Source organism: Pseudoduganella sp. R-31 (assembly GCF_049913235.1).
Lineage (GTDB): Bacteria > Pseudomonadota > Gammaproteobacteria > Burkholderiales > Burkholderiaceae_D > Rugamonas.
The window spans coordinates 284,509-396,155 of record NZ_CP183986.1; the positions used below are offsets into that span (position 1 = coordinate 284,509).

Consider the following 111,647-nt stretch of genomic DNA (forward strand, 5'->3'; position numbering starts at 1 on the left):
CTGCCTGAGCGAAGTGAAACTGGGTCTGATCCCCGCGACCATTTCGCCGTATGTGATCAAGGCGATGGGTGAGCAGGCTTCGCGCCGCTATTTCCTCACCGCCGAACGTTTCAGCGCCGCCGAAGCCCACCGCATCGGCATGGTGCACGAACTGGTCGCCGCCGACGCACTGGACGCCAAAATGGCGGAAGTGCTGAAGGCGCTGGTGACCAACAGCCCGAATGCAGTGAAGGAAGCCAAAGTGCTGGTGCGCGACATCGCCGGCAAGCCGGTGAACGATGCACTGCTGGCCGATACGGCCCAACGCATCGCCCACATCCGCGCTTCCGAGCAGGGCCGCGAAGGCGTGACTTCCTTCCTGGAGAAGCGCAAGCCGGGCTGGCTGAATTGAACGGAGCAGTTTTTGGAAGCAAACCAACAAAGCGATTGGGTAGCACGTAGCCTGAAGTCAGTCTGGCACCCGTGCACCCAGATGCAGCACCATGAAACGGTCCCGCTGATCCCGGTCAGCCATGGCCGCGGCGTGTGGCTGTATGACCATCAAGGCAACCGCTACCTGGATGCGATCAGCTCCTGGTGGGTGAACCTGTTCGGCCATGCCAACCCGCGCATCAACGCGGCGCTGCGCGAACAGCTCGACATGCTGGAGCATGCGATGCTGGCCGGCTTCACCCACGAGCCGGTGATCCAGCTCAGCGAACGCCTGGCGGCGCTGACCCAGCACCAGCTGGGCCACGCCTTCTACGCGTCGGACGGCGCGTCGGCGGTCGAAATCGCGTTGAAAATGAGCTTCCACGCCTGGCGCAATATGGGCCAGGGCGACAAGCAGGAATTCGTTTGCCTGAAGGGCAGCTACCACGGCGAGACGATCGGCGCGCTGGCCGTGACCGACGTGGCGCTGTTCAAGGATGCTTACGGCCCGCTGCTGCGCGCCACGCAGACCGTGATGTCGCCCGACTCGCGCCAAGCGGCAGAAGGCGAAACGGCGGCCGACGTGGCACGCCGCGCCGCGGCCGATGTCGAACGCATGTTCACCGAACGCGCCGGCAAGATCGCCGCCATCATCATCGAACCGCTGGTGCAGTGCGCCACCGGCATGGCGATGCACGACCCGCTCTACCTGAAACTGGTGCGCGAGCTGTGCGACAAGCACGGCGTGCACCTGATCCTGGACGAAATCGCCGTCGGCTGCGGCCGCACCGGCACCTTCTTCGCCTGCGAACAGGCCGGCATCTGGCCTGACTTCCTGTGCCTGTCGAAGGGCATCAGCGGCGGCTACCTGCCGCTGTCCATCGTGCTGTCGCGCGACGAGATCTACCAAGCGTTCTACGATGCCGACGTCACGCGCGGCTTCCTGCACTCGCACTCGTACACCGGCAACCCGCTGGCCTGCCGCGCGGCCTTGGCCACGCTGGACATCTTTGCTGAAGACCATGTGCTGGAAGCGAACAAGGCGCGCTCGCGCAAGCTGACCGAGGCGCTGGCGCCGCTGGCCAACCACGAGCACACCGGGAACTTCCGCAACCGCGGCATGATCTGGGCCTTTGATGCCGTCGGCGCTACGCCGGGCTTCTCGCGCCGCTTCTTCACCGAGGGCACGAGGCAGGAACTGCTGCTGCGCCCCATCGGCAATACCGTGTACCTGATGCCGCCGTATATCCTCAGCGATGAGGAAATCGATGGACTGGCTGCGCGCACCTTGTCGGTGTTCGAGAAAACGCGGGTGGGCTGATCATGGAACTGCTCGCAAAACTCGACCAGCAATTGCAAGCGCTGGATGACAAAAGCCTGATCCGCAAACGGCGCTCGGTCGAAACGGCCTGCGCGCCGCGCATGATGGTCGACGGCCGTGAACTGCTGGCCTTCTGCAGCAATGACTACCTCGGCCTGGCAGCGCATCCGCGCGTGGCCGAAGCGATGCACCAGGGGATTGAACTGTATGGCGCCGGCAGCGGCGCCGCGCACCTGGTCAGCGGCCATAGCCGCGCGCACACCTTGCTGGAGCAACGCCTCGCAGAATTCCTGTCGCCGCACCTGGTTGAGGCGCAGGCGCTGTATTTCTGCACCGGCTACATGGCCAACCTGGCCGTGGTGACCGGCCTCGCAGCCGGCGACAAGGACACTGAAATCTTCAGTGAAGCACTCAACCACGCATCCCTGATCGACGGCGCCCGCCTGGCACGCACCAAGGTTTCCGTCTACCCGCACGCCGACGTGGCCGCGCTGGGAGAACTCCTGTCCGCCAGCACCGCCAGCAACAAGATCGTGGTGACGGACGCCGTGTTCAGCATGGATGGCGACCTGGCCGACCTGCCGGCGCTGCTGGCCCTGTGTGAACGTCACAAGGCCTGGCTGGTGGTGGACGACGCCCACGGCTTCGGCACGCTGGGCGAGAATGGCCGCGGCGCATTGGAGCACTACGCCATGCGCTCGCCTTACCTGGTCTATGTCGGCACCCTGGGCAAGGCTGCCGGCGTGGGCGGCGCCTTCGTTGCGGCGCACCGTACCGTGGTGGAAACGCTGATCCAGCGTGCCCGTCCTTACATTTTCACCACCGCTGCGCCGCCCGCATTGGCTCACGCGCTGCAAGCCAGCCTGGACATCATCTGCGGTGACGAAGGCCGCGAGCGCCGCGCTCACCTGCAAGCGCTGGTGGCACAATTGCAGGACAGCCTCCACTTGAAGCGCTGGCAACTGCTGCCGTCGAAAACGGCAATCCAGCCAATCATCATTGGCGAGAACGAAGAAACCATGCGCATGTCCGCCGCGCTGTACGAGCAAGGCATCTGGGTGGGCGGCATTCGCCCGCCAACGGTGCCAGCAGGTACTGCGCGCCTGCGTGTCACGCTGTCCGCCGGCCACACCGCCGACGACGTGCGCCGCCTGGCAGACGCAATTAACGAATTAGAAAGGACCTGATATGGCGCTTGAAGACCCTGTCATCGCTCCTGCACCCCAAGCCGCAGCGGCCGCCGATGGCCTGCCGCCGCGCTTCGCCTGCTTCGTGGCAGGCACCGACACCGAAATTGGCAAGACCCTGACGTCTTCCGCCATGCTGTATTCCCTGGTGCGCAATGGAGCGCGCGCCTGCGGCATGAAACCCGTCGCCGCCGGTGCGGTGATGAAGAACGGCCAGTTGCACAACGACGACGCCGACCAGCTGATCGAAGCGAGCAATGTGCACTTGCCGCAGGCGCTGACCACTCCCTTCATGCTGAAAGAGCCGGCTGCACCGCATATCGCCGCCGCCCTGGAAGGTGTTGAAATCGATCCGGTGCCGATCCTGGCCGCCTACGTGGAAGTCGCTGCCGCAACGGACGCCATCGTGGTGGAAGGCGTGGGCGGTTTCCGCGTGCCGCTGACCGACGATTTCGACACCGCCGACCTGGCCCAGCAGCTTGCGCTGCCGGTCGTGCTGGTGGTGGGCCTGCGCCTGGGCTGCATCAACCACGCGCTGCTGACCGTGGAAGCGATCGAGTCACGTGGCCTGAAGCTGGCCGGCTGGGTCGCCAACACCCTGGAATTTGAAATGAATTTCGCGGACGAGAATATCGCCGCACTGGCAGCGCGCATTCCGGCGCCGCTGCTCGGCCGCATCCCGCGACTGGCAAAGCCGACTGCCGCCGCTGCTGCCGAATACCTGAACTTCACGTCCCTGCCAAACTGGCCGGGCCGCCGCACCACGTAAGAGAGGAAGAACATGTCCCTGCAAGAACCTAAAGCCGTCCAACTGCACCGTCCAACCGCCGCCATCAAGCTGCCGGAAGCCGCTACCTGGCCCCTGGAAGACGTGATGGCCCTGTACGAGCTGCCATTCAACGAGTTGATGTTCCGCGCACAGGAAGCCCACCGCGCCCACTGGCCGGACGGCGACGTCGAACTGGCGACCCTGCTCTCGATCAAGACCGGCGGCTGCGAAGAGGATTGCGGCTACTGCCCGCAGGCCGCACGCTACGACACCGGCGTCGAAGCCAAAAAGATCCTGGACCTGGACACCGTGCTGGATGCCGCCAAGCAGGCAAAGGACAACGGCGCGACCCGTTTCTGCATGGGCGCCGCATGGCGCAGCCCGAAAGAGCGCGACATGGAAAAGGTCGAAACCATGGTGCGCGAAGTCAAGGCGATGGGCCTGGAAACCTGCGCCACCCTGGGCATGCTGGAAGCCGAGCAGGCGCAGCGCCTGAAGGACGCCGGCCTGGACTACTACAACCACAACCTGGACACTTCGCCGGACTTCTACGACAACGTGATCTCCACCCGCCAGTACCAGGACCGCCTGGACACCCTGGGCCACGTGCGCAACGCCGGCCTGAAGGTTTGCTGCGGCGGCATCGTGGGCATGGGCGAAACGCGCGAACAGCGCGCCGGCCTGATCGCCCAACTGGCCAACCTGAATCCATACCCTGAATCGGTACCGGTCAACCACCTGGTGCAGGTGGAAGGCACTCCGCTGCACGGCCTGGACAAGCTGGACCCGCTGGAATTCGTACGCACCATCGCCGTCGCCCGCATCACAATGCCGAAAGCGCGCGTGCGCCTGTCCGCCGGCCGCCGCGAGCTGGGCGAAGCCGTGCAGGCCATGTGCTTCATGGCCGGCGCCAACTCGATCTTCTACGGCGACAAGCTGCTGACCACCGACAATCCGGAAGCCAACGACGACCGCGCATTGCTGGCAAAACTGGGCTTGCCGACCCGCGGCGCCGTCCTGGACTCTGTACAAAAAGAAGCCTGCGGCTGCTAAGAAAAAAATTCAAAAAAGAGTAGAGAGAGACATGTTCAAAAAAATCCTGATTGCCAACCGTGGCGAGATCGCTTGCCGCGTCGCTGCAACTGCACGCCGCCTGGGCATCAAGACCGTCGCCGTGTATTCGGACGCGGACGCCAATGCCAAGCACGTCGCCGTCTGCGACGAAGCGGTGAACATCGGCCCCGCCGCCGCCAAGGAATCCTACCTGTGCGGCGACAAGCTGATCGCCGTGGCGTTGGCCACCGGTGCGGAAGCGATCCACCCGGGCTATGGTTTCCTGTCCGAGAACGCCGAGTTTGCGGATGCCTGCGCCGAAATGGGCCTGGCCTTCATCGGCCCGCCGGCTTCCGCCATGCGCGCCATGGGCTCGAAGTCGGCTGCCAAGCAGCTGATGGAAAAAGCCAATGTGCCACTGGTGCCGGGCTACCACGGCGACAATCAGGATGCAGGCTTCCTGCAGGAACAGGCCGACCGCATCGGCTACCCTGTGCTGCTGAAGGCTTCGGCCGGCGGCGGCGGCAAGGGCATGCGCGTGGTCGAATCGTCGGAAGCGTTCAAGGATGCGCTGGCGTCCTGCAAGCGCGAAGCGATCAGCTCCTTCGGCGACGACAAGGTGCTGGCCGAGAAATACCTGCAGCGTCCGCGCCACATCGAAATCCAGGTGTTCGCCGATACCCACGGCAACTGCATCTACCTGTTCGAGCGTGACTGCTCCGTACAGCGCCGCCACCAGAAAGTGCTGGAGGAAGCGCCTGCACCGGGCATGAGCGCCGAGCGCCGCGCAGCAATGGGTGAAGCTGCCGTTGCCGCCGCGCGCGCCGTGGGTTACGTTGGCGCCGGTACGGTGGAATTCATCGCCAACCAGGACGGCAGCTTCTACTTCATGGAGATGAACACCCGCCTGCAAGTTGAGCACCCGGTGACAGAAATGATCACCGGCACCGACCTGGTGGAATGGCAGATCCGCGTCGCCGCCGGCGAAACCCTGCCGAAGAAGCAGGAAGAACTGACCATCAACGGCCACTCGATCGAAGCGCGTATCTATGCCGAGAATCCGGAGAAAGGCTTCCTGCCGTCGATCGGCACGCTGCGCCACCTGGAAACGCCAGCCGCGGCCAACTTCGAGCTGGGGGGCGTGCCCGGCCATCCGGCTGCCGTGCGTATCGATTCCGGCGTGCGCGAGAACGATGCCATTTCGCCTTTCTACGATCCGATGATCGCGAAGCTGATCGTGTGGGGCGCAGACCGCAAGCAGGCGCTGGCCCGCATGGCGCAAGCACTGTCGCAATACCAGATCGTCGGCCTGGCGACCAATATCGCCTTCCTGAAACGCCTGGTGGAAGGCGACGCCTTCGCCAACGCAGACCTGGATACCGGCCTGATCGAACGCAACCACGATGCGCTGTTCCCTCCGGCGCGTTCGATTCCGGTTGCTGCCGTCGCGCTGGCCGCGGTGTCGCTGATCGAAGAAGAGAAGGAAAAGTCGGCCGCGCAATCGGGCGCCAACAAAGGCGATCCGTGGGGCCAGGCGCTGGGCTGGCGCATGAACTTCCATTACGCCCGCAAGCTGGCTTTCAGCGACGAACATGGCAAGCAGTACGCGCCGATGCTGACCTATTTGCCGCACGGCTGGCGCTTCGAGATCAAAGGCCTGGAAGTCGACCTGTCGCTGTTCAGGCAGGACGGCGTGGACCTGAGCATCAAGCTAGGCGAAACCTCGGTGCATGGCACCGTGCGCCGCGATGGCGATGTATTCCACGTGTTCACCGGCGGCGGCCACTATGTGCTGGACTATAACGACCCGATGGCGCACGCCGGCGAGTCCGAAGCCGAAGGCGGCCGCCTGACCGCACCGATGCCGGGCAAGGTGGTTGCCGTGCTGGCTGAAAAAGGCAAGGAAGTGAAAAAGGGCGATGCGCTGGTCATCATGGAAGCGATGAAGATGGAGCACACCATCTCCGCCCCGCATGACGGCGTGGTCGAAGAGGTCCTGTACGCGGTGGGCGACCAGGTGGCAGACGGCGCGCCGCTGCTGGCCTTCAAGACCGCCGCTTAAGGAGAGGCGCATGCGCATCCTGCTTTATCGCGCGGATGGCAATACCGCGCCGTGGATCAAGGATTTCGCCGAATTCATGCCGGAGGCCGAAGTGGTCGTATGGCGCGAAGGCATCGGCGAGCTTCCAGCCTGTGACTACGCAGTGCTGTGGACGCCGCCGCAATCCATGCTGGCCGACCTGGCGCGCGTGAAGGCGATTTTCCTGACTGGCGCAGGTGCTGACGCGATCATGAAGTACTCGCACGCGATTCCGCCGCACATTCCGATCGTGCGCCTGAATGACGCGGGCATGGGCATCCAGATGGCGGAGTACGTCACGCACGCCGTGCTGCGTTATTTCCGCCGGCTCGACGAATACGAGGCACAGGCCCGCGCCGGCGCCTGGCTGCAACTTGAAGCGCGTGACAAGGCCGATTTTTCGGTGGGCGTGATGGGCGTTGGCGCGCTCGGATCGCGCGTGATCGAGGCTTTGCGTCCATTCGAGTTTCCGTTGCGCGCCTGGAGCCGGTCGCCAAAATCGCTGGCTGGCGTTGAATCCTTCCATGGCGATGAGGGGCTGGACGCTTTCCTCGGCTCGTCGCGCGTGGTGGTGTGCATGCTGCCGCTGACGGAAGAGACCACCCACATCCTCAACCGCGCGAACATGATGAAGCTGCCGCAGGGCGCCTACCTCATCAACGTTGGGCGCGGTGCGCATATTTCCGAACCGGACCTGCTATCGCTGATCAAGTCCGGCCATATCGCGGGCGCCATGCTGGACGTGTTCCGCAACGAGCCGCTGCCGGCGCAGCATCCGTTCTGGCAGGAGCCGCGCATTACGATCACGCCGCATATTTCCGCGCTGACGTTGCGCCGCGAAAGCGTGGAGCAGATGGCCGGCAAGATGCGCCAGCACGCACGCGGCGAAGAGGTCGCCGATGTCATCAATCGCACAAAGGGATACTGAAATGAGTTTGCCAAAGAAGGTCAAGATTGTTGAAGTGGGCCCGCGCGACGGGCTGCAGAATGAAAAGGGCGACGTCCCGGCCGAGGTGAAGATCGAGCTGGTGAACCGCCTGACGGAAGCAGGCTTCCCGAATATCGAAGCGGCATCCTTCGTGTCGCCGAAGTGGGTGCCGCAGATGGCGACTTCGAAAGAAGTCATGGCGGGCATCACCCGCAAGCCGGGCGTGATCTACTCCGCGCTGACGCCGAATATGCAGGGCTTTGAAGCCGCGCTGGCGGCGGGCACCAATGAAGTCGTGATTTTCGGCGCAGCGTCTGAAGCATTCTCGCAGAAGAACATCAACTGCTCGATCGCAGAATCGATCGAACGCTTCGTACCGGTCGCCAAAGCGGCCAAGGATGCCGGCCTGCGCCTGCGCGCCTCGGTCAGCACGGCGTTTGGCTGCCCATACCAGGGCGAGGTGCCGCTGGATTCCGTGGCCTATGTTGTGGGCCGCATGCGCGACCTGGGTTGCGACGAGATCGATATTGCCGACACTATCGGCGTGTCGACTCCGCGCAAGACCCTGGCGGTGATGGAGCGCGCGATCAAGGAGTTCCGCGCCGAATCGCTGGCCGGCCACTTCCACGATACCTACGGCCAGGCGCTGGCGAACATCTACGCCTCGATGGAACTGGGGATCGAGATTTTCCACTCCTCCGTATCCGGCCTGGGCGGCTGCCCCTATGCCAAGGGCGCTACCGGCAACGTCGCCACCGAGGACGTGATCTACATGATGAATGGGCTCGGCATCGAGACCGGCGTGGACCTGGACAAGGTGGTCGACGCCGGCCAGTTCATCTCCAGCTTCCTGGGCCGCAAGGCCGCCAGCCGCGCGGGCAATGCCATTGCCGCCAAGCGCGCAGGGTAAGGCGCATGGCCAGGCTCTTGAAGATTTGGGGTCTCTGCATGGCTTTTGGCGCCGGCATCGCACCTGCGCATGCCGCAGTGTCCCCGCAGGAAGCAAATGCCAAGGTTGCCGCCGAGATCAAGCAAAGCCGGAAGGTACTCGAGGCTGCTTGCGAGGCAGCTTATGCGAAATTGCCGGGAAGATAGGTCAGCTTTCATCCGAACGGCCGCGTTGCAGGAACACTTCCCGCAGTGCGGCCGCTGCGCGCTGCAGCGCTTGCCAGTTGGGCGTTGCGAACAAGGCTTCAAGCCGCGGCAGGGGATGCGGCGCTCCAGCCGCGATATCACTCCACGTGCGCGCGAACTGCGCGATGCCGTTGCGCTCCTCCGCCGAGAAGACCGGTTCAGTGAAATGCGTCTTCCAGTCTGGCGTTACCCAATCCTCCCATTGATTCAAGACTTCGTCCGCCGCCGACATGGCCGGCGCGGAAGCTTGCAGTTGGCGTTGTGCGTCGAAAGAGCTGGCCAGTTCCAGGTATTCAATGATGCGGTTGCGCACGCGGCGCAGGCCGACTGGTTGCTCGGGCACGGAAGCGCGCGGGGTGCGCAGCCAGTAGTACAAGTCGTAAGTCGTAGCGCTTTCCGGCGCCGGTCCATCCGGGATATCGGTCTTTTGCTGCCACAACGGGAACCAGTGCGGATCGCGAACATGTTCAGCGCCTGTCGTGGCGCCGCCGAACTGCACGTATCGCACTTGAGCTTCAGCCAGGCTGTACACATTTGCGCCGCTTGCCAGGAAGGGGGAGTAGAGTTGCGGCAGGTCGTCGTGCCAGTCGCAGACAGGGCACGCTGCAAGTGAGCCGGGCGCGCCGGCGAAGGTGGCGTATCCGCAGCAAGGGCAGGTGTACATGGCTCTGATCCTAATGCAGAAAAAAAAAAGACCTGCACGAATGCAGGTCTTTTTTCTGAAACTTGGTCGGAGTACAAGGATTCGAACCTTGGACCCTCTGCTCCCAAAGCAGATGCGCTACCGGGCTGCGCTACACTCCGAAGAAGCAAGATAATACAAGCTGGGCAGGGGGCCGTCAACCCCCAGATTTAAAAGTTGGAGAATTTTGATGCCTTATCGAACGCCGAGATGGCGTATAGTGGCCGGTATCGTTATTTCTTTGCTACTGCACCTGGCAGCGGTGATCTTTGTGCGGCTGCCCGAACCGCGCAATGTGGCTGACTCCCGCACCTGGCTGACGAAGGTGGAAGTAAGGATAGTTGCGCCACCTGAGCCACCGGAACCGAAGCCGGAGGCGCAGAGCAAACCGGAGCGCGTTGCAGCCGCCGAGCCGCGCCGCCAGCCGCGTCGTGCAGAGCCGCGCCGCCAGCCGCGTCGTGCAGAGCCGCGCAAGAACGCTGTCAAGGAAGAATCCGAGCTGGCAATCCAGCCAGCCCGCACATCCACGCTGGTGCTGAGTCCCGCCGAGCCGGGGGCAGCGCCGCACTTCGACCGCGAAACCGCGAAAGCCGCCGCGCGCGACATCGCAGGCGAGCTGGAAAGTGCCCCGCTCAAGATGCGCGAAACCCGGGACGAGAAGCTGGCCCGGCAAATCCAGAACGCCGCCCGGCCCAATTGCAAGGACGGCATCCCCGGCGGCCTGCTCGCCCCGCTCTACCTGATGATGGATAAGAAAGACAGCGGCTGCAAATGGTAAAAATCAATGGGGACGTACCCCATTTATTTTTACTGCTTGAGCTCGAGCGCGCGGTCGTAGAGGGCGTTCTTCTTTTTGCCGGTGATCTGGGCGGCGAGGGCGGCTGCTTGTTTAACCGGCAACTCGGCGAGCAGGATTGCCAGGATGCGGTCGGTTTCGGCGTCGTGGCCTTCTTCGGCTGGCGGGGCGCCTTCGACCAGGACCACGAATTCCCCTTTTTCATGGTTGGCGTCGGTTTTCAGCCAGCTGACCGCTTCGCCCAGCGGGCAGCGGTGGATCTGCTCGAACAGCTTGGTGACTTCGCGGGCGAAGACGACCTGGCGCTCGGCGCCGAAGGCGTCGCACAGCGCCTGGGCACACTCGACAATCCGGTGCGGGGCTTCGTAGAACACCAGCGTCGCCGGCGCGGACACCAGCCCTTGCAGCACGGTCTCGCGCTGCTTGGCCTTCGATGGCAAAAAGCCAACAAAGTGGAATTGGTCGTTGACCAGGCCGCTGGCCGACAACGCAGCCACGGCGGCCGAGGCGCCCGGCAAAGGAATCACGCGCAGGCCGGCGGCGCGCACGGCGTCCACGATGCGGGCGCCGGGGTCGGAAACGGCGGGCGTGCCGGCGTCGGACACCAGGGCAATGCGTTCGCCAGCCTGCAGGCGGCCGATCAGGCCTTCGGCCGCTTGACGCTCGTTGTGCATATGAGCTGCAATCAAGGGCTTGTGCAGGCCGAAGCGATTCATCAGCTGGGCCGTGTTGCGCGTATCTTCACACGCAACAGCGTCGACCAGCGACAGCACATGTAAAGCACGCAGGCTAATGTCAGTCACGTTGCCAATTGGTGTGGCCACCACGTATAAAGTTGCCGTAGGATAATTTTGGTGGGCGGTCTCGCCGAGGATTGGTAAACTGGCGAGAGAGCTGGAATCTTGTGCTGTCATTGGGGGAAGGATGCTGTCTAAAAATATCAAAACGCTGATACTTGGCGTTGCCACGGCCATGCTGGCCAGCGCTTGTAGCACGCCGTGCGACGCGCCCGGGGGATTGTGCGCGCCAATCACTTCGGTGACAAGTGCGCCGCCTGCCGTTGCCAAGGCGCCGCGGCCAAAACCGCCGGCGCCGCCGCCTGAACCGGAGGTCGTGGTCGAAACCTTCGCCGTGCCGTCGCCGGAAGATGCGGCGCGGCCGCCGAGCTTCATGCAGGTCGTCCCTCGGCCGGCAGAAAATGCCGATGGCAAGCGCGCTTACCGCATTGCCCTGCTGCTGCCGCTGCGCTCGGAGTCCCTGGGCCGTGCTGCCGATGCCTTGCGCGCCGGTTTCATGGCGGCGCTGGAGCGCGACAGCCACGGCTTTGAAGTCAATGTTGTGGAAACCGGCGATTCGCCGCAGGAAGTGCTGTCTGCTTACGTCACGGCCCAGGAAAAGAACGATATGGTGGTCGGCCCGCTGGCCCGTTCCGCCGTGACCGCCATTGCTGCCGGCCCGCTGGTGGAAAAGCCGACCATCGCGCTGAACCACCCCGAGTTGCGCGGCGATCCCCAGGTTCCGCCGCAAATGCTGACGATCGGCCTGTCCATCGAGGATGAGGCACGCCAGGTGGCCGAGTGGGGCGCGCGCGAAAATCCTTCCGCCAGGGCGCTGGTCATTTCCGGCAACTCATCCTGGCAGAAGCGCATTGCCGGCGCCATGAGCGCGCAATTGCAGCGCCTGGGCCTGCGCCCGCGCAACGTTGACCTGACTCCACTCAACGGCTACCTGCAAGACTCGGAACTGGTGGCCTTGCGCGGCCGCCTGCAAAGCGAGCCGGCCGGCGTGCTGTTCGCGGCGCTGGACCCGGACCAGCTGCGCCAGCTCAAGATCGCGTTGTCGGCGCCGCCGCTGGGCGAGCTCCCCTTGTATGGCACTTCTTCCCTGAATCCTGGCCGCACCATGTACCGCGCCGGTCCTGAACTGGACGGCGTGCGGCTGCTCGACCTGCCATGGCTGGTGCAGCGCGACCATCCAGCGGTGATGACCTATCCTCAGCCGGTGCCGCGCGACGAGGCGCGCATCAGCGCCGACATGGAGCGCGTGTATGCGCTGGGGATCGATGCCTTCCGCATCGCCCGCGAAATTGCGATCCAGCCGCAGCGCCGCTTCCAGCTTGATGGCGTGACCGGCCAGCTGACCATCGATTTCGGCAACGGGCCGTCCTGGTTCGAGCGGCTCGAGGTGCCGGCCGAGTACCACAACGGCGTGCCGGTACCGGTCGCCCAGTAAGGAAAACGCGTGCCCCGCACCGAACTGCAGGAAATCGGCCGGGGCGGCGAAGAGCGCGCCCTGGCTTTCCTGCAGCAGCAGGGGCTGACGCTGGTGGAGCGCAATTTCCTGTGCAAGACGGGGGAGCTGGACCTGGTCATGCGCGATGGCGAGCACCTGGTGTTTGTCGAAGTCCGGGAGCGCAATAGCCCCCATTTTGGCGGCGCCGCCGCCAGTATTTCTCCCGCAAAGCAGCGCCGCGTGCTGCGTGCCGCCAAGTTTTACCTGCTGCGTTTTGCCAAAATGCCACCATGCCGCATCGACGTGGTGGCCATCGACGGGGAACGCATTAGTTGGCTGCGCAACGCTATCATTGATCAAATGTAAGCATTTTTAACAGCGCTTGTGAGGCCCGCCAAGCCACTGCACTATAATTACGCACACTATGACCAATCAACGCATCCTCTCGCACTTCCACGAAAGTGCCGAACTCAAGATCCAGTCCGCAACCGTCCTGGCGCAGCCTATCGCGCAGGCGGTGGAACTGATGTTCTCTGCCCTCTCGAACGGCAACAAGATCCTGGCCTGCGGCAATGGCGGCTCGGCGGCTGACGCCCAGCACTTCGCCGCGGAACTGGTGGGCCGTTTCGAGCGTGAACGCTTCCCGCTGCCGGCAATTTCGCTGGCAACCGACACCTCGATCCTGACCGCAGTGGCCAACGACTACAGCTACCGCGAGATCTTTTCCAAGCAGGTGCAGGCGTATGGCCAGGCTGGCGACATCCTGCTGGCGATTTCCACATCGGGCAATTCGGCCAACGTGATGGCGGCAATCGAAGCGGCGCTGGAACGCGAGATGCGCGTAGTGGCACTGACCGGCAAGGGCGGCGGCGCGATCGGCAAGATGCTGACCGATGCCGACGTGCATATCTGCGTACCGGCCGATCGCACCGCCCGTATCCAGGAAATCCACCTGTTGACCATTCACTGCATGTGCGACGGCATCGACGTTGCACTGTTCGGAGGAGATGTAAATGAATAAAGCCCGTCCACTTTCGCTGGCCGTGATGGCCGCGGTCCTGGCGAGCACCACCCTGTCCGCTTGCGCCCCGATCCTGGTCGGCGGCGCGGTTGCCGGCACCCTGGCGGCGTCGGATCGCCGCACACTGGGCGCGCAGACCGAGGACAAGTCGATCGTGGTCAAGGCCGAGGTGAAGATGCCTAACATCGCCGGCAAGAGCGCCCACGTCAACGTGAACAGCTTTAACCGCCGCGTGCTGCTGACCGGCGAAGTGCCTGACGACGAGACCAAGGCCAAGGTGGAGCGCGAAGTGCGCGCCATCGACGGCGTGCAGAACGTGACCAATGAACTGGAAGTAGGCTTCTCCTCCAGCTACACCTCGCGTTCCAACGATGCGCTGATCACCTCCAAGGTCAAACTGAGCCTGGCCGATGCCAAGGATATCTCGGCCAATTCCTTCAAGGTCGTCACCGAGAAGGGCGCCGTGTTCCTGATGGGCCGCGTGACCCAGCGTGAAGGCGCGCAGGCGGCCGACATCGCGCGCGGCGTGGCCGGCGTGACCAAGGTCGTTAAAGTGTTCGAGTACATCACCGATGAAGACGTCAAGCAGTACCAGCCGTCCCAGCAGGCTTCCCAAGGCTAAAGACATATCATGAGTACGGGCTCCAGGGCATGGGTTAAACCGGCAATTGCGCTTGCCGTCATTGCCGGCATCGGCTTCACGACATACCAGTCGCTGAACAAGCGCCAATCCGCGCCTGCGGTGACCTTCCTCGGCATCAAAGGGGAAAAGATCACGCCCGAGAGCCTGAAAGGCAAAGTGGTGATGGTGAATTTCTGGGCCACCTCGTGCACCACCTGCGTGGCCGAGATGCCCGAAATGGTCGAAACGTACAACAAGTACAAGGGCCAAGGCCTGGAATTCGTCGCCGTGGCGATGAAGTACGACGCGCCCAACTACGTGGTCAACTTCACCGAAACCCGCCAACTGCCTTTTAAAGTGGCGCTGGACGTGACCGGCGACGCCGCCAAGGCCTATGGCGACGTCTCCATGACGCCGACGACCTTCGTCATCGACAAGGACGGCAACATCATCAAGCGCTATGTGGGCAAGCCGGAATTCCCGGCCCTCCACGCGCTGCTCGAAAAAGCCCTGAAGGGTTGAATTACTCGCCCCAGCCGCTGGGGTCCAGCGAGTTGTAGGCCCGGATCTCCTTCTTCCCGCCTTTCAGCTGGTAATAGTCGCTCTCATACAGGCGGAATGAGCACAGGTCGATCGGCGTCACTTCCGATGCATTGATGGAGGAAATCGCGCCGGCTGCCTCCAGGCTGCCGGTGACCAGCTCGGAGCAGAAGAAGCGCGCGAAGTCTTCCTTGTTATGCGTGAGCTTTTCCGCAACCGGGATGCTGTCGAAGGCATCGAGGGCGGATTTGATCGCCTGCGGCATGTCGTAGGGCTTGTGGTTCTGGTGGATGAGGAAGTCGTAAAAGGCCTTCTTGTTCATCTTGTCCCACAATCCTTTTTCGATGGGAAGCCACCAGATCTCGCCGTCATAGGTTTCGACCCGGTCGCTGAGCCGGCTGATGGAAACGCCGGAAAAGCCATTCAGCGTCGTGGATTCGATCACCTGGTTGAACATCCCGGGTTGTTCATCCTGGTCGATCAGCAGCTTGGTCTGCAGGATGACGCCCACGTGCGAAACGGGCGCCCTCGTCGCCCACTTGATCACTTCCGAAAAATCGCCCTTGCCGGAAAACGCAATGACATCGCCAGCTTTCATTTGCGCCCTGACATCGCTGTATTTGGCCGGAATCCATGCCATGACTGCCTCCCTGGGTTTTGGTCCGTGAGATTTCAGTTTAGGCAGCGCCAGCCGGGCCATTCTCTCGAATTGTCACATCACGCTTTGGGGTAGAGGATCATCTGCGTGCAGCGGAACAGGGCGATGGCTTTGCCGGTCGCCTTGTTGGTCACCGTTGCATCCCACACCTGCGTGGTGCGGCCGCCGTGCACCATGCGGGCGGAGACGGCGATCGTACCTTCGCGCGCGGTGCCGAGGTGGTTCGACTTCAGTTCGATCGTGGTGAAATTCTGGGCGCCTTCCGGCAGGTTGGCGATGCAGCCGAAGCCGCAGGCTGTGTCGGCCAGGGTGACGACCGTGCCGGCATGCAGGTAGCCGTTCGGCGCAAGGTGGTGCTGGACGATGTCGATTTCCGCCTGCAATTCGCCTTCCGCGGCGCCGGTGACGCGCACGCCAAGGTGGCCGGTCAGGTTGTTGTGAGTGAGTTGGTTGAGTTTTTCGAGGTCGAACTTCATCAGGCTTGTCTCCGTTTACAGATAAAGGATCATAGCAGCCGGAAACAGGGTATGCTTACGCATGCGCGACCTGCCCCACAAGGGCCCGGTCTGCAGGCAAGACCAGAAGCTCAAAAGGTGGATTCAACCGATTAACTTACGGAGAATGACCTATGAACGAACGAGAGCAACTGTCTGCCATCGTGCAGCGCATGGAAGTGAAGCTGACGCAGGGCCACCAGGAAGATTGGGCCCGCCTGCTGCACCGCGCCCGCACGCTGAGCGCCTTCGATTGCTCGGCCGCCAAGGGCGAGATCCTGCATTATTTCGGCGGCGCCGGCTCGATCAGCGATCTTCAGCTTGATGAAGAATTCAGCGACCTGCGCACCCAGCTCTACACCCTCTGCTACGGCAAGCACACCACGCATTGAAGCGCAGGACTGTCCGCCTGCTGTTCCTGGCCTGGGCCCTGGTTTCGACGGGCTGGCTGGCCAACTCGTTCCGGACGCGCGGCGTCGATCCGGCGCTGCTGCGCGGCAGCGTCGATGCCGAAGAATCCCTTAGCCTCCCGCCGCGCGCTTCGGGCGCCACGTCTGGATTGCTATTCTTTTGCGGCTCGGGCGTCGCGGCGGAGGCCTATGTCCCGATGCTGCGCCAGGTTGCCGATGCCGGCTATCCCGTTGTGATCATCAAGCTGCCGTTGCGCTTCGCCCCGCTCGACAGCAGCAAGGATGAGGCTTTGGCGAGGGCGCATCGGGCCATGGCGGCCCATGCCGATGTCCGGCGCTGGACTATCTCCGGCCATTCGCTGGGCGCCGCGCTGGCGGCCCGGCTGGCCTACCAGGAGCCGGCGCTCCCGGCCGCGTTGGTCCTGGTTGGCACCACCCATCCCAAGCAGGAGGATCTCTCCAAACTGCCTTTTCCCGTTACGAAGGTCTTTGCGTCCAACGATGGCGTGGCGCGCATCGGCGACGTGATGCATAACAAGCCGCTGCTGCCGGCGCAAACGCGCTGGGTGGAAATCAAGGGCGGCAACCATTCGCAGTTTGGACATTACGGCCACCAGTTGCTCGATGGCGAGGCGGCGATCAGCCGGGAGGCGCAGCAGGCGGTCGTCGTGCAAGCGCTGCTTGCTGCTCTCAAGCCCAGTTGATGGGGTCTTTGCCTTGCTGCGCCAGGTAAGCGTTGGCGCGCGAGAAGGGGCGGCTGCCGAAGAAACCCTTATGCGCTGAGAAGGGCGAAGGGTGGGGCGAGGTGATGACCAGGTGCTTGCGCGGGTCGATCAGGGCGCGCTTGGCGATGGCATAGCTGCCCCACAGGATGAAGACCAGGCCGTCGCGGCCGGCCGACAGGCGCTTGATGGCGCTGTCGGTGAAATTTTCCCAGCCCTTGCCGGCGTGCGAGCCTGCTTCGCGGGCGCGCACTGTCAGCACGCAGTTCAAGAGAAACACGCCTTGGCCAGCCCAGTCGGACAAGTCGGTGCGCTGGCGCGCCACACCCAGGTCGGTTTGCAGTTCCTGGAAGATGTTCTGCAGGCTCGGTTGCGGGCGATTGCCGTCGGGGACGGAGAAGCAGAAGCCCATGGCGGCGCCGGGCGTGTGGTAAGGGTCCTGGCCGAGGATCACCACTTTCACGTCGTCGAACGGCGTCAGGTCGAATGCGCGGAAAATATTGCGGCCGGCGGGGAAGCATTGGCGCTCGGCGTATTCGGTACGTACGAAACTGGTTAGCGATTGCCAGTAAGGCTGCGCGAATTCTTCTTCCAGTTGGGCTTTCCAGCTTGGTTCAATGCGGACGGTCATATCGAAATCTTATCATCCTGCGGCAGGCCTATACTGGCGCAATGGAATCGCATCCGAACCTGTTTGCCCATGCCGTGGCTGCAGCACCGGTCAATATCCGGCGCACTGCGCGGTTTGGCGAGGCGTTCGAGGCAATCACCCGGAATTGCCTGGCGCAGGTCCGTGGCAACTTGCCGGGCGTGCTGGCGGGGGACGTCGAAAGCCTGCACCAGATGCGGGTCGGCGTCCGGCGATTGCGCGCGCTCCTGTCGGCGGCAAAGTCCTGGGATCCTTTGCCGGAGGGGACCGCTGGCAAACTGCGCTGGTTTGGCGTTGAGCTGGGCCGGGCGCGCAACTGGGACGTCTTCCTTGAGTCGACCTTGCCCAGCCTTGGCGGTTCGTCCGAACCGGTGGAGGCGATGGCGCGCGAGCTGGCTGCGAAGCAGCGCGCCCACATCCAGCATTTGCTGCATGGTGCACGCTGCAAGGCGCTCATGGACGAACTGGCACTATGGAGCGGGGAACGCCTGTGGCGTGATCCGGCTCGCATACAGCCTTGGGACAAGGATGCGCGCAAGGTGGCGCGGTCCTTGCTGCGGCAGGCGCGCGAGCGGGTCAGGAAGCGCATCCGCCGGCTTGACGCAGCGCAGCCCAGCTGCTTGCACCGGCTGCGCATCGCAGTGAAGAAGGAGCGCTATATGCGCGAGTTCTTCAACATGAATGCACGCGCGCAGGTACTGTCCGACGCGCAGGAATTGCTGGGCAAGCTGAACGACGGCCGTGTTGCACGCGACCTGCTGCGCACCCTGCAGGATCACTTGCCCAGGCATGCGGCCGAACTGTCGTTCCTGGAGGGCTTGCTGGCGGAGCGGCAGGAGCATGAGATGCCGAAGGCCTTGCGTTTCGCCCGCCGCAAACTCTAGTCGTCCAGGCCTTTGCCGGCCAGGATCTGCGGCATGCATTTCTCGACGCGCGACTGGCGGGTCTTGGATTGCTTGGCGGAGGAGAAGTGCAGCAGGTAGCCGCGCTGGCGGCCCGGCGTCAGGCCGTAGAAGGCTTCCGCCAGTGCTGGATGCTCGTCGAGCTTTTGCAGGAATTCGTCGGCCATCGGGAAGTCTTCGGTCTTGCGGAATTCGACCTTGGCGCCCGACTTTTCCAGCTCGATCGCTTCTTCGACGTAGGCCTTGATGATTTTTGCCTGCCGCTTGATGTCGGCGAGGCCGGTGAAGCGGAGCTGGCGCCCTGCTTGAACGTTGGCAGTCTGCTGCACCAGGATGTTTTCCGGATCCTGCATCAGGGAGCCCTTGAAGAACAGAAGCGCGCAGTATTCCTTGAAACCGTGGATCAGGACCACGTTCTGGTCATTGTAGGTAAAGCACGCGCATCCCCATTTCGTCTCCTCGGCCAAATGCGTGGAGAGAACGATCTTGCGCAGTGCTTCGAATTCCTCGTGCCATTTATGCTCAGCCATTCTTGCCTCCCGTTGTTATTAGGTCGGCAATATACTACTTCAGAATGGCTGATTCGGCTCAGGCCTGTTCCAGGACGTTGTGGGCCTGGACGTCGGCGTGATACGAGGAACGGACCATGGCGCCAACCGCGGCGTGGGCGAAGCCCATTTCGTAGGCTTTTTCTTCGAACATCTTGAATACGTCCGGGTGCACGTAACGGCGAACCGGGAGGTGGCTGTTGGACGGCGCCAGGTACTGGCCGATGGTCAGCATGTCGATGTCGTGCGCGCGCATGTCGCGCATCACTTCCAGGATCTCTTCGTCGGTCTCGCCCAAGCCGACCATCAGGCCGGACTTGGTCTTGACGTGCGGGTAGCGTGCCTTGAAGTCTTTCAGCAGCGTCAGCGAGTGCTGGTAGTCGGCGCCTGGGCGGGCTTCCTTGTACAGGCGAGGCACGGTTTCCAGGTTGTGGTTCATCACGTCCGGCAAGCCGTCGGCGAAGATGTCCAGCGCCTTTTCCAGGCGGCCGCGGAAGTCGGGCACCAGCACTTCAATCTGGGTCTTGGGCGACAGTTCCTTGGTCTTGGTGATGCACTCGACGAAGTGGCCGGCGCCGCCGTCGCGCAGGTCGTCGCGGTCCACCGAGGTGATCACCACGTAGGACAGGCGCAGCTTGGCGATGGTGTTGGCCAGGTTGATCGGCTCCTGGGTGTCCAGCGGGTCAGGGCGGCCGTGGCCCACGTCGCAGAACGGGCAGCGGCGGGTGCACTTGTCACCCATGATCATGAAAGTAGCAGTACCCTTGCCGAAGCATTCGCCGATGTTCGGGCAGCTCGCTTCTTCGCACACGGTCACCAGCTTGTTCTCGCGCAGGATGTCCTTGATCTCGTAGAAGCGGGAAGAATGCGATGCCGCTTTGACGCGGATCCACTCCGGCTTCTTCAGGCGCTCGGCCTGTTCGATCGGGATGATCTTGATCGGGATGCGGGAGGTCTTGTCGGCGCCTTTTTGCTTGTCGCTTGGGTTGTAAGTCATAGCTGCTTGCTTTCAAGTTAATTCAGGTTCGGCCACCTGGAGCTGGTTGACCAGCTCCTTGGCCAGGGCCTGCTGGACATCGGCCAGCGGGACATCCACGCCCATCGATCGCATGTCGATGGTTTCCAGGCCTGCGTAACCGCAGGGATTGATCCAGGTGAAGGGGGCCAAGTCCATGCCCACGTTGAGCGATACGCCGTGGTAGGTGCAGCCATTACCGCGCACCTTCAGGCCGAGGGCGGCGATCTTGGCGCCTTTTTTCGGGCCGTTGGCGATGTAGATGCCGGGCGCGCCTTCAACGCGCTCGCCGGCGAGATTATACGCGGCCAGCACATTGATGATCGCTTCTTCGATCTTGTTGACGAACTGGCGGGCATACAGCTTTCCGCCCTTCTTGTTGCGGCGCAGGTCCATCATCAGGTAGATCACGACCTGGCCGGGGCCGTGGAAGGTCACCTCGCCGCCGCGGTCGGTCTGCACCGTGGGAATCGAGGTGGCGCCGGCCAGCAGGTGGCCGCGGTCGGCACCCAGGCCCAGCGTATAGACGGGCGGGTGCTCGACGATCCACAGTTCGTCGGGCGTGTCTTCCTGGCGCGCGTCGGTGAAGGCGCGCATCGCTGCGAAAGTTGGCTCGTATTCGGCTTGGCCGAGATGGCGGATCACCGCCGGCTGGATAGGCATAGGGCTACAGGTCGGGAAAAGCCCGTCCATTATACCGGTCCAGCCTTGTCGCTGCTTAATGGCTGAGCAGGTTTATGCCGATTTCCTTAGCCTGTCATCAGGTTGATGTTCTTTAGCCAATCTTGCAAGGACGGTCGCTGCGACTGGAAGATAACGTAATCCTTCAGCTTTTGCGGCACCGGGTCGCCATTCATCACCAGGCGGCTCAGCATGATGGCCAGGTCGGTATCGGCAATGCACCAGCTGCCAAACAGGTAATCGCCGTTGACCAGGCGTCCGGCCAGTTGCATTAGCTTGTTCGCTGCCGCCTGGGCGGCCGGGGACAGTGGGGGCTCGGGCTGTTCGGCTCGCTTGTAGAACACGGTATAGGTGCTGCGGTCTTCCCTCAGCGCCTGCAGGTCGCTGCGAATCCAGGCCTGGATTTGGCGCGCGATCGCACGTTTCTCAGGGCGGACCGGGTACAAGCTGGGGTATTGCGGCGCGGGATATATCTCTTCCAGATATTCAGTGATGGCACTCGACTCGGTGAGCATGAAGTCATCATGCACCAGGCATGGCACGCGGCCAGTCAGGGCCTTGTCGGTGAATGATGGTTCCTTGTTCTGGCCGGCGTCCAGGTTCACAGTCTCCAGCTCGAAGTCGAGGCCTTTTTCGCGCAGGGCGACGTAGGCGGAAATGGCGTAAGGACTGACAAATTGACTGTCCACATACAGTTTGAGACTCATGGCGGCGTTCCGGCTTGGTAAAGTTATTTATTTACATAATATTTGCTTGCCTCATGCTAGCCAAAACGATATATTTTCAACCGTCTTGCTAATTTTTTTCACATGCGAATTCCCAATCTTTCTGCCTTGCGCGCTTTTGAGGCGGCAGTGCGCCACGGAAATTTCTCGCGGGCGGCGGCAGAGTTGAGCCTGACGCATGGCGCGATCAGCCATCAGATCCGCGGCTTGGAGCAGGAATTGGGGGTGGCGCTGTTTGTGCGCCATGGGCGGCGCGTGACACCGACAGAGGAGGCACGGCAATACGCAGCCACCGTGGCGCGCTGCCTGGCAGAGCTGGCCAACGGCGCCGCCCAGCTGCGGCCGCAGCAAGGGTTGCAGCGCTTGAGCGTGACCTCCATCCCCTCCTTTGCCGCACGCTGGCTGGCGCCTCGGCTGGGACGGTTTATAGAACAGCACCCGGAAATCGAAGTCGTGCTACAGCTCGGCCAGCAGTTGCAAGACCTGGCGCGCGACGGGATCGATATCGGCATCCGCTTCGGACGCGGCAGGTATCCGGGGCTCGAAACGGTCCACCTGAGCAGCGAAATCCTTTATCCAGTAGTAAGTCCTCGCTATCGCGATGGCGACCTGCCGGCCTGCCCGCAGGATTTGGCGCGCGCCACGCTGCTGCGATCAGAGGACGCCTGGACGCCGTGGTTCCAGGCAGCCGGACTCAGCCTACCGGAGCCCGCCGGCGGTGTCATGTTCGAGGACTTGTCGATGCAGGTCCGTTCCGCCGTCGACGGCGACGGGGTGGCGCTGGTGCGTCATCTGGTGGCAATGGAGGAGATTGCTGCGGGACGCCTGGTGCGGCTGTTCGATATCGCCACGCCTTGCGCGTATGAGTACTACCTGGCGAGTCCGCCGCACGTCCTGCAGAAACCGCAGGTGCGGGCGTTCCGCGAGTGGCTGAAGGCGGAAATCGCCCGCAGCCAGCTTCTTAAAGCACCATCTTGACCATCGGGTGGCCGGACAGCGCGCGGTAAATATTGTCCAGCTGCTCGCGGCTGGTGGCGCGCACGGTGCAGGTCAGGCTGGTGTAATTCCCTTTTGCCGACGGACGCGATTCCAGCTTCCCTTCGTGGAAAGTCGGGTCGTGCTCGACCACTACCTCGATAATCGTGGTGGCGAAGGCGTCGTGGGTGGCGCCCATCACCTTGATCGGGAAGTCGCTCGGGTACTCAATGAGGGACTCTTCAGGCGAGATGGGTTTCATCATGATTTTTCCAATCTTGTAACAACAAAAAAAAGACCCGGCGCGGTGCGAGTGCGCCGGGTTCCATTTTACATCGTTACCTATATGGCCCCTGAGGGCCACTTTTCAAGGTCAGGCGGCTTCTGGCGCCTTGTTCGACAGGCGCTGCAGGCGTTCCAGGGCCGATTCGCTGCCGTTGGCCGGGTTGGTCACCGATTTGCGGATCGCTTCGATTTCTGCGGCCTGGTCGTAAGGGCGCTGGCCGATGTCGGAGACGATCTTCATGCCTTCGGCTTCGTTGGCGATCGACTGGGCGCGCTTGGTCAGCGCGTTCAGCGCGCTGGTATTGCCGCGCATGCCGGACAGGTTGGCCAGCTGGCTCTGGCGCTCGGCGCGCACTTGCTGCAGGTCGCGCTGGGCCTTGGCCTGGGCCAGGGCTTGCATCGCCTTTTTCGCGGCGGCATCGAAGTCGGCCAGCTGCTGCGACAGGGCGTCGACGATCTTCTGCAGTTCTTCCATATAGGCCTGGGCGTCGGCTTCTTCCTGGATTTCCTGCGGCAGGCGGCCCTTGTTGGCTTCCAGCTCGTCGCAGAACAGGTTGATCGTCGCTTCCGAAATCTGGCCGGCGGCCAGGCGTTCGGCAAGGGTACCGGTGGCTTTTTCGTCGGTTTCGATCAGTTTGCGCAGGCGGACCACGTCGTCGCGCTCCTTATTGAAGGCGGCGCGGGCTTGGGCCAGCTTCTGGGCGGCGCTGCGCAGGGTGTCGGCCAGGCGGTCGCGGTCGGCCTCGGTCGCCGTTTCCGGGTCAAAACTGGCGATGGCTTCCGACACGCGGTCGCCCAGGGCGCCAAAGTGCTTGGAAATCAGTCGTGCAGTCAGGGCCCAGCCATTCGAGTTGCTCATTTTTGCTTCCTTTCAGTTAAGTTCAATTCACCAATGCGGCGGTCGTTATTGGATGACCAGCCGTTCCTGCTCCACCGGAATTCCCACTACGAAGTCGACGTGAATTCCGCGTTTCCTTGCATCGCCGTTCACGCTCTGGAGGATCTCCGTCGTGACCAGCAGGTATTCCTTGCTGCCGTCGCCCAGTTGCCGGGCGTAGGGCATGAAGTACAGCTCTTGTTTCAGGCCCTGCATGCCGCTGGCTTCGTCGATGCGGGTTTCGGTGCCCGTGAAGGGCGGGACGAAACCGGCATTCGGGTCGCCAACATCGCGCTCGAAGTCCAGCGCTTCCTGCTCGCCGAAGGCGGTGGCCAGCACTGCGCTGTCCGCGCCGCTTTCCTCCAGCTGGCTGCGCCACAGGCTGAATTGCAGGTCGCCAAGGCCGCAGCCATCTGCGCCAGTGAAGGCGTCCTGGTCTTCCGCCGTGGTGGGGATGAAGCGCACCAGCTGCGTGCAGTACAGGATTTCCTTCACCTCGCCGTGCTCGTCCACATAAAGCTGGAGGAACTTTTCGCGCTCGTCCTCGTCGCCCTTAGCCAGGTAGTAGCGGTACAGGCGGCCGGCCATCGACAGCTTGAACTGCGAAATGGCGAGGATCCGGCTGTCTTCCGCTTCCGGCAACGCGACCAGGGAACCGTTGGCGTTGGCGCGCAGCAGGGGCGACGCTTGCAGGTTCACCACGCTGCCGATCCGGGCTGCCAGCGGCAGGCCGCGGTCTTCCGGCTGCGGCGCGTCGCTGTCGACGCCGCGGCGCTTGGCGCCGCTGCGCAGGTAATCGATGGCGTCTTTCCAGCCCATTCCTTAGTTCCTTTCAAACGAGTAGTTAGCGTTCTTTTTCACTTCCTGCGCCGCGGCCATCATCCTGAAGGCTTTCCAGGCCAGCCACACCAGGCCGCCGATCAGCAAGGCGACTGCCAGTTTGGCCAGGGTGCTCGATTCGTGGGCGGCTGGTTTGGCGGCCGGGGCTTGTACTTGCTGCTGGCGGGCGGTCTCGACAACAGCACCAGCAATGTCGCTCGCGCCGGCGGCATCGGCCATGGCACCGGTATTGCCGCTGACGTCACCCTGGACGGTTGGCGCCGGTGCCGGGGCTGGCTGAGCAGCAGGAGCAGGGGCCGGAGCCGCATGGCCGCTGGCTGCGCGGCCCAGCATGAAGCCGCCGATGCCCCACAGCCAGCCGTTGCTGCTGTCGCGGACGATTACGGGCGCCGGCGCACTGGTCGAACCGCTGTTCGGGGCGCCGTGCTGGGCAAAGGCGCCGTTGCTGTAGCCGCCATTTCCGCCGCTGCGGCCACCAGGAACGACCGGATCAAGCGGAGGCAGCGGAGGCGTGGTCCCGGTGCGGGAGGCCGTGGAGCTGCCGAAGCTGCCGGGCGCCGGCTGGCCAGTAGCGGCCGCACGCCGCGTGTCATAGGTGCGCATCGCCTGGTCCTGGGCGGCGCGGCGGTCGAGGTCACGGGACATCGCCGAATCGCGTTGTTGCGTGCGTGCCGCAGCAGGCGGCTGCGACTGGCGCTGGCCAAAGGTGCCGAAGCTTGGCTTGCTCGGGGTGCTGACGCTGCGCGAAACCGTGCTGCGGCTCGAGGAAAAGCCGCTGCGGTATGAGCCGCTTGGGCGGGCATCGGCCGTGTTGGCGACTACAATTGCCACCACGATTGCCATGATGGCCGCGAAGCGAGTGCGCTTGAACATGAAATTCACCGTTGTCAGGTAGTTAAACTTTCGATGAAAATCAGCATATCTTTCAAACAATCCGACTGCATCGGTAAAAAAAGGCCAGCTTCACCATGACTAAGAAATACCTGGACATGAACCAGCACGACGCGCTTTACAAGGTGGCGCGTACCTATCCCGGCGGCATTGAGGCGCTTGCCCAGCAAATGGGCATTTCGGCCAACGTGCTGCGCAATAAGCTGGCGCCGACCATCGCTTCGCATTACCCCTCGTTCGAGGAGGTTTCAACGATCGTGGACCTGTGCCACAAGGCTGGCGTGCATGAAGCCATGTTGCCGCTGCACGCGCTGCTAACGCGGCATGGCATGGCGGCCTTCATCGTCCCTATCCCCGATGAGGTGAGCAATGACGACCTGTCGCAGACGGTGTGCAAGGTGATGGCCCAGGTGGGCGCGGTGGCGGAGGCGGTGTCCGAGGCGCTGATCGATGGCAAGGTGACGGAGGCGGAGGCCGACCTGATCGAGCGGGAGTTCCACGGCGCGCTGTCGGCGTTGGGCGAGTGGCGCGAGCGCATTCGCCAGCGGGCGAAAATCGGCAAATAAAAAAAAGCCAGCCTGGGCTGTTGGCCGGCTGGCTAAGACTTTTTCTTCCGTTTGGGGCGAAATAGTCGGGACAAGGCGCGCAGCTTATCCCTGTTTCGCTACCCCTTCATGACATCGCTTTAACGGCGCTCTTCTTCCCGGCGATCCTCGCCGCGGCGTTCGCGCACTTCACGGCGCTGCTGCTGCTGCGGCTGTTGTTGATGGTGCTGCTGCGGCTGCATTTGGGGTTGCATTTGCGGCTGCGGTTGTGGCTGGGCCTGCTGCGGCGGTGGCGACATCTGCGGCGGACGGGCCGGGGCCATCTGCATCTGCGGCGGTGCGTCGCGGCGGCCACGGTCTTCCCGGGCGTCGCGGTCCCCTCCGCCGAAGCGCGGCTCATGGCGCGGTTGCTCCACGCGTTGCGGCTGCGGCTGCGGCATTTGCGGCGGCGCTGCTTGCAGTTGCGGCGGCTGCTGGGTCGCCGTAATGATGCCTGGGCGGCGCTGCTCCTCCCGCATATTGCGGCCGCGCCAATTGTCGCGCTCGTCATTATCGGTACGGGTCCAGTTCTGGCGCGGCTGCTGTGGCGGCGTCGTCAGCTGCTGAGGTTGCTGCGGCTGGGTTTGCAGCAACTGCTGGCGTTGCTGTTCCTGGCGCTCAGGGCCACGCAGGTCCGGGCCGCGTTCGGCACGACGCTCCCAGTTACGGTCGCGATTGAAGCGGTCGTCGCGGTCACGGTTGAAGCGGTCTTCACGGCTCGGCGGCGGTTCCTGGCGTTGCGGACGCTGCAAGCTGGAGGCCAATACCGGCGGCGCGGTCATGATCGGCACGTTGCGCACGTCCTGCGGCGTGACGCGCACTCCGTTGTTCACAGGAATATGGCGGCCACGGCCCCACTGGTCGCTCGGCAAGGCAGTCACGCCATCGCGGCGGCCATCGTGGTCGCGGTCGTGGTAGCGCTCGTGCCAGCGCTCGTTGGTGCGGTGATTCCACACGAGGCGGCGCTCGAAATCGGACGATACGCGGTAAGCCGGCACATAGCGGTCGCGCGGGCTCAGCGGGTACCAGCCAACGGCGGGACCGGAACGGCCCGAGCCGAAGCTGACGCTCCAGTTATTGCCGCCGACCCAGCCCACCAACGCGGGCGACCATACTGCGCGGCCAATGACGCGTCCCGGCGTCCAGCACCAGCGACCGCTGACCACGACCCAGCGGCCATAGTGGAACGGTGCATAACCCCAGGGCGAGTTATCGACCCAGGTCCAGCCCCATGGCGAAATCCAGACCCAGCGGCCGTCACGATAGGGCGCCCAGCCGACCGGCACCGCGCGCGGGAACCAGACGGTGCCGTATTCGCGGTCTTCCACCCAGTTGCCGTAATTATCCAGGTCTTCGTAGCCGGTCATGTCAGCCGGCACGTAGCGCGAAGCGACCATGCCTTCGTCGCGGCGGTCGCGGTTGGCGACCCAGTTGTCGAAATCATCACGCCGCGCCAGCGCGGTAAAGATGTCGTCGCCGCGTACTTCCACGCGTTTTCCGGACCGGGCGGTCAGCATGGTGCCGGCGCCTTCAACGCGGGCATTGCCGGCGAAGACGTTGACCACGGTGGTGTCGGGAGCGCGCTCCGTGTCGACCCGGAAGGAGCCGGGTTCGGTGAGCGTAATGCGGGCTTGCGGCGTGAGGAATTCGAATTCATTGAGCATGGCCGGATCGCGCACGCGCACGGCGGCGGTGCCGTAGTTCAGGCGCAGCACCAGGCGCTCGTCATCCAGTTCCTGCACCTCGAGGTCGGTGTCGCCGTCCAGGCGGATGGCGGTGGAGCCGACGCGGAATTCCGCACGGGCGCCAGACGCGGTCGTCAGGTGGTTTTCGCTGGTGACCGGCCAGTTCATCAGGTTGCCGGATTCTTCTTCACCGTTGACGAGCATGGTCACCCTGCCTTCGGTAACCGTCACCCGTCCCACCCGGGCGGGCGGATCGGCCATGGCAACCGAGGTCACTGCGACCAGCGCTGCCAGCATCAGGAACTGCACTATCTTGCGGCTCATTCTATCTCTCCAAGGGAACGTCTGCGGCGTTTTTGTTTTTATATAACGCCTGAGCCCCCTTGGCGAGGACGCAAGTTACAAATAATTTCAAATGGGGGTAAAACGCTGCACCTGCTTGCCATCCACTTCGATGATTTCGAAGAAGACTTCGCGCGGGCGGCACCAGATGGAGCCGTTGGCAGCCTTGTACACGATCATTGTGCTGAGGTCGGATTCCACCGTGGCCTCACACACCAGATCGTAGATGCCGCCCTTGTAATGCCGGAACTGGGTGGTCATGCCTGGGCCGCTCCCCGCTTGACGAAGAACAGGGCACCGCCGATAAACATCAGAAGGCCGCCAAATACGCGATTTTGCACCTTGATGGCTGAAGATTCGCGGAAGAAGCGCTGCATCGACGAGGCCAGGAAGGCATAGCTGTGCATCACCACCAGGTCGATCACGCACATGGTTGCGGCCAGGATGGCCAGTTGCGGCAGCAGCGCCGCATGCTGGTTGATGAACTGCGGCAGCACCGCCACCATGAAGATGATGCCTTTCGGGTTGGTGGCATTGGTCAGGAAGCCGATCATCACGCGCTTGCGGAAGGTCGGCAGCGCCTGGCGGGCGGCATGTACGCCTTCGCCGGCGGCGACTTTGGCGCGCCACTGGCTGATGCCCAGCCAGATCAGGTACAGCGCGCCCACGGTCTTCACCACGCTGAAGGCTACTTCCGAGGCGATCAGCAGGGAGCCGACACCCGCGCCGGCAATCGCCAGCACCAGCAGCAAGCCCAGTTGCAGGCCGAGGATGGTGGCGGAAGTACGCTTCACGCCATAGGACAAACCATGCGACATTGACAACACCGCGCCGGAACCAGGCGACACGGCAATGATGCAGGCAGCGATGACAAAGGTGATCCAGATGGTGAAAGTCATGACCGATTACCGACGAATAAAGAGTTCATTGTAGCGTTGAAGATGCCCGCTGGCTGCGGCGGCGTGTTAGATTGTCGATCCTGTAATTTTTCTTTGGAGTTATACGAAATGGCCGGTTCCAGCCTGCTTGCACTGATCGACGATATTGCCACCATCCTGGACGACGTGGCTGCCATGAGCAAAGTGGCAGCCAAGAAGACCGCGGGTGTGCTGGGCGACGACCTGGCGCTGAATGCGCAGCAGGTCGCAGGCGTGCAAGCCGACCGTGAATTGCCTGTTGTCTGGGCAGTAGCGAAGGGTTCGATGATCAACAAGGCGATCCTGGTGCCTGCTGCGCTGGCGATCAGCTACTTCGCGCCATGGGCGATTACGCCCCTGCTGATGCTGGGCGGCGCCTACTTGTGCTTTGAAGGTTTCGAGAAGATTGCCCACAAGTTCCTGCATTCGCCGGCGGAAGATGAGCAGCACCACAAGGAACTGGTGGATGCGAACCAGAGTGTTGACCTGGTGGCAATGGAAAAGGAAAAGGTCAAGGGCGCCGTGCGTACCGACTTCATCCTGTCGGCCGAGATTATCGTAATCGCCCTGGGCACCGTGGCGGCCGCCAGCTTCTTGCAACAGGTGACGGTGCTGGTTGGCATCGCCATCGTGATGACCGTGGGCGTATATGGCCTGGTGGGCGCCATCGTGAAGATGGACGACGCCGGCCTGTACCTTACCAAGCGTGCCGGTGCCGCCGTGCAGGCGATCGGCCGTTTCCTGCTGACTGCGGCGCCCAAGCTGATGAAATTCCTGTCGGTTGCCGGTACGGTCGCGATGTTCATGGTCGGTGGCGGCATCCTGACCCACGGTATTCCTGGCGCGCATGACGTGATCCATCACGCTGCCGAAGCTGCCGGTTCGGTGGGCGGCGTTGGTCCCCTGCTGGCTGCCATTACCCCGTCCGCGCTGGATACCATTGGTGGCGTGATCGCCGGCGCTATCGTGTTGGCGGTCGTCACCATCGGCAGCAAACTGTTGAGCGTGGTCAAGCGCTAAGCATTGGCCCGGCGGCACACTGTCATTTTTAACAAGGAGAATCCGATGTCGACCCATAACCGACCTTCCGGCGCGTTTGTTGGCGCCTCCTGGACCGCCCTGCTGCTGGGCGCCGGCGCCTTCCTGGCCGGCCTGTGGAATGCCCAGATGGCGCTGAACGAGAAAGGGTACTACCTGACCTTGCTGCTGTACGGCCTGTTCGCCGCCGTATCGCTGCAGAAGTCGGTGCGCGACAAAGTGGAAGGCATTCGCGTGTCGAATATGTACTTCGGCCTGTGCTGGATTTCCACCGCGTCCGCTATCCTGCTGCTGGGGGTCGGTCTGTGGAATGCCAACCTGGCGCTCAGCGAAAAAGGCTTTTACGGCATGGCTTTTGCCCTGAGCCTGTTTGCCGCCGTCGCAGTGCAAAAGAACGTTCGTGACAGTTCGGCAATCCAGGCAGAAGTGGCCTGACCGGCCAACCCTGCCAGATTTGATCTACATCATTAAAAAAGCGCGCTCAAGTCCCTAGACTGTTCCCTGTGATCTTGCGTTATAGCAAGAAAGTCAACAGGGAGCGCGCGATGCGTAAGAATTTACCGGTAACCAATCAGGAAGTAGAACTGGACGAAGACCAGGCGATCGTCTCCAAGACTGACCTGGAAGGCAATATCGTCTACGTAAATCCTTACTTCGAGCACATCAGCGGCTTCTCCGCTGCGGAGCTGATTGGCCAGCCGCAAAACATCATCCGCCACCCGGACATGCCGCCGGAAGCGTTTGCCGACCTGTGGCAAACCATCCGCGCCGGCATTCCCTGGACCGGCCTGGTGAAAAACCGCTGCAAGAACGGCGATTTCTACTGGGTCAAAGCGAATATCACCCCGATCAAGGAAAACGGCCGCACCATCGGCTACATGTCGGTGCGCACCAAGGCCGAACGCGGCCAGATCGCGGCCGCGACCGAGGCCTACCGCAAGATCATTGCCGGTGCCCGCAATATCCGCATCAAGAATGGCCAGATCGTGCGCCTGGGCCTGTCGAACGTGCTGGCACGCCTGAGCCATGTGTCGCTGGCCATGCGCATCTGGCTGGCCACCAGCGTGGTCAACGTGCTGCAGATCGCGGTCTGCATCGCTGCACTGTTCGCCGATGGCACCAGCGACGTGACGCGCTGGGGCATCTTTGGCGCCACGGCCTTTGGCTTCCTGATCAACGTCTTCCTGTGGTACACGCTGCGCACCGGCATGCTGCAGCCGCTGGGCCGCGCGCTCGATGGCGCGCGCCTGATCGCGGCCGGCGACCTGACCGGCTCCTTCGACACCGACAGCACCGACGAAGTGGGCCAGTTGCTGCGCGCCCTGCAGCAGATGAATAACAACCTGATCGCCACCATTCGCGACGTGCGCTTCAATATCGATGCGATGGCCGTGGCGACCAAGCAGATTGCCGCCGGCAATGCCGACCTGGCCGGCCGCACCGAATCGCAGGCAGCGAGCCTGGAAAAGACCGCTTCCAGCATCGAGGAATTCTCTTCGACCGTGAAGGCCAATGCCGAGAACTCGATGGAAGCGAACGCGTTGGCAGTCAGCGCTTCCGGCGTAGCGGTGCAAGGCGGCGAGATCGTGTCCGAAGTGATTGCGACCATGGACGAGATCAACTCCTCGTCCCGGCGCGTGGTCGACATCATTGGCCTGATCGAAGGCATCGCCTTCCAGACCAATATCCTGGCGCTGAACGCCGCGGTCGAAGCGGCACGCGCCGGTGAGCAGGGCCGCGGCTTCGCCGTGGTGGCTGGCGAAGTGCGCAACCTGGCGCAGCGCTCCTCCGCTGCCGCCAAGGACATCAAGCAGCTGATCGAAATCTCGGTGGAGAAGGTCAGCACCGGCATGGAACGTGCGCAACGCGCCGGCGCCACCATGGACCAAGTGGTGAACTCGGTCAAGCAGGTCACCACCATCATGCACGAGATTTCCACCGCCTCCCGCGAGCAGAGCATCGGCGTCGACCAGGTCAACCAGGCCGTCAACCACATGGACCAGGTGACGCAGCAGAACGCCGGCCTGGTCGAAGAGGCCGCCGCAGCGGCGGTCAGCCTGGCCGACGAAGCCGGCCACCTGCGCGACGCCTTCAGCCTGTTCAAATTTGAACGCACCCGTCATGCGCGCCTGACGGCTGTCAATTCGGCACGCGGCGCGCAGCCAACCCGTAAGGCGCCCAAACGCCTCGCAGCCTGATACCGAACGAGAAAATCATGAATACCATTGCAGAACCAACCGTACAGTTTGATGCAGAGCTGATCAGCCGCATGAGCACTTCCGGCCCGCGCTACACTTCGTACCCGACCGCCGACCGCTTCAAGCCGGACTTCAGCTACTCCAGCTTCCTCGAGGCGCAAGCCAACCTGCGCATGCGCGGGGCGCGTGCACCGCTCTCGCTGTACGTCCATATCCCTTTCTGCAACGTGGTCTGCTACTACTGCGCCTGCAACAAGGTGGTGACCAAGGACCGCAGCAAGGCCGTCACCTACCTTGGCTACCTGAAGCAGGAAATCGATATGCAGGGCAAGCTGTTCGCGGGCATGAACCGCGTGGAGCAGCTCCACTTCGGCGGCGGCACCCCGACCTACCTGGATGACGACCAGATGGGCGAGTTGCTGGCGCACATGCGCAAGCACTTCGAATTCGCACCGGATGAAGAGGGCGAGTACTCGATCGAGATCGACCCGCGCACCGTCGACGCTGAACGTATCCACACGCTGCGCAAGCAGGGCTTCAACCGCGTCAGCATGGGCGTGCAGGACTTCGATCCTGACGTGCAGAAGGCCGTCAACCGCATCCAGCCTGCCGAGGAAACCCTGGCCGTGATCCAGGCAGCGCGCGACGCGGGCTTCCGCTCAATCAGCGTGGACCTGATCTACGGCCTGCCAAAGCAAAGCATGACCACCATGCAGGCAACGATGGACAAGGTGATCGAGGCCAATCCCGACCGCATCGCGCTGTACAACTACGCGCACATGCCGCACCTGTTCAAGCCGCAGCGCCGTATTGCGGAAGACGAGCTGCCAACGCCGGCCGTGAAGCTGGATATGCTGGCCCTGTGCATCGATCGCCTGACCAAGGCCGGCTACGTCTACATCGGCATGGACCATTTCGCCAAGCCGGACGACGACCTGGCCGTGGCACAGCGCCAGGGCCGCCTGCATCGCAACTTCCAGGGTTACTCGACCCACGCCGAAACCGACCTGGTGGCGCTGGGCGTGTCTGCCATCAGCTCGGTGAACGGCACCTACAGCCAGAACGAGAAAACGCTGGACGAATACTACGCGCGCCTGGACGAAGGCCGCCTGCCGATCGCACGCGGCTACGCGATGGACAACGACGACCTGCTGCGCCGCATGGTGATCCAGATGCTGATGTGTAACTTCGAGCTGTCGATCTCGGCGCTGGAACTCGGTTATCCGATCCGCTTCAAGCAGTACTTCGCCAAGGAGCTGGAAAAGCTGCGCGAGTTCGAGCGCGACGGCTTGCTGGCGATCGAAGACGACTGGATTTCCGTAACGCCCAAGGGTCGCCTGCTGATCCGCAATATCTGCATGGTGTTCGACCGCCACCTGACTGCCGACCGTGCTGCAGGAACGGCGCCGGGACAAGTGCATCCGCTGCGCTTCTCGCGCACGATTTGAGGAGTTCATGAACCTGCTGCCCATCCTGATTGCCGGCCTCGCCGGCAGTGTGCATTGCGCCGGCATGTGCGGCGGCATCGTCAGCGCGTTCAGCGTTGGCGGTCCGTCCGCCGCGCCGGCGCGTGCTCGCGTGATCCCGATTGCGCGCATGGGCACGGGTGGAACTGCCGCCATGACTTGGGCCGGCGCCAATGCAGGCGCGCTTGGCCACGTGCTGGCCTATAACAGCGGGCGCATTGGCAGCTATATGCTGGCTGGTGCAATTGCAGGCGGCATCGCCGGCAGCATCGCCAGCCTGGCACAAATGGCATCCGCGCAGTTGATCGCCTACTGGATGGCCAACCTGATGCTGGTCGCCATGGGCCTCTACCTGATGGACGCCTGGCGCGGCCTGGCCCGCGTGGAGGCCGTGGGCGGCATCCTGTGGCGCCGCGTGCAACCGATGGTCAAGCCCCTGGTTCCGATGGATACGCCGTTGAAGGCGCTGGCGCTCGGCGGCCTGTGGGGCTGGGTGCCTTGCGGCATGGTGTACAGCATGCTGCTGACAGCCATGCTGACAGGCTCCGCGCTGGATGGCGCCCTGGTGATGGGCGCCTTCGGCCTGGGCACGCTGCCGATGCTGCTGGCGATGGGCATGGCTGGTTCGAAGCTGCGCCAGTACCTGCAAAAACGCTCAGTGCGAGTGGCCTGCGGCCTGCTGGTACTGGGCTTCGGCGTGCTGGGCCTGGCCCGCGCAGCCAGCGGCGGCCAGCACGCATTGTTCGATGTGCTTTGCCTGACGGTGCAGCCATGATGATGAATGAAATTGCGGCCTGCTTCCATTGCGGCCAGCCGGTCGCCGCAAGTGCCAACTGGCATGTGAACATCGAAGGCGTCGAGCGCGCAATGTGTTGCCCTGGCTGCGCGGCTGTTGCGCAGACCATTGTCGATATCGGCCAGGCCAGCTACTACCGCGAACGCAATGGCTTTGCCGCGCCGGGCGAGGCGGGCGTCGCAGCGGCGCTGGTGCCAGCCGCGCTCGCGCTGCCGGAAGACGATCCGAACATCATCGACGATGGCGATGCGCGCGAAACGACCTTGCTGGTGGAAGGCATCCGCTGTGCCGCCTGCGTGTGGCTGATCGAGCATCGGCTGCGCCAGGTCGAAGGCGTGGAAATGGCCAACCTGAACGTCGCCACGGAAAAGCTGTTCCTTCGCTGGCACAAGGATAAAACTACCGCCGCGGCGCTGCTGGAGGCGGTGCGCAGCATTGGCTACAACGCCTGGCCTTACGATACCAGCCGCCACGACGCGCAGCTGCAGAAAGCCAGCCGCACGCTGGGCCGCCAGCTCTTCGTTGCCGGCCTGTCGATGATGCAGGTGATGATGTACGTGGCGCCGGAATACATGGCCGGTGACGACGGCACGCTGGATGCCGGCATGGCTAGCCTGATGCGCTGGGCCAGCCTGCTCCTGACGCTGCCCGCCATTGCCTACTCTGCCCAGCCTTTCCTGAAAGGCGCCTGGGCCAGCCTGAAGGCGCGCGTGCTGGGCATGGACGTGCCGGTGGCATTAGGCATCATGGCCGCCTTCATCGGTAGTGCCGTATCGACTTTCCGCGGCCACGGCGAGGTGTATTACGACTCGGTCACCATGTTCATTTTCCTGCTGCTGGCCAGCCGCTACCTGGAAATGGTGGCGCGCCGCAAGGCAGCCAGCGCCTTGTCGCGCCTGCGCCATGGCGTACCGGAGATGGCGCAGCGCCTGGCTGCCTGGCCGGACCTGCGCGATGCCACCACCGTGCCCGCCAGCGCACTTGCCGCCGGCGACCATATCATTGTCAAAGGCGGCGAATCCGTGGCAGCCGATTGCGTTGTCGTTGAAGGCAGCACGGCCGTCGATCTGTCGCTGCTGACCGGCGAGAGCGCCCCGCAGCGCAAGACTGTCGGCGATACGATTCCCGGCGGCGCGGTCAACGCAGGCAGCCCGGTCGTACTGCGCGTCGAGAAGCCGGCGCGCGAAAGCACCCTGGCCGGCCTGCTCAAGCTGATCGAGCGCGCCGGCAGCGCCAAGCCGCAAATCGCGCAATGGGCGGACCGTACCGCCTCTTGGTCTGTCGCTGCGCTGCTGCTGTTCGCGGCGGCCAGCTTTGGCTTCTGGACCTGGCATGACGCAGTGCGCGCCTGGCCGGTGGCGATTGCCGTACTGGTGGTGTCCTGCCCATGCGCCTTGTCGCTGGCGACTCCCTCGGCGCTGGCAGCAGCGACAGACCGCCTGTTGGGCAAAGGCGCCCTGGTCGTGCAGCCGCATGTCCTCGAGACTTTGCACCGCACCACACATATCGTATTCGACAAGACCGGCACGCTGACGGAAGGCTGCCCAACCGTGCAAAACATCGACGCGATCGATGGCGCGCGGATCATCGGCATCCTGCGCGTGGCAGCGGCACTCGAAACTGGCAGCGCGCACCCGATTGCACGGGCCATCAGCGCCGCCGCTGAAGCGCATGGCGCTGGCGCGGCTGGCGCCACCGGCCTGCACGAACTGGCGGGGCAGGGCATGGAAGGCATGGTCAATGGTGTTCGCTATCGCCTCGGCACTGCGGCATATGTAGCCGGCATCGCTGGCAGCCCGGTACCGCGATCGGGCCTGGCCGGAACGGCTGGCGCTGCGGGCGCCACGGACAGCTCGCCGATGACCACCGTGTGGCTGGGCATGCAGGGCCGTTGGCTGGGACGTTTCCGCATTTCCGACGCACTTCGGGCGGATGCGCGGCGGACGGTTGAATTCTTCCAGCGGCTCGGCAAGGAGGTCGTGCTGCTAAGCGGCGACCAGCAGTCACTGGCGGAGAGCGTGGCAGGACAGTTGGGCATCACGGAGGCGATCGGCGACTGCCTGCCGGACGAAAAGCTGGCATACGTCCAGGCGCTGCAAGCGCGCGGCGGCGTGGTAGCGATGGTTGGCGACGGCATCAACGACGCCGCCGTGCTGAGCGCGGCCGATGTCTCTTTCGCAATGGGCAGCGGGGCAACGTTGGCACAAGTACATGCCGACTGCGTACTGCTCGACGCCCGCCTGCCGCTGCTGACGGAAACCGCCCGCAGCGCGGACAAGACCATGCGCGTGATTCGCCAGAACCTGGCCTGGGCCACGCTATACAACATTGTTGCCATTCCGGCAGCGGCCTTCGGTGTGCTGAACCCCTGGCTGTCCGGCGTTGGCATGGCGGCCAGCTCCGCCATCGTCGCTCTCAATGCGCTTCGTTTGCGCAGAGGTTAAAAAAATGGAATCACTTTACCTGCTCATCCCCATCAGCGTCGGCCTGGTTTTCGGCGCGCTGTGGTTGTTTTTCAAGGCCTCGGATGACGGCCAATTCGACGATCTGGTAGGCCCGGCCATCCGCGTTTTGCAGGACAACGACCGGATTTGATCCACGTCATGTTTTTTTGAAGTGCTCCTCGGTAACCTTTGACATATCTCATCAAAGTGTCTGCCTGGAGAATTCAAAGTGGATCAATCACTGGACTACAACTACAAGGTCGTGAAGCAATTCGCGATCGCCACCATACTGTGGGGCGTTGTGGGCATGCTGGTCGGCGTCATCATCGCCGCCCAACTTGCCTGGCCCGCCCTGAACCTGGACATTCCTTGGCTGACCTACGGTCGCCTGCGTCCCCTGCACACCAATGCAGTGATTTTCGCCTTCGGCATCAGCGGCCTGTTCGCCACGTCGTACTACGTGGTGCAGCGCACTTGCCAGGTCCGTTTGTTCTCCGACAAGCTGGCAGCTTTCACTTTCTGGGGCTGGCAAGCGGTGATCCTGGCCGCCGTGGTCACCCTGCCAATGGGTTTCACCCGCGGCAAGGAATACGCTGAGCTGGAATGGCCAATCTCGATCCTGATCGCCCTGGTGTGGGTCAGCTACGCGGTGGTCTTCTTCGGCACCATCGTCAAGCGCAAGGTCAAGCACATCTACGTGGCCAACTGGTTCTTCGGCGGCTATATCCTGGCGGTGACCCTGCTGCACGTGGTGAACTCGATGTCGATGCCGGCCTCGCTGTTCAAGTCCTATTCCATGTACACCGGCGTGCAGGACGCGATGATCCAGTGGTGGTACGGCCACAATGCGGTGGGCTTCATCCTGACCGCCGGCTACCTGGGCATGGTGTACTACTTCATCCCGAAACAGGCCGAGCGTCCCGTGTACTCCTACAAGCTGTCGATCGTGCACTTCTGGGCGCTGATCTTCACCTACATGTGGGCCGGTCCGCACCACCTGCACTACACCGCGCTGCCTGACTGGGCGCAATCGCTGGGCATGGTGTTCTCCCTGATCCTGCTGGCGCCAAGCTGGGGCGGCATGATCAACGGCATGATGACCCTCTCCGGCGCATGGCACAAGCTGCGCACCGACCCGATCCTGAAGCTGATGATCGTGTCCCTGTCCTTCTACGGCATGGCCACCTTCGAAGGCCCGATGATGTCGATCAAGACCGTCAACGCACTGTCGCACTACACCGACTGGGGCATCGCCCACGTTCACGGCGGCGCACTGGGCTGGGTGGGCTTCATCACCATGGGCTCGATCTACTACCTGATCCCACGCATGGCCGGCCAGACCAGGATGTACAGCACCAAGCTGATCGACCTGCACTTCTGGGTCGCCACCATCGGCGTCGTCCTGTACATCGCCGCGATGTGGATTGCCGGCGTGATGCAGGGCCTGATGTGGCGCGCAGTCAACGCCGACGGCACCCTGACCTACACCTTCGTGGAAAGCGTCAAGGCCACCTATCCGTACTACGTGGTGCGCTTCCTGGGCGGACTGCTGTACCTGGCCGGCATGTGCATCATGGCCTACAACGCCTGGATGACCCTGAAGGGCCGCGAAACGACGCGTGCACGCATCCCTGAATTGAGCATGGCCGCCTGAGTGGCAACTGATCGGAGTAGAAGATGAAATTTTCCCATGAATGGATTGAGAAGAACCCCTGGCTGCTGATCGCTCTGGTTACGCTGGTGGTATCGGTGGGCGGCGCGGTGGAGATCATCCCGCTGTTCTTCCAGAAGTCGACCACGGAGCCGGTGGCGGGCCTGAAGCCTTATTCCGCGCTGCGCCTGACCGGCCGCGACATCTATGTGCGTGAAGGCTGCTACGTCTGCCACTCGCAGATGGTGCGCCCGTTCCGCGCCGAGACCGAACGTTACGGCCACTACTCGGTGGCGGGCGAGTTTGTGTATGACCGCCCGTTCCAGTGGGGCTCCAAGCGCACCGGCCCAGACCTAGCACGCGTTGGCGGCCGCTACTCCGACGAGTGGCACCGCACCCACCTGAACAACCCGCGTGACGTGGTGCCGGAATCGAACATGCCGAACTATCCGTGGCTGGCGCAGAACAAGCTGAAGCCGGAAGACGTGGTGCCGAAGATGCGCGCACTGAAGCGCATGGGCGATCCGTACACGGAAGAAGAAATCGCCGCCGCACCGGCCGAACTGGCCAACAAGACGGAAGAGGATGCACTGGTGGCTTACCTGCAAGGCCTGGGCACCCTGATCAAGACGAGGAACTGAAATGGAAAACTTTTTTGGCAATGCGAGCAATGTGATGACGGTGATTTCCTTCCTCACTTTCCTCGGCATCGTATGGTGGGCCCAGCGCGGTAACTGGGAAGAAGCAGCCAAGCTGCCTTTCGCAGACGAGGAGAAGGACCATGGCTGATTTCACCAGCGAATTCTGGAACCTGTACGTCGTCGTCCTGACCGTCATCGGCATCGTCGGCTGCGGCGTGCTGCTGTGGTCCCAGTCGTCCGTCAAAGGTTCAGCCCTGAAGTCGGTGGACGGCAAAGTCGGCACCACCGGCCATATCTGGGACGAAGACCTGACCGAACTGAATACGCCCATGCCGCGCTGGTGGATGTGGCTGTTCTACCTGACCATCGCCTTCGCCATCGGCTATCTGTGGCTGTATCCGGGCCTGGGCAGCTATAAGGGCTCGCTGGGCTGGACTTCCGCCAAGGAGCACAAGGAAGAACTGGCCAAGGCAGAGAAGGAGTACGGCCCGCTGTTCGACAAGTACAAGGGCCAGGACCTGAAAGCAGTAGCGGCAGATCCGCAGGCGCACGCCATCGGCGAACGCCTGTTCCTGACCTACTGCGCACAATGCCACGGTTCCGATGCACGCGGCAACAAGGGCTTCCCGAACCTGGCAGACAAGGACTGGCTGCATGGCGGCGATCCCGACACCATCAAGCTGACCATCATGAAGGGCCGCCACGGCGTGATGCCTCCGATGGGCGCCGCAGTGGGGTCGGAAAAGGATATCGAAAACGTTGCGCAGTATGTCCTGAGCCTGTCGGACAGCACGCACGACCCGATCAAGTCCGTCATGGGCAAGTCGAAGTTCAGCGCCTGCATGGCCTGCCACAGTGCGGGCGGCAAGGGAAACCCGATGCTGGGTGCGCCTAATCTGAGCGACAAGACCTGGCTGTACGGCGGCAGTGCCGAAACCATCATGGAAACCATCCGCAAGGGCCGCAACAACACCATGCCTGCCTTCGAGGACTTCCTCGGCGAAGGCAAAGTGCATGTGCTGGCAGCCTACGTTTGGGGCCTGTCGAACCCTCCAGTCACCGCTTCTCGGTAAGAAATGAACGCCCCCGCACCACAAGTCATCAAGATGTACGCCAAGCGCGAGGATATCTTCCCGCGCGAGGTGAAAGGCCATTACCAGAACCTGCGCTGGATCTGCCTGATCCTGACGCAACTGGTCTTCTACGGAGCGCCCTGGCTGCAATGGAATGGCCGGCAGGCCATCCTGTTCGACCTGATGTCGCGCAAGTTCTACATCTTTGGCCTGGTCTTGTGGCCGCAGGACTTCATCTACCTGGCGGCCATGCTGATCGCCTGTGCCTGGGGCCTGTTCCTGGTCACGGCGGTTGCCGGCCGCGTGTGGTGCGGCTTCTCCTGTCCGCAAACGGTCTACACGGAGATGTTCCTGTGGATCGAGCGTAAGTTCGAAGGATCGCGCAGCGCCCAGATGCGCCTGGCGAAAGAGCCGATGTCGTTCAACAAAGCCTGGCGAAAGGGCGGCAAGCATCTCGCGTGGCTGCTGCTGGCCTTGTGGACCGGCTTTACCTTCGTCAGCTATTTCTCGCCGCTGCACAACCTCGCCAAGGAAGCGCAGACGTTCAACTTCGGCCCATGGGAAACCTTCTGGGTGCTGTTCTACAGCCTTGCCACTTACGGCAATGCCGGCTGGCTGCGCGAGCAGGTGTGCAAGTACATGTGCCCTTACGCCCGCTTCCAGAGCGCGATGTTCGACCGCGACACGCTGATCATCACCTACGACGAAAAGCGCGGCGAACCGCGCGGCCCGAAATCGGAAGGCTCCTGCATCGACTGCTCGCTGTGCGTCCAGGTCTGCCCGACCGGCATTGATATCCGTAAAGGCCTGCAGTACGAGTGCATCGGCTGCGCCGCCTGCATCGATGCCTGCGATATCGTGATGGACAAGATCCAGCAGCCGCGCGGCCTGATTCGCTACAGCACCGATCGCGCAATGCAGCTCGGCCTGAGTGCGAAAGAGATCCGCAAGCGCATCATGCGCCCGCGCGTCTTGCTCTATACCGGCGGCCTGCTGCTGTTCATCATCGCCGTATTCACCACCCTGGCCTTGCGCACGCCGCTGAAGATGGACGTGATCCGCGACCGCGGTTCGATGGGCCGCGAAGTGGAAAACGGCATGATCGAAAACGTGTATCGCCTCCAGATCATGAACACCGGCGAACAAGGCCATACCTACCGTATCCGTGCCAGCGGCATCGATACGCTGCAGGTTGCGGTACCGGATACCGTGGAACTGGGCCCGACCGAAACCCGCGCGGTGCCGATCCGCCTGCGCGTTGATCACGGCAAGGGCGAGACTGGATCCAACAAGATTGCGATTGAGCTGACGGCGCTGGATGATCCATCGCTGGCCGTCAAGGAAAAAGCGGTATTCATCGTGCCGCGCTAAGGAGATTGAAATGAATGCTACCGTCGCCCCCGCCGACGCCGCCCCTTGGTATACCCATCGCTGGCCATGGCTGCTGATGCTCGGCCCGGCCGTTGTGGCAGTGGCAGGCATCGCCACCAGCTACGTCGCTTTCACCAGCCAGGATGCGCTGGTGGTGGGCGACTACTACAAACAGGGTAAGGCGATCAACCAGGACTTGCGGCGCGACCGCGCGGCCGCCGCCCTCGGCCTGTCGATCGGCCTGCGCTACGACGCAGCGGAAGGCCTGCTGCACGGCCATGTCGGCAGCAGCAAGCCGCTCGCGGACGAAATACTGTCCGTGCGCCTGCAACACGCCACCCAGCCGAATCGCGACATGGTGCTGATGGCCCGCCCCGATGCCGCCGGCAACTTCAGCGTAGCGCTGCCGATGCTGGAGCGCTCGCGCTGGCAAGTGCTCGTCGAGGGCAAGCAGCGCGACTGGCGCCTGGAAGGCGTCTGGCAATGGCCTGTAGAACGCGAAGTGGCGATCCGCGCCGACGCTGGCACTACGCCCGGCACGGCACGCTAGCCGACCAGGTATTCGCGCGCCAGCGCACGCGCCCGATGCAGGCGGCTCTTGGTAGCCGCCGTCGTCAGGCCGAGTTCCTGCGCAATCTCCGCAATGCTCAATTCTTCAAAGTCGCGCAGCAGCACAATCTGCAGGTAGTCGCGCGGCAGCGATTCCAGCGCCTGCACCAGTTCCGTCCGCAAGCCTGCATCATCCTGCGATGCCAGCCATTGCTCGGCGCGCTCCTCGTCATACGGGTCGTAGTTGAAGGCGCGCCGCCCAAGCCGCCGGCACTCGCGCTGCACGACCTTGAACAGCCAGCCGGAAAACGCCGCCAGCACCTTCAGCGAAGACAGGCGGCGCGACATCACCAGCAGCACCTCCTGCACCGCATCATCCACGTCGCTGATCAGGCAATTGCGCTGCGCATAACGACGGATGTCGGGCTGGCACACCGCCAGCAGCTTGGCCAGGGCCTGCGGATCGCCGCTGTGGGCCGCCTGCAGCACCGGCTGGTGCTGTTCAAGAAGTGCCATTACCGATTCGCCTTATCCAGTTTGCGGCCCACCATGGCGCAGGCAGGGCAGAAGCCAAACAGCCCTGACAGCACGATCCCCGCCGCCGACAGCGCCACGACCGCGCCCCACAGCCCGCCGAGGGCCAGGACGGCCCACGCCACCACTGCCAGGCCAACGATCACGCGCAGGGCGCGTTCCCAGGTTGGGACATTTTTAACATAGAACATTTTGCACTCCTTTTCGCAGTTGGAGGGAAATTCCTCACCTGCTAAGAGGGGTCGATTCCGGATTTGGATTCGCGGTTACAAAAATAAATTACACTAGCCAGCAGCCCCCTCGCCCAAAGGACGTCGATGAAGCCTCTCGGGATCAATGTGAAGGTCGCACTTGCCACCAGCATCACGTCCATCGTGATGATTGCCGTGGTGACCGTATTGCAGGCGCAACGCCTGCGCGAGGACTTCACCAAGGTACTGTTTGCGCAGCAGGATGCCCTGATCACCCGCACCGCCGAAGACCTGGACGACAAGCTGACTACCCTGCTGGACGTCATCGCCCAGTCGGCACGCAAGCAGCCGCGCAGCCTGATGAACGACCCCGCCGGCTTGCGCAACTGGTACGAGGAGCGCGCCATGCTGTCGATGTTCGACGACGTCATCGTGATCGATGCCGCCGGCAGCGTAGTGGCAGATGTTCCCCATATCACCGGACGGGAGAAGGTCTCGGTCGCAGACCGCGAATACTTCAAGAAAGTGCTGGAGACCCGCAAGCCGCTGATTGCGGGACCGATCAAGAGCCGCGTCAGCGGCCAGCCCATCGTACAGATGGTGGCGCCCATCCTGGACGAGCGCGGCAAGGTGGCCGGCGTACTGGCCGGCGTGCTGCGGCTGTACAAGGACAATATGCTGGGCCACCTGCGCACCGCCAAGGTAGGCAAGACCGGCTACTACTTCGCCGTGACGCTCGGCGAGCCGTCAATCTACGTGGTGCATCCCGAAGCCAGCCGCATCCTTCAGCCGCGGGCCCCGAATGCCAACCCGGCTACGACGCGCGCGATGAACGGGGAGTTCGAGGGCACCGTCTTCAGCACCAGTGCCGCCGGGGTGCCCGGCGTAAGCAGCTACCGGCGGCTGAAATCCACCGACTGGCTGCTTGCCTCCATCCTGCCGGTGAATGAAGCCTTTGAGCCTTTCGAAGGCGTTCTGTTACATATGCTGGCATGGGGCGTAGCGGCGTCAGTGGTCGCCGCGCTGCTGATCGGCTGGATCACGCTCTACCTGCTGGCGCCAGTGGCGAAATTGCGGAATGCGATCCAGGACCTGCGTGCCGCGCCCGGCGCGTTCACCCCAATTCCCGTCACCCGCAAAGATGAAGTTGGCGAACTGACGGAAGCATTCAACAGCCTGATGCAGGAGCGCCAGGCAGCCGAAGCCCACTCGCAGGCCCTGATGGCGGAAGCCGGCCTGCGCGCGGAGGAGCTGGAGCAGGAGCGCGACCGTGCCGAGGCGGCCAATCGCGCCAAGAGCGACTTCGTGGCGAATATGAGCCATGAGATCCGCACGCCGATGAACGCCGTGCTAGGGATGGTGTATTTACTCGGGAATACCTCGCTCAGCGCACAACAGCGCAAATACCTGAACATGATCCGCACTTCCGGCCAGTCCTTGCTGGGCATCCTGAACGACGTGCTGGACTTTTCCAAGATCGAAGCGCGCCGCATGGAACTGGCGCCGATCGACTTTGACCTGGACGAGGCGATGGCGACCCTGGCCACCACCATGACCATGAACGCCGGAGACAAGGAGCTGGAACTGGCCATCGTGGTGGCGCCGGACGTGCCAACCCTGCTGCATGGCGATGCGCTGCGGCTGCAGCAGATCCTGACCAACCTGGCCAGCAACGCCATCAAGTTCACCGAGCAGGGGGAAGTGGTGGTTTCGGTGAAAACGGCGGTGCGGGTGGCCGACCGCGCACTGCTTTGCTTCGAAGTCCGCGACACCGGCATCGGCATGACGGAACAGCAGACTGCCCAGTTGTTCCATGCCTTCTCGCAGGGCGACGAGAGCATCACGCGCCGCTTTGGCGGCACCGGCCTGGGCCTGGCCATCACGCGCCGCCTGGTGGAGCTGATGGGTGGCCAGGTGCAGCTTCAAACCGCGCCCGGCGATGGCAGCACCTTCTCCTTCGAACTCTGGTTCAGCGTGCTGCCGGAACGCGCCGCAGCGCGACGCCTGCCGACGATCGGGCCGCTGAACGTGCTGGTAGCGGACGATAACAGCACCAGCCGCACCATGATCGCCCAACTGTTGCGCGCCTGGGGTTGGGATGCGGACGAAGTCGATAGTGGCGAGGCAGCCCTGCAGCGCTTCCAGGAACGGCTGTCCGGGCCCCACCCTTATGACGTGGTGCTGACCGACTGGCACATGCCGGGTTCGGATGGCTATGCCTCGGCACGCGAAATCAGGCGGGCAGCCGAGGGCCACCGCCAGCCTATCGTGGTCACCATCAATGCTTTCGCGCGCGCGCAGGTCGACGATATCGCCAGCACGCCGGAAGCGGATGCGGTACTGGTCAAGCCGATCACGGCATCGAGCCTGTTCGACGCCCTGCACCAGGCGCTGGCGGCATCCAGCGGAGCCGAAGATGCTTCTGCGTCGGCTTCCGCACTGGGCAACCGGCTGCGCGGCGCGCATTTCCTCCTGGTGGAGGACAACCTGCTGAACCAGGCCGTTGCACGCGGCATCCTGGAACTTGCCGGCGCAACGCTCGACGTGGCGGGCGACGGCCAGCAGGCGGTCGATATCCTGCGGGCCAGCGCCAGCCGCTATGACATCGTGCTAATGGATATGCAGATGCCGGTGCTGGATGGCTTCAGCGCCACGCGCATGATCCGCGACGAGCTGAAACTGGACCTGCCGGTGATAGCCATGACCGCAGGCGTGCTGGCTTCCGAACGCCATCGCTGCACCGAGGCCGGCATCACCGATTTCATCGCCAAGCCGGTGGTGATCGAGGAGATGATGGCGGTGATAGAGCGCTACCTGCGCAAGCCTGCGGGAAGCGCGCCCGCTGCCAACGATGCCGGCACGGCGCCCTCGGAGCAGGCGCCGTCCGAGCAGGTATTCAGCATGGACAGCCTGATGCGCGTGATGGGCAAGGACCAGAAGGGCCGGGCGGTCATGTTCAAGATGGTGCGCGGCGCGCTCGAAGGCGGCCTGCAGCCCATGGACGATGCGGATGCGGCAGTGCGCGCGGGCCGGCCCGGCGAAGCGGCGCGCATCCTGCACAGCCTGCGCGGCGCGGTCGGCGTGCTGGGGGCAAAACGGCTGGTGAAGGCCACGCTGGACGCCGAATCGGCAATCCGGGTCGGCAATCCGGACAACCTGCCGGGCATGCTGGCTGCCGTGCGCTACGAACTGGAGCAGGTGCTGGCGCACGGGCGCCGCTGGCTGGAGCAGGAAGACCGCTAGTTGTCGCGCCGGTTCAGGTAAGCGCCGGCAGCCAGGCCTGCCCCGAAGGCCAGGTACACCATCAGCAGCGACGTATGCGACAGGCGCTCCTCGAATCCCGGCCGCAGCCGGTGCGGCGTCAGCTGGTAATCGGTGAAGCAGGCGACAGCGCTTGCCGCCGCCGCCACGGTGGCGGTGGTTGTCGCCTCCTTCTTGTCGAGCGTCTTGCAGCAGGACTTTTCAAATAGCGCGGCCCAGAACATCGACGCCCCGTGGTGGATCAGGTATCCGACCAGCGTGTGCTTGAGCGTAGGCTTGTCGACGCGCGTCGCCTTGTCACCCCAGAGCCAATGGCTAACCGCATTTACTCCTGCAAACATGCTGCCGGCTTCGCGTTTGCCGCAAGCGGCCAGCACCAGCGTCGAGGCAAGGCTGGCCAGTGCGCCGGGCAATACGCTGTGCTTGAGCGCCGTGCTCCAAGTGTCCATGGCGATTCTCCCTTTTCGTGTAATGTCCGAGGACGGGAGGAGGAGCCGATGCGGGTGCTGCTGACCGGCGCTACAGGGTTTATCGGGTCGCGTGTTGCGGCGGCCTTGCTGGCGCGCGGTCATGAGGTCATTGCTGCCGGGCGGCATCCCAGCCGCGACGACCGCATGGGCTTTGTTCCTGCCGACTTCGTCCACGATACCGAAAAAGCTGTGTGGGCGGCGCGCCTCAAGGGCGTGGATGCGGTGGTCAACGCGGTCGGTATTTTTCGTCCGCAAGGCGCAGCTTCTTTTGCGGTTGTGCATGATGCGGCGCCGCGCGCGCTGTTCGCCGCCTGCGCGGAGGTGGGCGTACGTTATGTGGTGCAGGTGTCGGCGCTTGGTGCGGATGCCGGCGCGCGTTCAGCTTTTCACGCGAGCAAGAAGGCGGCCGACGATGCACTGGCTGCGTCGCAGCTGGACGGCTGCATCGTCCAGCCCTCGCTGGTCTATGGTGCGGAGGGCGCCAGCGCGCGCATGTTTCGCATGCTGGCCAGCATGCCGCTCGCGGTCCGGCTGGGCAGTGCGCCGCAGCTGGTACAGCCGGTCCATATCGACGATGTCGTAGCCGCTATCGTTATCCTGGTCGAGCGGGGAGCCGCCGAGCGTCCTGCGACGGGCGCCGGCGTGGCGCGCCTGGCGCTGGTTGGCCCGGAGGCGCTGCCATTCGTGGATTACTTGCGCGCGTTGAGGGAAGCGATGGGCCTGGGCCGGTGGCGTTTGCCGGTGCTGCGGTTGCCGGATTGGCTCGCACGCAGCCTGTCGCGCGTTGCGGGCATCCTTCCAGGGAGCCCACTCGACCGCGAGGCGCTGGAGATGCTGGCGCGCGGGAATACCGCTGACGCGGCCCCCCTGGCTGCACTGCTGGGCCGCCAGCCGCGTGCGGTGCGCGACTTTATTGCCCAGCCGGAGGCTACACGCAGCCAGGCGCAACTCGACTGGCTGCTGCCCGTTCTGCGTGTGAGCATCGCCGCTGTGTGGATCTGGACTGCCATCGTATCGGCCGGCCTGTATCCGGTCGCCGACAGTTACACGCTGCTGGTTCGCACCGGCGTGCCGCAAATGCTGGCGCCGCTGATGCTGTACGGCGCATCCGCGCTCGACCTTGCCTTCGGCGTGGCAACGCTGGCTTGGCCACGCCGCAGCCGACGCTGGTTATGGCTTGCGCAGATCGCCCTGATCGCCTTCTACAGCATCGTCATCGCCTGGCGCCTGCCCGAATTCCTGCTCCACCCCTATGGCCCAATCAGCAAGAACCTGCCCATGCTGGCCACGCTGTGGATGCTCTACGAAATGGAGAAACCGTCATGGAATACCTGATCGTCAAATGGCTGCACGTCCTCTCTTCAACGCTGCTGTTCGGCACAGGCATCGGCTCCGCGTGGTACCTGCTGTTCGCGGTGATCAGCAAAAATGTGCAGGCAATTGCCGTCGTCACCCGCATTCTGGTGATTGCCGACTGGCTGTTCACCGGCGTTACGATGATCGCCCAGCCGGCGACCGGCTTTTACCTGATCCATCTCGCCGGCTTTCCCATACACACGCCCTGGATCAAATGGTCCGTCGTGCTGTTCGTGATCGCCTTGCTGTGCTGGCTGCCTGTCGTCTGGCTGCAAATGAAGATGCGCGATGTCGCGGCGGAAGCGATGCAGCAGGCGGCGCCGCTGCCTGCCCAGTTCTGGCGCTACTTCCGCGCCTGGGTCGTGCTTGGCATTCCGGCTTTCTTCGCCTTCATCGCCGTGTTCTACTTGATGGTCGTGAAGCCGGCCTGGGGATAGATGGCCTGGCCGCGCTCCAGCATGGCGACGAATTCGCCAATCCGTTTGGCCCGTGTTTCCGCGCGCTTGGCCTGGTGGGTGCGGAACAGGATCGAATAGCGGTTCTGCGAGCTAAGCTTCGAGAAGTTCGCACGCGCCTTGGCGCTGGCATCCAGCGCTGCCTGCAAATCGGCCGGCACTTCCGCCGCGCTCCATGAGTCATATGCTGCTTCCCAGCGGCCGTCCTGCTTGGCGCGCTCGACTTCCGCCAGCCCGGCAGGCTGCATCAGCCCCTTTTCGGCCAGTGCGGCGACCTTGTCGCGGTTCACCTTGGACCAGATGCTGCGCTTGGCGCGCGGCGTGAACTTTTGCAGCCAGTATTGCTCGTCGATGCTCTTCTTCTGACCGTCGATCCAGCCGAAACACAGGGCCGCGTCCAGCGCTTCCGGGTACTGGACCGACGTTTCCGGCGCCTCTTTCTTGGCGATCTTCATCCACACGCCGGGCGAGGAGGAATGCTGCTTTTGCAGCCACGTCCACCATGCTTTTCCTGTGGCAAACAGGCGCTGCTCCAGTTCGACTTTAGTGCTCATAGTTTGACCTTTCGTGCGACTTCGACAAAAGCCTTGGCGGCCGGCGAGGCCTGCGCCAGGTTGCGCAGCGCCAGCCCGACTCGGCGCCGCACTGGGGGCGAGAAGGGGCGCACCGCGATGTTCGGATGGGTGGCAGCCAGGTCGATCGGCAGCGCCAATTCTGCCATGCCTGACACGCCATCGCCGCGCCCCACCATGCCCAGCACGGTCAGCACCTGCGACATGCGGTAACGGACTTGCGGGCACAGGCCCTGTGCGGCAAACAGCGGCTCGATCAGGGTCGAACAGCCGGCGTCCGGCATGATGAAAGGCTCGTTCGCCAGGTCGTGCGCGCTGACGGACTTCTTGGCCGCCAGGCGGTGGCCTGCCGGCAGCAGCGCCACCATCTGGTCCTCCACCAGGTCGACGGTGTCGAAACGGTCGTCAGGCTGCTGGATAAAGCCGATGTCGACGCGGCGGTCGAGAATCCATTGCAGGGTGTCGTCGTCCGTGCCTTCGTCGATGCGCACTTCAATGCCGGGATAGCGCTTCTGGAAGACGTCGAGAATGGCCGGGATCAGCTTGAGCGAAGAGGTCGGGCCGAAGGAGCCGATGCGCAGCAACCCCTTATTCAGGCCGCTGGCTGCCGACACTTCCTGCCGCATCGATTCCGCCAGGCCGAGGATCTCTCGGGCGCGCACCAGCAGGCGCTGGCCCAGTTCCGTCACGTCGGCCGTGGCGCCTTGCCGTTCGATGAGCTGGGCGCCCAGCTCCTGCTCCAGCGACTTGATGGCATGTGAGATAGCGGACTGGCTCACGCCAAGCCGCATGGCGGCGGCGGTGAAGCCGCGCAATTCCGCCACGAGGGCGAAGATTTCCAGTTGGGTGAAAGTCATGAGGATTTACTCATTTTTCTATGAGTCAGGATTAGTATTAATGTATAACCTCCTTCACTGACACGCAAGGCCCACTGCCATGATCTACCTGAAACTGATCGCCTGCACCCTGATATGGGGCGGCACCTTCATCGCCGGCCATATTGTCTCGAATGCACTGCCGCCGCTGACGGCAGCCTCCATCCGCTTCTCGATTGCCGCCGCGCTGCTGCTGGTGCTGGCCTGGAAGCGGGAAGGCGGCCTGCCGAAACTCTCGATGCAGCAACTGGGGGCGACCGCCGCCTTGGGCCTGACCGGTATCTTCCTGTACAACTTCTGCTTCTTCTCTGCGCTGGGCAAGATGGAAGCCAGCCGCTCGGCGCTCTTTATCGCGATGAATCCGATCGTGACCGCGCTGGCCGCTGCCGCCGTGCTGCGCGAACGCCTGAACTGGCAGAAATGGGCGGGAATCGGCATTGCCTTTGTCGGCGCCACAGTACTGATCACGCGCGGCGAGCCGATGGCGGCCTTGCATGACATCAGCCAGTCGATCGGCGTTGGTGAATTGATGATGCTGGGCGCAGCCTCCTGCTGGGCAGCCTACACGCTGGTCGGCCGCGCCGCACTGAAAGGCCTGTCGCCGATCGCCGCCACCACGTATGCCTCGCTGTGGGGCCTGGGCTTCCTGCTGATCACCGCCTCGCGTGAGTTGCCGAACGTGGCTTGGGCATCGCTGGGCTGGCAGGTGTGGGCGTCGGTTACCTACCTTGGCGCTTTCGGCACCGTGGTGGCTTTCGTGTGGTGGTATGAGGGCGTGAAGGCCCTTGGCCCGGCACGCACGGCGGTGTTCAACAACCTGGTGCCGGTATTCGGTGTATCGCTCGCGGCGTTGATGCTGGGCGAGCAGGTGATGGCTTCGATGATTGCCGGCGGCCTGCTGGTGGCCACCGGCGTGACAATCACAAATCGATAATCAAGCGCTGATCAGGCTTGAAATGCCCATGCCTTCGGCGGCCAGGATCATGGTCATCGCGGCCAGTGAGGCTGAACGAAGGGCCTCATCGCGCTGGGCGCGTTCGTCGCCGTCCATCGAGCCCTGAGCCATGCGGGTCCAGCTATCGATAACGGGTTGGATAAGTATGCCTTTATCCACAGCCGGTTTCAGCGCCGCCGCCACCTGGTCATGCACCTTCAAGGTGCCGCTGATGATGAAGGTGACCGGCGCATCCACAACTTTCTGCTGGCCGAAAGACAGTTCGCGCAGCTTTTCCCGCGCTTCCTGCGAGCGCACGGCGACAAACTGCCAGTTCTGTACGTTGTAGGCGGAAGGCGCCAGCGTCGCCAGGCGTGCCAACTCCGCTACCTGCTCGTCGCTGACAGGCGCCGCCGGGTCGAAGTAGTTGGCCGAGACGCGGGATTCGATAAAGTCCTTGATTGGGTTAGACATTATTTAGCCTCCTGCAGCTTAAGTTGAAGAGTGAGTACGCTGCCCAGCACCACGGCCAGGCCAATCATTGCGGTGCCGCCGAGCTTCTGCCCGAGCAGGAGCCAGCCCAGGACGACGGCGGTTGCAGGGCTCAGCAGGCCGAGCGAGGACACGGCAACCGGCGACAGCTTGCTCAGGCCACGGAACCACAGCAGGTAAGCCACCAGGGCGCCGACGAAAGTCAGGTAGGCATAACCGAGGATCTCGCTGGCAGCCAGCGAGGCAGGCAGCGGCGGATCGGCCAGCAGCGCCAGCGGCGTGAGCATCAGGCCACCGAGCAAGAGCTGCCAACCGGCCAGTTCAACCACCGGCAAGCCGGTTTTCCAACGGCGCGCCAGCCAGGTACCGACAGCCATGCTCAGGGCGCCGGCCAGGGCTGCTGCAACGCCGAGGGCATCCCAGCGGGCGGACGGCGACAGCAGGAGGGCGGCCATGCCGGCCACGCCCACCGCAGCCGCGCCGAGTGCGGCCCATTGCGGGCGGCGTCCATCCCATCCCCAGGCCAAGCCCATGATGACGATTGGCTGGATCGCGCCCAGCACGGCTGCCAGGCCGCCCGGCAGGCGATAGGCGGCGACGAACAATAGGGCCTGGAAGGCGCCGATGTTCAGCGCCGCCAGCACGGCGACGCGCCACCAGAGATGGCGGGCCAGCATGCGGCCGGCGAACAGCACCAACAGCAGGCCGGCCGGCAGGGCGCGCACGGCGGCGGCGGTGAAGGGACGCCCGGCGGGCAAGATTTCGGTGGCAACGATATAGGTCGAACCCCAGATGACGGGGGCCAGCGCGGTGATCGCGGTATCGGCTAGGGGGAATTTTTTCATGGCTGCAAAAGTATCTTGAAATCGAGATAAATCGAGATAGATCGAAGTATAGCCGAATTTATCTTGAAATCGAGATAAATTGTTATAATCGTCCCGATAGATAACTGGAGACGGCTGTGGATAAAGTGGATTTAATCCTGGAGCAGTGGGCACGGGAGATGCCCGCCCTGGACGTGGGACCAATGGGCGTGATCGGGCGCCTGAACCGCTGCGCGGCGCTGATGCGGCGCCGGCTCGACGCGACATTCGAGCAATTTGGGCTCAGTAACTGGGAATTCGACGTGCTGGCGACCCTGCGCCGGTCTGGCGCACCTCACCAGTTGGCGCCAACCGCGCTGTTTTCGCAGCTCATGGTGACATCGGGGACGATGACACACCGCCTGCAAAGGCTGGAGGCACAGGGCTGGGTGACGCGCGCGCCGAATCCAGCCGATGCGCGCAGCCTGCTGGTCCAGCTCAGCCCTGCCGGGCTGGAATTGATCGAGCGCGCTGTGGCGGCGCACGTGGAAAATGAGAAGAACATCATGGCCCCGTTCGGGGCCGATGGCTCAGCCGCGCTTGACGCGCAGCTGCGCAAGCTGCTCGCTATGCTGGAGTCTTGAAGGCGCCGACCTGGGCGCCGATACGTGCGCCCATGGCCTCGCCCAGGGCCTGCAAGCCGCTCAGCGGGCGCACCATCACCTCGAATTCGACGATCTTGCCGGCGTCGTTGAAGCGAATGAAGTCGATGCCCTTGAGCTGTTTGTCACCGACGTTGGCGCTGAATTCCAGCACCACGCTCAGGCCATCGCCGGTCGCCAGCTGGCGGTGATAGGCGAAGTTCTCGAACACCTGGTAAGCCGTGTTCAGCACCAGCACCACCGCCTCCCGGCTGGCGTAAGGCTTGTTTGCAATCGGCGAGCGAAACACCGCATCCGCATCGACGATGGAGGGCAGGGTGGACAAATCACCGCCGGCGATCATCTTGTGCCAGCGTTCGAGCGATTCCGCAACGGCCGGTTGCAGCAGCATGGGCTTACTCCTTAAATGGCGGCAGCCAGTCGGGTGCCTTGGTTGATGGCGCGTTTCGCATCCAGTTCGGCGGCCACGTCGGCGCCGCCGATCAGGTGTACCTTGCAGCCCGCGTCGAGCAGGCCTTGCTGCAGTTCGCGCAGCGGCTCCTGGCCGGCGCAAACAATCACATTATCCACCGGCAGCACGTGCTGCTGGCCTTCGACGGTAACGTGCAGGCCTGCATCGTCGATGCGGTCATAGCTGACGCCCGACTGCATGTTCACGCGCTTGGCTTTCAAGCCGGTGCGGTGGATCCAGCCTGTGGTCTTGCCCAGGCCGTCGCCAACCTTGCTGGTCTTGCGCTGCAGCAGGTGAACCTTGCGCGGCGAAGCTTCCACTTCCGGCGCGCGCAGGCCGCCACGATCCTTGTAGCCATTGTCGATGCCCCACTCGGCGTAGAACTTCTCCGGCACCAGACTGGCGCTCTTGCCTTCGTGGGTCAGGTATTCGGACACGTCGAAGCCGATGCCGCCCGCGCCGATCACCGCCACGTTCTTGCCGACCGAGGCGCCATCGCGCAGCACTTGCAGGTAGCCCAGGGCCTTCGGATGGTCGATGCCGTCGATGGCCGGGGTGCGCGGGGTGACGCCGGTTGCCAGCACCACATCATCGAAGCCGCCCGCAGCCAGTCCGGCCACGTCGACACGGGTATTCAGGTGCAGCTTGACGCCGGTCAGCTCGATCTGGCGGCCGAAGAAGCGCAGGGTTTCGTTGAATTCTTCCTTGCCCGGCACCTTTTTCGCCACGTTGAACTGGCCGCCGATTTCGCTGCCGGCGTCGAACAGGGTCACGTCATGGCCGCGAGAGGCTGCGGTGGTGGCGAAGCTCAGGCCCGCTGGGCCGGCGCCGACCACGGCGATGCGCCTGGTTTGCTGCGCAGGAGCGATTACCAGCTCGGTTTCGTGGCAGGCGCGCGGATTCACCAGGCAGGAAGTGATCTTGCCGGAGAAGGTGTGGTCCAGGCAGGCCTGGTTGCAGCCGATGCAGGTGTTGATTTCGTCGCCACGATCTTCGCGCGCTTTCTGCATGAAGAAGGCGTCGGCCAGGAATGGGCGCGCCATCGACACCATGTTCGCCGCGCCATCGGCCAGGATGCCCTCGGCCACTTCCGGCGTGTTAATACGGTTGGTGGCGACCAGCGGGATGCCGACCTTGCCCATCAGGTTCTTCGTGACCCAGGCGAAACCGGCGCGCGGCACCTTGGTGGCGATGGTCGGAATGCGCGCTTCATGCCAGCCGATGCCGGTGTTGAGGATGGTGGCGCCGGCCTGTTCGACCGCCTGGGCCAGCTGCACCACTTCGTCCAGGGTGGAACCGCCTTCCACGAGGTCCAGCATGGACAGGCGGTAGATGATGATGAAGTCCTTGCCCACGCGCTCGCGCACGCGGCGAACGATTTCGACCGGGAAGCGCATGCGGTTTTCGTAGCTGCCGCCCCATTCGTCGGTACGCTGGTTGGTGCGGGCGGCGATGAATTCGTTGATCAGGTAGCCCTCGGAACCCATGATTTCGACGCCGTCGTAGCCGGCTTCGCGCGCCAGCACGGCGCATTGGGCGTAGTCCTCGATGGTCGCCGCCACTTCTTCGGTGGAGAGTTCGTGCGGGGTGAACTGGTTGATCGGCGCCTTGATCGCGCTCGGGCCCACCAGTTTCGGATGGTAGGCGTAACGGCCGAAGTGCAGGATCTGCATGGCGATCTTGCCACCTTCCGCGTGCACGGCGGCGGTCACCTTGCGGTGCTGCGCCACTTCCTCGGTGGTGGTCAGCTTGGCGCCGGCCTTCCACGGACGTCCCGCCTCGTTCGGGGCAATGCCGCCGGTCACGATCAGGCCCACTTCGCCGCGTGCGCGCTCGGCGTAGAAGGCGGCCATGCGTTCAAAGCCATCGACTTCCTCTTCCAGGCCGACGTGCATGGAACCCATGATCACGCGGTTTTTCAGGGTGGTGAAGCCCAGGTCGAGCGGGGCGAGCAGGTGTGGGTAGCGGTTCATTGGCGTCCTCATTTATGCAACTGGTTGCATAAATATAGCCCGGTTACCGCGTCTATGCAACTAGTTGCAAAGACAATGTGGCTTGTCCGCCTCGCGCTGCTGAGGCAAGATGGTGGCATCTTTTTCATTGTTTCCTGCCATGTCTTTGCCTCACGCGCTGTTGACCTCCCTGTCCGAGCGAGCCGGTTCCGGCTCGGAACTGGCCCGGCGCTTTGATAAATCGATCGGATTCTTCTGGGCTGCCACCCACCAGCAGATTTACCGCGAACTGGCACGCCTGGAGCAAGCCGGCTGGATCGAGTCCCTGCCCGCCGAAACGGGCCGGGGACGCAAGCGCGCCTATCGCGTACTGCCGGCCGGGACTGCCGAGCTGCGGCGCTGGGTTGCCGAGGCCGAAGATCCCCGCCCCCAGCGCGACGCCCTGATGGTGCGCATCCGCGCCGAGGCGGCGATCGGTCCGGCAGGGCTGGCGGACGAAATGCGGCGCCACCTGGCGTTGCACGAAGCGAAACTGGCCCTCTACAAGAGTTTCGAGCAGCGGGACTTCGCCAGTGAATCCGACTCGCGCGAACGAAAGCTGCAATACGTGCTGCTGAAGGGCGGTATCGCGCAGGAGGAGCTGGCCATCAATATGGCGCGCGAGGCCTTGCGTATCCTGGAAAGCTGACCTGGATCATTTCGCCGGGGAGGCAGGACGTCTACCATCCGGGCATGGATACCGACTACAAAGACCTCACCCAGGACATATCGGCCAACCTGGCGCAGCTACGCAAGACCCCGCCGGAAGTAATGAAAGGCTTCAGCGACATGGGCAAGGCTGCCATGGCGGGCGGTGCGCTTGATCCCAAGACCAAGGAGCTGATCGCGTTGGCGGTTGGCGTTGCCGCGCGCTGCGACGGCTGCATCGGATTCCACACCAAGGCTTTGGCCCGCTTGGGCGCTACCGTCCAGGAGGTTCACGAAGCACTGGGCGTGGCGATCTATATGGGCGGCGGCCCGGTGGCCATGTATGCGGCAAATGCCGTAGCGGCCTACCAGGAGTTTTCGGAACTACAAAAAGTGTAGGCAGTGTTATGCTCCAGTCAAGGGATTGCCTGGAGATGAAATGCGTCGTCGCGCCGTGCTGGGTTTTGCGCTGTCTGGCCTGCTGCCGGCCTGGGTAGCTGCGCAAGCTTTTCCGGTGATGAACGTCTCCACCCTGGTGGGTGACGACCCTGCCGCCACCATTTCCGAACTGGTGCTGCGCGAAGCCTACCGGCGCATTGGCCGCACGCTGGTCGTGCACCAGTTGCCCGGCGAGCGCTCGCTGGTATACGCCAATGACGGCAAGATGGATGGCGAGCTTTATCGCAAGCTCGGCCTGGACCGCGACTATCCCAACCTCGTCATCGTTCCCGTCCCCCTGCTCACCTTCGAGCTGGTGATCTTTTCGCGCGGTACTTCATTCGTGGTCAACGGGTGGGAGAGCCTGCGCCCCTATACGCTGGGCTTTGTGCGCGGGAACAAGATCGCGCAGGAGAACACCAGGGGCATGAAGGTTGAGCAGGTGCCGACCATGCACCAGGCTTTCGAAAAGCTGATGATGGGGCGCACGGACCTGGTGCTGGGTCATCGCGCGTCGGGCATGGCCGTGGTGCGAAGCCAGAAGCTGGAAGGCATTACCGTGCTGGAGCCGCCGCTGTCTTCCTTTCCGGTCTATCACTACGTGAACAGGAAGCACGAGGCGCTGGTGCCGGAGCTGACGCGCGTGCTGAGGCAAATGCAGGCCGATCGGACCATCGAGCGCATCCAGAAGTCCATACCGGGCAGCTGAGCAGTAATACCACTCGGCGAGTAGCCGAATGCTGGTATTCATCGTTTAACAGAATGTCTCATTTGAGACATCTCCCTTTTCATTCTCAAACAGCCATTTTTTGAGCCCTCGCAGGGCACATGCATTTTTGCAACTGGTCTTATATCGGCAGCACTAATTAAAACCACTTGACTACCAATTGTCCCAATCCCATCCTAGCCCGACAACCACAACCGAAGGAGGGGGAGCATGGAACAAAGGGTTTCAAGAAGTTTTCTGGTCGCCGGTTTGACGAGCAGCCTGCTGGCAGCTTGCGGTGGCGGTAGCGACACCGGCCAGGCCTCACAACAGCCGCGCACACTCGCAACGTCCACCGTGGCGGAAACGTGTCCGGCGTGGAGCAGCAGCGCGGTCTACACTGCGGGCATGTGCGTGACCTACAACGGCACGGTGTACAAAGCCAAGTGGTGGACGCAAAACAATGTGCCGGGTGCAGAACAGTACGGGCCTTGGGAAGCGCAGGCGACTACGCCAACGCCTACTCCAACCCCGACACCAACGCCGGATTGTCCTGCGTGGAGCGCCAGCGCGGTCTATACCGGTGGCATGTGCGTCACCTATAACGGCTCGGTCTACAAGGCGAAATGGTGGACGCAGAATAATGTGCCGGGCACCGATCCGAACGGGCCTTGGGAGTTCCAGTCGACCACGCCGACTCCGACTCCGACTCCGACGCCAACCCCAACGCCTACGCCTACCCCGACACCTACTCCAACGCCGACGCCGACACCAACGCCAACTCCGACACCGACACCGACACCTACGCCGACTCCAACCGGCCGCGAGATCGGTTCCTACTTCGCCCAGTGGGGCGTGTACGGCCGCGATTACGAAGTAGCGGACATCCACACCACGAAGACGCCGGTCAATGGCGTGCAGACCAGCGTGGCCGACCAGCTCACCTTCATCAACTACGCCTTCGGCAATGTGTATCAGAAGAACGGCGGCTACGAGTGCGATATGGTGACGAAGGCCGAAGTGGGCAACGACAACCCAACTTCGCCGGATGCCGGCACCGGCGGCGATTCCTATGCCGACTACCAGCGCCAGCCGAAACGCACCGTCAACGGCCAGTCCGTGCCGTGGGACGCACCGCTTTCCGGCAACTTCCTGCAGCTGAAACTGCTCAAGCAGCAGCACCCGAACCTGAAAGTCTTCATCTCGCTGGGCGGATGGTCATGGTCGAAGTTCTTCTCGGCCGCAGCCAAGACCGACGCACTGCGCAAGCAGCTCGCCAAGTCCTGCGTGAAGATGTTCATCGCCGGCGACCTGCCGATCCAGGATGGGCGCGGTGGACCGGGCGCGGCCAAGGGCGTGTTCGACGGCATCGACATCGACTGGGAATACCCGGGCGGCGGCGGCCAGCCGTACAACACCTACGACGCGGTCAACGACAAGCATAACTTCACGCTGCTGATGGCGGAATTCCGAGCGCAGCTTGACGCGCAGGGCGCCACCGACGGCAAACGCTATGCGCTGACCGCAGCGATTGGCGCCGGCGTCGACAAGATCGCCAACACCGAACCTGGCCAATACGCACAGTACATGGACTGGGTGAACGTGATGACCTACGACTTCCACGGCGCGTGGGAATCGAGCACCAACTTCCATTCTCCGCTGTACCACGACCCGGCCGATCCGGCGACCGGCAACCTGGCCAAGTACAACGCCAACGATGCCCTCGCCACGCTGACCGCAGCCGGTATGCCGAAGAACAAGATCCTGCTCGGGATTCCGTTCTATGGGCGCGGCTGGAAGGGCGTCACGGCAGGGCCGAATGCCAATGGCCTGTACCAGGCTGCCAGCGGTGGTGCTGGCGGCACCTACGAGGGCGGCATCGATGACTACAAGGTCTTGCGCAACAAGACCGGCCAGCGCTGGTACCACCCGGTGACCAAGCAGTTGTACCTGTACACCAGCACCGGCGAATGGTGGAGCTATGACGATCCAACCGTGATCGGCACCAAGATGCAATACGTCCGCGACCAGGGTCTGCGCGGGGCCTTCTCGTGGGAGCTGGACGGCGATGCGAGCGGTGCGCTGACCAGCGAAGTCTGGAAGGGACGTTAATCGTCCATCCCTTGCCGGCGGTGCGCCCAGCGCCGCCGGCTTTTCCCTTTTTGGAGACGCTTATGAAACGTCGTGCGACGGTGCATTCCCTTGGCATCAGCGACGAATGGCGGCGCTGGATTGCCGAAAACCTGATGCTGGGCCATTCTCCTGCGACGCTGGCGGGCATTCTCGGCCAGTCCGGCATTCCTCCCCAACTCGCGCAAGCCGAAATCACGGCTGCGATGAACAGTCCGTACCTGCACGGTGTACAGCGCCTGCATAACCGGCTGGCCAAGCGCGACTGGCTGCTCGGCATCCAGGCGCGCCTGAACCGCATGGCGCCGCAGGAAGTGCCGCGCCGCGAACGCCTGTCGACCGAGGTTTTCCTGCACGAGCACTACCTGTGCAACCGGCCTGTGATCATCACCGGCATGCTGGACGACTGGCCAGCGCGCGGCAAGTGGACACTGGACTGGTTGGCCGCGCAGTTCGGCGAACGGGAAGTCGAAGTGCAGTTCGGCCGCAATGCCGATGCCGACTACGAAATGAACAGCATCGCGCACAAGCGCCATATGCCGTTCGGCGAGTACGTGGAACGGGTGCGCAGCAGCGGCAGCACCAACGACTTCTACATGACGGCCAATAACGACGGCCGCAACCGGCAGGCCCTGGACGAGCTGTGGCAGGACATGCCGCTGCTGCCGGAATACCTGGATGGCGAACGCAAAGGATTCTTCTGGCTTGGGCCGGCGGGGACCATCACGCCGTTCCATCACGACCTCACCAACAATTTCATGATCCAGGTGATGGGTCGCAAGCGCGTGCGGCTGATCGCGCCTTGCGAAACACCGAGGCTGCAGAACCAGCGCCATTGCTTTACTCCGGTCGATGGCCGCGACATCGACCAGCAGCGCTTCCCGTCGATGGCCGGCGTTCCGGTCCTCGACGTTGAGCTGGCGCCTGGCGAAATCCTGTTCCTGCCGGTCGGCTGGTGGCACTTCGTCCAGGGGCTCGATATCTCACTCACGATCTCGGCGACGCACTTCCGCTGGGATAACGATTTCTACAGCAGTTATCCGCATAACCACGATTTCTAATAACGGAGACCGCATGAATATTCGACCGAATTACCTGATGCTGGCGCTGGTCGGCAGCGCCATTGCCGGTTGCGGCGGCGGAACCGATAGCGGCCAAGCCCCGCAGCCGGCCCGCACACTTGCGACGGCTGCGGTTTCTGAGTCCTGCCCAGCCTGGAGTGCCAGCGCGGTATACACCGCAGGCATGTGCGTGACCTACAACGGCACCGTGTACAAGGCGAAGTGGTGGACACAAAATAATGTCCCTGGCGCCGAGCAGTACGGGCCGTGGGAAGTGCAGGCGACTACGCCAACCCCGACTCCAACCCCTACGCCAACACCAACGCCGACTCCAACGCCGGATTGCCCTGCATGGAGCGCGAGCGCGGTCTATACCGCCGGTATGTGTGCGACTTATAACGGCGCCGTCTACAAGGCAAAGTGGTGGACGCAGAATAATGTACCGGGCACGGAAGTGAACGGCCCGTGGGAGCTGCAGACGTCCACGCCAACGCCGACGCCGACGCCGACTCCTACCCCTACGCCAACTCCTACACCTACGCCAACTCCCACCCCGACACCGACTCCGACCCCTACGCCCACTCCAACGCCAGTGGCATGCCGCCCTGACGGCTTGACCTCGCCAGTGCCGAACGTCCCATACTGCAGCGTTTACGACGCCAACGGCCGCGAAAAACTGGCAAACGGCCTGAATCGCCGCATCGTCGGCTACTTCACCAGTTGGCGCACCGGCGCTAACGGCCAGCCGTCCTACCTGGTCAACGACATCCCGTGGCAAAACATCACCCACGTGAACTACGCCTTCGCCAGCGTCGGAACGGACAACAAGGTGCAGATCGGCAGCGGTGCGAGCAGCCCCGAGACCGGCATCACCTGGCCGAACATCCCCGCTGCGGCGATGGACCCGTCCCTCCCATACAAAGGCCACTTCAACCTGCTCGCGCAGTACAAGAAGAAGTACCCCGGCGTGAAGATCATGCTGTCGGTCGGCGGCTGGGCAGGCAGCGGCGGCTTCTACACCGCCACCACCAACTCGGACGGCAGCATCAACACGGCAGGTATCAACACCCTGGCCGATTCGATGGTCGCCTTCTTGCGCCAGTACACCTTCTTTGACGGGATGGACATCGATTACGAGCACCCGACCACCAATAACGAAGCAGGCAACCCGCTCGACTTCCCAATCTCCAAGCCAAGGCTGGCAGGCCTGATGAAGAGCTACAACGTGCTGCTGAAAACCGTGCGTGAGAAGCTCGATGCAGCAGCGGCGGCGGACAACAAGTACTACATGCTGACGATCGCCGGTTCCGCATCCGGGTGGGTGCTGCGCGGCGAGGAGAACCTGTCCGGCCTGAAGTACCTCGATTACGCCAGCCTGATGAGCTATGACCTGCACGGCGGATGGAACCAGTATGTCGGTCCCAACGCTCCGCTGTTCGACGACGGCAACGACGGCGAGCTGAAAGCCGGCAATGCCTACCAGTACGGCGGCATCGGCTACCTGAACGTCGACTGGGCCTACCGCTACTACCGTGGCGCACTGCAGGCGGGCCGCATCAATATCGGCGTGCCGTACTACACGCGCGGCTGGAAGGAAGTCAGCGGCGGCAACAACGGCTTGTGGGGCACCAGCCCGGTGGTCACCGACACCGTCGCCTGCGCCGGCGTGAAAACTTGCGGCAAAGGCGCAACCGGCATCGACAACGTCTGGCATGACCTGGACACCAATGGCAAGCCCGTACCTGGCGGCGGCAACCCGCTATGGCATGCGCTCAACCTGCAAAACGCCATTGTGCCGTCCTACCTCGATGCCTACGGCGTGACCGAGAAGACCATCACCGGCACCTACAGCCCGCAATACAGCGCGACGCTGGCTGCGCCGTGGCTGTGGAACGCAACACGCCAGGTCTTCATTTCCACCGAAACGGCGCAATCCATCGCTGCCAAGACCAGCTACGTCGTGAACAACGGCATCGGCGGCATCATGATCTGGGAGCTGGCCGGCGACTACGCATGGAACGCAGCGCGCAACGGTGGCGCGGGCGAATACTTCATGGGTTACACGCTCACGAACAACATCGCTGCTGCCTTCCGAAGCGCCGCTCCTTATGGCGCAACGCGCGCCGAAACGGCCATGCCGACCAGCAGCGCGAAGGTCAGCATCTCTCTTGGCGGCTGGAAGCTGGGCGACAGCAACTACCCGATCAATCCTGTGATGACGGTGACGAACAACACCGCCACCACGATTCCGGGCGGTTCGGTAGTGGAGTTCGATTATCCGGTATCGGCGCCGGCCAATATGAGCGACCAGTCAGGTTACGGGCTGACCGTCATCAAGGCAGGCTACACCGGGCCGAATAATATCGGCGGCTTCAAGGCCAACTTCAACCGCGCCAAGTTCACGATACCTTCCTGGCAGTCGCTGGCGCCGGGTGCATCGGTCTCGCTGACGCTGAACTACACCTTGCCGATCAGCGGGCCTTCCGCGTACACGATCACGGTGAACGGCGTGCGCTATGCGCTGAGCGAAGAGTATCCGGACCTGCCGGTGGCACTCCAATGAGCGAGGGAACCTGACATGAGAACTCTCACTTACGCGGCACTTGCCGCGGCGCTGTCGCTCTCCGCCTGCGGGGGGGGTGGCAGCGCCGACACCCCGGCCGCTGCGCGCACGCTGGCGCAGGGCGTAGTGGCCAGCGCCACCGCTTCCTGCCCGGCGTGGAGCGCCAGCCAGGTGTACACGGCGGGCATGTGCGCCATTTACCAAAGCAAGCAATTCGAAGCGAAGTGGTGGACACAGGGGAATGCACCAAGCCAGGCTGACACCTGGGGCCCATGGAAATACATCGGGGAGGCGACCGATCCACCCACCGACCCTGGCGACCCGCCGACGCAGCCAGGCGGCGTACCGACCAAGGCGCAGGCCGAAGCGCGCGAGCAGGCGCTGACTGACAATGACTTCTTCCGCAGCGTCAAGGCGTCGATCCGGACACTCGACAACGCAGCGGTGGAAGCGGTGACGCCTGGATTGGCCAGCAACCCGGCCAATGTGAAGCGCGTTGAACGTTTGCTGTCGTCGGCGAAGTGGGACTACTACTTCTCCTTGCGTGAAGCGAGCTATGAGTACCGGCGCTTCCTGCAGGCGGTGGCAAAGTTCCCGGCGGTGTGCGGCGACCATACCGACGGCCGCAATGCCGACAACATCTGCCGCCATTCGCTGGCGACCATGTTCGCCCACTTTGCGCAGGAGACCGGCGAGCACAATGCCAGCCTGCCCCTGCCGCAGTGGCGGCAGGGGCTGAAATACTTGCGCGAGTTGGGCTGCACCGAGGATGGTCCAGGCTGCGGCTACAACACGGAATGTGCGGATCCGGTCTTCAACTCGGTCTGGACTTGCGGGAAGAACGCCGATGGCAGCTACAAGAAGTACTTCGGACGCGGCGCCAAGCAGCTCTCGTACAACTATAACTACGGGCCGTTCTCGCAGGTGATGTTCAACGGCGACCAGTCGGTGCTGCTGAAAAATCCGGACCAGGTAGCGTCGACCTGGCTGAATCTTGCCTCTGCCACGTTCTTCTTCGTCTACCCGCAACCGCCCAAGCCATCGATGCTGCATGTGATCGACGGAAGCTGGGTTCCCAACGCCAGCGACATTTCCGCCGGCGCGGGGAACAACTTCGCCACCACGATCATGATCATCAATGCGGAATGCGGTACCGGCAGCGAAAAGCCGGCGGCGCAGAACCGCATTGATTATTACCGGCAGTTCGCGGCGGATCTTGGCTGGAATGTGGCGGGCGAGCAGCTATCGTGCGCGACGATGCAGCGTTTTGGCCCGTCCAGTTCCGCCGCCTACAACATCTATTGGGAGAAGAACTGGAACAGCGGCGGCGATTACCAGTGCCAGTTGGTGAACTACCAGACGCCTTACAACGCCCTTATCGCCGGCAATTACGTGAAGTGCGTTGAGCGCAACTGGAATGTCACGCTCAACTAAGGTGCATCAGCGTTGCGCAGCAGGGCCGACCGTGCCGAGGGCTTCCGCCATTCGTACCATTTTCACGAATTCGGCGCGATAGCCTTCGCGGTCGGCGCCGCGTGCGCCTTCCGCCAGCCTGGCGATATCGCCGTAGCTGAAGTCGGCCACCTGCTGCTCCCCACGCAGGCGCTGGGCGAAAGCTGCAACGGCGACGGCAAAGCGCTGGTCGTCCGGCGCAGCGTCGAGAGAATCGCGTGCGCTGCCGGCACGCACCGCATGCTCGACCTGCCTGCTGGCGGACTGGCCGGGCAGCTTGTAGCGCACCTTCACAAAGCACAGCTCATCGGATTTGCCTGATTCCGTGGCTTTCTTTTTGCCCGTCTGCGCATAACGCAGCGGATCAACCAGCTTGCCTGCGTTGGCGGCTGGCGTGATTTCGTAGATGGCGGTGACGGTGTGGCCGGCGCCCATGTCGCCGGCGTCGACCTTGTCATCCTTGAAGTCCTGCCGGTTAAGCATGCGGGTCTCGTAGCCGACCAGGCGGTAAGCCGCGACTTGCGACGGGTTGAATTCGACTTGCACCTTCACGTCGTTCGCGATCGGGAACATGGTCGAACCCAGCTCCTGCGCCAGCGCCTTGCGTGCTTCCAGCAGGGTGTCGATGTAGGCGGCATTGCCGTTGCCGGACTGGGTCAGGCGCTGGATCAGGGCGTCGTTCAGGTTGCCCAGGCCAACGCCGAATACCGACAGGTAGACGCCGGACTTGCGCTTGTCGACGATGAATTTCTCAAGCTGCTTGGGATCGGTGATGCCGATATTGAAGTCGCCATCGGTGGCCAGGATCACGCGGTTCACGGCCTTAGGGTCGAAGTTGCGCTCGGCCTGGGCGTAGGCGCGTTGCAGGCCATCGCCGCCGGCGGTGCCGCCCGACGCGTGCAGGTTGTTGATCACGTCGATGATCTTCTGTTTGTCCTTGCCGCTGGTTGGCTCGAGGGCGACGGCGGTGCCGTTGGCATAGGTGACGATGGAGACCATATCGTCATCGCGCAACTGCTCTGCGAACAGGCGGAAGCCTTGCTGCAGCAGAGGCAGGCGGTCACGCGGGCCCATCGAGCCGGAAATGTCCACCAGCAGCACAACGTTGGCGCGGGGGCGGGCGGCGGCCTTGATGTCGTAACCTTTGAGCGCGATGTGGACAAGCTGGTTCCCCTGCTGCCATGGGCTCGGCATCACCTCCGTAGTGACTGCAAACGGCTGGCTGGCATTGGTGGGAGTAGCGTAGTTGTAGGGGAAGTAGTTGACCATTTCTTCGACGCGCACGGCTTGCTGCGGCGGCATGCGGCCGTCGGACAGCATGCGGCGGACGAAGGCGTAAGAGGCAGTATCGACGTCCACGCTGAAGGTGGAGACAGGCTGTTCGCTCACCAGCACGGACTTGTTGCCGTCCTTGTCGGGGAATTTGTCTGCCGATTGCGGCATGGGCGCGATGTGCGGCATCGGCGCTGGCACACCAGGAGAGTAAGCCAACACCGGGGCGGGCTTCACCGAGCCTCGCAGATCGGCCTTTGCCGCTGGCGCGACGGGTGCTGGCGGTACGGCGGCCGGCACTGGTGCCGGCATTGCAGCTTCGGCGACATGATGCGGCGCCTGGGTCGGCTGCGGCGTACTGCAGGCAGCAAGCGTGAGCATGCCTGCTGCCACGACCGGCGCAAAGGGTATGGTCTTCTTCATGGTGGACGTCCTTTTGGAATTGTTGTCCTGCTAACATCCCAAAAAGGAGCGTCTTGCGCAACCAAGGTTACATTTTGTAGCCAACGCGGGCGTCACGCCAAGCCCAGCGATTTGCGCAGGCTGGCATCAACCGGGCCCGCCGGCATGAAGCGGCGCAATTTGCTCAACAGCGAGGCTTGTCCTGCTGGCGTGCGGCGCATACGCCACGTCCCGAGCGCCGCTTCCACTATCGTGTTCGCGACACTATCGGGGCCGGGAGCGCTGTTGATGCTGTTGACGACGGAGCGGGCCGCAGTATCGCGCTCATGGTCATAATCGCCGATCCGCAGGGCGGCCTGGGGCGAGTTGGCGTCCAGGTTGGTCTTCGTGTACGAGGGCTGGACGAGGGTGACGCGGATACCGAACTGGCGCACCTCATGGTCCAAGGTTTCGGACAGGCCTTCGACCGCGTGCTTCGAGGCCGAATACAGTCCCATGTACGGTGCCGGCAGGAAGCCAAGCACGGAGCTGACATTCACGATCCGGCCACGGCGCTGCTTGCGCATATGCGGAAGCACCGCACGTACCATGCGCAGCACGCCGAACACATTGGTGTCGAACAGGGCGGCGGCCTCGGTGACCGATGTTTCTTCCACCGCGCCGACCATATTCATGCCTGCGTTGTTGACCAGGATATCAATGCGGCCCGCGCGCTCGATGACCGCCTGGACGCCAAGTTCCACGGACGCGTCATCGCGGATATCGATTTCGAGCAGTTCAACGCCCGACAGGGGCGACGTTTTGGCGATGCTGCGCACGGTGCCAAAGACGCGGCATCCCTGCGCGGCAAGCTTCTCCGCTGCGGCGCGACCGATGCCGGACGAGACACCGGTAATCAATACAATCGGCGAATCCTTCATGCTTTTTCTCCAGGGGGTTCAGAAGCGATAAGCCAGCGAGACAGCGAAGATATCGCTCGCCAGCTTGTAGTTGCCATGCAAGGTGCTGTCGGTCGGCGAACGCATGGCGACAGCCGCATCGTCGAGGAACAGGTGGGTGTAGCCGGCGCTCCATTCGACGCTTTGGCTGGCGCGCCAGGTGGCGCCGAGGGATAGCCACTTGCGATCGACGTCCGGCACTCGGACGTCGCGGGAGGCGGCACGGACCGGCGTCTGGTCGTAAGCCACGCCTGCGCGCAGGGTCAGGTCCGGATTGAGCGTGTATTCGGCGCCCAGCGCGCCGAACAGGGTGTTGCGATAGTCGAAGGTGATCGCCTGCGTTGCCTGCGGCGAGTCGAAGTCCAGCACGACGTCCTTGAACCTGCTCCATTTGGTTCGGTGCACGTCGGCCATGACGGACCAGCGTTCGTTGAGCTGGTGCGTCACACTGACTGTCCAGGACGAAGGCATGCGCAGTTCGGTCGAGGCGTTGGTGTCAGTGAACCAGCCGGGGCGCGTGGCCGCGAGTATCGCCTTAGGCCCTTGCGGCACGTCAAACGTGATCGATGCATCGCTCAGCTTATGGTTGACGCCGGAGCGGTAGGCTGCACCGATGTGGGTTTGCCTGGTCGGGCTATACAGCAGGCCGAGCGTGAAGCCGAAGGCATTGTCGCTTCCATCGAGTGCGATGCGCCCGTCGGCACTGGTGGGAGCGTAGCCGGGCACGCGTGCGGCAGCCATGATCGCGCCGAAGTCGAGCGCGGACGTCAACGTCGCTTGCGCGCGCTCGAAGAAAAGCGAACCGCCAAGCGACAGCTGCTCGTTCAGGTCATACGACAGGGCGAGGCCGAGGTTGACCGCTTTCAGTTCGGTCTTCTGCCCCTGGTAACGGCCCTTCCATTGCGCGTCGTAGTCGGTGGTGAAGCCGAACGGCGCCGTCAGCGACAGGCCGAGGTGGGCGCGCTCGCCCAATGGCGTGTGGAAGTACATGGCTGGAATCGGCTTGGTCGCTCCCGCATCGCCGCCATTACCGCCCGATAGAGGCCGGCCGAGCGCATCCTCGCCGTCGCCGTTGAACTTGACCGAGTAGTCGACCGTGGTCAGGTCGGCCTGGAAAACCCTGCCATCCAGGCCGCGCATCGCGGCGGGATTCTCTGCGATGGCCGATGCGTCCCCCGGGGCACTGATCGAGCCTGCGGTTGCCCGGCCCTGTGCCTTTGCGCTTTTCTCCTTGAGTTCAAATGCGGCGCCGTGGCTCTGGCCCGCCAGCAGCATGCCTGCTGCCGCAGCCAGCAGGGACTTCGAATACTTATGCTTCGACATCAACTTCTCCTCTTTTATGAATTCAACTACCGGTCATCAGTTGCGGTCCCGCCGCTTCGCCCGCGTGCACCGCTGGCTGCGTGTCGCCGGGCCGGATCTTGAACCAGATCGAGTACATCGCAGGCAGGAACACCAGGGTCAGGACGGTGCCGGCAAGGGTGCCGCCGATCAGCGTGTAGGCCAGCGTGCCCCAGAACACCGAGTGCGTCAGCGGCATGAAGGCGAAGATCGCCGCCAGCGCTGTCAGGATCACCGGGCGCGCGCGTTGCACGGTCGCTTCGACCACCGCTTTGAACGGATCCATGCCTGCTTCCTTGTTATGGTGGATCTGGCCGATCAGGATCAGGGTGTTGCGCATCAGGATGCCGGAGAGGGCGATCAGGCCGACCAGGGCATTGATGCCGAAAGGCTGCCGGAACAGGATCAGGGTCGGCACCACGCCGATCAGGCCCAGGGGACTGGTCAGGAACACCATCACCATTGCCGAAATCGAACGCACCTGGAAGATGATGATCAGCAGGGTGATCGCCAGCATGATCGGGAACAGCGGCAGCATGGCCTTGGTCGCCTTGCCCGATTCCTCGATGGAGCCTGCTTCCTCGATGGCATAACCAGTCGGCAGCTTGGCGATCAGCGGCTGCAGTTGCTTGGTGATGGCTGCCGAAACGTCCGGCGGCTGCAGGTTGTCGGCGATGTCGCCGCGCACGGTGATGGTCGGCATGCGGTCGCGGCGGCGTTCGATGGGTTCTTCCATCCGCACTTCGATCTTGCCCACTTGCGACAGCGGGATGCGCTGTCCGTTGGCGCCGGCCAGCGTAAAGTCGCCGATCCGGGCTGGATCGAGGCGGATGTCGCCAGCAGCGCGCGCCACCACCTGTACGGTGCGGATGTCTTCGCGCACGGCAGTCACCGGTACGCCGTTCAGCAGGAACTGCAGTTGCTGCGCCACCGCGTTGGAGGACAGGCCTACTGCCTGCAGCCGGTCTTGCTGCAACGTGAAATGCAGCGTAGGCGCACGGGTGCCCCAGTCGGCATTCACGGTCCGCATCATCGGGCTGTTCTCCATGAGCTGGCGCACGTCCGCCGCAATGCTGCGCAGCTTTTCCGGATCGGGACCGCTGACGCGGTAGGCAACCGGGAATGGCGAATACGGGCCAAAGACAAGCTGGGTGACGCGTACGCGCGCTTCGGATGCCAGGCCGCCGCCGACTGCTTCGCGCAAGCGCTGTTTCAACGCATCCCGCTCTTCCTGGCTGTCGGTGCGGACCACGATCTTGGCAAACGACGGATCGGGCAATTCCGGTCCCATGGCCAGGTAGAAACGCGGCGCGCCCTGGCCGATGTAGGCCGTGACGATCTTTGCTTCCTTTTGTCCGGCCAGCCATGCTTCAACCTTCGCGGTAGCAGCGCTGGTCTGGTTGATCGACGTGCCATAAGGCATTTGCACCTCGACCAGTACTTCCGGGCGGTCCGAGATCGGGAAGAACTGCTTCTTGACTACCGCCATGCCCAATACCGACAGCACGAACAGGCCCACGACCGAGCCGGCCACCAGCCACTTGCGGGCGATGACGCGCCCCAGCAGCTCGCGGAAGCGGTTATAGCGCGGGGTGTCGTAGATGGCTTCGTGGCCACCCTCGACCTTTTTGAAATCGGGCAGCAGCTTGACGCCCATATACGGGGTGAATACCACCGCCACCACCCAGGACGCGATCAGGGCGATGCCGACAATCCAGAACATATTGCTGGTGTATTCGCCGGCGCTCGAACGGGCAAAACCGTTCGGCATGAAGCCGACGGCCGTCACCAGGGTACCGGACAGCATCGGTGCGGCCGTATGGCTCCAGGCGTAGGCCGACGCGGCGATGCGGTCGTAGCCTTCTTCCATCTTCACCACCATCATTTCGATGGCGATAATGGCGTCGTCCACCAGCAGGCCCAATGCCAGGATCAGCGAACCCAGGGTAATGCGGTCGAAGTTCTTGCCGGTTGCCGCCATCACGATAAAGACCATGGCCAGCGTCAACGGAACGGCAGCGGCAACCACCACGCCGACGCGCCAGCCCATGCTGATGAAGCTCACCAGCATCACCACCACCAGGGCGGCGAAGAACTTGAGCATGAATTCGTCGACCGAGGAGCTGATGTTGACTGCCTGGTCGGTCACCTTGGCCAGGCTCATGCCCAGCGGCAGGCTGGCGTTGATGGCGCCCACTTCGCTGTCCAGCGACTTGCCCAGGTCCAGGCCGTTCCAGCCATCGCGCATGACAATGCCCAGCAGGAGCGCAGGCTCGCCGCCATTGCGGATCATGAAGGTGGATGGGTCCTCATAGCCGCGTTCAACCTTGGCGATGTCGGACAGCTTCAGCGTGCGGCCCTGGGCCACCACCGGTGTCTCGCGGATTTTCTGCAGCGTGTCGAAAGCGCCGTCCAGGCGGATGAACACTTGCGGGCCCTTGGTTTCCACGGAGCCGGCAGCGGCCAATGCGTTCTGGCTGTTCAGCGCGGCGAATACTTCCTGCGGGCCGATGCCGAGCGTCGCCAGGCGTTCATGGGAGAACTCGATATAGATGCGTTCCTGCTGCTCGCCGACGATGTTGACCTTCTTCACCCCCGGCACGTGCAACAGGCGCTGGCGCAGAGATTCGGCGTCGCGCACCAGCAAGCGCTGTTGCTCGCCCTTGGCCTTCAGCGCATACAGGGCAAAGGTGACGTCTGCGTATTCGTCGTTGACCATGGGCCCGATCACGCCTGGCGGCAGGTTGCCGACCTCGTCGCCGACCTTCTTGCGCGCCTGGTAGAACTCTTCCTTCACTTCCGAGGGCGGGGTGCTGTCGAGCAGGGTCAGGGTGGTGAAAGCCAGGCCGGGCCGGGTATAGGTCTCGCTGCGGTCGTACCAGCGCAGTTCCTGCAAGCGCTTTTCAATCTTTTCCGCTACCTGGTCCTGCATTTCCTGCGCGGTGGCGCCGGGCCAGGCGGTGACGATGGTCATCACCTTGACCGTGAACGCCGGGTCTTCGGCGCGGCCCAGTTTGAAGAACGAGATCACCCCTGCCAGCGAGATCAGGCAAATCAGGAACAGGGTGATGGAGCGCTCGCGTACCGCGAGGGCCGACAGGTTGAAGCGGCTCGGTTTCACGGACGGGCTCCTTCAGTTGCGGCGCCGGCGCCCTGGGCATCCATCCGCACGTTGGCGCCTTCGCGCAGCAGGTGCGCGCCGAGCGCGACGATCCGATCGCCTTGCTTGACCTGGCCGTCGATGCTGGCGCGGTCGTCTTCGAGTCGCTGCACCGAGACGGGACGCCAGGAGACCTTGGCCGGGTTGCCGTCGATGATCCAGACCCCTGGCCCCTTGCCTGCGTCGAACAGGGCGCCGATCGGCACCTGCAACCCGCCCTGGGCGGCCGGCTGGCCGTCGGCCACCTGGATGGTTACCGTGCTGCCCAAGGGAGCGTTGGCCAGTTCGCCTTCCAGCACATAGCGTGCTTCGAAGGTACGGGTGAGCCGGTCCGCTGCATCCGACAACTGCCGCAGCTTGGCGGGAACGCGCACGCCATCCTTGCCAAACAGGGTTGCCTGGGCGGCGGAACCAACGGCAGGGCGCACCGTCTCCGGCAGCTGGATCACCGCTTCGCGGCGGCCGGCATGGGCCAGGCGGACTACGACCTGGCCGGCATTGACCACCTGGCCGGGTTCGGCCAGCGTTTCCGTGACGACGCCGTCGCCATCCGCCACCAGCTCGGTATAGCGGCTGGCGTTCAGGGCGACGTCGGCCTGGGCCTCGGCTGCGCTGAGCTGGGCGCGGGCGGCATCAGCGGCGGCCTTGGCCTGGTCGTAGGCGGAAGCGGAAACTGCACCGCTTGGGCGCAGGTCGCGGTAGCGGGCTTCATCGTCGGACGCCTGTTTTGCCCTGGCGCGGGCGGCGGCGACGGCTTCCTGTTGAGCATGGGCTGCGAGTTTCAGGTCGACCGGGTCAATGCGCATCAACGGCTGGCCGCGCTTGACGGTCTGGCCGACGTCGACCAGGCGCTCCAGCACCTTTCCGGGAACGCGGAAGCCGAGGTCGCTCTGCACCCGTGCGGCGACAACGCCGGTGTAGGAGCGGGAAAGGGGGGCTACCCCCTGTACGACCGCGGCGCGCACCAGCGGTGCCTCGGTACGGGGATCGGTTGGATGTTTTTCGCCGCAAGCCACCACCGCAAACGGCAGCACGGCAGCGAAGACTGCGGATGGAGTTGAGCGAAGCAGGCGCATGAAAGTCCCATGGATAAAGTGATCGGGACTTTCATTATGGTTCTGGTGACTAATTTAGTCAATGGTCACAAACTATTTTTTTATGGCGACAGGCTCCTGAGCACCAGGCTGGACAGATGCGCCGGGGCATCTTCCGTGTAATCAAAGCTATGTTGCAGCAGCAGTGGGTTGAGGTAAGGGCGCATCACCAGGTAGATCGCCATCACCGTCTCATCCAAGGGAGTCTTGCGCTCGAAGTCGCCCGACTGGCGGCCCTCCTGCAACACCTCGCGCAGCAGCTTCTGGATGCGCACCTCATAGTCAAGCACGACCTGCCAGCGATCCGTTGCTGCTGTCGCTGCAATTTCGTAAAGCTTGCGTTCATTGAACAGCAGGCGAAGGCTGGCTTCAGTAAAGGCCTTGAACATACGGCGCAACTTTTCAGGCGAAGAACTGGCTTCGGCAATTGCCGCGCTGACCTCGGTTTCGATCTGCTGCATGCAATTGGCGCAGATCACTTCACCGATGGCCTGCTTCGACTCGAAGAACTTGTAGATATACGCTTTTGAGAAGCCGATCGACTTGGCCAGGTCGGACACGGTGGTCTTCGCATAGCCGTAGTGGCTGAAATGTTCAACGGCTGCGGCAACGATCTGGTTGCGCACTTCATGATCGGCCGGGCCCCGGGCCGGGGCTGGAGAGGTGAGTGGATTTTTCATGCGCTCAAGTTTAAGCCAAACAGAAAGATTGGACAACTTGTGACCATTTGGTATTATGGTCACCATGAACTCATGACGAAGGATGTCCGATGTTAAATAAACAAACCCTGGCGGCGCTGGTCGTTGCCACCCTGTCAACGGGCTGCGCCGTCGGCCCCGATTACGCCCGGCCGGAACCCGCCCTGGCGCAGCAATTTCACGGCCAGGCAGCTGTTGAGCAGCGCCAGGCCGCCACCACTGCCGACCTGGCGCAGTGGTGGAGCGGCTTTGGCGATCCACTATTGAGCCGCTTCGTGGCACAGGCGCTCGAGCAAAACCTCGACCTCGCGCAGGCTTCCGCACGCGTCGCGCAAGCGCGCGCCGGCCTGGGCGCGGCCAATGCTGCCCTGCTGCCTTCCGGGAACATCAGCGGGCAAGCCGCCCGGGCCTACCAGTCGGTAGAAACCCCTCAGGGGCAGATACTCAACTCGGCGCCCGGCTTTGACCGCCATGGCAGTTCCTATGAAGTCAATCTCGGCGCGAACTGGGAACTCGACCTGTTTGGCGGCTTGCGCCGGGGCCGCGAGGCGGCGCTGGCCGAATACCAGGCATCGGAAGCCGGCGCGGCGGCGGCACGGCTGGCGGTGGCGGCGCAAACGGCCGACATCTACATCACCGTGCGCGGCTTGCAGGCGCGCCTTGATGTCGCCCGCAAGCAAGTAAAGACGCAGCAGGATCTTGTGGCGACCATCAAGCTCTTATATGACAAGGGCCTGGCGGCGGAACTGCAACTAAGGCAGGCCGAAGGCGCGCTGGCCCAGGTGCAGGCATCCATCCCGGTGCTGGAGTCGGGCCTGGAAACTGCCCTGAATGCGCTGGACGTGATGCTTGCTTCGCCACCCGGCACCCATCACGCCGAGCTGGCCGAAACGAGCGCCATCCCGCTGGCTCCGCAGATTGCCGCCAGCGGCTCGCCGCGCGAACTGCTGCGCCGCCGTCCCGACCTGATCGTGGCAGAGCGCCGGCTAGCCGCTTCCAATGCCCGCATCGGTGTCGCCATTGCCGAGTATTACCCCAAGTTTTCCCTGAGCGGCCTGCTGGGCAGCGCCACCTCGGTCTCCGGCGGCAACCTGTTTACCAGCGGCGCCAACCAGGCTGCCGGCATCCTTGGCTTGCGCTGGCGCCTGTTCGATTTCGCCCGGGTCGATGCGCAGATCGCGCAAGCCAGGGGGCAGGAGGCGGAAATGCTGGCCGCCTACCGGTTGGCGGCGCTGCATGCGAGCGAGGATGTCGAGAACGCGTTCTCGGCGCTGGTCAAGCGCGAAGAGCAGGCGGCCGTGCTGGAGCAAGGCGTCAGCTCGCTCGGCCGGGCGCGCGAAGCGTCGTTCGCAGCCTACCAGAGGGGCGTCGTCAGCCTGGTCGAAGTGCTGCAAGCGGACGAAAGCCTGCTGCGCGCTTCCGATGCGCGGGTGCAGGCGCAAACGGAATCGGCACGCGCTGCAGTCGCTGCCTTCCGGGCACTCGGCGGCGGCTGGCAGGCTGCCGATGCCGGAGCAATGGCAATGGCAATGGCAATGCGCTAGCCAGCGCCAGCCGCCTCGGCTGGCTTAGAGGAAGCCGAGGTCGCGCGTGCTGTAGTTGGACAGGTTGGGCAGCAGGGAGAGCAGTTCGCTGTCGCTGGCGCCCAGCCATTTACCCATGGTGGCCGCATACTGGTCGACCGAGGTGCTTGGCAGCAGGCGGCCCTGGCCGACGTCGTCAGGGCCATTGTTGGCGACGACCGGCGCAGTGCCGTAGAAGCGCTTGCCCTTGACGGCGCCGCCCATCATGAAGTGCATGCTGCCCCAGCCGTGGTCGGAGCCGTCGTTGTTGGCGACCAGCGTGCGGCCGAAGTCGGAGGCGGTGAACGTCGTCACCTTGTCGGACACGCCCAGTTCCACCGTCGCCTGGTAGAAGGCGGCCATGGCGTCGCCCAGCTTGGCCATCAGGCCCGGGTGGACGGTGGCCAGGTTGTCGTGGGTGTCGAATCCGCCCATCGAGACGAAGAACACCTGGCGCTTGGCACCCAGGCTGCCGCTGGCGGAAATCATGCGCGCGACCATCTTCAACTGGTCGCCCAGGGAATTCGATGCCGGGAATACCGTTTGCAGTGCAGGCGCGGTGGCCAGGGCCGAGGTGAGCGCCGCGTTGGCATCCACCGAACGGCGGGTCACGCGGTTGTATTCGTTCTCCAGCGCGTGCGTGCGCGGCTGGGTGATCAGGGTGCGCAGGGCCTCGGTGGCGGTGGCCGAACCAAACAGCGGCGACTTCAGGCCGTTGAACTGCATCGAGCCGTTGGCCGACACCTGGTACTGCACGGCCGTCTTGCCGGCCATGTAGACCGCGTTCCCCGATACGTTGACGCAGGTGAAGGTGGCATTGCCATTGCCCGACTCGAACAGGTCGCCCAGGCGGCCGCCCCAGCCGGTACGCGAGCCTTCGGGCGCGGACGACTGCCAGATCGATTGCTGGTCGTTATGCGAGAACAGTTTCGGCGGCAGCGGCACGGACTTGGTCTGGTATTGCAATTTCGTGGTCGGCTGGACCAGCGGGCCGACGTTCAGCATGACGCCAAGCTGGCCGTTGTTGAAAATCGGGACCAGGGGCGCGAGCGCCGGCGCCAATGCGAACTCGCGGGCTGCACCAGTCGAATCCATCACGGGGACGGATGGCGCCAGGGCGGTCGCGGTCAGGGCGTCGCGGGCATAGGCGATGGTCGGGCGCAGTCCCTGGTACAGCGTGTAGTTGGTGCTGTCGTAGGGGATGACAGTGTTCGCATAGTCGTTGCCGCCGTACAGGAAGACGCAGACCAGTGCCTTGTAGTCGCTGGCAGTAGCTGCCGCCGCCTCGGCGATCGACATCAGGTTGATGGCCCAGGGCGCCGCCACGCCTGCTACGCCGAGTGCCGATGCGCGCTTGAGGAAGGCGCGGCGCGAAGCTTGATTAGTCATGGTGGTGGCCTTTACTTCTGTACGATGAATTCGGGGGATGCCATGACCAGCGTGAGCGCCGCATAGACGCGGTTGGCGCGCGCGGCGTCGGTGCCGGTCGCCATGCTGGTGACAGCGTTGCGGATCAGGGTCACGGTGTCTGCGCCCAACTGGCCGGCCGCCAGCACCAGATTGATCTCGTCAACCAGGGCAGGCACGTTGTCGGCCAGCGGCAGCAGGCTCGAATAATCCGCCTTGACGTCGCCAATGCCCCTGCTGATGGCAGTCTGCATGTAGTTGGCATAGCCGACCACGCTGGTTTCGTTCACGATCTGGAATTCTGGTGCGACCACGCCCAGTGCCGGCGGCACGTAGCCGGGGCGGAAGAAATTGAAGACGCTCGGCGAGCGCAGCGGGCTTTGTCCCAGGCGGGACGAGGGCTCACTGGTATTGCCAATGGCCCAGGCTTCGCTCGGCGAGGTGGCGTTGTAGGCACGCGCCCATGCGGTAAAGCGCAGGATGGGTTCGCGCACCTTGCCGAAGCCGGCGTTCGTCAGGTTGGCCGCGGAACGTGCTTCCTGGTCCAGCAGGATGGCCTTGATGACCGCTTTCAGGTCGCCCTTGACGCCGCTGCCGTTGTTGTTGAAGACAGCAGCGACACGCGCCACGTACTCTTTCGCTGGATTGCTGGTGACCAGGCGCTGGATCAGCTGCTTCGATACGAAAGGCGCCACGTTCGGATGCGCGAAAATCGTGTCGAGCGCCTTGTTCAGGGCCGTTGCCGCATCGACGCCGCTGGCGATCGTGGTGCCGAGGAAGATTTTTTCGCCAGGCTCGTATTTGGTTCCAACCTGGGTCATCGGGCGCTTGCGGTAATCCGGCGTGTCGCTGGTACCGCCGGCGAGGTCGGAGTCCCAGCCGGTGAATACACGGGCCAGGCCGGAAATGTCGGCTTGGGTATAGGTTTCCTGCTCGGTCGCCGTGCCGTCCGGGTTCAGCTTCAGCAGGCCGATGGTGAAGAGCTGCAGGATCTCGCGGGCGTAGTTCTCGTCCGGCATGGAGCCGGTTTTCGGATTGGCCTTGGCGTTGCCGCGATAGGTCAGGTATTCGCCCATCGAGGTCGACAGCGTGACCTGCTGCAGCAAGGTGCGGTAGTTGCCGAAGGCATTGGCCTCCAAAATGTCCATGTAGGCGGCGCCGGTGAAGGCACGCCAGGCACCGGTGAAGCCATCCAGGGAGGCGACGACGATTTCGGACAAGGCCAGCGTCACGCGCTGGCGCAGGGTATCGGGGGACGTGATCAGCTTGACCCACAGTGCCGCGTCGATGCCGGCCTGGGTGTTCTTGTTTTCGATGGCGTTGAAGCCCTTCGCCATCAGCCAATCCCAACGCGATTGCGAAGTGGGCATCGCCATCTGCTCGTCCAGCCACTTGCTATAGCCGAGCGCTTGGACCCGAGTCATCTGATCATGCGTTGCGCCCATGGAGGCCTGGGCGAGGAAACGTGCGGCCTGGGCGCCTGCAATCGATTCGACCTGGGGTGGCACCGGCGAGGTCGTACCTCCGTCGCTGCCCTTGCTTTCGCTCCCCCCGCCTCCGCACGCTGTCAGCAAGGTTGCCGCGGCCAGGGTCGCAGAGAGCTTTAGCGAGCTCTCATTATTCTCGATTGTATCGTCCATTGTTGCCCCTCGGAAATTTCCTTAAGGGGGCAGTATAGCTAGAAATGGATGAGCAAAACCTATCGTGCGCAGGTTTTGTGGGTTTTATTCAACCCTTTGTCGAATGTAGTCGGGAGCGACTTTTTTAACGAAAGCATCTGTGCCGATGCGGAAGTTTTCCGTTGCCGCGACGAGCCCGAAATAGTCGGCGCCCAAGCCTGCGGATTCTTCCAGCGTCATGTTCAAGCCACGGTGCAGGGCCTCCCATGTCAGGCGCACTGCGTCCGGGGACTGGTCGAGGATCTCGTACAGGATGGCGCGCGCTGCATCCATCACCGCGTCGGGACTGGCCACCTGCTGCACAAGGCCGATTCGCAGGGCTTCTTCAGCATCGATGATGCGGCCGCGCAGCAGCATTTCCGCTGCGCGGCCTTTCCCCACCAGGCGCGCAAGGCGGGTAGTGCCGCCAAAGCCAGCAACAGCGCCGATGCGCACTTCAGGATGACCGAGTTTTGCATGGCTGGCTGCGATGCGGATCATGCATGCTTCGGCAAGTTCCAGCCCGCCGCCCAAGGCGTGTCCGTTCAGGGCCGCCACCACGACCTTGCCAAGATTCTCGATGCGGTGCGTGATGTGGACCGCAAGCCTTGCGAATTCGCGTACTTCCAGCGGGGTAGCCTGGCTCAGGTACTTGATGTCGGCGCCGGCGGAGAAGGCTTTGGAGCCGGTGCCGGTAAGTATCACGGCGCCGGCTGCGGAACTGGCGGCCGCCATGTCCAGCATTTCTTCCAGTCGCTGCAAGGTCGGCAGGTCGAGCGCATTCAGCGCATCGGGGCGATTCAATGCAATGACGGCGATGCCGGCGGATTCTCCATACAGGACAGTCATGGCTTGGCTCCGGGAGTTGAGATTAAGGTTAGTATAGGTTTCCAGAATTGGACGTAGTTTTGTGAGTTCAGAAAACAGTTTTCCGAAAATGAAAAACCTTGCCTTCGACTGGAATGAGCTGAAGTTCTTTCTCGCGGTTGCACGAAGCGGCGGCCTTAGCGGCGCTGCTGCGGTACTGGGCACCAGCGCATCCACGGTCTCGCGCCACGTTGACGCGCTGGAGCGCCGCACTGGCCGAAAGCTGTTCTTGCGCCAGCAAAGCGGCTATGCGCTGACCGATGACGGCAGTGAACTGCTGGCGCACGCCGGGCAGGTGGAGCAGGCCATGGCTGCCGCTGCTGCGCCGGGCGATGCGCAGCGCGCAGTGTCCGGCGTGGTGCGGCTGGCGACTACTGAAATGCTGGCGCAATTCCTGGTCGCGCCCAGGCTGGCGGCATTGCGAACGCTGCATCCGGCGCTAAGGGTGGAGCTCGATATCGCCATGGCTGCGGTCAACCTGTCGCGGCGCGAAGCCGACCTGGCGCTGCGCATGGCCGCTCCGGACGATGGAGCAGGCGACTACATCGCAAGGCGTATCGGCAAGGTCGATTTCGCCCTTTACCGCGCAGCCGCTGTTTCGCATGACAGCGGTGACTACATAAGCTGGGACGGCGCCTGGGATGGCCTGCCGATGGCAGCCGCACTGCGCACTGCATTCGACGGCAAACCGCCAGTCCTGGCGTGCAACAGCCTGCCCACGCAGATCGCCGCCGCCCGCTCCGGCGTGGGCGCCGCCATGCTGCCATGTTTCATCGGTGATGCAGAGCCGGCGCTCCAGCGAATGGGGCGACTGGCCACGCCAGTATCGCGCGACCTGTGGCTGGTCTATCACCGCGACCTGAAAGCGAGCCTGCGCGTACAGGCAATGGCAGCCTTCCTGACCGAGATCACAGGCGTTTGCCACGCAAGAGACCTTTAATGTACTATTCGGCAATTGGGTGCGCGCGTCCTGTCCTGGATGCGCGTTAAACGGGAAACCGGTGACGCTGCCATGTGCGGCCACTCCGGTGCAGCCCCCGCTGCTGTAAGCCTGACGAATCCGGAAATACGCCACTGCGCAACGCGCGGGAAGGCCCGGACGAGGATGAAGGCGAGCCAGAATACCGGCCCGATACTGCCAGCACTGTTCTCCGGGGTGAAGGGAAGCCGCTGTCGACCGGCTTCCTGCGTCTTGCCCGCCTGCCCCCTGTCGACCGTCTCCCGATTCTCCCATGAAGGTGCTCCCATAGACCATTCGACGGGAGGTTTCGAATGCACATCATGGAAGGTTTCCTGCCGCCCGCGCATGCGCTTGGCTGGGCAGCCGTATCCGCTCCTTTCCTGGCCTGGGGCCTGCGCAGCATGGCGCGCGGCTTGCAGGCGCACCCCGAGCGGCGCATGCTGCTTGGCGTTGCTTCGGCCTTCGCTTTCCTCCTGTCTGCGCTGAAGCTGCCGTCCGTGACGGGAAGCTGTTCGCATCCGACCGGCGTCGGGCTTGGCGCGCTGCTGTTCGGTCCTGCGGCGATGGTGCCGGTCGGCTTTGTCGTGCTGCTGTTCCAGGCCTTGCTGCTGGCCCACGGCGGCTTGACCACGCTGGGCGCGAACGTGTTCTCCATGGCGATCGTCGGGCCCTTCGTTTCCTATGGCGTATTCCGCTCCACGGCGGCCCTCGGGCTATCGCGCGCGGTCGCGGTGTTCGCGGCCGCCTGTATCGGCGACCTGGCAACTTACCTGACCACTTCTGCACAGCTGGCCTGGGCCTTTCCTGATCCGATCGGTGGTATCAGCGCTTCGTTCGCCAAGTTCGCCGGTATCTTCGCGTTGACACAACTGCCGATCGCTATCAGCGAAGGCTTGCTGACCGTACTGGTGGTGAATGCGATGGCGCGCTTCAATGCGCACGAGCTGCGCCTGCTGCCGGTGATGGCGCATGTGAAGGAGAAGTCGGCATGAAGGCGCGTACTGGCTTGATCTGGGCGGCCATCATCCTGTTGACCGTTTTGCCGCTGTGGTTTGCAGACATGCCGCCGGCGGAGCCGGGCGGCGCGGCGCCAGCAGCATTCAGCGGAGCGGATTCGCGCGCGCAACAGGCGATTGGCATCATCGCACCACACTACAAACCCTGGTTTGCACCGCTGTTCGAACCGCCGAGCGGAGAGATCGCGTCGCTGCTGTTCGCGCTGCAAGCTGCGATCGGCGCGGGCGTGATCGGTTTCTGGCTCGGCACATCGATGGCGCGCGAGCGCGAACAACGTTGCGCACAGGGGGATTCGGTGCCGGAGCAGGATTCCCATGCGGATTGACGCCGCAGCCTACGCCTCGCGCTGGCAGGCCGTCGCTCCAGGCGCGAAGGGCCTGTTCGCGCTGGCCGGCATCGCTGCCGCCTGGCTCGCCCGCAGCCTTGACACGCTGGCCGTGCTCGCGCTGCTCTCCATGTTCGCCACGCTGGCCGGGGCGCGCGTGCCAATCCGGACCTACTTTGCCGTAGCGGTAGCGCCGGTCGGCTTCCTTTTGCTGTCCTGCCTGACAATGCTGGTCACGCCTGACGGCGGGGGCGGCTGGCGGTGGGCGCCTGGGCTCTCGCCGGCAGTCGGGTACATTGCCCTGCGCTCGATCGCCGCGCTGGCCGCCGTACTCGGGCTGGTGCTGACCACGCCGATGCCGGACCTGTTGATGTTGCTGCGCCGCCTGCGCGTACCCGAACTGCTGCTGGACCTGATGGCGCTGTGCTACCGCATGCTGTTCGTGCTGCGCCAGGCATGGGACGAAGGCAGTACCGCGCAAGCTGCGCGCCTGGGACATGGCGGCTGGCGCCAACACTGGCGGTCGATAGGGTTGCTGACGGGCCAGATGGCACTACAGGTATGGCAGCGCGCGTCGGCACTGCAAATGGCGGCCGATGCGCGCGCCTTCGAGGGCAGCCTGCGCCACTTGCCGGCCTCCTTCCCGCATGCGCGACGCCAGCTTGCCCTATCCTTGCTGGCGAGCGTGCTGCTGCTGGCATTTTCCCTGCGTGACAGGCTATGACGCCTTTGATCGAACTCGAAGCAGTGGAGCACGCGTTTGCCGACGGCAGCCCAGGCCTGCGCGGCTGCACGTTGTCGCTTGGGCGCGGACGCCGTCACGCGCTGCTCGGCGCGAACGGCGCCGGCAAGACCACGCTCCTGCTGCACCTGAACGCTTTGCTGCGCCCTACCGTGGGCCGCTTGCGCTGGCACGGCAACGAGTACGACTACAGCCGCAGTGGGCTGGCCTCGTTGCGCAGCCGGGTCGGCCTTGTGTTCCAGAATCCTGACCGCCAGCTAATCTCGGCACTGGTCGAGGAGGATGTGGCGTTTGGGCCGCTGAACCTCGGCCTCGACGACGCCACGGTACGCACTCGCGCCGCGGATGCGCTCGATGCCGTAGGCCTGGCCGGCTTTGCGCGCCGTCCCGTGCACCACCTGAGCTTCGGCCAGAAGAAGCGCGTCTGCATTGCCGGCGTGCTGGCCATGCAGCCCGAAGTCCTGCTGCTGGACGAACCGATGGCGGGCCTGGACTCGCCGATGCAGATGGAACTCGAGACATTGCTGGACCGCCTCGCCGCGCGCGGCGTGACGATCGTCCTATCCACCCACGACGTCGACTTTGCCTATCGCTGGGCCGACGACATCCACATGATGGCTGCTGGCCTCTGCATTGCATCGGTTCCCACCCAGGAGCTGGCCTCGCGCCAGGAGGCGCTGCGCGCTGCCGGCCAACGCTTGCCCCTGGCATTGGCATTACATGCCGAGCTGGCCAAACGCGGCTTGCTTCCCGCCGGCGCCGCACCGCGAAGCGTGGAGGCCGTGCTGACCGCACTGCGCGCGCAGCCTGTCGACGAACACCAAGGAGAAATACTGATATGACAGCTGGCAAAGTCTGGTTTGTCGGCGCCGGTCCCGGCGACCCCGAACTGATCACCGTCAAGGGACAAAAGCTGCTGGCACAAGCTGGCGCCGTGCTGTTTGCCGGCTCGCTGGTGGACCGCGCCGCAACGCTCTACGCGCCACCTGGCTGCGTTATCCGCGATTCGAAAGACATGACGCTGGAAGAGATGACGGCCTGGCTGATCGAGCAAACTCGGGCCCACAGCACCGTAGTAAGGCTGCAGACCGGCGATCCCGGCCTGTACGGCACCCTGATTGAAATGGCGCGCCCGCTTGCCGCCGAAGGCATTGAATGGGCAGTGGTCCCGGGCGTTTCGTCCGCCATGGCTTCGATGGCAGCCGCCGGAGAATCCATGACCTTGCCCGAGGTGACGCAAAGCGTGATTTTCACCCGCGTCGAAGGCCGCACCCCAATGCCGGATGGCGAAGATCTGGCCAGCCTGGCCTCACACCGCACCACGCTGTGCATCTTCCTGTCGATCACCCTGATGTACAAGGTCGAGGCGGCCCTGCGTGCGGCGGGCTGGCCGGAGGACTCGCCCATGCTGGTCGTGCACAAAGCCAGTTGGCCCGGCGAGGAGAAGATCCTGCGCGGGACGCTGGCCGACATCAAGCAGCGCTGCCGGGAAGCCGGCGTAGCCAGCCAGGCCATGATCGTGGCCAGCCCCACGCTGGGCGCCTTGCACTGGGAAACCCTGGTGCGCTCCAAATTGTACGACCCAACCTTTACCCACCGTTTCAGAAAGGCCAGCGCATGAACCAATCCATCATGATGCCAGCGATTGCAGCAGCGAGCGATACCATCCTCGTCGTCGGCCATGGCTCCCGCGAGGAGTCGGGCAACCAGGAAATCCGTGAATTCGTGGACATGTGGCGCGCACGCCGGCCGGGCTGGCGCATCGAATTGTGCTTTATCGAGTTCGCTCCCCCCGAGCTGAATGCCAGCTTGCTGGAGGTTGCTGCCAGTTCGCGCCGCGTGCTGGTAGTGCCGCTGATCTTGAATGCAGCCGGCCATGTCAAGATGGAGATCCCAGAGGCCATCGAGGGTGCGCGCATCGCCCGTCCGCAAACGGAATTCCTGCTGGCGCCGCACCTGACCGCCTGCGACCCGGTACTGGCCATCCTCAAGCGCCGTCTGCGCAAGGCCATGGGCACGCTCGACATGCCCGATCCGACCACCACCGGCGTCGTGCTGCTGGGCCGCGGCTCTTCCGACCGCGGCGCCAACGGCGAGATGGCCAAGATGGCGCGCTGGCTGCTGGAAGAGGGCGATCACGAACTGGTGGACCTGGCTTTCACCGGCATCACCTGGCCGCGCCTGGAAAAGGTCGTGCAGCGCCAGTTCACGCTGGGCGTGCGCCAGGTCGTGGTGCTGCCATACTACCTTTACACCGGCACGCTGATGCAGCGCATCCACCGCCAGGTTGAACACCTGCGCGGCCAGTATCCGCAAGTGCGCTTCGCCTGCACCGAGCATTTCGGCTTCGAGGCCGAGATTTTCGAGCTGATGGACCAGCGCGTGGAAGACTTGCGCGCTGGCGTGCCGGATAGCCGCCTGCCTTGCGACGGCTGTACCTACCGCGAGATCGCACATGACCATGGCCACGGCCACTCCCATGCGCACACACACGATCACGCAGAGGCGCAGCCAGCATGAGCACCATCAACACCGTCACCGAACAACTGACCCGCGCTGGCCAGGTGATCGAGCATGACAGCTTCGCCATCATCGACGCTGAAGTCGGCTCACATACCTATACCGAATCGCAATGGCCAATCGTACGGCGCATGATCCACGCCAACGCGGACTTCGACTTCAACGGCCTGACCGACTTCCATCCGGCAGCAGTGCGGGCCGGCATCGCCGCCATGCTGGCCGGCTCGACGCCTGTCGTTGCCGACGTTGAAATGATCTGCTCCGGCCTGTCGCAACCGCGCCTCGCCCACTTCGGCATGAAGACGCACCAGTTCATCAGCGATGCCGACGTTATCGAAACCGCCAAAGTCGAAGACACAACGCGCGCCGTACAAGCCATGCGCAAGGCGCACCGGCTTGGCCTGCTGGAGGGCGCCATCGTTGGCATCGGCAATGCGCCGACCGCGCTGATCGAGCTGGTGCGCCTGATTCGCGAAGAAGGCGTGCGCCCTGCGCTGGTGGTTGGCATGCCGGTTGGCTTTGTCTCCGCCGCCGAATCCAAAGACTTGATGGCGGAAGTGGCCGAGGTGCCGTGGATCGTCATCCGCGGCCGCAAGGGAGGCTCGACGCTGGTGGTCGCAGCCCTCCATGCCCTGCTGGCCCTGGCCGAGGCAAAGCAGAAGACAGGGCAGGCATGAAGGAAAAGGCAGCGGCCGAACGCGGTACGCGCACCGGTTTCACGACCGGTGCCTGTGCTGCCGCAGCGGCGCGCGCAGCGGTGCTTGGGCTGGCGACGGGCCAGGTGCCGGAGGAAATCGAAAGCCTGCTGCCGAATGGTAGTCGGGTGCGCTTTGCCGTGCACGACGGCGGCTGCAGCGCGCAGTCCGCACACGCCATGGTGGTCAAATTTGCAGGCGACGACCCCGATTGCACCGACGGCGCCCACTTGACGGTCGACCTGCGCCTGCTGCCCGGCCGCGCCGGCGACGTGCTGTACGTGGCCGGCGACGGCGTTGGAACGGTAACCATGCCCGGCCTCGGGCTGGAGGTAGGCGGTCCGGCGATCAACCCCGTACCGCGTCGTAACATCGCCGATAACCTGCGCGAAGCCGCACCCGCCCTGCTGCAGGAGCATGGCATCGAAGTCACCATCAGCGTGCCGGATGGACAGGTGATGGCCAAGAAGACCACCAACGCGCGCCTGGGCATCCTGGGCGGCATCAGCATCCTGGGCACCACGGGCATCGTCAGGCCGTATTCGACGGCGGCCTGGCGTGCCAGCGTGGTGCAGGGCGTGCAAGTGGCGGCGACCACCGGCCACGAAGTGGTTGCGCTGACCACCGGCGGCCGCACGGAGACCTTTGCCATCGCCACGCTGCGCGCCGAACGCCCCGAGCTGCCGTCCGCTTGCTTCGTCCAGATGGGAGACTTCCTGCGCTATGCGCTGGACGAAGCCGCCTCGCAGCGCATTGGCCTCGTGGTGCTCGCGGTCATGGTGGGCAAGCTGACCAAGATCGCGCAGGGCGAAACCATCACCCACGCCAACCGCAGCGAGGTCGATACCGACCTGGTGGCGGAGATCGCGCGCCGCATCGGCGCCCCACCCGAGGACTGCGCCGCCATTGCAGCAGCCGAAACAGCGCGCTTTGGCGCCGAACTGATGGTTGAACGCGGCCTGGGCGACGCCTTCCACCATGCGCTGGCCCAAGCCGCCATCGATACCCTGACCGCGCCCGAGCGCTATGGCCGCGCATTCCAGCTGCGGGTGCTGGTGTGCGATTTCAGCGGCAACCAGGTCGCCGACGTCTGGTCGGCGCCTGCGCTCCCGCAAGAACGCCCGTCCGACGCAAGGCGCATCGGCATTGACCACATCCTCGATATCGACCCCGAGCCAATTCCCGAATAGACCCATGGATACCTGTTTAACTGATCCCAATCCCTGCCGCGTGATCGGCGTGCTGGATGACGGTGCCGCAAGCCTGAATGCAACAGCGCTGGCATGGCTGCGCAATGCCGACGTGGTGATCGGCGGCGCCCGCACTCTCGCGCTGATGAAGAATGAGTTCAAGCCAGGCGCCATCTGCCGCGACCTGACTGCACGCCTGAAGGAGGTTCCCGACTGGGTGCGCGCCGCGCGTGCCGACAACTTGTGCTGCGCGGTGCTGGCGACCGGCGATCCGCTGTGCCACGGTATTGCGCCTTACCTGGCGCAGCACCTGTGCGTGCAGGCGCTGGAGATACTCCCCAACCTGTCGACGCTGCAGCTGGCTTGCGCACGCATCGGGCTGGCCTGGCAAGATGCGCGCATTGTGTCGGTTCATGCCCGCGACGCCGGCGAATGGTCGCGCGGCAGTACACCTGGCCACGGCCTGTACGGACTGGCCCAGGCGCTGCGCCAGCATGCACGCCTGCTGGTGCTGACCAGTCCTGACAACAGTCCGGACCGCATCGCCCGGCTGCTGCTGGCTGAAGGCCTGGGCGACGATTTCCACATGGCGGTCGCAGAGAACCTTCTGCAGCCAGAGGAACGCGTACTGGCAGAACTTAGCCCACGTGAAGCGGCTGGCATGCAGTTCGCCGCCCTGAACGTCGTGTTGCTATGGCGCGTAACGCCGGTGCCAAGCCCTGTGCGATTCGGCCTGGCGGACGCGGAATTCGAACAGCGCCAGCCGGAGAAGGGCCTGATCACCAAGCAGGAAGTGCGCGCCGTCAGCCTGGCGCGGCTCCAGCTTCGATCCGACAGCGTGGTGTGGGATATCGGCGCCGGTTCCGGCTCGGTAGGCCTGGAAGCGGCCCGTTTGTGCCCACAGGGGCACGTGTTTGCCATCGAAAAGAACGAGGATGACTGCGCCATCGCAGGCCGCAACCACGCTGCGTTCGGCGTGGCAAATTACAGCCTGTACCACGCCAAGGCGCCCGATGGCCTGGATGCCTGGCCCGATCCGGACGCCGTATTCATCGGCGGCTCGGGCGGCGAACTTGCGGGATTGATTACCGGCGTGCTGCGACGCTTGCGTCCCGGCGGCACGCTGGTGATGAACTTCGTCACGCTTGAAAACCTTGCCACGGCCACTGCCGCATTGCAGGCGCTGGAGAGCAACGGCGTGAGCTGGGACGTGCTGCAATTGCAGGCCGCGCGCAGCAAGCCGATCCTGCACATGCACCGCATGGCGGCCGAAAATCCTGTGTGGATCGTTTGTGCACGCCGCTCTGGGGGAACAGCATGAGCGGTACCTTGTGGGGGATCTCCCTCGGCCCCGGCGACCCGGGCCTGATTACACGCGCCGCGTGGGAAGCGTTGCAGCGGCGCGATGCGATTTGGGTCTACCCGGCGCGCAGCGGCAAGACCCCAAGCTACGCATTCGATATTGTGCAACGCGCCGGCCTTGCACCGCCCGACAAGCATGAATTGCTGCTGTTCCCCATGACGCACGACGGCGAAAAGCTCGCACGGGCCTGGATGAAGGCCGCCGAAACCGTGCTGCCCTGGCTTCGCGCGGGCCGCGACGTGCTTTTTCTCGTCGAAGGGGACGCCAGCACCTATGCCACCTTCGGCCACCTGGCGCGCACGGTGCGGGCTTTGGACGAGCAGGTGCCTGTGCAAGTCATCGCCGGCGTCAACGCCTTCACCGCCGCCTGCGCCGAAGTGCCAGTGCCGTTCGCAGAACAGGATGACACGGTCGCAATCGTGCCAGCGGCATATGGCGTCAGCGCCATCGACCGTCTGTTGCCGGACTTCGACACCCTGGTGTTGATGAAGGTGAAGCCCCTGCTCGATGAACTGATCGACTGGCTTGAGCGCAAGGATTTGCTGGCGGGCGCGCACTTTATCGAACGTGTCGGCGCTCCGGACGAGCGTCGCTTCAGCGGCGTCGAGATCCTGGCGCTGCGGGGCACCAAAGTCAGCTACCTGTCGCTGCTGATCGTCAAGCACGGACAGCGCATTCGCGGTGAACGCATCAAGGGCTGCCTCAAGAAGCCCGGCCCTCAACCATTAACCCTGGAGACTGCATGAGCAGCTTATCAATTGTCGACACAGCGGCGCCGCGCTTATGCCTGGTAGCCATCACGAAGCATGGCGCGGCACAGGCTGCACGCCTGGCCGCCGACCTGCCCGGCGCCGACATCTGCACTTCCGCCAAGTTTGCGGCGCAATTTTCCGGCCTGCCGAATGCGGTACGCGCCTACGACGGCGCGCTGCGCGATGAAATCGGCCCCTTGATTGAAGGCTACGACCAGATCGTGTTCTTCGTGTCGCTTGGCGCCGTGGTGCGCCTGATCGCCCCCCACCTGCGCAGCAAGGACGAAGACCCCGGCGTGATTGTGGTGGACGACGCCGGCCAGTTCGTGATTCCGGTCCTGTCCGGCCACGTCGGTGGTGCCAACGAATGGAGCGAACGCGTAGCCGACTTGCTGGGCGCAGTGCCTGTGCTGACCACCGCGTCGGACGTGGGCCGCACCATTCCGGTCGATATCCTTGGCCGCCACCTTGGCTGGCGAGTGGAAGCGCCCAAGATCAACATCACGCGCGTTTCTGCGCACGTCGTGAACGGCGAACCGATCGCCTTCGTACAGGAAGCCGGCAGCCCGAATTGGTGGACCAGGCCGACGCCGCTGCCGGACAACATTCACTTCTTCAAGCACTTCGACGACGTACTGCTGGAGCGCTACACCGCGCTGCTGTGGGTAACCCATGCCGAGGTGTCGGAAGAACGCTGGAATGCCCTCCACGAACGACTGGTGGTGTATCGCCCGCCTCTGGACGGCGCAGCGTGAGCACTTTCACGATCGGCCTTGGTTGCGACCGTGGCGCCATGCTGCAAACGGTGCGTGAGGCCGTGCATGCAGCGCTGCGCGAGGCCGGAGCCCAACCCGGGCAGGTAAGCGCCGCCGCAAGCATCACGCTGAAACGCGATGAAGAAGCTTTGCTCGCTTTCGCCGAAGAAAATGGCTGGCCGCTGCACTTCTACGCACCGGAAGAATTGGCGGCCGTTCCGGTACCGAATCCTTCAGAAACCGTGCGCCGCTACACCGGCACGCCATCGGTAAGCGAGGCTGCCGCCCTGCTGGCCGCCGGCCCAGGCACGCCAATGACCGCCCTGGTGGTCGAAAAATTCAAACTCCGAGGCGTGGACAACCGCAATGTCACCGTCTCAATCGCAAGGAAGAATCCATGAACGCTCCATTCGAACAACCTGCTTCTGCGGGAAAGATCATGCTGGTCGGGATTGGTCCCGGCAGCGTGGACCACATGACGCAACGCGCCCGCGACGCTATCGCCGAGGCGGACGTGGTGATCGGCTACGTCACCTACATCAAGCTGGTGGCCGACCTCATTGAAGGCAAGGAGATCATCCGCAAATCGATGACGGAAGAACTGGACCGCGCCGTCAGCGCACTCGAAGCCGCGCGCGCCGGCAAGAAGGTGGCCCTGATTTCGTCCGGCGACGCCGGCGTATACGGCATGGCCGGTCCGACCTACGAAGTGCTGTTCCAGTCCGGCTGGACCCCGGAAGACCCGGTGCAAGTGGAGATCATCCCCGGCGCATCGGCCCTGAACAGCTGCGCGGCCCTGGTCGGCGCACCGCTGACCCACGACTTCTGCGCGATTTCGCTGTCCGACCTGCTGACGCCCTGGCCGACCATTGCCCGCCGCCTGGATGCGGTGGCGATGGCGGACTTCGTTGTGGCGCTGTACAACCCGAAAAGCGGCCGCCGCACACGCCAGATCGTCGAAGCGCAGCGACTGTTCCTGCGCCACCGCCGTGCCGACACACCAGTTGCCATCGTCAAGAGCGCCTACCGCCGCCGCGAAAATATTGTCTTCACCACCCTCGACAGCATGGCCGACGCCGACATTGGCATGCTCAGCACTGTCCTGATTGGCAACAGCAACACCTTCGTGCGCAACGGCCTGATGGTAACGCCGCGCGGCTACGCCAACAAGTACGACATGCAAGAGGGTGGCGCGACGCGCGAAGGTGAGCGTGCAGGCCGTTCCCTGTCGACAGGCCTGCTGGGATGGCTCGATACGCTGCGCGCCGAACACGAAGCCGGTGCCAGCATTGAAGAACTGGCAGCGCAGTACCGACTGCCCGCCGACTATATCCGCGCCACGCTCGACGAGCCGTGGGAAGCCGAGACCAGCACCGAAGCGGAAGGGAGCGAAGCATGAGCGACACCCCGGTAAAACCAAAGATCAGCAGCTACCACCGCCACCTGCTGATTTGCACCGGCCCGCGCTGCACTGCCGACGGCCAGTCGCAGGCCCTGTTCGACAGCCTGGGCGACAAGTTCAAGGCCGCGGGGCTGAATGAGGGCGAGCTGCGCGTGAAACGCAGCCGGGTAAGCTGCTTTGCGGCCTGCAAGGGCGGCCCGATCGTCTGCGTCCAGCCGGACGGCACCTGGTACTACAATGTCACTCCCGAGAACATGGACCGCATCATCGACCAGCACCTGTGCAATGGACAGGCCGTTGAGGAAATCGTGTTCCATCAACAGTGAGAGTAGAAGTGCAAAGCAGTTTTGACCAGGCAGCGATTGATGCCGTTTATCGTGTAATTGCCGAACGGCGCGACGTGCGCCACTTCGTACCTGGTGCAATCGATGAAGACCTCCTCATGCGCCTGTTAGCAGCGGCCCACCAGGCGCCAAGTGTCGGCCTGATGCAGCCCTGGCGCTTCATCCGCATCGAGAGCCCCGAGCTGCGCGAGCAGATGTATCGGCTGGTTGACGAAGAGCGCCGGGCCACCGGCGCCGCTCTTGGCGACCGCAACGAAGAGTTCATGCGGCTGAAGGTCGAAGGCATCCGTGACTGCGGCGAAGTGCTGGTGGCAGCCCTGATGGACCATCGCGAAAAGCACATCTTCGGCCGCCGCACCTTGCCCGAAATGGACCTGGCCTCGGCAGCCTGCGCTATCCAGAACATGTGGCTGGCCGCCCGCGTGGAAGGCCTTGGCATGGGTTGGGTCTCGCTGTTCGACCCGCTCAAGCTGGCTGCCTTGCTGGGCATTCCTGAAGGCGGCAAGCCGGTCGCCATCATCTGCCTCGGGCACGTCGCCGGCTTTTATCCCAAGCCGATGCTGGAACTCGAAGGATGGGCCATGCGCGGCAAGCTGGCCGACCTGGTTTATACCGACAGGTGGCAGGATAACAACAGTGCATAGCGTATAATCGCCGCCGTTTGGTGCCTCGCGCGCGTTCAAGCGTGCAGTTAAACGGGAAACACATGGCCGTGCTGGTTCAGCCGGCAGGCCAGGGTGTGCTGCCCCCGCAACGGTAAGCAAGCATCGTTCTCCAACGAAGGCCGTCTACACAAGCCACTGTGCGCAAGCATGGGAAGGCAAGACGGTTTGCCTTGCCAGCCCGGATACCGGCCAGACAGGTGGTGCACGCATCGGCGACGATGCGCGCGCTGTTCGGTCGCGCTCACGGGGAGGTGGGCGGGATTGCCGATTCAAACATCCATAATGAAAAAGAAACTGATCCCCATGGTCGCGGGGGCCTTGTGCGCTGTCGCGCAGGCACAAGAGCAAGAGACACCAGCCAGGGTGTACGTCGTTGGCCATCACTATGACAATGGCATTCGCACTTCCGACGCTGCCAGCGAAGGAACCATCACTTCGGCACTGATCGCCAACCGGCCTGCATTGCGGCCCGGCGAGATCCTTGAATTCGTGCCGGGCATGATCGTCACCCAGCACAGCGGCGACGGCAAGGCGAACCAGTACTACCTGCGCGGCTTCAACCTGGACCACGGTACCGACTTCGCCACCTTCGTCGACGGCATGCCGGTCAATATGCGCACGCACGGCCACGGCCAGGGCTATACGGACCTGAATTTCCTGATTCCAGAACTGGTTGGCCGCATCCGCTACCGCAAAGGCCCCTATTACGCAGACGAAGGCGATTTTGCATCGGCCGGCGCCGCGCATATGGGCCTGTCTGATAAGCTGAACGAAAATTTTGCATCGCTGACCGTCGGCGCGGATAACTATCGCCGCGGCGTAGTGGCGAATTCCACCGAGGTTGGCAACGGCAACCTGCTGTATGCACTCGATTTCGGCCACAACGACGGCCCTTGGCAGATGCCGGAAGCGTTCCACAAATCGACGGGTGTGCTGCGATACAGTTCGGGCAACAGCGCGGAGCGTTTCAGCATTACCGGCATGGCGTACAAGGCCGGCTGGCACGCGACCAGCCAGATCCCGCTGCGCGCGGTACAGGACGGACGGCTGGATGAATTCGGTGCGGCCGATCCGAGCGACGGCGGCCGCACCGCGCGCTACAGCCTTTCCGCCGAGTGGCGCAAGCGCGCGGGCGACACGCTGACGGAGGCGCACGCCTATCTGGTACGCAACGATCTCTCGCTGTACAACGACGTCACCTATTTCCTCGACGATCCGGTCAACGGCGACCAGGTGCTGCAGACGGAACGCCGCAAGATGACGGGTTTCGACCTGACCCAAACCTGGTTCGGTCAACTCGGCCAACGCTCGATGGAGAACAACATCGGCGTGCAGGGGCGCTTCGACCGCATTGCGCCAGTCGGGCTGTACGCAACGACGCAGCAGCAGGTGCGGCACCCGATCGCCGAATCGCGTGTTACCGAAGCGAGCATGGCCGCATGGTTCCAGAACACAGTGCAGTGGACGGACTGGCTGCGCTCCATTGCCGGCGTCCGCTACGACAGCTACCGCTTCAATGTCGGCAGCTCTATCGCGGAGAACAGCGGGAAGGTGAACGATCACATTGCATCACCCAAGATCTCCCTTGTGCTCGGGCCCTGGAGCAAGACGGAGTTCTTTGTGAACTACGGAGAAGGCTTCCACAGCAACGATGCGCGCGGTACCACGGCACGCCTGTCGCCACGCGAACGCGAGCCTGTCGATCCTGTCACGCCGCTGGTGAAAACGCGCGGTGCGGAAGTCGGCGCCCGCAGCGAGTTCGTGACCGGCCTGCAAAGCTCGGTCGCACTGTGGCGCCTGCGTTCCGGGTCCGAACTGGTATTTTCCGGCGATGCCGGCGACACGGCGCCGAGCCGAGCCAGCAAGCGTTCCGGCGTCGAGTGGAACAATCACTACGCCGCGACCAAGCACCTGCTGCTGGACTTCGACCTGGCCTATTCGCGTGCGCGCTACACCGAGTTCGACGCCGCCGGCGACCGTGTGCCGGGCGCTGTCGAGAAGGTGGCTTCGTTTGGCGCAACGCTGAACGACATCGGCCCATGGTCCGGCGCGTTCCAGCTGCGCTATTTCGGTCCGCGGCCGCTGATGGAGGACAACAGCGTTCGCTCGTCCAGCACGGCTATCGCCTACTTGCGCACCAGCTATCGCTTCGACCGCCGCTGGCAGCTGACGGCCGACGTGTTCAACCTGTTTGACCGCAAGGCGAGTGATGTCGACTACTACTACGCCTCACGCCTCGCGGGCGAACCGGCAGAAGGCGTGTCCGACATCCACTTTCACCCCGGCGAACCGCGCACGGTGCGTTTGACTTTGCGCGCCGTGTTCTGATCCGCCAGCCCGGCCAGATATGCGCACAGCATATCGGCCAGGCCGCCAGCGTAAGCCTTGATCTCCTTATCGGTACGGGGTTCCTGGGAAAACTGCTGGCCGACGGCGCTGAGAGTATCCATCACCAGGTCGCTTGCCAAGGTACGCTCCGCATTGGTGGCATTGGGCAGCACCTGGTCGATAAAAGTCCGGAACATCCGATCGCCGGAGGCTTTGGTTTCGATGGCCTCTGGCGCGTCGCGGTAAAGCGGCGCCGCGTCGTTCAGGGCCGTACGCACCGACGCTTCTTCACATTCCGAGCGCACAAAGGCATACACCAGCTTACGCAAGCGCTCCAGCGGCGGCTTCGCTGCATCCTGCAGGATATCCGACAGCATGGCCGACGTTTGCTGCCACTCGTCGCTTTGCAGGCGAAACAGGATCGAAGCCTTGTTGGGGAAGTACTGGTAGATCGAGCCCACGCTCACGCCCGCGCGCTCCGCCACGCGCGTTGTGGTGAAGCGGCGGGCGCCTTCTTTCGCCAAAACCTGAATAGCTGCCTGCAGAATTGCGCTGACGAGGTCATTTGAGCGGGCCTGTTTTGGCCTTCTTCGCGAGGAAACACGGGCGTTTTTGCTATCGGTCATGGCGGGTCCTGGGAACGCGAATATGAAATGTGAAGGATTATTCATATTATTCCTGCTCTTACACAAGAAAGGAATACCCAATGATTACCCTGACTTCCGCACCTGTCGCGCCCCTGCTGAACCGCCTGTTTGACGACGCCAAAAGCACACGGGTGCCTGCTATCGCCGCCTTCGCCGCACTGCCGGAAGAGGAGCGCGTGCGCATCATGAGCAGCAAGACCGGCTATCGCGAAATCTACGCGGACCTGAAAGACGCCGCGATCCCGGTGTCGCGCGAGACGGGCCTGCTGCTGTACATGTTGGCGCGCAACGCCAAGGCAAACGTGATCGTCGAATTCGGCACCTCATTCGGCATCTCGACCCTGCATCTGGCGGCAGCACTGCGCGACAACGGCGGCGGCCTGCTGATCACCACGGAGTTCGAGCCATCCAAGGCACAGCGCGCCCGCGAGAATCTTGAGGCAGGCGGCCTGCTTGACCTGGTTGAAATCCGCGAGGGCGACGCACTGGAAACTCTGCGCGCCGGCTTGCCGGAACAGATCGATCTACTGCTGCTTGATGGCGCCAAAGGCCTGTACTTCGACATCCTGCGCCTGGTGGAACACCGCCTGCGTCCCGGCGCGCTGATCATCGCCGACAATGCAGATTACTGCCCTGAGTACATGTCGGTGGTGCGCGAGCCGGACGGCGACTACCTGTCCTTGCCGTTGCCCGGCGACGTTGAACTTTCGATGAAGCGCAACTAAGTCACGAAGCGTCCGCCCACTCCATCGAGCGCTGCACCGGGGAAGTAGCGGCTCAGGCGACCGGTATTGCAGAGGGACTTGTGCTTTCATTTGATCGCTGTCGCCGCAGCCCTGATTCTGATCAGCTATTCCCCGAACAGGATAGCGACATGCCGTAGCAAACGCATGCCAAGACATGGGCACCGACGTGGTCGTCTAAATACCCGCTTCGGGTTCGTGGAAAAAAAATTGATCATAATCGATCTTTTGCGTCATAAATGATCGTGTTTAACCTATAATTTATTTTATTATTGATCGCTTTAAATCGATCAAGTTTGAGCTAAAATATCGATCATGATCGATATTTTTACACTCGCATGGACATCAAAAAGTTACAACTTGGACAGTTAAGCGAGGCCTTGCGAGGTGTTCACATTCCTCCGCGCCCACCTGTTGGCTGGATTCAATCAATTCGCAAAACGGTAGGAATGACCACCCGTCAACTAGCGGAACGCATGGGAGTTGCGCAAAGCACGGTCGTGGCCATGGAACAGTCGGAAAAAGGTGGCACGATCACATTGGACAGTTTGCATCGTGCTGCCGAGGCATTGGATTGTGAGTTGCGCTATGTTTTGGTTCCTCGTCAAGAGTTGCAAACCAAGGTCGAACAACAAGCGACCATCGTTGCGAAGAGAAACATCGCGAAAGTTGCTCACACGATGAGCCTGGAGAATCAAGAACCGTCGGATAAATTCAAGAATTCCTTGCTGAACGAAGAAAAGGAAAGAATCATGAGAGGGCGCTGGGGCAAGCTATGGGACCGCTAGGCGGATCGCACGCCCCCGGCGCCACACCAAACGATCCGGATGAGGTAGCAGGCCTGATCCCTAAACACATCACCACCCGTGGAGAGCTCGACGAATGGGAAACATCGAATATCTTAGCGGGGAGAAATTGGGCGTTTAACAACCGCTATCGCGGCGACATTCTCTCTGAGGACTATGTACGAAAACTGCATAAGCAGATGTTTGGCAAAACATGGAAATGGGCTGGCACATTTCGCAACACTGAGAAATCGATTGGTGTCGATCCGGCACGAATTGCAGTGGACCTACACAATCTACTCGGCGACGTGAAAACTCAGCTCGAGTTCAGTTCGTATCCTCTGGACGAGATCGCCACTCGGCTACATCATCGTCTCGTCTTGATCCATCCATTTCCGAACGGGAACGGTCGCCACGCTCGGCTTCTCACAGAGGTCTTCCTGCAAGTGAATGGCGCTGCGCCATTCACTTGGGGACAAGTCAACTTGAACGCCGCATCGGCAACACGTTCTGCTTACATCGCTGCACTACAAGCGGCTGACGCGCGCGATTACGCTCCCTTGTTGAATTTCGTAAGGTCATAATCCTCATGCTGACCAAATTTGGTCGGCATGAGGTTAGGCGGCACGGCGTGTCGGCGGTAAATAGTAGCGTTCCTTTGCTTTGACCAAGAATGTCTAACCGATTGAAATTTATGGACATTTCTCAATCCTGGAACGCTTCTAAAACCCCAAAGTACCCTCACCAACGACGAAAACAGCCGACGGGAAATAAAAGCGGTCCCGAAATGAGATTCGACGCCCAGATAGAGGCCGCCCTAACATCACCTAACGGGGCTATAGCGTTCAACGATTCTATCGAGAAGTGACTTTGCTTCAGCAGGTAGGACCCTATGGTCAGCATGCGGCCTTGGATGGATTATTGCAGCCAATTCATTAGGCGAGACAAAAGAATAGCTGTCCTGGAAGTCTCCGACGTGCTCTTTCACCTCTGTCTTCAAGGCTATCAGGACCTTGAAGCAAGGGCTACAAATTCTCGGTGTATCTCGCCAAGCCTTTCCGGTTGCCGGAACATTAAATCGAATCTCCCCCTTGTCACCAACGTAGACCACCTGAGTCTTGCTTCGTCGGCAAATTGGGCAGCACCAGTCATCCGGGAACAAGTCCCAATTCGTCGCTTTGTACTCAACGCTTTTGAGCAAAGCGAGATAGTTTGATGGAAGTGCCCGGGCCTTCTTAACCGTGCCGTCCCTCCAACGTGACACGTTCGGTTTGGAGACCCTAGTTTGCATTCCCAATGCATCCGCAACTACATCGGAAGGAAACCACTTCGAGATAGCAGCATGCACTTGGTTTCCATATCCATAGACGGGGATTGGGTCGAACTTTTTTGGGTGTGGTTCGAACCAGTGTGCGTCTGTCGCCGCTGCCTTTGCCACGGCCCTGATAATCCTCATGCGAAGCACAAAGGCAGCCTTCGCAGCTTCCCAAGCTGCCTGAGCTTTCGATTCGTCGATTAGGTGTGGCTGATGGTTCTGCGGCGCAATAAACTCGCGAATCTGGCAGATTGAAAACGAGAACTCACGAGGTATCGCCAGGACCTTTTTCGCGTTGGTATCGGCGTTGTTACAATCCTCGCAGACTAGAACCGCTTCGTACGCCCCAAACGCGTTGCTCATGTTATCGATGAGCTTCCTACCGTCCACCTGTTCGATGGTAGTTCCAGCATCAACGAACGCAGCGTTAAAGGCTTCTTCGAGTACATCCTCCATATGGTCATGATGTACTACGGACTTGGCCAGAATTTGCCCCTTCTTACCGACACGCGATATCTGTACTTTTGTTCGCTTACAGCACGGACAAATCCATCCTTGCGGAGAACCAATCCAGTTGCTGTTCATTTCAAAGCGCCTATCGCCATGAATGGCTAAGATTTCGCGAGCCACCGGTGAATTCTGGCTATCGAGGCTGTTAATCTCACCTGAGTCCACGCATTCAACCAACAGCTGCAGGCCTTCTCGGTACTCGCCATCTGGTACGCCACCTTTTGGTTCGTGACTTCTGCTCCATGCTCCAAATCGGCTGAAATAAAGTCCAGCGCTATCACTCAGCATCCATCTATTCCTTTGTCTTGTTGAGTCGAATTCTTACGCTACAGGAGTTCACTTTTCGCTAGGTAAAGCCATGTCCTGCAGCTTGCTACCAAGCCATCGTCCCGTGCAAAAGCATCAATATACATTCTCTTTTTGTTGGCGTTATACCGCGTTATCCTAGCTCGGTATAATGTGCCAAATTTTGGCGCGTTATACGAATTTGGCTAATTATCCTTTTGAAGATAATTTTGGATAATGCCTCTTGAAACAATGGCAGCAGTGGACCCGCGGTCGACGGAACATCATTGTCGGTCGACGTCCTAACTATGAACTAGCTGTAGCGGCTTCAACTACGAAGCAACTCAATGTCCTGCAGTTTGCGTCGCGGTGTCGATTTACGGTCGAGATAACGACAGTGTGCGTCATTCAGAACACTCACTTCAGCAAGCCGGAATCAAAGAAATTGTCTTCTTTGATTCGACAAGTCCTGGTTGCTGGAATAACCCTCCGAATGCATGACATCTAACTAACCTCGATGGGCCTGAAGTTGGACCAGGATGCGCATCGCGCAGAACCACTTCCCGGCGCCGCTCCGCAAAAAATAGATGAATCAACACTCGTCTGTAGAAAAGACTATCTGCACATATCTAAGGTCGATGACTTGCTGAAGCACACGGCTAATCTCGACTGCTTGCCGTCCTCCCACTAACACTCCGGTCTCGAGATTCCTCAGCATCGCATTTCCGGTCAAGTTGGCAGAACCGACAATTGCCAAACTCCCATCAGCCACAACGAGCTTAGAGTGGAGCAATACTGGAGCAGAGTTTGGCGCCGAGTATACGCGGAGGGTGCCAGCCAGGAGACGCGCTTCGCTCCTCAATAGTTCTAACGAACTCGAGGCCCAGGAACTCAACGAGTTCGCATCTTGTGTAATCACGTCGACTGATACTCGTCGCGCCAATGCATCGAGAAGCTCTTGTTGTAATTGACCTATGCCTTCAGCTTCAATGTATGGAGCAAGAAGGGTTAGGCAACTTCGGGAGCCTCGAATCAGCTCTAATACCCCACTGGTGTATCCAAACCCATTTACTCCGTGAACGCCGAGTCCATCGGGTAGGGTCCAAAGTAAAGTCGCCTCCGTATTGTCAGTCCCATCCCACAAAGTCGAAAGGAAGTTCGCAAGTGGGCGAGCCTTTAGGAGGCCACCTGGTCCGATGCAACCAGATTCCAACAATGCGTCAAACAGTACTCGCTCTCCGTTTGCACCGAGCAAGGAGGAGGCCCAAACGAGTTCAGACGATGAACTCACTGTTTCGCCAACCATCATCCAGAGTGCCTGGCCAAGCCTTTGAACACCATCCGGACGTTGAACGCGAGCTGCAACTGCCGCTGTATGAGTCACTTTTCGGGTGCCGCCTTCCACGCATCTTGCCAGTACCCAACGGCTAGTTTGTGTCCTTCAAGTGCACTGTTTGATGGGACAACACCACCATACACTGTTGCTCTCGATAGTTCACGATTAAAGGTAACGCAATTGTGCTCACGGTGAGTGCAGCCGGCACAACTTCCCCCCTCGTCCTCGCAGATTGGGTCGTACACGCACTCCCGTCCTGACTGCACTGCGTCCCAAAGCCAGGTGTTCAATCGCTGCTCAAACAAGGTGGTCAATCCGCCAATCTTTGTCTCTGCATGACGGTTGGCGTAAAGGATAAACGACAGAGACCCTGGGATAAGGTACTCGCCAACGCTAGAAGGGGCAAATCCACTCCATTCGATGCGCCGCAAGAAAAGATGGCTCATCGTATGCAAAAGAGTTCGAATTGCCACGGCCTCCAATTGCCCGTACGACGGCTCATGTGGGGCTTCGCGTAACCCCGGTACTTCGGAGTACAACTTTGCCCAAGCATCCTCACGAGATGCTGGTAAAGTGCCGCTGGCGAGGCCGTTCTGAATCATCCAGTCATAGACCTTCAATGGGTCAAGCTCAAACCAGAGTGCTTCCGTTTCCGCTGTAATCGAGAACACAGGGATTCGTCCGCGGTCATCCACTGGAAAGGGAGTGATTACCGTACGGGAGGGGTCGCGCGCAGTACGGGTGTAACCAAAAGCGCAAAGAGCAAGTGGAAAATCGTTTATGACTCGGATACTGCTGATTCCGAGCAATTCGGATGCCTTGCGATGCCCTTCTTCAATGTCAAGCGCACCGGACTCATCACCCGCGCGCCTAAGCATGCTCGCTACATCCATAGCGGTGCTGATGTCTGTTTTATCGAGAAGCGTCGTATGCTCAACTAACCATCGGCGAGGAACACCGCCGGCCGTTGCCTTGTTGGCCCTGAGAAGCTCATTTACCTTGTCAATGGCAACTTGGCCCTTTGGATTTCTCTGCTTGGCATCATATTCACGGACAGTGTCATTGTTAGGGTCGAACTTTCGAAGCTGCTCCACAAGTGCTGAAGTGATGTCGCCAGCCTCTGGATTGCTGATGCTAGAACGTTCGCGAATCGTTTCCGAAACACTTTCACCTAACAGTCCCCAGGTTCGCGCGAGCATGAGCTGCAGCGAGTCTGCTGCCTCCCGAAGCTTTTCCTGATTGTCTTCAGGGAAATTTACGAATGCGACCGTATGTGGAATGTATAGCGAAGGGTCCCCAGTCGGAACTACTCGTAGGTACTTTTCTGCACGAGTACCTGGCGGGAGAGAATTGTTATATGCGCACTTACAGGGAGTCATGCGGAGTGCTTGGACATCGGTCTTGCAATTTGCGCAGTACCATCGCGCTTGTTTAACTCGTCCGGGGTCGTAAAAAGCAAGGTCGGCTGTGCTTCCGCAGCCTGAACAGCGTTGAAATGGAACATAAAGTTCCTCGAGTCGCCCGCAGTTGTGTGCTTGAACGTACCGCATTTGGTTTAGGTAGCCTCCACAGCTACAGCGTCCAGAAGCGGATGCGCCGCGTTTCAATAGGTCAGTGAATTTTCCCGTACGAGCACACGTTCGACAACGAAACACTTGCGGGTAAGGTGTGAAGCGAACCTCTCTTGGAGAGCCGACAGCATAGTAAGACCTTCGCGAGACGTCGCGCGTATCAGGAAATTTCGTAACAAAATCTGCCGGCCACATGGCAAGTGCGTCAGCCATCGCATCAAACAGCGCGTCACGGTTGACATCAACGTCCCCCAGAGCCACTTGGGTAACTTTGCAAAGTCCATAATCGTCATGTTCGAAAATCGCTTCAGGAAGGTGGCGGAACAGGACCTGTGTCTGACCTCGTGAAAATCCCTTGTTTGACATTTTCAGTCCTTAGTCTTTTGAACAAACGTAAGTAGCCGAGAGTCGCATTGGTCCGGCCAGAAAGGAACACCTGCCTCAACATCGCGCAAGCTGGTCATGGGTGCCGGACGTACTGCGTCCTTCACCTTTTTCTCCGTACTATTTCTTATCGACATTTCTACCCTGTCAAGCTGCCTGGACAGCACTTCAGTCAAGGATTTTTCAAGCCGTGGGTCGTAGACGCCATTTCCAAGGGAGTAGGCCTTCTTTAGCTCATCGATAAAATTTCCACCCAATGAATTTAAAAGCTCAACAACGTCCACGCGATTATTCAGCTTTGAACTGCCAGTTCGGGCTGTATGGACTCCATAGATAAGACCGAGGGCAACACCAGGCAGTGTTCGCTCAGCTGCGTATTTAGCGAATCTATTAACTGGGACAGGAGATACCATTCGGTCTAAATGGTGATGGTATTCCATGAAACGGTGGTAAATGCTGTTCGCTCGTAACGAGAAGCCACTGAGCACTACAACGACTAGCCCCACGTGCCGGCGCCCGCTTCTGCTGGAGGCCTGGATGTATTCTGCTGTTTCCTCTGGAACCCCATCCATCGTCATCAAATTTACACGCTCGAGGTCGACACCATGGCTAATCATGCTCGTCGCAACAAGAGCATCAAGGAATCCATCGCTCGACCAGTTGGGAGGGCTTTCGACTCGATGCACAACGTCCGCTACTTCCGCGCTTGATGAGCGGCTCGAGTGGTATTCGACATTGAGGTCTCGGGCACCAGGCCTTACCTTCGTGGCGACTTCTTCTAAGGCCTGTCTAACGCGGGAACCTTTGGCCAAGCTCCCGACATAATTCAATGTGGTCGAGTAATGGCGAAGAAGTGCTTCGACGTCCTCCGTTGTCTTAGCGTCTTTAAGAATCGCTAAAGCCAAATGTGGTTTCGCAAACAACCGACCAATCTCGGTGTGTAATATCTCCGTGCTCAACGCAGATGCGTCAGCAGGCGAAAGCGATGGACTTTTGAACGCCACGAATATTCGAGCGGTCTTCGGGTGACCTTCATCGTCTTTATCGGGAACCGCGTAGAAGCTGCGCATGCGGTCGTAACCTCGACCAGGGAAACGTCGAGCGGCTTTAACTCCATATAGGTGGCGAACTTGGTTTTCGAAGCCCTCAATCGTGGCGGTAGCTGCGATAACTTTTGAAGGCAGGCCACCTACCGACTCTTCGCAATAACGAATAAGTGTCTCGTAGTGTCCAGAGAACGCGCCAAGCTCTTCCTGCAGTAAGTGTAGTTCGTCCTGGATATGAAGAGCAGGAGCAGCGTCATATGGCTTAACGGTCCTACGAAGCTTTTTGTCGACCTTGCAGCCAAACGCGGTGCACCAGTCTCCAAAACCATAGCCATGCTCTGGACACTTCCATTTGGCGCCTCCCCATAACAGGCCGAACTTAGGCTGCTGCCCCACGGTCGCCATCTTATCAATCGTTCCAACTACCAGTGCTGGCAAATGCCGATAGACTTCATCGTCAGTCACATCTAAAGGGAGTTCAGCCTTGCAGCTCGTACAGGTATGACGGAACCGAATGCCTGCAACATCCGCATGAGTCTTGACAGTTCCACGCCCACCGCACGCAGGACAGTCAGGAACAGCGCGCACCCGCTCAAGACTATCTTCAGTCGTTAGGTTACTCAAATACTCGGCACTCAAACTGTTCGGGGTCGTGGTACTGCCAACAAAGTAGCCGAGACGTAACGGAGCGGATAGACTGGCTTCTTCACCGAGGATTCGCTTTCGCTCTTCCTCCGTCTCCCAGACTACACGCATCGCCCGTTGAAGCTGTTGGATGCTTAACATGCGAAGTGGGAAACGCAACCAAGCTGTCATCCCGAACCGCTTATTTCGCAGCCGGTCGTACAGCATTGCACAGCATGCTAATCCCAAGTAGGCCTCTGTCTTTCCGCCACCAGTACGGAACCAAAGCACGTCCCCCCAATCCAATGCGTCTTTCCAGGAGCGCATTGTGCCTGTTGGGTATTCTCCTTGATGGAAGTTCTCACGTACTGCCAACGAAGGCAACTGGGTGACGATGTAAACTAGCTGGAACAACCTCCATGCATCGTAACCATTCGCCAGTCTTCCAAAAACACGATTGGTTGCTTTAAAGGCGCGAAGTAAACGTTCATCCGCAAGTAGCGCAGCGATGCCGCACGCAAATCGACGAACTTCGTCTTTAAATCCATCGTAGTCGCGACGGCATTCTGCCAAGGCTGCGTCGTCAAGCTTCAGTTCATTCGCGTCGAGAATGCGGCTTTTCCAATCCTTCTCGTAGTCGCACATCGCCTCGTAGATGGCTTGAAGCGTGTCAAATGGCTCGTCCGCCAATGACGCGAACTTGGCGGAGACTACATCCCGCGTCATTATGCGAGGCTGTTCGAATACCGCTAGCGACGCAGTTCGAATTAAGCCATTCTCTGGCTCCGTTACCACACTGGTATTATGTCCAACTGCCCAGACCCGACGGTCATATTGGTAATCTTGAGGGACAGGCAGGATTTCAATCGGATGAAGTCTACCTCCGCTTACCTTCGCTTCTATACGGACATCGCTGATTACCTTAAACGCGTCCTTTAATCCTTTACCCTTCGTTAAAGGTGGGGTTTCGGGGGTCTCATTCTTGAAGTAGCAGCCAATGCGAATCTTGCCATCAAGACGTGCTAAGGCTCGTACTTCCAGCGAAGCGTGTAACTGCCACTTATCAACATCGAGGCTGTTGACGCGCGCGGCTAAGAAGTTTTTGAATGTTTCGGGCGTTTTGATGTCGGCCCCGGAGACTTTCGGTCTCGTGCTTTGAAGGACACGTTCTGCATCGGGCCGCTCGAACGCAGATTTCAAAGTTTCGTCCAATGCATTTTGTATTTTTCCGCCGTCGTTGAAGGTACCGCCTGCGGCAGGAATCGTAACTTTGATGCGACTCAGCTCTAACGGCCAGCGTTGCACGACTTCGGCGAGCGGAGCTCCGACGGAGGCCCCCTCTTCAAGGACAGTGGTCTGTTCTGTGAAGTCAGGAAGATGTTTGGTAAAAATACAGAACTGGGCAGCGAGTTCCAGTTCGATAGCTCCATCAGCGTCAGGCTCAATAAGTGCTTCGAATCCAATTGCCGAAGGAGGGCGCCGCGTACTGTCGCGTTCCTCGTTCTTTTCGACGGCTTTAGGGACGTCAGATTCAACAGACGCGTCGGAAGCACGAGTTTCCTGCGCGCTTGAACTGGCTAAATAGGTTTGGCGAGTCTCTTCAGCCGCGCCACCCGCTGCGTTTGAACCCACGAGTCCATCTTGAAATGCATCAGCCTCAAGAGCAGCCGCATCGATTTCAACTGGAACGTGAAGCTGCTTCGCGGGTCCTATGACTCCTAAATGGCACCAGTCCAGCGGGTGCACGTTCGTTTTTCGAACGCTGTCACGACCAGCAAGTTTCTGCTCCAATATTTGAACAAAATGCCGTGAAATTGCAAGCTCGTCGCGATAAGTTGGGCTATATGTCCCGTGGTCAGCCATCTTGCCTCCCTCAGATTTTTTTTGAAACCGAATTAACTTCCAACACCTCTACGGCAGCAAAGACGTCTCCAATTGCCGAATCTAAGTTGCTGGCACTTGTGAGGGCTTCTTCATATCCACAGCCAGTAATGACCGCACGGAGAAATTTTCTAAGAGCGCGGCCAAGAGCTCGGTTACGTCCCCGTGTCTGCTGTACTGCCTTAAAGGCACTGTTCATCATCAAACTTGAACTCGAATACACTTCAATTTCGGCGGCTAGGACTTTGAATTCATCAAATTGCTGCGGAGCGATGACGCCATCTTCGTCGTCCCCGAACCAAGTGATGAACGTGCCGTAGCTTGATGTGAGTCCCTTTGATACCAATTTATCGAATAGCTCACGTTTGGTGTCGAAGCGATTGACAAGATGCTCCTTCGCTTTGCGCCACAATTCCAAGGCTATGCGTTCACTTTGCGGTAACCTTGAATTGACAGCGTCAGTCAATCGCTGGAAGAGACCTTCATACTCTCCATCCACGAAGGCGATGAGTTGCCACCCTGGACGAACATCTTTTGCGGAATGACGCTGAAGGGCCAGGGCTTCCGAGAAATAGACGTCAACCTTCTGGAATTCATTAAACTGGCGACGTTCACCGTTGGTAAAGCATATCTCAACCGCAGCTCCTAAGGCCCCGGTCGGTACGTGGAAGCCGGGTTCATGGCCGTCAAACAAACCAGAGCTAGAGTATCCAGCGAGCGCTTCAATGTCGATTTGCGCGGAAACTTCTGCCGTCCTTACCGTCGAAACAATGTGCCCATTGGTCTTTTGCACTATGACCGAAGGTGGCTGTACAGCCACCCTTGGTCGAGACGACTTCTTGGGTGGAAATCCGTAGGGCGCGAGAAATTGCACTCGCTTTTCGTCAGCTAATCGTGGCTCCCAAATGATATGCAGCTTGTATTGACTATTGCGCTCGATGTCGACCTCATGTGGATAAAGTAGTTCATCAACGCGCGACGATGGAAACACATCGAGATAGCGATGACCGTTTGTCCGTGGAGCGAGCAATATCGTAGGACAGGTATTACCTTCGGCAATTAATCGCCCCTCGGAATTAGAATTCACGAAATCGACCTTCCCCATTACGACTGCTTCCGAAAAACCGTCAATGATTGACTCGAGCGCGGGAACCAGAAGTGCAACTTCAGCCTCAGAACCTACAACCACACGAAGCGAAGGGGTGGATGACGCAAGGAAGGCTTCTAGATTCGAAGCTAAGGCCCAAAACTTTGCGGTTTCGCCGCGCCGCAGCAGCGTTTCGTAAGCCTCCTTAAGGTTTGCCAAAAGCTCAGGCCATGTGGTATCCCACGCGACGTTTCCATACCCGCTGACTGATTTAAGTCCTTCTATTTGTCGACGCAAATTTCCCGACCAAGTACGAGCGGCTACTTGTTCCAGCTGTGCAAGTGGAACAGCGACTTGGCGAAGTCTGTTGTAAATTGCCCAGCATTGGCGAAGACCTGGATAGCTTCGACCTTGAGCAGCTTTCACAGCAATACAAAGGCTTTTGTAGACTTTTGCCAATGCGTCGGCAGACTCAAGGTCTGAGTCACAAATCCAAAGAAATCGATTAGCGGCAGCGTGAGGAATTGGGTCAGCTTCTTCGACAACCGTTTCTGCATCGCATTTTGCTTGAGGGTCCCACATCCAGACCTGCAGCTTACTGGGGTATCCGGATGACAATAACGCTGCCTCAGTGGGTGGTGGTGAGACCGCTATTCGCAATGAGGTGCATCCAGACGCCGCACGTAAAAGCTCCGGCAATCGTGCGAAGGTATTCGGGTGGGAAGCATCGATGACTACTGCGCCAAACCGACGTCCTCCCATTACTTTTTCCAACCAGCCAGGATTGGCTAACAACACGCGAGGCTTTGAAGTCTTGGCGGTCGAGTATTTGCTGAGCGTTGTAACGTCCCAGATGTCGGTGAGTCTTTGACCTTTGCCAACTTGAAGCTGCTCTAGTTTTGCCTTGCTTGCCGAAATTGCTTGTGTGACGAAGACGATGTCCCCGCGTAGTAAATGACGTACCTCCTCGACAGGCAGAGCATCATAAGCGTTTGCGTGTGCGTGATTGCCGATGAGAAGCGCTGCGATAACATGACGCGCAGTCGATGCGTTTGCTTCGGGAACGACGAAAAGCAAACTTTGTTCACCTGATGCCAGGCACGCGCGAACGGCAATGGCACCGGTTACTTTTTCAAAGGCTAGCGCATCTCTTGGTAGAACGGCTCGATGAAGCAGCGCGTCAGTAACGCGCTGTGTGGAGTATTGAATCGCACCGTCCCACATCGCTACTTAATGAAGCGGCTACGGGCGCCAAGCCGGTCAAGATGACTTAAGTACTTGGCGCTGATGTTTGCAGATTCCTGCTCTGCGACACACTCCGCAAGAGCCATGCCCATCGCTGCAAGATTTTTTTCGGCAGTCGATTTTGGAGTGAACTCAAGAGAGAAACCAAGCGACTTTGACGTGTCCGCCGAAGAGCATTCGATGACCAAGTCGTGGAGCATGGCGTCAACGTTGCGTTTGCAGTGGTCGGCATCATTTTCTGACAATACGGCAGCGAGAGCAGTTACCTTTAAGCCAGCCGTTCCAATTGCTCCAGCGAGTGCCCGCCATGCAGCCATCTTCTTGTTGTGGAACGTAAGAACGATGCGCCCGCCTTCTTGCAATGTTCGACGACTTTCAGCTAAGCACGAAGCGATTATCGATTCGTAATCTGCAGTCGAAGTACCACGAATGCTATTTGGAACAGCTTCAGCGCTCTCATCAACTTTGACATTGGGGTCATAAACCGAAAGCCAAACGTGAAACAGTCTTGCTAATTCGCCATACTGCACGTCATCAAAGTAGGGGGGGTCTGTCACTACAACGCTCACTGAACCCGTTTGAAGGGCTTGGCAGGCGCTGCTTCCAGTGGTAACGAGTACGTCCCAATCAGTCTTTCGACGTACTCGTTTGTTCGGCACCGCGGTAATCACCTTTGGAGACTCCACCTTTGACCCAACCAGCCACTGCAGCGCTTGTACCGCAGCCTCTAATCGTCGCGGAATCGTCCCCCGTCCGACGGGGGAAAGGAAATTCGACTCAACCGCCAGCGTTGTTTGGGTATACCGATGATTGGCCATTCCTTCGAACGGTTTCAAATGAAATCGGTCCCACCTGCTTAAGAAGGCCGGCATCTCTGCAGTTCCAAGCAGCGCGAAGGCGAGCCGGTCCTTAATAGTGCCGGAACACTTCAACGCGGCAATCGACTGAAGACCCTCGACTAAAACGTCTGCCTGGCGAAGTGTGTACAAATCGCCCCACGTTTTTAGTCCATTATCGACGAGCCTATTGGTCTCCTTACCAGCGGGAATGCGTGTGAGTAGCGCCTGATGCGCATCTGAAGCGTGCTTGACCTCTACTGGGTCCCCTTCCGCTACCGGACGGAGGACCGCACGTAACTGGCCCTTTACGGTGACAAGTTCTTGTACCAACACTGCACGCCAGCCGAAAGGGTGCAATTCGGCTTTGGAACAATGCGGACATCCCACGTGTTTTTTCTCGACCTGCCAACGAAGCTTGCAACCACCGCAAGTGAACGAAGCTATATTCCTCTTTCTTAGCGTGAGCTCACCGCATGCTCTACAACCAAAATAGGCTTCATTGTCATTTACGGCTCTGCTCGTCAACGACACCAACGCATGCGGATACTCGTGAACCTGGTTTTCACAACTCACGCATGTAGCGATACGTACCCTGAGAATGTGTGAAAGCTCGGCACCACTCTGGGTACGATATGCAATTCGATGTTGGTTAAGTTTCGCCAACAATTTTTGGCCGTGCTCGGCGAGCTCTTCCTTATCGCAAGTATTGAGCGCTGCAGCCAACCCTCTAGTGGGCCAGGGATACAAATCCTGCGCATACGCCTTTACCCCTCGCCTTGCGGCCTCGAATGTGACCGTGCCGCCACCACTAAATGGGTCCGCAACTGTCAATGTCGGTCCATAATGCGCAACAGCCGCGTCCAGAAGCGCACCCATCACGCTATGTGGACGCCGAGCCCACCAGCGATAGGTCGACACAACCGGTGCATAAATTTCGCGATTGCGAAGTTCCTTAGCAGTTCGCTTGCTAATGGCACGCCAATTTACCCGCGACAGAAGGGATGGCTGTTGTGAATGACTCGGCAATACGGACCCTTGCCCCATTGGGAACCTCGCAGTTATGCCACGGTATGCGCACACTTCAATCGGATAAGGTTACCGGCACAGGTCCCTCAGCCTTTCGTGCTTAAGTATTTTACAATAGGAAACTAAAAATGTCTGACTGAATAGTTGCGACCGGTAATGGTCAGGGATGAAGTGCTATGCTTAACGTCTGAAGACTTAATCGCGCGGATTAGGCGCGCCGACCTTATTTGGATTCTAGTTCAGCGCCCGCCGCAGCTTCGTTCATCTCCACACTTGCGCAACGACAGACAAAGCGAAAAAACTCAGAACAGAAGCGAAATCGACGGCCAGGCTCGAACGGCAGCACCAACAACTCCAATTGCAGTAATAACGCTGCCAATCAACCAATGCTCGCGAATCCATTCACCGATGGCCTTAATGGACCGGCCATTCATTTCCCACCAGCTTGAGTAGGACTGAAGTCTTCCGGCATGTGCCCGCTCCGCAAAATTCGCAAAAATGTCGACCTTACGCAATGTGGACTGATGAAGCTTCAGAAACTGCTTAGCTTCGAAAGCATCGGCTTCCTGCTTACCGGTCAAGAAATCCTTCGCCGTAATAGAGTTTTGCTCCATTAGATTTTCGATGCGAGGATGGGAGGTATAGCCGACACCATAAATAGCAATAAGGATGCGCGAGAGGTCTAGCCGTCGCTCCTCCGGCACACTAACAGTTGCTCGGCCTCCGAGTGCCTGGATACGATTTTCAAGGGCTTCGAATCCGAAATTCGCATCCCGCATATTCCAGTGCAACCACTTACAATGCTGACGCTCACGCACAGCTTGGAAAAAGTTCTCAAGCATTTCGAGCTCAAGTTCATCATAGTGCTCTGAGATACTGCCCAGCACTTTGCGGCGCTCTGCAACAAGGTGAATAGAGAAAGACTTGGTTTGGCCGGTGTCCAAGTTCCGTATCGCGATCGACGTCACGCGAGGAGAACGCGGGTTATCTCGGTCATAGAAGCTTTCGCACGAATAGTGTATGACCACTACATGCTCCGGCGTCTGAAAGAGCTCACTAAGTTGATGCTTTGCGCGTTTCCACCCTTTGTAAAGTTCTCGTTGTTGGCCCATAGCTATGTTCTTCTCATTAATTCATTTCGCCTTCAGGAGCCTTCCTCTTTTTTGCCTTCGAGATTGAGTCACGCATACTTTGCAATCGCGGCTTAAGGAACTCGACGTCTTTGAAGTCCTTTTCGTTGAGCAAATTCCGCTTACCTTTCAGTTCGATAACATCGAAGCCGGAAATATCTACGGACGGTGGAAGCATTTCCAAAGCGAGAATAGTTTGGTGGGCTGGACTGATTGACCCATTAAGGATTTCAATCATCGAAGACAAGTTGTCGAGGTCTTGACCAGATTGCTGTGGAGTGTCTACAACAAACGGGAAGTGCGGCATATCACCAAACTCTGCATTGGTTTTTAGCAACGCCATATGCACTGCCATCAGTGAACGCGGGGCAGAGCTACCTCCAACCTTGCCACGCTCTCCTGGTTTAGCCTTGGTAATTTGTTCTTCTGCCGGAATATTCAGCTTGCTAGAGTAATAAGAAATGCTTGTGTTGTAGTATCCCTTGACGTTTTTTAAACGCACTGCGTCGTCGTACTTCTTATACGCGAGGCGATGCTTTTCTACCTCTTCAGCCAGTACGTCTATTTCCTTAGTGAGCTCTAAGGTTACTTTGTCAAAGGCGTCATCCAAAGTCTGTACGCTATGGGCTGCCAACAGCAGGTCTTTGGCCTGAATATCTACTGGCTCATCATCAATAGCTGCCTTAATTTTCCTGCTCTCTTCATCTGCTTCTTGGAGCAACTTTAGAATTGTCTGATACCTTTTGGCAGCCGTTTTTCGTTCTTCACGTAACTCTCCAACCAAGTGAGAGATTGAAAGGGCGTCCTGCGTCAGCTGCAAACGAGCGTGAAAAGAGTTGGCGTGGTGAGTGCCACAAGTTGGGCATTCAATTGTCGGTTTACTGAATTCGCTGATAAAGCCAAGGTCGTCAGTTAGCGAACGATGTGCTTCTACGGCAAGCGCCAGCTTTGCATCTATTTTTTCTTTTAGATTGATGGCCAATACCAGCTTCTCGCGGAGCTCGTTCTGTCGCCTCTGCAGTACGCGGGTCTGTTCTCCTAAGTCAACGAGCTCGTTTTCGAATCGCTCGGTGCTCAACACCGGGACGGTCTTAGGAAGAATTTGGCGCACGCGAGAAAAGGCTGAGCGCTGCGTCTGAAACTTTTCTTGCATCACCCGAAGCTGGTCGTTTGCCACCTGCCAGCGCTGATATTCTGTGAAGTATCCGTTCGGGCGCAAGCCAATGAACGCTTCAAAGACTGGCTTCTGCCACATCCTGAATTGATTCAAGCTCGAATAGGAATTCCAAGTGGCGCCCCAACCTCCATCTTGGTCGATATAAGACGGCAGGGTCAGGTAATCAATGCCAACGCGCGCAGGACTTGTGTTCGCCTTCCGACGAAGCATCAACTGATAACCGAACAAATCGGCCATAACTTTGTCCCATTCACCCAGACTCTCCGCGGCAGCAAGGAGTTCACCCTGGAGCGTAAAAAGTCCCAATTCT

Annotated in this window: 108 protein-coding genes, 1 tRNA gene and 2 riboswitches (2 of these 111 only partly in view); of the genes, 65 read left to right on the forward strand and 44 right to left on the reverse strand. The window is 61.7% G+C overall.

The genetic code is table 11. The annotated features are described in order from the left end of the window. The 8 genes in view from ACN9MY_RS01250 to ACN9MY_RS01285 are tightly spaced (at most 31 nt apart) and all read left to right on the forward strand, a layout consistent with a single transcriptional unit that may run on beyond the window. Positions 1-391, forward strand: partial view of an enoyl-CoA hydratase/isomerase family protein gene (locus tag ACN9MY_RS01250; protein ID WP_426320007.1) — the 3' portion only. It extends 395 nt beyond the left edge of the window; only the last 391 of its 786 coding nucleotides appear in the window; the start codon falls outside the window, past its left edge; the stop codon is at positions 389-391. A gap of 12 nt (positions 392-403) precedes the next feature. Continuing rightward, positions 404-1,732: an adenosylmethionine--8-amino-7-oxononanoate transaminase gene (gene bioA, locus ACN9MY_RS01255; protein WP_426336739.1), complete on the forward strand. Its 1,329-nt coding sequence runs from the start codon at positions 404-406 to the stop codon at positions 1,730-1,732. Between the two features lie 2 nt (positions 1,733-1,734). After that, the gene (gene bioF / locus ACN9MY_RS01260; RefSeq protein WP_426166745.1) at positions 1,735-2,919 is read left to right on the forward strand and encodes an 8-amino-7-oxononanoate synthase; all 1,185 of its coding nucleotides are present in this window, start codon (positions 1,735-1,737) and stop codon (positions 2,917-2,919) included. A gap of 1 nt (position 2,920) precedes the next feature. After that, positions 2,921-3,688, forward strand: coding sequence for a dethiobiotin synthase (gene bioD / locus ACN9MY_RS01265; RefSeq protein ID WP_426166747.1), 768 nt, complete (start codon positions 2,921-2,923; stop codon positions 3,686-3,688). Positions 3,689-3,700: 12 nt separating this feature from the next. Then, the gene (bioB, locus tag ACN9MY_RS01270) at positions 3,701-4,741 is read left to right on the forward strand and encodes a biotin synthase BioB (protein ID WP_130316548.1); all 1,041 of its coding nucleotides are present in this window, start codon (positions 3,701-3,703) and stop codon (positions 4,739-4,741) included. 31 nt (positions 4,742-4,772) lie between these two features. After that, the gene (locus ACN9MY_RS01275; RefSeq protein ID WP_426166749.1) at positions 4,773-6,803 is read left to right on the forward strand and encodes an acetyl/propionyl/methylcrotonyl-CoA carboxylase subunit alpha; all 2,031 of its coding nucleotides are present in this window, start codon (positions 4,773-4,775) and stop codon (positions 6,801-6,803) included. Between the two features lie 10 nt (positions 6,804-6,813). Next, a complete protein-coding gene (locus ACN9MY_RS01280) occupies positions 6,814-7,749 on the forward strand; it encodes a 2-hydroxyacid dehydrogenase (protein ID WP_426166751.1) in 936 nt (311 codons plus the stop codon). A gap of 1 nt (position 7,750) precedes the next feature. Further along, complete coding sequence (locus tag ACN9MY_RS01285; RefSeq protein ID WP_426166753.1) at positions 7,751-8,659, forward strand: hydroxymethylglutaryl-CoA lyase; 909 nt, start codon at positions 7,751-7,753, stop codon at positions 8,657-8,659. A 186-nt stretch (positions 8,660-8,845) separates the two neighbouring features. Here ACN9MY_RS01285 and ACN9MY_RS01290 read toward each other — a convergent pair whose 3' ends face one another. Next, positions 8,846-9,547, reverse strand: coding sequence for a CPCC family cysteine-rich protein (locus ACN9MY_RS01290; protein ID WP_426166755.1), 702 nt, complete (start codon positions 9,545-9,547; stop codon positions 8,846-8,848). A 63-nt stretch (positions 9,548-9,610) separates the two neighbouring features. Further along, positions 9,611-9,687 (reverse strand) — tRNA-Pro (locus ACN9MY_RS01295). A gap of 68 nt (positions 9,688-9,755) precedes the next feature. Here ACN9MY_RS01295 and ACN9MY_RS01300 point away from each other — a divergent pair. Beyond that, positions 9,756-10,343, forward strand: a complete 588-nt coding sequence (locus tag ACN9MY_RS01300; RefSeq protein ID WP_426336740.1) for a hypothetical protein — start codon at positions 9,756-9,758, stop codon at positions 10,341-10,343. Positions 10,344-10,372: 29 nt separating this feature from the next. Here the strand turns inward: ACN9MY_RS01300 and rsmI are convergent, their stop codons facing one another. Beyond that, positions 10,373-11,275, reverse strand: a complete 903-nt coding sequence (gene rsmI, locus ACN9MY_RS01305) for a 16S rRNA (cytidine(1402)-2'-O)-methyltransferase (protein ID WP_426166759.1) — start codon at positions 11,273-11,275, stop codon at positions 10,373-10,375. A gap of 10 nt (positions 11,276-11,285) precedes the next feature. On the opposite strand from rsmI, the gene ACN9MY_RS01310 reads away from it, so the two are divergent. Genes ACN9MY_RS01310 through ACN9MY_RS01330 form a run of 5 tightly spaced genes read left to right on the forward strand, consistent with a single transcriptional unit; the run spans position 11,286 to position 14,758 of the window. Beyond that, positions 11,286-12,593: a penicillin-binding protein activator gene (locus tag ACN9MY_RS01310; RefSeq protein WP_426166761.1), complete on the forward strand. Its 1,308-nt coding sequence runs from the start codon at positions 11,286-11,288 to the stop codon at positions 12,591-12,593. Positions 12,594-12,602: 9 nt separating this feature from the next. Continuing rightward, positions 12,603-12,959, forward strand: coding sequence for a YraN family protein (locus tag ACN9MY_RS01315; RefSeq protein ID WP_426320012.1), 357 nt, complete (start codon positions 12,603-12,605; stop codon positions 12,957-12,959). Positions 12,960-13,017: 58 nt separating this feature from the next. Further along, positions 13,018-13,614, forward strand: coding sequence for a phosphoheptose isomerase (locus tag ACN9MY_RS01320; protein ID WP_426166765.1), 597 nt, complete (start codon positions 13,018-13,020; stop codon positions 13,612-13,614). Next, positions 13,607-14,236, forward strand: coding sequence for a BON domain-containing protein (locus ACN9MY_RS01325; RefSeq protein ID WP_426320014.1), 630 nt, complete (start codon positions 13,607-13,609; stop codon positions 14,234-14,236). The genes ACN9MY_RS01320 and ACN9MY_RS01325 overlap by 8 nt, the downstream gene beginning before the upstream one ends. Positions 14,237-14,245: 9 nt before the next feature. Continuing rightward, positions 14,246-14,758 (forward strand): TlpA disulfide reductase family protein, encoded by a 513-nt coding sequence (locus tag ACN9MY_RS01330; RefSeq protein WP_426166769.1) that lies wholly within the window; start codon positions 14,246-14,248, stop codon positions 14,756-14,758. A 1-nt stretch (position 14,759) separates the two neighbouring features. Here ACN9MY_RS01330 and ACN9MY_RS01335 read toward each other — a convergent pair whose 3' ends face one another. Together ACN9MY_RS01335 and ACN9MY_RS01340 are read right to left on the reverse strand one after the other, a co-directional pair. Continuing rightward, complete coding sequence (locus ACN9MY_RS01335) at positions 14,760-15,416, reverse strand: hypothetical protein (RefSeq protein ID WP_426320016.1); 657 nt, start codon at positions 15,414-15,416, stop codon at positions 14,760-14,762. 77 nt (positions 15,417-15,493) lie between these two features. Beyond that, on the reverse strand, positions 15,494-15,910 hold the full coding sequence (locus ACN9MY_RS01340; RefSeq protein WP_426320018.1) for a PaaI family thioesterase: 417 nt from the start codon (positions 15,908-15,910) through the stop codon (positions 15,494-15,496). A 152-nt stretch (positions 15,911-16,062) separates the two neighbouring features. On the opposite strand from ACN9MY_RS01340, the gene ACN9MY_RS01345 reads away from it, so the two are divergent. Together ACN9MY_RS01345 and ACN9MY_RS01350 are read left to right on the forward strand one after the other, a co-directional pair. Further along, complete coding sequence (locus ACN9MY_RS01345; RefSeq protein WP_426320020.1) at positions 16,063-16,320, forward strand: DUF6966 domain-containing protein; 258 nt, start codon at positions 16,063-16,065, stop codon at positions 16,318-16,320. Next, a complete protein-coding gene (locus ACN9MY_RS01350; RefSeq protein WP_426166777.1) occupies positions 16,317-17,042 on the forward strand; it encodes an alpha/beta hydrolase in 726 nt (241 codons plus the stop codon). Before ACN9MY_RS01345 ends, ACN9MY_RS01350 begins: the two co-directional genes overlap by 4 nt. Here ACN9MY_RS01350 and ACN9MY_RS01355 read toward each other — a convergent pair. Continuing rightward, positions 17,029-17,691, reverse strand: coding sequence for a uracil-DNA glycosylase (locus ACN9MY_RS01355; protein WP_426166779.1), 663 nt, complete (start codon positions 17,689-17,691; stop codon positions 17,029-17,031). The genes ACN9MY_RS01350 and ACN9MY_RS01355 overlap by 14 nt on opposite strands. A gap of 41 nt (positions 17,692-17,732) precedes the next feature. Here ACN9MY_RS01355 and ACN9MY_RS01360 point away from each other — a divergent pair, with 41 nt between their 5' ends. Next, positions 17,733-18,593: a CHAD domain-containing protein gene (locus tag ACN9MY_RS01360; protein WP_426336741.1), complete on the forward strand. Its 861-nt coding sequence runs from the start codon at positions 17,733-17,735 to the stop codon at positions 18,591-18,593. Here ACN9MY_RS01360 and ACN9MY_RS01365 read toward each other — a convergent pair. The 4 genes from ACN9MY_RS01365 to yfcF form a co-directional block, all read right to left on the reverse strand. Next, complete coding sequence (locus tag ACN9MY_RS01365) at positions 18,590-19,141, reverse strand: YdeI/OmpD-associated family protein (protein WP_426320024.1); 552 nt, start codon at positions 19,139-19,141, stop codon at positions 18,590-18,592. The two genes, ACN9MY_RS01360 and ACN9MY_RS01365, sit on opposite strands and share 4 nt — an antisense overlap. Before the next feature lie 58 nt (positions 19,142-19,199). Continuing rightward, the gene (lipA, locus tag ACN9MY_RS01370; protein ID WP_057265523.1) at positions 19,200-20,156 is read right to left on the reverse strand and encodes a lipoyl synthase; all 957 of its coding nucleotides are present in this window, start codon (positions 20,154-20,156) and stop codon (positions 19,200-19,202) included. Between the two features lie 12 nt (positions 20,157-20,168). Next, the gene (lipB, locus tag ACN9MY_RS01375) at positions 20,169-20,837 is read right to left on the reverse strand and encodes a lipoyl(octanoyl) transferase LipB (RefSeq protein WP_426320026.1); all 669 of its coding nucleotides are present in this window, start codon (positions 20,835-20,837) and stop codon (positions 20,169-20,171) included. Positions 20,838-20,923: 86 nt separating this feature from the next. Further along, positions 20,924-21,562 (reverse strand): glutathione transferase, encoded by a 639-nt coding sequence (yfcF, locus tag ACN9MY_RS01380; protein WP_426166787.1) that lies wholly within the window; start codon positions 21,560-21,562, stop codon positions 20,924-20,926. Between the two features lie 102 nt (positions 21,563-21,664). Here yfcF and gcvA point away from each other — a divergent pair, with 102 nt between their 5' ends. Further along, on the forward strand, positions 21,665-22,558 hold the full coding sequence (gene gcvA / locus ACN9MY_RS01385) for a transcriptional regulator GcvA (protein WP_426336742.1): 894 nt from the start codon (positions 21,665-21,667) through the stop codon (positions 22,556-22,558). Here gcvA and ACN9MY_RS01390 read toward each other — a convergent pair. From ACN9MY_RS01390 to ACN9MY_RS01405, 4 genes are all read right to left on the reverse strand, one after another. After that, on the reverse strand, positions 22,542-22,817 hold the full coding sequence (locus ACN9MY_RS01390) for an HP0495 family protein (protein WP_426172354.1): 276 nt from the start codon (positions 22,815-22,817) through the stop codon (positions 22,542-22,544). The genes gcvA and ACN9MY_RS01390 overlap by 17 nt on opposite strands. A gap of 111 nt (positions 22,818-22,928) precedes the next feature. After that, positions 22,929-23,699, reverse strand: coding sequence for a hypothetical protein (locus ACN9MY_RS01395; protein ID WP_426166791.1), 771 nt, complete (start codon positions 23,697-23,699; stop codon positions 22,929-22,931). A gap of 45 nt (positions 23,700-23,744) precedes the next feature. Next, positions 23,745-24,536, reverse strand: a complete 792-nt coding sequence (locus ACN9MY_RS01400; protein WP_426166793.1) for a DUF2491 family protein — start codon at positions 24,534-24,536, stop codon at positions 23,745-23,747. Positions 24,537-24,539: 3 nt separating this feature from the next. Beyond that, complete coding sequence (locus ACN9MY_RS01405; RefSeq protein WP_426166795.1) at positions 24,540-25,430, reverse strand: hypothetical protein; 891 nt, start codon at positions 25,428-25,430, stop codon at positions 24,540-24,542. A gap of 95 nt (positions 25,431-25,525) precedes the next feature. Here ACN9MY_RS01405 and ACN9MY_RS01410 point away from each other — a divergent pair, with 95 nt between their 5' ends. Further along, entirely contained in the window at positions 25,526-26,014 is a 489-nt protein-coding gene (locus tag ACN9MY_RS01410; RefSeq protein WP_426166797.1) for a phage regulatory CII family protein, read from the forward strand. A gap of 119 nt (positions 26,015-26,133) precedes the next feature. Here the strand turns inward: ACN9MY_RS01410 and ACN9MY_RS01415 are convergent, their stop codons facing one another. From ACN9MY_RS01415 to ACN9MY_RS01425, 3 genes are all read right to left on the reverse strand, one after another. Next, a complete protein-coding gene (locus ACN9MY_RS01415; protein ID WP_426336743.1) occupies positions 26,134-28,041 on the reverse strand; it encodes a DUF6600 domain-containing protein in 1,908 nt (635 codons plus the stop codon). Between the two features lie 87 nt (positions 28,042-28,128). Further along, entirely contained in the window at positions 28,129-28,320 is a 192-nt protein-coding gene (locus ACN9MY_RS01420; RefSeq protein WP_426320039.1) for a DUF1653 domain-containing protein, read from the reverse strand. Next, entirely contained in the window at positions 28,317-28,958 is a 642-nt protein-coding gene (locus tag ACN9MY_RS01425; RefSeq protein WP_426320041.1) for a LysE family transporter, read from the reverse strand. The genes ACN9MY_RS01420 and ACN9MY_RS01425 overlap by 4 nt, the downstream gene beginning before the upstream one ends. Before the next feature lie 108 nt (positions 28,959-29,066). On the opposite strand from ACN9MY_RS01425, the gene ACN9MY_RS01430 reads away from it, so the two are divergent. The 13 genes from ACN9MY_RS01430 to ACN9MY_RS01490 all read left to right on the forward strand — a co-directional run bounded on the left by ACN9MY_RS01430 (position 29,067) and on the right by ACN9MY_RS01490 (position 42,204). After that, positions 29,067-29,996, forward strand: a complete 930-nt coding sequence (locus ACN9MY_RS01430) for a DUF808 domain-containing protein (protein ID WP_426166805.1) — start codon at positions 29,067-29,069, stop codon at positions 29,994-29,996. Positions 29,997-30,041: 45 nt separating this feature from the next. Beyond that, entirely contained in the window at positions 30,042-30,449 is a 408-nt protein-coding gene (gene yiaA, locus ACN9MY_RS01435) for an inner membrane protein YiaA (protein WP_426166807.1), read from the forward strand. A 110-nt stretch (positions 30,450-30,559) separates the two neighbouring features. Then, the gene (locus ACN9MY_RS01440) at positions 30,560-32,212 is read left to right on the forward strand and encodes a methyl-accepting chemotaxis protein (RefSeq protein ID WP_426166809.1); all 1,653 of its coding nucleotides are present in this window, start codon (positions 30,560-30,562) and stop codon (positions 32,210-32,212) included. 17 nt (positions 32,213-32,229) lie between these two features. Continuing rightward, positions 32,230-33,660, forward strand: a complete 1,431-nt coding sequence (gene hemN, locus ACN9MY_RS01445) for an oxygen-independent coproporphyrinogen III oxidase (RefSeq protein WP_426166811.1) — start codon at positions 32,230-32,232, stop codon at positions 33,658-33,660. A gap of 7 nt (positions 33,661-33,667) precedes the next feature. Next, positions 33,668-34,453 (forward strand): sulfite exporter TauE/SafE family protein, encoded by a 786-nt coding sequence (locus tag ACN9MY_RS01450; protein ID WP_426336744.1) that lies wholly within the window; start codon positions 33,668-33,670, stop codon positions 34,451-34,453. Continuing rightward, complete coding sequence (locus ACN9MY_RS01455; protein ID WP_426336745.1) at positions 34,450-36,918, forward strand: heavy metal translocating P-type ATPase; 2,469 nt, start codon at positions 34,450-34,452, stop codon at positions 36,916-36,918. Before ACN9MY_RS01450 ends, ACN9MY_RS01455 begins: the two co-directional genes overlap by 4 nt. Before the next feature lie 4 nt (positions 36,919-36,922). Then, a complete protein-coding gene (ccoS, locus tag ACN9MY_RS01460) occupies positions 36,923-37,069 on the forward strand; it encodes a cbb3-type cytochrome oxidase assembly protein CcoS (RefSeq protein WP_426166817.1) in 147 nt (48 codons plus the stop codon). A 78-nt stretch (positions 37,070-37,147) separates the two neighbouring features. Then, positions 37,148-38,572, forward strand: a complete 1,425-nt coding sequence (gene ccoN / locus ACN9MY_RS01465; protein WP_426166819.1) for a cytochrome-c oxidase, cbb3-type subunit I — start codon at positions 37,148-37,150, stop codon at positions 38,570-38,572. A 23-nt stretch (positions 38,573-38,595) separates the two neighbouring features. Beyond that, entirely contained in the window at positions 38,596-39,210 is a 615-nt protein-coding gene (ccoO, locus tag ACN9MY_RS01470) for a cytochrome-c oxidase, cbb3-type subunit II (protein ID WP_426166821.1), read from the forward strand. Position 39,211: 1 nt separating this feature from the next. After that, a complete protein-coding gene (locus ACN9MY_RS01475) occupies positions 39,212-39,358 on the forward strand; it encodes a cbb3-type cytochrome oxidase subunit 3 (RefSeq protein ID WP_426166823.1) in 147 nt (48 codons plus the stop codon). Next, positions 39,351-40,283, forward strand: coding sequence for a cytochrome-c oxidase, cbb3-type subunit III (gene ccoP, locus ACN9MY_RS01480; RefSeq protein WP_426320049.1), 933 nt, complete (start codon positions 39,351-39,353; stop codon positions 40,281-40,283). The genes ACN9MY_RS01475 and ccoP overlap by 8 nt, the downstream gene beginning before the upstream one ends. Before the next feature lie 3 nt (positions 40,284-40,286). Beyond that, positions 40,287-41,654: a cytochrome c oxidase accessory protein CcoG gene (ccoG, locus tag ACN9MY_RS01485; protein WP_426166827.1), complete on the forward strand. Its 1,368-nt coding sequence runs from the start codon at positions 40,287-40,289 to the stop codon at positions 41,652-41,654. A 10-nt stretch (positions 41,655-41,664) separates the two neighbouring features. Next, positions 41,665-42,204: a FixH family protein gene (locus tag ACN9MY_RS01490; RefSeq protein WP_426166829.1), complete on the forward strand. Its 540-nt coding sequence runs from the start codon at positions 41,665-41,667 to the stop codon at positions 42,202-42,204. On the opposite strand, the gene ACN9MY_RS01495 is transcribed toward ACN9MY_RS01490, so the two are convergent. Together ACN9MY_RS01495 and ACN9MY_RS01500 are read right to left on the reverse strand one after the other, a co-directional pair. Next, positions 42,201-42,719, reverse strand: coding sequence for an RNA polymerase sigma factor (locus ACN9MY_RS01495; protein ID WP_426320053.1), 519 nt, complete (start codon positions 42,717-42,719; stop codon positions 42,201-42,203). The two genes, ACN9MY_RS01490 and ACN9MY_RS01495, sit on opposite strands and share 4 nt — an antisense overlap. Further along, on the reverse strand, positions 42,719-42,928 hold the full coding sequence (locus ACN9MY_RS01500; RefSeq protein ID WP_426166833.1) for a YgaP family membrane protein: 210 nt from the start codon (positions 42,926-42,928) through the stop codon (positions 42,719-42,721). The genes ACN9MY_RS01495 and ACN9MY_RS01500 overlap by 1 nt, the downstream gene beginning before the upstream one ends. 126 nt (positions 42,929-43,054) lie before the next feature. Between ACN9MY_RS01500 and ACN9MY_RS01505 the strand changes: the two genes are divergently transcribed. Further along, positions 43,055-46,171 (forward strand): response regulator, encoded by a 3,117-nt coding sequence (locus ACN9MY_RS01505; protein ID WP_426320055.1) that lies wholly within the window; start codon positions 43,055-43,057, stop codon positions 46,169-46,171. On the opposite strand, the gene ACN9MY_RS01510 is transcribed toward ACN9MY_RS01505, so the two are convergent. Next, entirely contained in the window at positions 46,168-46,638 is a 471-nt protein-coding gene (locus ACN9MY_RS01510; protein ID WP_426320057.1) for a hypothetical protein, read from the reverse strand. The two genes, ACN9MY_RS01505 and ACN9MY_RS01510, sit on opposite strands and share 4 nt — an antisense overlap. A 48-nt stretch (positions 46,639-46,686) precedes the next feature. On the opposite strand from ACN9MY_RS01510, the gene ACN9MY_RS01515 reads away from it, so the two are divergent. Together ACN9MY_RS01515 and ACN9MY_RS01520 are read left to right on the forward strand one after the other, a co-directional pair. Further along, a complete protein-coding gene (locus ACN9MY_RS01515) occupies positions 46,687-47,994 on the forward strand; it encodes an SDR family oxidoreductase (protein WP_426320059.1) in 1,308 nt (435 codons plus the stop codon). Next, positions 47,982-48,452, forward strand: a complete 471-nt coding sequence (locus tag ACN9MY_RS01520) for a DUF2269 family protein (protein ID WP_426320061.1) — start codon at positions 47,982-47,984, stop codon at positions 48,450-48,452. The genes ACN9MY_RS01515 and ACN9MY_RS01520 overlap by 13 nt, the downstream gene beginning before the upstream one ends. Here ACN9MY_RS01520 and ACN9MY_RS01525 read toward each other — a convergent pair. Beyond that, on the reverse strand, positions 48,419-49,024 hold the full coding sequence (locus ACN9MY_RS01525; protein WP_426320063.1) for a YdeI/OmpD-associated family protein: 606 nt from the start codon (positions 49,022-49,024) through the stop codon (positions 48,419-48,421). The genes ACN9MY_RS01520 and ACN9MY_RS01525 overlap by 34 nt on opposite strands. Beyond that, a complete protein-coding gene (locus ACN9MY_RS01530) occupies positions 49,021-49,899 on the reverse strand; it encodes a LysR family transcriptional regulator (RefSeq protein ID WP_426320065.1) in 879 nt (292 codons plus the stop codon). The genes ACN9MY_RS01525 and ACN9MY_RS01530 overlap by 4 nt, the downstream gene beginning before the upstream one ends. Positions 49,900-49,978: 79 nt before the next feature. On the opposite strand from ACN9MY_RS01530, the gene ACN9MY_RS01535 reads away from it, so the two are divergent. After that, positions 49,979-50,851, forward strand: a complete 873-nt coding sequence (locus ACN9MY_RS01535; RefSeq protein WP_426166847.1) for a DMT family transporter — start codon at positions 49,979-49,981, stop codon at positions 50,849-50,851. Here the strand turns inward: ACN9MY_RS01535 and ACN9MY_RS01540 are convergent, their stop codons facing one another. Together ACN9MY_RS01540 and ACN9MY_RS01545 are read right to left on the reverse strand one after the other, a co-directional pair. Next, on the reverse strand, positions 50,852-51,325 hold the full coding sequence (locus tag ACN9MY_RS01540; protein WP_426336746.1) for a nitroreductase family protein: 474 nt from the start codon (positions 51,323-51,325) through the stop codon (positions 50,852-50,854). Further along, complete coding sequence (locus tag ACN9MY_RS01545; RefSeq protein ID WP_426166851.1) at positions 51,325-52,188, reverse strand: EamA family transporter; 864 nt, start codon at positions 52,186-52,188, stop codon at positions 51,325-51,327. Before ACN9MY_RS01545 ends, ACN9MY_RS01540 begins: the two co-directional genes overlap by 1 nt. Before the next feature lie 158 nt (positions 52,189-52,346). Here ACN9MY_RS01545 and ACN9MY_RS01550 point away from each other — a divergent pair, with 158 nt between their 5' ends. Beyond that, a complete protein-coding gene (locus ACN9MY_RS01550) occupies positions 52,347-52,790 on the forward strand; it encodes a MarR family winged helix-turn-helix transcriptional regulator (protein WP_426172356.1) in 444 nt (147 codons plus the stop codon). On the opposite strand, the gene ACN9MY_RS01555 is transcribed toward ACN9MY_RS01550, so the two are convergent. Continuing rightward, entirely contained in the window at positions 52,774-53,199 is a 426-nt protein-coding gene (locus tag ACN9MY_RS01555) for a nuclear transport factor 2 family protein (protein ID WP_426166853.1), read from the reverse strand. The genes ACN9MY_RS01550 and ACN9MY_RS01555 overlap by 17 nt on opposite strands. An 11-nt stretch (positions 53,200-53,210) precedes the next feature. Then, entirely contained in the window at positions 53,211-55,232 is a 2,022-nt protein-coding gene (locus tag ACN9MY_RS01560) for an FAD-dependent oxidoreductase (RefSeq protein ID WP_426166855.1), read from the reverse strand. 139 nt (positions 55,233-55,371) lie between these two features. Here ACN9MY_RS01560 and ACN9MY_RS01565 point away from each other — a divergent pair, with 139 nt between their 5' ends. The 7 genes from ACN9MY_RS01565 to ACN9MY_RS01595 all read left to right on the forward strand — a co-directional run bounded on the left by ACN9MY_RS01565 (position 55,372) and on the right by ACN9MY_RS01595 (position 64,230). Continuing rightward, positions 55,372-55,899, forward strand: a complete 528-nt coding sequence (locus ACN9MY_RS01565; RefSeq protein WP_426166857.1) for a PadR family transcriptional regulator — start codon at positions 55,372-55,374, stop codon at positions 55,897-55,899. A gap of 44 nt (positions 55,900-55,943) precedes the next feature. Beyond that, positions 55,944-56,297: a carboxymuconolactone decarboxylase family protein gene (locus ACN9MY_RS01570; protein WP_426166859.1), complete on the forward strand. Its 354-nt coding sequence runs from the start codon at positions 55,944-55,946 to the stop codon at positions 56,295-56,297. Between the two features lie 40 nt (positions 56,298-56,337). Next, positions 56,338-57,045: a substrate-binding periplasmic protein gene (locus ACN9MY_RS01575; RefSeq protein ID WP_426166861.1), complete on the forward strand. Its 708-nt coding sequence runs from the start codon at positions 56,338-56,340 to the stop codon at positions 57,043-57,045. A 228-nt stretch (positions 57,046-57,273) separates the two neighbouring features. Next, entirely contained in the window at positions 57,274-59,154 is a 1,881-nt protein-coding gene (locus ACN9MY_RS01580; RefSeq protein ID WP_426166863.1) for a glycosyl hydrolase family 18 protein, read from the forward strand. Between the two features lie 62 nt (positions 59,155-59,216). After that, complete coding sequence (locus ACN9MY_RS01585) at positions 59,217-60,233, forward strand: cupin-like domain-containing protein (RefSeq protein WP_426166865.1); 1,017 nt, start codon at positions 59,217-59,219, stop codon at positions 60,231-60,233. Between the two features lie 13 nt (positions 60,234-60,246). After that, the gene (locus ACN9MY_RS01590; protein WP_426320077.1) at positions 60,247-62,796 is read left to right on the forward strand and encodes a chitinase C-terminal domain-containing protein; all 2,550 of its coding nucleotides are present in this window, start codon (positions 60,247-60,249) and stop codon (positions 62,794-62,796) included. Between the two features lie 15 nt (positions 62,797-62,811). Then, positions 62,812-64,230, forward strand: coding sequence for a glycoside hydrolase family 19 protein (locus ACN9MY_RS01595; RefSeq protein WP_426336747.1), 1,419 nt, complete (start codon positions 62,812-62,814; stop codon positions 64,228-64,230). A gap of 6 nt (positions 64,231-64,236) precedes the next feature. Here ACN9MY_RS01595 and ACN9MY_RS01600 read toward each other — a convergent pair whose 3' ends face one another. The 6 genes from ACN9MY_RS01600 to ACN9MY_RS01625 all read right to left on the reverse strand — a co-directional run bounded on the left by ACN9MY_RS01600 (position 64,237) and on the right by ACN9MY_RS01625 (position 73,135). Continuing rightward, positions 64,237-65,943, reverse strand: coding sequence for a vWA domain-containing protein (locus ACN9MY_RS01600; RefSeq protein ID WP_426336748.1), 1,707 nt, complete (start codon positions 65,941-65,943; stop codon positions 64,237-64,239). A 92-nt stretch (positions 65,944-66,035) separates the two neighbouring features. Continuing rightward, entirely contained in the window at positions 66,036-66,842 is an 807-nt protein-coding gene (locus ACN9MY_RS01605) for an oxidoreductase (RefSeq protein ID WP_426336749.1), read from the reverse strand. A gap of 18 nt (positions 66,843-66,860) precedes the next feature. Beyond that, positions 66,861-68,183 (reverse strand): outer membrane protein transport protein, encoded by a 1,323-nt coding sequence (locus ACN9MY_RS01610; protein WP_426336750.1) that lies wholly within the window; start codon positions 68,181-68,183, stop codon positions 66,861-66,863. Positions 68,184-68,205: 22 nt separating this feature from the next. Beyond that, entirely contained in the window at positions 68,206-71,322 is a 3,117-nt protein-coding gene (locus tag ACN9MY_RS01615) for an efflux RND transporter permease subunit (protein ID WP_426336751.1), read from the reverse strand. Next, the gene (locus tag ACN9MY_RS01620; protein ID WP_426336752.1) at positions 71,319-72,437 is read right to left on the reverse strand and encodes an efflux RND transporter periplasmic adaptor subunit; all 1,119 of its coding nucleotides are present in this window, start codon (positions 72,435-72,437) and stop codon (positions 71,319-71,321) included. Before ACN9MY_RS01620 ends, ACN9MY_RS01615 begins: the two co-directional genes overlap by 4 nt. A gap of 80 nt (positions 72,438-72,517) precedes the next feature. Then, on the reverse strand, positions 72,518-73,135 hold the full coding sequence (locus ACN9MY_RS01625) for a TetR/AcrR family transcriptional regulator (RefSeq protein ID WP_426320089.1): 618 nt from the start codon (positions 73,133-73,135) through the stop codon (positions 72,518-72,520). Positions 73,136-73,224: 89 nt separating this feature from the next. Between ACN9MY_RS01625 and ACN9MY_RS01630 the strand changes: the two genes are divergently transcribed. After that, on the forward strand, positions 73,225-74,697 hold the full coding sequence (locus ACN9MY_RS01630; protein ID WP_426336753.1) for an efflux transporter outer membrane subunit: 1,473 nt from the start codon (positions 73,225-73,227) through the stop codon (positions 74,695-74,697). Between the two features lie 24 nt (positions 74,698-74,721). Here ACN9MY_RS01630 and ACN9MY_RS01635 read toward each other — a convergent pair whose 3' ends face one another. The 3 genes from ACN9MY_RS01635 to ACN9MY_RS01645 all read right to left on the reverse strand — a co-directional run bounded on the left by ACN9MY_RS01635 (position 74,722) and on the right by ACN9MY_RS01645 (position 78,629). After that, positions 74,722-76,104, reverse strand: coding sequence for a DUF1501 domain-containing protein (locus ACN9MY_RS01635; RefSeq protein WP_426166885.1), 1,383 nt, complete (start codon positions 76,102-76,104; stop codon positions 74,722-74,724). Positions 76,105-76,115: 11 nt separating this feature from the next. Further along, positions 76,116-77,762 carry a DUF1800 domain-containing protein gene (locus tag ACN9MY_RS01640; protein ID WP_426336754.1) on the reverse strand — a complete coding sequence of 549 codons (1,647 nt, stop codon included), beginning with the start codon at positions 77,760-77,762 and terminating at the stop codon, positions 76,116-76,118. Positions 77,763-77,846: 84 nt separating this feature from the next. Then, positions 77,847-78,629, reverse strand: a complete 783-nt coding sequence (locus ACN9MY_RS01645; protein ID WP_426166889.1) for an enoyl-CoA hydratase-related protein — start codon at positions 78,627-78,629, stop codon at positions 77,847-77,849. An 88-nt stretch (positions 78,630-78,717) separates the two neighbouring features. Between ACN9MY_RS01645 and ACN9MY_RS01650 the strand changes: the two genes are divergently transcribed. From ACN9MY_RS01650 to ACN9MY_RS01730, 17 genes are all read left to right on the forward strand, one after another. After that, positions 78,718-79,587: a LysR family transcriptional regulator gene (locus ACN9MY_RS01650; RefSeq protein ID WP_426166891.1), complete on the forward strand. Its 870-nt coding sequence runs from the start codon at positions 78,718-78,720 to the stop codon at positions 79,585-79,587. A gap of 2 nt (positions 79,588-79,589) precedes the next feature. Beyond that, a riboswitch (cobalamin riboswitch) is annotated at positions 79,590-79,794 on the forward strand. Positions 79,795-79,919: 125 nt separating this feature from the next. After that, positions 79,920-80,600, forward strand: coding sequence for an energy-coupling factor ABC transporter permease (locus ACN9MY_RS01655; protein ID WP_426320097.1), 681 nt, complete (start codon positions 79,920-79,922; stop codon positions 80,598-80,600). Next, positions 80,597-80,950 carry an energy-coupling factor ABC transporter substrate-binding protein gene (locus ACN9MY_RS01660; RefSeq protein WP_426166895.1) on the forward strand — a complete coding sequence of 118 codons (354 nt, stop codon included), beginning with the start codon at positions 80,597-80,599 and terminating at the stop codon, positions 80,948-80,950. Before ACN9MY_RS01655 ends, ACN9MY_RS01660 begins: the two co-directional genes overlap by 4 nt. Next, positions 80,940-81,674, forward strand: coding sequence for a cobalt ECF transporter T component CbiQ (gene cbiQ, locus ACN9MY_RS01665; RefSeq protein ID WP_426336755.1), 735 nt, complete (start codon positions 80,940-80,942; stop codon positions 81,672-81,674). Before ACN9MY_RS01660 ends, cbiQ begins: the two co-directional genes overlap by 11 nt. After that, positions 81,671-82,534: an energy-coupling factor ABC transporter ATP-binding protein gene (locus ACN9MY_RS01670; protein WP_426336756.1), complete on the forward strand. Its 864-nt coding sequence runs from the start codon at positions 81,671-81,673 to the stop codon at positions 82,532-82,534. The genes cbiQ and ACN9MY_RS01670 overlap by 4 nt, the downstream gene beginning before the upstream one ends. After that, positions 82,531-83,313: a precorrin-4 C(11)-methyltransferase gene (gene cobM / locus ACN9MY_RS01675; RefSeq protein WP_426336757.1), complete on the forward strand. Its 783-nt coding sequence runs from the start codon at positions 82,531-82,533 to the stop codon at positions 83,311-83,313. Before ACN9MY_RS01670 ends, cobM begins: the two co-directional genes overlap by 4 nt. After that, positions 83,310-84,212 (forward strand): sirohydrochlorin chelatase, encoded by a 903-nt coding sequence (locus ACN9MY_RS01680; RefSeq protein ID WP_426336758.1) that lies wholly within the window; start codon positions 83,310-83,312, stop codon positions 84,210-84,212. Before cobM ends, ACN9MY_RS01680 begins: the two co-directional genes overlap by 4 nt. After that, complete coding sequence (locus ACN9MY_RS01685; protein ID WP_426336759.1) at positions 84,209-84,889, forward strand: precorrin-8X methylmutase; 681 nt, start codon at positions 84,209-84,211, stop codon at positions 84,887-84,889. Before ACN9MY_RS01680 ends, ACN9MY_RS01685 begins: the two co-directional genes overlap by 4 nt. Then, complete coding sequence (locus ACN9MY_RS01690; protein ID WP_426320107.1) at positions 84,886-86,097, forward strand: cobalt-precorrin-5B (C(1))-methyltransferase; 1,212 nt, start codon at positions 84,886-84,888, stop codon at positions 86,095-86,097. Before ACN9MY_RS01685 ends, ACN9MY_RS01690 begins: the two co-directional genes overlap by 4 nt. A gap of 4 nt (positions 86,098-86,101) precedes the next feature. Continuing rightward, a complete protein-coding gene (gene cbiE, locus ACN9MY_RS01695; RefSeq protein WP_426320109.1) occupies positions 86,102-87,418 on the forward strand; it encodes a precorrin-6y C5,15-methyltransferase (decarboxylating) subunit CbiE in 1,317 nt (438 codons plus the stop codon). After that, a complete protein-coding gene (gene cobI / locus ACN9MY_RS01700) occupies positions 87,415-88,206 on the forward strand; it encodes a precorrin-2 C(20)-methyltransferase (protein ID WP_426320111.1) in 792 nt (263 codons plus the stop codon). Before cbiE ends, cobI begins: the two co-directional genes overlap by 4 nt. Continuing rightward, positions 88,203-88,967 carry a cobalamin biosynthesis central domain-containing protein gene (locus ACN9MY_RS01705; RefSeq protein WP_426320113.1) on the forward strand — a complete coding sequence of 255 codons (765 nt, stop codon included), beginning with the start codon at positions 88,203-88,205 and terminating at the stop codon, positions 88,965-88,967. The genes cobI and ACN9MY_RS01705 overlap by 4 nt, the downstream gene beginning before the upstream one ends. Next, entirely contained in the window at positions 88,964-89,368 is a 405-nt protein-coding gene (locus ACN9MY_RS01710; RefSeq protein WP_426166915.1) for a cobalamin biosynthesis protein, read from the forward strand. The genes ACN9MY_RS01705 and ACN9MY_RS01710 overlap by 4 nt, the downstream gene beginning before the upstream one ends. Further along, entirely contained in the window at positions 89,365-90,366 is a 1,002-nt protein-coding gene (gene cobJ / locus ACN9MY_RS01715; protein WP_426320115.1) for a precorrin-3B C(17)-methyltransferase, read from the forward strand. Before ACN9MY_RS01710 ends, cobJ begins: the two co-directional genes overlap by 4 nt. Beyond that, entirely contained in the window at positions 90,363-90,695 is a 333-nt protein-coding gene (locus ACN9MY_RS01720) for a (2Fe-2S) ferredoxin domain-containing protein (protein WP_426320117.1), read from the forward strand. Before cobJ ends, ACN9MY_RS01720 begins: the two co-directional genes overlap by 4 nt. A gap of 8 nt (positions 90,696-90,703) precedes the next feature. Continuing rightward, positions 90,704-91,357, forward strand: coding sequence for a 5,6-dimethylbenzimidazole synthase (bluB, locus tag ACN9MY_RS01725; protein ID WP_426320119.1), 654 nt, complete (start codon positions 90,704-90,706; stop codon positions 91,355-91,357). Positions 91,358-91,359: 2 nt separating this feature from the next. Beyond that, positions 91,360-91,586, forward strand: a riboswitch (cobalamin riboswitch). A 74-nt stretch (positions 91,587-91,660) separates the two neighbouring features. Then, positions 91,661-93,706 carry a TonB-dependent receptor gene (locus ACN9MY_RS01730; RefSeq protein ID WP_426320121.1) on the forward strand — a complete coding sequence of 682 codons (2,046 nt, stop codon included), beginning with the start codon at positions 91,661-91,663 and terminating at the stop codon, positions 93,704-93,706. Here the strand turns inward: ACN9MY_RS01730 and ACN9MY_RS01735 are convergent. Next, positions 93,655-94,332, reverse strand: coding sequence for a TetR family transcriptional regulator (locus ACN9MY_RS01735; RefSeq protein ID WP_426337619.1), 678 nt, complete (start codon positions 94,330-94,332; stop codon positions 93,655-93,657). The two genes, ACN9MY_RS01730 and ACN9MY_RS01735, sit on opposite strands and share 52 nt — an antisense overlap. Positions 94,333-94,412: 80 nt before the next feature. Here ACN9MY_RS01735 and ACN9MY_RS01740 point away from each other — a divergent pair, with 80 nt between their 5' ends. From ACN9MY_RS01740 to ACN9MY_RS01750, 3 genes are all read left to right on the forward strand, one after another. Beyond that, positions 94,413-95,078: an O-methyltransferase gene (locus tag ACN9MY_RS01740; protein WP_426320125.1), complete on the forward strand. Its 666-nt coding sequence runs from the start codon at positions 94,413-94,415 to the stop codon at positions 95,076-95,078. Between the two features lie 356 nt (positions 95,079-95,434). Next, positions 95,435-95,884, forward strand: a complete 450-nt coding sequence (locus tag ACN9MY_RS01745; RefSeq protein WP_426166929.1) for a mobile mystery protein A — start codon at positions 95,435-95,437, stop codon at positions 95,882-95,884. Beyond that, a complete protein-coding gene (locus ACN9MY_RS01750; protein ID WP_426166931.1) occupies positions 95,872-96,465 on the forward strand; it encodes a mobile mystery protein B in 594 nt (197 codons plus the stop codon). Before ACN9MY_RS01745 ends, ACN9MY_RS01750 begins: the two co-directional genes overlap by 13 nt. Before the next feature lie 239 nt (positions 96,466-96,704). Here ACN9MY_RS01750 and ACN9MY_RS01755 read toward each other — a convergent pair whose 3' ends face one another. The 8 genes from ACN9MY_RS01755 to ACN9MY_RS01790 all read right to left on the reverse strand — a co-directional run. Next, on the reverse strand, positions 96,705-97,994 hold the full coding sequence (locus ACN9MY_RS01755; RefSeq protein ID WP_426336760.1) for a hypothetical protein: 1,290 nt from the start codon (positions 97,992-97,994) through the stop codon (positions 96,705-96,707). A gap of 589 nt (positions 97,995-98,583) precedes the next feature. Next, the gene (locus ACN9MY_RS01760) at positions 98,584-99,300 is read right to left on the reverse strand and encodes a phospholipase D-like domain-containing protein (protein ID WP_426336761.1); all 717 of its coding nucleotides are present in this window, start codon (positions 99,298-99,300) and stop codon (positions 98,584-98,586) included. Between the two features lie 71 nt (positions 99,301-99,371). After that, on the reverse strand, positions 99,372-100,526 hold the full coding sequence (locus ACN9MY_RS01765) for a hypothetical protein (RefSeq protein ID WP_426336762.1): 1,155 nt from the start codon (positions 100,524-100,526) through the stop codon (positions 99,372-99,374). Between the two features lie 740 nt (positions 100,527-101,266). Further along, positions 101,267-104,815, reverse strand: a complete 3,549-nt coding sequence (locus ACN9MY_RS01770; RefSeq protein WP_426336763.1) for a helicase-related protein — start codon at positions 104,813-104,815, stop codon at positions 101,267-101,269. Between the two features lie 10 nt (positions 104,816-104,825). Further along, entirely contained in the window at positions 104,826-107,144 is a 2,319-nt protein-coding gene (locus ACN9MY_RS01775) for a hypothetical protein (protein ID WP_426336764.1), read from the reverse strand. Between the two features lie 2 nt (positions 107,145-107,146). Beyond that, complete coding sequence (locus ACN9MY_RS01780) at positions 107,147-108,880, reverse strand: hypothetical protein (RefSeq protein WP_426336765.1); 1,734 nt, start codon at positions 108,878-108,880, stop codon at positions 107,147-107,149. A 452-nt stretch (positions 108,881-109,332) separates the two neighbouring features. After that, a complete protein-coding gene (locus ACN9MY_RS01785; protein WP_426336766.1) occupies positions 109,333-109,974 on the reverse strand; it encodes a hypothetical protein in 642 nt (213 codons plus the stop codon). A gap of 184 nt (positions 109,975-110,158) precedes the next feature. Next, a protein-coding gene (locus tag ACN9MY_RS01790) for a hypothetical protein (RefSeq protein ID WP_426336767.1) crosses the window boundary here: on the reverse strand, positions 110,159-111,647 show its 3' portion. 260 nt of this gene lie beyond the right edge of the window; 1,489 of the gene's 1,749 nt are visible here — the last part of the coding sequence; its start codon lies beyond the right edge, outside the window — the gene reads right to left on this strand; it ends in the stop codon at positions 110,159-110,161.

What these genes read in the sequence shown, in the direction of transcription:
- cbiQ (WP_426336755.1), top strand. Translation starts at nt 80,940, where the DNA reads ATGCGGATTGACGCCGCAGCCTACGCCTCGCGCTGGCAGGCCGTCGCT.
- ACN9MY_RS01745 (WP_426166929.1), top strand. Translation starts at nt 95,435, where the DNA reads ATGGACATCAAAAAGTTACAACTTGGACAGTTAAGCGAGGCCTTGCGA.
- ACN9MY_RS01660 (WP_426166895.1), top strand. Translation starts at nt 80,597, where the DNA reads ATGAAGGCGCGTACTGGCTTGATCTGGGCGGCCATCATCCTGTTGACC.
- rsmI (WP_426166759.1), bottom strand. Translation starts at nt 11,275, where the DNA reads ATGACAGCACAAGATTCCAGCTCTCTCGCCAGTTTACCAATCCTCGGC.
- ACN9MY_RS01390 (WP_426172354.1), bottom strand. Translation starts at nt 22,817, where the DNA reads ATGAAACCCATCTCGCCTGAAGAGTCCCTCATTGAGTACCCGAGCGAC.
- ACN9MY_RS01425 (WP_426320041.1), bottom strand. Translation starts at nt 28,958, where the DNA reads ATGACTTTCACCATCTGGATCACCTTTGTCATCGCTGCCTGCATCATT.
- ACN9MY_RS01525 (WP_426320063.1), bottom strand. Translation starts at nt 49,024, where the DNA reads ATGAGCACTAAAGTCGAACTGGAGCAGCGCCTGTTTGCCACAGGAAAA.
- ACN9MY_RS01450 (WP_426336744.1), top strand. Translation starts at nt 33,668, where the DNA reads ATGAACCTGCTGCCCATCCTGATTGCCGGCCTCGCCGGCAGTGTGCAT.
- ACN9MY_RS01760 (WP_426336761.1), bottom strand. Translation starts at nt 99,300, where the DNA reads ATGATGGTTGGCGAAACAGTGAGTTCATCGTCTGAACTCGTTTGGGCC.
- ACN9MY_RS01600 (WP_426336748.1), bottom strand. Translation starts at nt 65,943, where the DNA reads ATGAAGAAGACCATACCCTTTGCGCCGGTCGTGGCAGCAGGCATGCTC.
- ACN9MY_RS01490 (WP_426166829.1), top strand. Translation starts at nt 41,665, where the DNA reads ATGAATGCTACCGTCGCCCCCGCCGACGCCGCCCCTTGGTATACCCAT.
- ACN9MY_RS01280 (WP_426166751.1), top strand. Translation starts at nt 6,814, where the DNA reads ATGCGCATCCTGCTTTATCGCGCGGATGGCAATACCGCGCCGTGGATC.
- ACN9MY_RS01620 (WP_426336752.1), bottom strand. Translation starts at nt 72,437, where the DNA reads ATGCGCCTGCTTCGCTCAACTCCATCCGCAGTCTTCGCTGCCGTGCTG.
- ACN9MY_RS01495 (WP_426320053.1), bottom strand. Translation starts at nt 42,719, where the DNA reads ATGGCACTTCTTGAACAGCACCAGCCGGTGCTGCAGGCGGCCCACAGC.
- ACN9MY_RS01510 (WP_426320057.1), bottom strand. Translation starts at nt 46,638, where the DNA reads ATGGACACTTGGAGCACGGCGCTCAAGCACAGCGTATTGCCCGGCGCA.
- ACN9MY_RS01340 (WP_426320018.1), bottom strand. Translation starts at nt 15,910, where the DNA reads ATGAAGTTCGACCTCGAAAAACTCAACCAACTCACTCACAACAACCTG.
- ACN9MY_RS01685 (WP_426336759.1), top strand. Translation starts at nt 84,209, where the DNA reads ATGAGCACCATCAACACCGTCACCGAACAACTGACCCGCGCTGGCCAG.
- ACN9MY_RS01720 (WP_426320117.1), top strand. Translation starts at nt 90,363, where the DNA reads ATGAGCGACACCCCGGTAAAACCAAAGATCAGCAGCTACCACCGCCAC.
- gcvA (WP_426336742.1), top strand. Translation starts at nt 21,665, where the DNA reads ATGCGAATTCCCAATCTTTCTGCCTTGCGCGCTTTTGAGGCGGCAGTG.
- cbiE (WP_426320109.1), top strand. Translation starts at nt 86,102, where the DNA reads ATGGATACCTGTTTAACTGATCCCAATCCCTGCCGCGTGATCGGCGTG.
- ACN9MY_RS01780 (WP_426336765.1), bottom strand. Translation starts at nt 108,880, where the DNA reads ATGGGTGCGCTTCTGGACGCGGCTGTTGCGCATTATGGACCGACATTG.
- ACN9MY_RS01765 (WP_426336762.1), bottom strand. Translation starts at nt 100,526, where the DNA reads ATGCTCGCGCGAACCTGGGGACTGTTAGGTGAAAGTGTTTCGGAAACG.
- cobM (WP_426336757.1), top strand. Translation starts at nt 82,531, where the DNA reads ATGACAGCTGGCAAAGTCTGGTTTGTCGGCGCCGGTCCCGGCGACCCC.
- ACN9MY_RS01650 (WP_426166891.1), top strand. Translation starts at nt 78,718, where the DNA reads ATGAAAAACCTTGCCTTCGACTGGAATGAGCTGAAGTTCTTTCTCGCG.
- ACN9MY_RS01550 (WP_426172356.1), top strand. Translation starts at nt 52,347, where the DNA reads ATGCCCGCCCTGGACGTGGGACCAATGGGCGTGATCGGGCGCCTGAAC.
- ACN9MY_RS01565 (WP_426166857.1), top strand. Translation starts at nt 55,372, where the DNA reads ATGTCTTTGCCTCACGCGCTGTTGACCTCCCTGTCCGAGCGAGCCGGT.
- lipA (WP_057265523.1), bottom strand. Translation starts at nt 20,156, where the DNA reads ATGACTTACAACCCAAGCGACAAGCAAAAAGGCGCCGACAAGACCTCC.
- ACN9MY_RS01275 (WP_426166749.1), top strand. Translation starts at nt 4,773, where the DNA reads ATGTTCAAAAAAATCCTGATTGCCAACCGTGGCGAGATCGCTTGCCGC.
- ACN9MY_RS01625 (WP_426320089.1), bottom strand. Translation starts at nt 73,135, where the DNA reads ATGAAAAATCCACTCACCTCTCCAGCCCCGGCCCGGGGCCCGGCCGAT.
- ACN9MY_RS01290 (WP_426166755.1), bottom strand. Translation starts at nt 9,547, where the DNA reads ATGTACACCTGCCCTTGCTGCGGATACGCCACCTTCGCCGGCGCGCCC.
- ACN9MY_RS01770 (WP_426336763.1), bottom strand. Translation starts at nt 104,815, where the DNA reads ATGGCTGACCACGGGACATATAGCCCAACTTATCGCGACGAGCTTGCA.
- ACN9MY_RS01590 (WP_426320077.1), top strand. Translation starts at nt 60,247, where the DNA reads ATGAATATTCGACCGAATTACCTGATGCTGGCGCTGGTCGGCAGCGCC.
- ACN9MY_RS01540 (WP_426336746.1), bottom strand. Translation starts at nt 51,325, where the DNA reads ATGTCTAACCCAATCAAGGACTTTATCGAATCCCGCGTCTCGGCCAAC.
- ACN9MY_RS01560 (WP_426166855.1), bottom strand. Translation starts at nt 55,232, where the DNA reads ATGAACCGCTACCCACACCTGCTCGCCCCGCTCGACCTGGGCTTCACC.
- ccoG (WP_426166827.1), top strand. Translation starts at nt 40,287, where the DNA reads ATGAACGCCCCCGCACCACAAGTCATCAAGATGTACGCCAAGCGCGAG.
- ccoP (WP_426320049.1), top strand. Translation starts at nt 39,351, where the DNA reads ATGGCTGATTTCACCAGCGAATTCTGGAACCTGTACGTCGTCGTCCTG.
- ACN9MY_RS01360 (WP_426336741.1), top strand. Translation starts at nt 17,733, where the DNA reads ATGGAATCGCATCCGAACCTGTTTGCCCATGCCGTGGCTGCAGCACCG.
- ACN9MY_RS01345 (WP_426320020.1), top strand. Translation starts at nt 16,063, where the DNA reads ATGAACGAACGAGAGCAACTGTCTGCCATCGTGCAGCGCATGGAAGTG.
- cobJ (WP_426320115.1), top strand. Translation starts at nt 89,365, where the DNA reads ATGAACGCTCCATTCGAACAACCTGCTTCTGCGGGAAAGATCATGCTG.
- ACN9MY_RS01440 (WP_426166809.1), top strand. Translation starts at nt 30,560, where the DNA reads ATGCGTAAGAATTTACCGGTAACCAATCAGGAAGTAGAACTGGACGAA.
- ACN9MY_RS01410 (WP_426166797.1), top strand. Translation starts at nt 25,526, where the DNA reads ATGACTAAGAAATACCTGGACATGAACCAGCACGACGCGCTTTACAAG.
- ACN9MY_RS01580 (WP_426166863.1), top strand. Translation starts at nt 57,274, where the DNA reads ATGGAACAAAGGGTTTCAAGAAGTTTTCTGGTCGCCGGTTTGACGAGC.
- ACN9MY_RS01755 (WP_426336760.1), bottom strand. Translation starts at nt 97,994, where the DNA reads ATGCTGAGTGATAGCGCTGGACTTTATTTCAGCCGATTTGGAGCATGG.
- ACN9MY_RS01585 (WP_426166865.1), top strand. Translation starts at nt 59,217, where the DNA reads ATGAAACGTCGTGCGACGGTGCATTCCCTTGGCATCAGCGACGAATGG.
- ACN9MY_RS01520 (WP_426320061.1), top strand. Translation starts at nt 47,982, where the DNA reads ATGGAATACCTGATCGTCAAATGGCTGCACGTCCTCTCTTCAACGCTG.
- ACN9MY_RS01430 (WP_426166805.1), top strand. Translation starts at nt 29,067, where the DNA reads ATGGCCGGTTCCAGCCTGCTTGCACTGATCGACGATATTGCCACCATC.
- bioB (WP_130316548.1), top strand. Translation starts at nt 3,701, where the DNA reads ATGTCCCTGCAAGAACCTAAAGCCGTCCAACTGCACCGTCCAACCGCC.
- ACN9MY_RS01730 (WP_426320121.1), top strand. Translation starts at nt 91,661, where the DNA reads ATGAAAAAGAAACTGATCCCCATGGTCGCGGGGGCCTTGTGCGCTGTC.
- ACN9MY_RS01545 (WP_426166851.1), bottom strand. Translation starts at nt 52,188, where the DNA reads ATGAAAAAATTCCCCCTAGCCGATACCGCGATCACCGCGCTGGCCCCC.
- ACN9MY_RS01365 (WP_426320024.1), bottom strand. Translation starts at nt 19,141, where the DNA reads ATGGCTGAGCATAAATGGCACGAGGAATTCGAAGCACTGCGCAAGATC.
- ACN9MY_RS01395 (WP_426166791.1), bottom strand. Translation starts at nt 23,699, where the DNA reads ATGAGCAACTCGAATGGCTGGGCCCTGACTGCACGACTGATTTCCAAG.
- ACN9MY_RS01415 (WP_426336743.1), bottom strand. Translation starts at nt 28,041, where the DNA reads ATGAGCCGCAAGATAGTGCAGTTCCTGATGCTGGCAGCGCTGGTCGCA.
- ACN9MY_RS01475 (WP_426166823.1), top strand. Translation starts at nt 39,212, where the DNA reads ATGGAAAACTTTTTTGGCAATGCGAGCAATGTGATGACGGTGATTTCC.
- ACN9MY_RS01680 (WP_426336758.1), top strand. Translation starts at nt 83,310, where the DNA reads ATGAACCAATCCATCATGATGCCAGCGATTGCAGCAGCGAGCGATACC.
- ACN9MY_RS01400 (WP_426166793.1), bottom strand. Translation starts at nt 24,536, where the DNA reads ATGGGCTGGAAAGACGCCATCGATTACCTGCGCAGCGGCGCCAAGCGC.
- yiaA (WP_426166807.1), top strand. Translation starts at nt 30,042, where the DNA reads ATGTCGACCCATAACCGACCTTCCGGCGCGTTTGTTGGCGCCTCCTGG.
- ACN9MY_RS01530 (WP_426320065.1), bottom strand. Translation starts at nt 49,899, where the DNA reads ATGACTTTCACCCAACTGGAAATCTTCGCCCTCGTGGCGGAATTGCGC.
- ACN9MY_RS01635 (WP_426166885.1), bottom strand. Translation starts at nt 76,104, where the DNA reads ATGACTAATCAAGCTTCGCGCCGCGCCTTCCTCAAGCGCGCATCGGCA.
- ccoO (WP_426166821.1), top strand. Translation starts at nt 38,596, where the DNA reads ATGAAATTTTCCCATGAATGGATTGAGAAGAACCCCTGGCTGCTGATC.
- ACN9MY_RS01325 (WP_426320014.1), top strand. Translation starts at nt 13,607, where the DNA reads ATGAATAAAGCCCGTCCACTTTCGCTGGCCGTGATGGCCGCGGTCCTG.
- lipB (WP_426320026.1), bottom strand. Translation starts at nt 20,837, where the DNA reads ATGCCTATCCAGCCGGCGGTGATCCGCCATCTCGGCCAAGCCGAATAC.
- ACN9MY_RS01285 (WP_426166753.1), top strand. Translation starts at nt 7,751, where the DNA reads ATGAGTTTGCCAAAGAAGGTCAAGATTGTTGAAGTGGGCCCGCGCGAC.
- bioD (WP_426166747.1), top strand. Translation starts at nt 2,921, where the DNA reads ATGGCGCTTGAAGACCCTGTCATCGCTCCTGCACCCCAAGCCGCAGCG.
- ACN9MY_RS01630 (WP_426336753.1), top strand. Translation starts at nt 73,225, where the DNA reads ATGTTAAATAAACAAACCCTGGCGGCGCTGGTCGTTGCCACCCTGTCA.
- ACN9MY_RS01335 (WP_426320016.1), bottom strand. Translation starts at nt 15,416, where the DNA reads ATGGCATGGATTCCGGCCAAATACAGCGATGTCAGGGCGCAAATGAAA.
- ACN9MY_RS01595 (WP_426336747.1), top strand. Translation starts at nt 62,812, where the DNA reads ATGAGAACTCTCACTTACGCGGCACTTGCCGCGGCGCTGTCGCTCTCC.
- ACN9MY_RS01300 (WP_426336740.1), top strand. Translation starts at nt 9,756, where the DNA reads ATGCCTTATCGAACGCCGAGATGGCGTATAGTGGCCGGTATCGTTATT.
- ACN9MY_RS01310 (WP_426166761.1), top strand. Translation starts at nt 11,286, where the DNA reads ATGCTGTCTAAAAATATCAAAACGCTGATACTTGGCGTTGCCACGGCC.
- ACN9MY_RS01320 (WP_426166765.1), top strand. Translation starts at nt 13,018, where the DNA reads ATGACCAATCAACGCATCCTCTCGCACTTCCACGAAAGTGCCGAACTC.
- ACN9MY_RS01740 (WP_426320125.1), top strand. Translation starts at nt 94,413, where the DNA reads ATGATTACCCTGACTTCCGCACCTGTCGCGCCCCTGCTGAACCGCCTG.
- ACN9MY_RS01690 (WP_426320107.1), top strand. Translation starts at nt 84,886, where the DNA reads ATGAAGGAAAAGGCAGCGGCCGAACGCGGTACGCGCACCGGTTTCACG.
- ACN9MY_RS01455 (WP_426336745.1), top strand. Translation starts at nt 34,450, where the DNA reads ATGATGATGAATGAAATTGCGGCCTGCTTCCATTGCGGCCAGCCGGTC.
- yfcF (WP_426166787.1), bottom strand. Translation starts at nt 21,562, where the DNA reads ATGAGTCTCAAACTGTATGTGGACAGTCAATTTGTCAGTCCTTACGCC.
- ACN9MY_RS01775 (WP_426336764.1), bottom strand. Translation starts at nt 107,144, where the DNA reads ATGTGGGACGGTGCGATTCAATACTCCACACAGCGCGTTACTGACGCG.
- ACN9MY_RS01355 (WP_426166779.1), bottom strand. Translation starts at nt 17,691, where the DNA reads ATGACCGTCCGCATTGAACCAAGCTGGAAAGCCCAACTGGAAGAAGAA.
- ACN9MY_RS01515 (WP_426320059.1), top strand. Translation starts at nt 46,687, where the DNA reads ATGCGGGTGCTGCTGACCGGCGCTACAGGGTTTATCGGGTCGCGTGTT.
- ACN9MY_RS01705 (WP_426320113.1), top strand. Translation starts at nt 88,203, where the DNA reads ATGAGCAGCTTATCAATTGTCGACACAGCGGCGCCGCGCTTATGCCTG.
- cobI (WP_426320111.1), top strand. Translation starts at nt 87,415, where the DNA reads ATGAGCGGTACCTTGTGGGGGATCTCCCTCGGCCCCGGCGACCCGGGC.
- ACN9MY_RS01570 (WP_426166859.1), top strand. Translation starts at nt 55,944, where the DNA reads ATGGATACCGACTACAAAGACCTCACCCAGGACATATCGGCCAACCTG.
- ACN9MY_RS01555 (WP_426166853.1), bottom strand. Translation starts at nt 53,199, where the DNA reads ATGCTGCTGCAACCGGCCGTTGCGGAATCGCTCGAACGCTGGCACAAG.
- ACN9MY_RS01640 (WP_426336754.1), bottom strand. Translation starts at nt 77,762, where the DNA reads ATGGACGATACAATCGAGAATAATGAGAGCTCGCTAAAGCTCTCTGCG.
- ACN9MY_RS01575 (WP_426166861.1), top strand. Translation starts at nt 56,338, where the DNA reads ATGCGTCGTCGCGCCGTGCTGGGTTTTGCGCTGTCTGGCCTGCTGCCG.
- ACN9MY_RS01330 (WP_426166769.1), top strand. Translation starts at nt 14,246, where the DNA reads ATGAGTACGGGCTCCAGGGCATGGGTTAAACCGGCAATTGCGCTTGCC.
- hemN (WP_426166811.1), top strand. Translation starts at nt 32,230, where the DNA reads ATGAATACCATTGCAGAACCAACCGTACAGTTTGATGCAGAGCTGATC.
- ACN9MY_RS01605 (WP_426336749.1), bottom strand. Translation starts at nt 66,842, where the DNA reads ATGAAGGATTCGCCGATTGTATTGATTACCGGTGTCTCGTCCGGCATC.
- ccoS (WP_426166817.1), top strand. Translation starts at nt 36,923, where the DNA reads ATGGAATCACTTTACCTGCTCATCCCCATCAGCGTCGGCCTGGTTTTC.
- ACN9MY_RS01405 (WP_426166795.1), bottom strand. Translation starts at nt 25,430, where the DNA reads ATGTTCAAGCGCACTCGCTTCGCGGCCATCATGGCAATCGTGGTGGCA.
- ACN9MY_RS01670 (WP_426336756.1), top strand. Translation starts at nt 81,671, where the DNA reads ATGACGCCTTTGATCGAACTCGAAGCAGTGGAGCACGCGTTTGCCGAC.
- ACN9MY_RS01610 (WP_426336750.1), bottom strand. Translation starts at nt 68,183, where the DNA reads ATGTCGAAGCATAAGTATTCGAAGTCCCTGCTGGCTGCGGCAGCAGGC.
- ACN9MY_RS01505 (WP_426320055.1), top strand. Translation starts at nt 43,055, where the DNA reads ATGAAGCCTCTCGGGATCAATGTGAAGGTCGCACTTGCCACCAGCATC.
- ACN9MY_RS01735 (WP_426337619.1), bottom strand. Translation starts at nt 94,332, where the DNA reads ATGACCGATAGCAAAAACGCCCGTGTTTCCTCGCGAAGAAGGCCAAAA.
- ACN9MY_RS01655 (WP_426320097.1), top strand. Translation starts at nt 79,920, where the DNA reads ATGCACATCATGGAAGGTTTCCTGCCGCCCGCGCATGCGCTTGGCTGG.
- bioF (WP_426166745.1), top strand. Translation starts at nt 1,735, where the DNA reads ATGGAACTGCTCGCAAAACTCGACCAGCAATTGCAAGCGCTGGATGAC.
- ACN9MY_RS01645 (WP_426166889.1), bottom strand. Translation starts at nt 78,629, where the DNA reads ATGACTGTCCTGTATGGAGAATCCGCCGGCATCGCCGTCATTGCATTG.
- ACN9MY_RS01420 (WP_426320039.1), bottom strand. Translation starts at nt 28,320, where the DNA reads ATGACCACCCAGTTCCGGCATTACAAGGGCGGCATCTACGATCTGGTG.
- ACN9MY_RS01500 (WP_426166833.1), bottom strand. Translation starts at nt 42,928, where the DNA reads ATGTTCTATGTTAAAAATGTCCCAACCTGGGAACGCGCCCTGCGCGTG.
- ACN9MY_RS01535 (WP_426166847.1), top strand. Translation starts at nt 49,979, where the DNA reads ATGATCTACCTGAAACTGATCGCCTGCACCCTGATATGGGGCGGCACC.
- ACN9MY_RS01750 (WP_426166931.1), top strand. Translation starts at nt 95,872, where the DNA reads ATGGGACCGCTAGGCGGATCGCACGCCCCCGGCGCCACACCAAACGAT.